This is a genomic window from Parabacteroides sp. CH2-D42-20 (genome assembly GCF_003670185.1).
In the GTDB taxonomy this organism is placed as follows: Bacteria; Bacteroidota; Bacteroidia; order Bacteroidales; family Tannerellaceae; genus Parabacteroides; species Parabacteroides distasonis.
The window spans coordinates 1-88,356 of sequence record NZ_RAYG01000030.1 but is presented as its reverse complement, the minus strand read 5'-3'; the positions used below and the strand labels follow the sequence as shown (position 1 = coordinate 88,356).

63 protein-coding genes and 1 pseudogene are annotated in these 88,356 nt (G+C 47.6%); 40 read left to right on the top strand and 24 right to left on the bottom strand.

Translation table 11 applies throughout. The annotated features are described in order from the left end of the window. Window positions 1-117 precede the first annotated feature (117 nt). Entirely contained in the window at window positions 118-936 is an 819-nt protein-coding gene (locus D7V92_RS17255) for an alpha/beta hydrolase (RefSeq protein WP_057317034.1), read from the top strand. A gap of 27 nt (window positions 937-963) precedes the next feature. Beyond that, a complete protein-coding gene (locus D7V92_RS17250) occupies window positions 964-2,409 on the top strand; it encodes a glycoside hydrolase family 30 beta sandwich domain-containing protein (protein ID WP_121773372.1) in 1,446 nt (481 codons plus the stop codon). Window positions 2,410-2,571: 162 nt separating this feature from the next. Here D7V92_RS17250 and D7V92_RS17245 read toward each other — a convergent pair whose 3' ends face one another. From D7V92_RS17245 to D7V92_RS17230, 4 genes are all read right to left on the bottom strand, one after another. Beyond that, window positions 2,572-4,197, bottom strand: coding sequence for an efflux RND transporter periplasmic adaptor subunit (locus D7V92_RS17245; protein WP_121773371.1), 1,626 nt, complete (start codon window positions 4,195-4,197; stop codon window positions 2,572-2,574). A 4-nt stretch (window positions 4,198-4,201) separates the two neighbouring features. Then, window positions 4,202-5,668 (bottom strand): TolC family protein, encoded by a 1,467-nt coding sequence (locus D7V92_RS17240; protein ID WP_224202593.1) that lies wholly within the window; start codon window positions 5,666-5,668, stop codon window positions 4,202-4,204. Window positions 5,669-5,687: 19 nt separating this feature from the next. Continuing rightward, complete coding sequence (locus tag D7V92_RS17235) at window positions 5,688-9,434, bottom strand: efflux RND transporter permease subunit (RefSeq protein WP_121773370.1); 3,747 nt, start codon at window positions 9,432-9,434, stop codon at window positions 5,688-5,690. A 171-nt stretch (window positions 9,435-9,605) separates the two neighbouring features. Beyond that, window positions 9,606-9,992: a hypothetical protein gene (locus D7V92_RS17230; RefSeq protein ID WP_121773369.1), complete on the bottom strand. Its 387-nt coding sequence runs from the start codon at window positions 9,990-9,992 to the stop codon at window positions 9,606-9,608. Between the two features lie 143 nt (window positions 9,993-10,135). Between D7V92_RS17230 and D7V92_RS17225 the strand changes: the two genes are divergently transcribed. After that, entirely contained in the window at window positions 10,136-11,419 is a 1,284-nt protein-coding gene (locus D7V92_RS17225; RefSeq protein WP_005858308.1) for a DcaP family trimeric outer membrane transporter, read from the top strand. An 81-nt stretch (window positions 11,420-11,500) separates the two neighbouring features. Here D7V92_RS17225 and D7V92_RS17220 read toward each other — a convergent pair whose 3' ends face one another. Then, complete coding sequence (locus D7V92_RS17220; RefSeq protein ID WP_005866120.1) at window positions 11,501-13,072, bottom strand: ClC family H(+)/Cl(-) exchange transporter; 1,572 nt, start codon at window positions 13,070-13,072, stop codon at window positions 11,501-11,503. A gap of 181 nt (window positions 13,073-13,253) precedes the next feature. Next, window positions 13,254-14,252 (bottom strand): hypothetical protein, encoded by a 999-nt coding sequence (locus D7V92_RS17215; protein ID WP_008774151.1) that lies wholly within the window; start codon window positions 14,250-14,252, stop codon window positions 13,254-13,256. Window positions 14,253-14,360: 108 nt separating this feature from the next. Between D7V92_RS17215 and D7V92_RS17210 the strand changes: the two genes are divergently transcribed. Further along, window positions 14,361-15,683 carry an MATE family efflux transporter gene (locus D7V92_RS17210; protein WP_121773368.1) on the top strand — a complete coding sequence of 441 codons (1,323 nt, stop codon included), beginning with the start codon at window positions 14,361-14,363 and terminating at the stop codon, window positions 15,681-15,683. A gap of 4 nt (window positions 15,684-15,687) precedes the next feature. Here the strand turns inward: D7V92_RS17210 and D7V92_RS17205 are convergent, their stop codons facing one another. Beyond that, on the bottom strand, window positions 15,688-16,812 hold the full coding sequence (locus D7V92_RS17205; protein WP_009017095.1) for a DNA polymerase III subunit delta: 1,125 nt from the start codon (window positions 16,810-16,812) through the stop codon (window positions 15,688-15,690). 254 nt (window positions 16,813-17,066) lie between these two features. After that, a complete protein-coding gene (metF, locus tag D7V92_RS17200; protein WP_009017096.1) occupies window positions 17,067-18,020 on the bottom strand; it encodes a methylenetetrahydrofolate reductase [NAD(P)H] in 954 nt (317 codons plus the stop codon). Between the two features lie 540 nt (window positions 18,021-18,560). Here metF and D7V92_RS17195 point away from each other — a divergent pair. From D7V92_RS17195 to nifJ, 3 genes are all read left to right on the top strand, one after another. After that, entirely contained in the window at window positions 18,561-19,580 is a 1,020-nt protein-coding gene (locus D7V92_RS17195) for a branched-chain amino acid aminotransferase (RefSeq protein WP_005858291.1), read from the top strand. Between the two features lie 180 nt (window positions 19,581-19,760). Beyond that, entirely contained in the window at window positions 19,761-20,939 is a 1,179-nt protein-coding gene (locus D7V92_RS17190; protein WP_009017098.1) for an ATP-binding protein, read from the top strand. Window positions 20,940-20,977: 38 nt separating this feature from the next. Beyond that, window positions 20,978-24,529 carry a pyruvate:ferredoxin (flavodoxin) oxidoreductase gene (nifJ, locus tag D7V92_RS17185; RefSeq protein ID WP_005866134.1) on the top strand — a complete coding sequence of 1,184 codons (3,552 nt, stop codon included), beginning with the start codon at window positions 20,978-20,980 and terminating at the stop codon, window positions 24,527-24,529. Window positions 24,530-24,813: 284 nt separating this feature from the next. Here the strand turns inward: nifJ and D7V92_RS17180 are convergent, their stop codons facing one another. Both D7V92_RS17180 and D7V92_RS17175 read right to left on the bottom strand, forming a co-directional pair. After that, window positions 24,814-25,983 (bottom strand): porin, encoded by a 1,170-nt coding sequence (locus D7V92_RS17180; RefSeq protein ID WP_121773367.1) that lies wholly within the window; start codon window positions 25,981-25,983, stop codon window positions 24,814-24,816. Between the two features lie 147 nt (window positions 25,984-26,130). Next, entirely contained in the window at window positions 26,131-27,165 is a 1,035-nt protein-coding gene (locus tag D7V92_RS17175; protein ID WP_121773366.1) for an aldo/keto reductase, read from the bottom strand. A gap of 96 nt (window positions 27,166-27,261) precedes the next feature. Between D7V92_RS17175 and D7V92_RS17170 the strand changes: the two genes are divergently transcribed. From D7V92_RS17170 to D7V92_RS17125, 11 genes are all read left to right on the top strand, one after another. Then, complete coding sequence (locus D7V92_RS17170) at window positions 27,262-28,038, top strand: Cof-type HAD-IIB family hydrolase (RefSeq protein WP_036610346.1); 777 nt, start codon at window positions 27,262-27,264, stop codon at window positions 28,036-28,038. A 34-nt stretch (window positions 28,039-28,072) separates the two neighbouring features. Further along, the gene (locus tag D7V92_RS17165; protein ID WP_121773365.1) at window positions 28,073-28,615 is read left to right on the top strand and encodes a carbonic anhydrase; all 543 of its coding nucleotides are present in this window, start codon (window positions 28,073-28,075) and stop codon (window positions 28,613-28,615) included. A 186-nt stretch (window positions 28,616-28,801) separates the two neighbouring features. Beyond that, complete coding sequence (locus tag D7V92_RS22290) at window positions 28,802-28,963, top strand: hypothetical protein (RefSeq protein ID WP_005858277.1); 162 nt, start codon at window positions 28,802-28,804, stop codon at window positions 28,961-28,963. Between the two features lie 233 nt (window positions 28,964-29,196). Beyond that, entirely contained in the window at window positions 29,197-30,201 is a 1,005-nt protein-coding gene (locus D7V92_RS17160; protein ID WP_008774162.1) for a M28 family metallopeptidase, read from the top strand. Window positions 30,202-30,726: 525 nt separating this feature from the next. Then, the gene (locus D7V92_RS17155) at window positions 30,727-33,897 is read left to right on the top strand and encodes a SusC/RagA family TonB-linked outer membrane protein (RefSeq protein WP_005866145.1); all 3,171 of its coding nucleotides are present in this window, start codon (window positions 30,727-30,729) and stop codon (window positions 33,895-33,897) included. A gap of 20 nt (window positions 33,898-33,917) precedes the next feature. Then, window positions 33,918-35,849: a SusD/RagB family nutrient-binding outer membrane lipoprotein gene (locus D7V92_RS17150; RefSeq protein ID WP_008774163.1), complete on the top strand. Its 1,932-nt coding sequence runs from the start codon at window positions 33,918-33,920 to the stop codon at window positions 35,847-35,849. A 76-nt stretch (window positions 35,850-35,925) separates the two neighbouring features. After that, window positions 35,926-36,291, top strand: coding sequence for a hypothetical protein (locus D7V92_RS17145; RefSeq protein ID WP_121773374.1), 366 nt, complete (start codon window positions 35,926-35,928; stop codon window positions 36,289-36,291). Window positions 36,292-36,792: 501 nt separating this feature from the next. Further along, window positions 36,793-39,960 carry a SusC/RagA family TonB-linked outer membrane protein gene (locus D7V92_RS17140; protein WP_005866149.1) on the top strand — a complete coding sequence of 1,056 codons (3,168 nt, stop codon included), beginning with the start codon at window positions 36,793-36,795 and terminating at the stop codon, window positions 39,958-39,960. 41 nt (window positions 39,961-40,001) lie between these two features. After that, a complete protein-coding gene (locus D7V92_RS17135; RefSeq protein WP_121773373.1) occupies window positions 40,002-41,921 on the top strand; it encodes a SusD/RagB family nutrient-binding outer membrane lipoprotein in 1,920 nt (639 codons plus the stop codon). Between the two features lie 122 nt (window positions 41,922-42,043). Further along, the gene (locus D7V92_RS17130; RefSeq protein WP_008774165.1) at window positions 42,044-43,192 is read left to right on the top strand and encodes a DUF362 domain-containing protein; all 1,149 of its coding nucleotides are present in this window, start codon (window positions 42,044-42,046) and stop codon (window positions 43,190-43,192) included. Next, window positions 43,189-43,953 carry a DUF6599 family protein gene (locus tag D7V92_RS17125; RefSeq protein ID WP_057328813.1) on the top strand — a complete coding sequence of 255 codons (765 nt, stop codon included), beginning with the start codon at window positions 43,189-43,191 and terminating at the stop codon, window positions 43,951-43,953. The genes D7V92_RS17130 and D7V92_RS17125 overlap by 4 nt, the downstream gene beginning before the upstream one ends. 10 nt (window positions 43,954-43,963) lie before the next feature. On the opposite strand, the gene D7V92_RS17120 is transcribed toward D7V92_RS17125, so the two are convergent. Together D7V92_RS17120 and fabD are read right to left on the bottom strand one after the other, a co-directional pair. After that, window positions 43,964-44,770 carry an alpha/beta hydrolase gene (locus D7V92_RS17120; protein WP_044545812.1) on the bottom strand — a complete coding sequence of 269 codons (807 nt, stop codon included), beginning with the start codon at window positions 44,768-44,770 and terminating at the stop codon, window positions 43,964-43,966. A gap of 168 nt (window positions 44,771-44,938) precedes the next feature. Further along, on the bottom strand, window positions 44,939-45,820 hold the full coding sequence (gene fabD / locus D7V92_RS17115) for an ACP S-malonyltransferase (RefSeq protein WP_121773364.1): 882 nt from the start codon (window positions 45,818-45,820) through the stop codon (window positions 44,939-44,941). A gap of 139 nt (window positions 45,821-45,959) precedes the next feature. Here fabD and D7V92_RS17110 point away from each other — a divergent pair, with 139 nt between their 5' ends. Beyond that, entirely contained in the window at window positions 45,960-46,154 is a 195-nt protein-coding gene (locus D7V92_RS17110) for a twin-arginine translocase TatA/TatE family subunit (protein ID WP_005858259.1), read from the top strand. A 6-nt stretch (window positions 46,155-46,160) separates the two neighbouring features. Beyond that, window positions 46,161-46,994, top strand: coding sequence for a twin-arginine translocase subunit TatC (tatC, locus tag D7V92_RS17105; RefSeq protein WP_036610364.1), 834 nt, complete (start codon window positions 46,161-46,163; stop codon window positions 46,992-46,994). A gap of 78 nt (window positions 46,995-47,072) precedes the next feature. On the opposite strand, the gene D7V92_RS17100 is transcribed toward tatC, so the two are convergent. Further along, window positions 47,073-47,924: an aldo/keto reductase gene (locus D7V92_RS17100; RefSeq protein WP_121773363.1), complete on the bottom strand. Its 852-nt coding sequence runs from the start codon at window positions 47,922-47,924 to the stop codon at window positions 47,073-47,075. Between the two features lie 163 nt (window positions 47,925-48,087). Here D7V92_RS17100 and D7V92_RS17095 point away from each other — a divergent pair, with 163 nt between their 5' ends. Continuing rightward, a complete protein-coding gene (locus D7V92_RS17095) occupies window positions 48,088-48,903 on the top strand; it encodes an AraC family transcriptional regulator (protein WP_034532280.1) in 816 nt (271 codons plus the stop codon). Here the strand turns inward: D7V92_RS17095 and D7V92_RS17090 are convergent. Beyond that, window positions 48,900-49,775 carry an arginase family protein gene (locus D7V92_RS17090; RefSeq protein ID WP_121773362.1) on the bottom strand — a complete coding sequence of 292 codons (876 nt, stop codon included), beginning with the start codon at window positions 49,773-49,775 and terminating at the stop codon, window positions 48,900-48,902. The two genes, D7V92_RS17095 and D7V92_RS17090, sit on opposite strands and share 4 nt — an antisense overlap. A 118-nt stretch (window positions 49,776-49,893) precedes the next feature. On the opposite strand from D7V92_RS17090, the gene D7V92_RS17085 reads away from it, so the two are divergent. After that, window positions 49,894-52,200: a GH92 family glycosyl hydrolase gene (locus D7V92_RS17085; protein WP_008779512.1), complete on the top strand. Its 2,307-nt coding sequence runs from the start codon at window positions 49,894-49,896 to the stop codon at window positions 52,198-52,200. Between the two features lie 60 nt (window positions 52,201-52,260). On the opposite strand, the gene D7V92_RS22635 is transcribed toward D7V92_RS17085, so the two are convergent. After that, window positions 52,261-52,395: a hypothetical protein gene (locus tag D7V92_RS22635; protein WP_005858250.1), complete on the bottom strand. Its 135-nt coding sequence runs from the start codon at window positions 52,393-52,395 to the stop codon at window positions 52,261-52,263. 133 nt (window positions 52,396-52,528) lie between these two features. On the opposite strand from D7V92_RS22635, the gene D7V92_RS17080 reads away from it, so the two are divergent. The 5 genes from D7V92_RS17080 to D7V92_RS17060 all read left to right on the top strand — a co-directional run bounded on the left by D7V92_RS17080 (window position 52,529) and on the right by D7V92_RS17060 (window position 59,776). Continuing rightward, window positions 52,529-53,530 (top strand): isoaspartyl peptidase/L-asparaginase family protein, encoded by a 1,002-nt coding sequence (locus tag D7V92_RS17080; RefSeq protein ID WP_057328807.1) that lies wholly within the window; start codon window positions 52,529-52,531, stop codon window positions 53,528-53,530. Between the two features lie 103 nt (window positions 53,531-53,633). After that, window positions 53,634-55,562 (top strand): LruC domain-containing protein, encoded by a 1,929-nt coding sequence (locus D7V92_RS17075; RefSeq protein ID WP_121773361.1) that lies wholly within the window; start codon window positions 53,634-53,636, stop codon window positions 55,560-55,562. An 86-nt stretch (window positions 55,563-55,648) separates the two neighbouring features. Next, window positions 55,649-57,019 carry a DNA repair protein RadA gene (radA, locus tag D7V92_RS17070; RefSeq protein ID WP_121773360.1) on the top strand — a complete coding sequence of 457 codons (1,371 nt, stop codon included), beginning with the start codon at window positions 55,649-55,651 and terminating at the stop codon, window positions 57,017-57,019. A gap of 13 nt (window positions 57,020-57,032) precedes the next feature. Continuing rightward, window positions 57,033-58,637, top strand: a complete 1,605-nt coding sequence (locus D7V92_RS17065) for an NAD(P)/FAD-dependent oxidoreductase (protein WP_008774174.1) — start codon at window positions 57,033-57,035, stop codon at window positions 58,635-58,637. Between the two features lie 17 nt (window positions 58,638-58,654). After that, window positions 58,655-59,776 carry a glycoside hydrolase family 43 protein gene (locus tag D7V92_RS17060; protein ID WP_009274810.1) on the top strand — a complete coding sequence of 374 codons (1,122 nt, stop codon included), beginning with the start codon at window positions 58,655-58,657 and terminating at the stop codon, window positions 59,774-59,776. On the opposite strand, the gene D7V92_RS17055 is transcribed toward D7V92_RS17060, so the two are convergent. Together D7V92_RS17055 and D7V92_RS17050 are read right to left on the bottom strand one after the other, a co-directional pair. After that, window positions 59,770-60,159 (bottom strand): hypothetical protein, encoded by a 390-nt coding sequence (locus tag D7V92_RS17055; RefSeq protein ID WP_005866180.1) that lies wholly within the window; start codon window positions 60,157-60,159, stop codon window positions 59,770-59,772. The two genes, D7V92_RS17060 and D7V92_RS17055, sit on opposite strands and share 7 nt — an antisense overlap. A 12-nt stretch (window positions 60,160-60,171) precedes the next feature. Next, window positions 60,172-60,981 (bottom strand): peptidylprolyl isomerase, encoded by an 810-nt coding sequence (locus tag D7V92_RS17050; protein ID WP_008779516.1) that lies wholly within the window; start codon window positions 60,979-60,981, stop codon window positions 60,172-60,174. 108 nt (window positions 60,982-61,089) lie between these two features. Here D7V92_RS17050 and D7V92_RS17045 point away from each other — a divergent pair, with 108 nt between their 5' ends. The 3 genes from D7V92_RS17045 (at window position 61,090) to D7V92_RS17035 (ending at window position 64,818) form a co-directional block, all read left to right on the top strand. Next, a complete protein-coding gene (locus D7V92_RS17045) occupies window positions 61,090-62,766 on the top strand; it encodes a putative transporter (protein WP_008778112.1) in 1,677 nt (558 codons plus the stop codon). A gap of 244 nt (window positions 62,767-63,010) precedes the next feature. After that, window positions 63,011-63,862 carry an ROK family protein gene (locus D7V92_RS17040; RefSeq protein ID WP_034532287.1) on the top strand — a complete coding sequence of 284 codons (852 nt, stop codon included), beginning with the start codon at window positions 63,011-63,013 and terminating at the stop codon, window positions 63,860-63,862. A 44-nt stretch (window positions 63,863-63,906) separates the two neighbouring features. Further along, the gene (locus D7V92_RS17035) at window positions 63,907-64,818 is read left to right on the top strand and encodes a ThuA domain-containing protein (RefSeq protein ID WP_121773359.1); all 912 of its coding nucleotides are present in this window, start codon (window positions 63,907-63,909) and stop codon (window positions 64,816-64,818) included. A gap of 97 nt (window positions 64,819-64,915) precedes the next feature. Here the strand turns inward: D7V92_RS17035 and D7V92_RS17030 are convergent, their stop codons facing one another. Together D7V92_RS17030 and recJ are read right to left on the bottom strand one after the other, a co-directional pair. Further along, window positions 64,916-66,832 (bottom strand): ATP-dependent DNA helicase RecQ, encoded by a 1,917-nt coding sequence (locus D7V92_RS17030; protein WP_121773358.1) that lies wholly within the window; start codon window positions 66,830-66,832, stop codon window positions 64,916-64,918. A 9-nt stretch (window positions 66,833-66,841) separates the two neighbouring features. Then, window positions 66,842-68,566, bottom strand: a complete 1,725-nt coding sequence (gene recJ / locus D7V92_RS17025; protein WP_005866190.1) for a single-stranded-DNA-specific exonuclease RecJ — start codon at window positions 68,564-68,566, stop codon at window positions 66,842-66,844. Between the two features lie 223 nt (window positions 68,567-68,789). Here recJ and D7V92_RS17020 point away from each other — a divergent pair, with 223 nt between their 5' ends. Genes D7V92_RS17020 through D7V92_RS17000 form a run of 5 tightly spaced genes read left to right on the top strand, consistent with a single transcriptional unit; the run spans window position 68,790 to window position 73,918 of the window. Then, the gene (locus D7V92_RS17020) at window positions 68,790-69,350 is read left to right on the top strand and encodes an L-threonylcarbamoyladenylate synthase (protein ID WP_036610389.1); all 561 of its coding nucleotides are present in this window, start codon (window positions 68,790-68,792) and stop codon (window positions 69,348-69,350) included. A 2-nt stretch (window positions 69,351-69,352) separates the two neighbouring features. Next, window positions 69,353-70,753, top strand: coding sequence for a sugar transferase (locus tag D7V92_RS17015; protein ID WP_005858225.1), 1,401 nt, complete (start codon window positions 69,353-69,355; stop codon window positions 70,751-70,753). A gap of 1 nt (window position 70,754) precedes the next feature. Continuing rightward, window positions 70,755-72,539 carry a chloride channel protein gene (locus tag D7V92_RS17010; protein WP_005858223.1) on the top strand — a complete coding sequence of 595 codons (1,785 nt, stop codon included), beginning with the start codon at window positions 70,755-70,757 and terminating at the stop codon, window positions 72,537-72,539. 30 nt (window positions 72,540-72,569) lie between these two features. Next, a complete protein-coding gene (fmt, locus tag D7V92_RS17005; protein ID WP_036610396.1) occupies window positions 72,570-73,544 on the top strand; it encodes a methionyl-tRNA formyltransferase in 975 nt (324 codons plus the stop codon). Then, a complete protein-coding gene (locus tag D7V92_RS17000) occupies window positions 73,544-73,918 on the top strand; it encodes a YbaN family protein (RefSeq protein ID WP_005866200.1) in 375 nt (124 codons plus the stop codon). The genes fmt and D7V92_RS17000 overlap by 1 nt, the downstream gene beginning before the upstream one ends. Before the next feature lie 71 nt (window positions 73,919-73,989). On the opposite strand, the pseudogene D7V92_RS16995 reads toward D7V92_RS17000, so the two are convergent. Next, window positions 73,990-75,144, bottom strand: a pseudogene (locus D7V92_RS16995) (catalase); the annotation flags it as partial. Window positions 75,145-75,936: 792 nt separating this feature from the next. On the opposite strand from D7V92_RS16995, the gene D7V92_RS16985 reads away from it, so the two are divergent. Further along, window positions 75,937-76,338, top strand: coding sequence for an FKBP-type peptidyl-prolyl cis-trans isomerase (locus tag D7V92_RS16985; protein WP_121773357.1), 402 nt, complete (start codon window positions 75,937-75,939; stop codon window positions 76,336-76,338). 108 nt (window positions 76,339-76,446) lie between these two features. On the opposite strand, the gene D7V92_RS16980 is transcribed toward D7V92_RS16985, so the two are convergent. The 3 genes from D7V92_RS16980 to D7V92_RS16970 all read right to left on the bottom strand — a co-directional run bounded on the left by D7V92_RS16980 (window position 76,447) and on the right by D7V92_RS16970 (window position 82,183). Then, entirely contained in the window at window positions 76,447-79,584 is a 3,138-nt protein-coding gene (locus D7V92_RS16980; RefSeq protein ID WP_121773356.1) for an efflux RND transporter permease subunit, read from the bottom strand. Between the two features lie 7 nt (window positions 79,585-79,591). Further along, on the bottom strand, window positions 79,592-80,707 hold the full coding sequence (locus tag D7V92_RS16975; RefSeq protein WP_005858206.1) for an efflux RND transporter periplasmic adaptor subunit: 1,116 nt from the start codon (window positions 80,705-80,707) through the stop codon (window positions 79,592-79,594). A 69-nt stretch (window positions 80,708-80,776) separates the two neighbouring features. Further along, window positions 80,777-82,183 (bottom strand): efflux transporter outer membrane subunit, encoded by a 1,407-nt coding sequence (locus D7V92_RS16970; RefSeq protein ID WP_121773355.1) that lies wholly within the window; start codon window positions 82,181-82,183, stop codon window positions 80,777-80,779. Window positions 82,184-82,278: 95 nt separating this feature from the next. Between D7V92_RS16970 and rhuM the strand changes: the two genes are divergently transcribed. The 3 genes from rhuM to D7V92_RS16955 are packed head-to-tail and all read left to right on the top strand — an operon-like array spanning window position 82,279 to window position 84,680. Further along, complete coding sequence (rhuM, locus tag D7V92_RS16965) at window positions 82,279-83,253, top strand: virulence protein RhuM/Fic/DOC family protein (RefSeq protein WP_048928374.1); 975 nt, start codon at window positions 82,279-82,281, stop codon at window positions 83,251-83,253. 29 nt (window positions 83,254-83,282) lie between these two features. Continuing rightward, window positions 83,283-83,762 (top strand): DUF456 domain-containing protein, encoded by a 480-nt coding sequence (locus tag D7V92_RS16960; protein ID WP_008779527.1) that lies wholly within the window; start codon window positions 83,283-83,285, stop codon window positions 83,760-83,762. A gap of 24 nt (window positions 83,763-83,786) precedes the next feature. Further along, the gene (locus tag D7V92_RS16955) at window positions 83,787-84,680 is read left to right on the top strand and encodes a D-isomer specific 2-hydroxyacid dehydrogenase family protein (protein WP_121773354.1); all 894 of its coding nucleotides are present in this window, start codon (window positions 83,787-83,789) and stop codon (window positions 84,678-84,680) included. Between the two features lie 73 nt (window positions 84,681-84,753). On the opposite strand, the gene D7V92_RS16950 is transcribed toward D7V92_RS16955, so the two are convergent. Beyond that, window positions 84,754-87,039 carry an NADP-dependent malic enzyme gene (locus D7V92_RS16950; RefSeq protein WP_009017113.1) on the bottom strand — a complete coding sequence of 762 codons (2,286 nt, stop codon included), beginning with the start codon at window positions 87,037-87,039 and terminating at the stop codon, window positions 84,754-84,756. 212 nt (window positions 87,040-87,251) lie between these two features. On the opposite strand from D7V92_RS16950, the gene D7V92_RS16945 reads away from it, so the two are divergent. Then, window positions 87,252-88,028, top strand: coding sequence for a DUF4469 domain-containing protein (locus D7V92_RS16945; protein WP_121773353.1), 777 nt, complete (start codon window positions 87,252-87,254; stop codon window positions 88,026-88,028). Window positions 88,029-88,356: the final 328 nt, after the last annotated feature.

Sequence of the window (88,356 nt, the reverse complement as noted above, 5' to 3'; positions counted from 1 at the left end):
AAGAGTAGGTAGCCGCCGTCTTGAAGAAGGCGATAGCCGATGGAGAGGAGTCAGTCCGTAAGGGGTGACTCCTTTTTTTATATTAAATTTGATGTATTAAATCTATTATCTAATATCATGAAGAAAATCTATTTATTTCTATTTAGTCTGTTTATCTGTAATATCCTTGCGGCGCAAGATCAAGACTATAAAATAGTCAGAGATATCTCTTATACCCAATCGAAAAATCCATATGCGGTGGAACGTTGTAAATTGGATCTTTATTATCCCGAGAACGCAAAAGACTTCCCTACGGTAGTCTGGTTTCACGGAGGCGGCTTGTCGGGAGGTAGCAAATTCATCCCGAAGGAATTGAAGAACTGCGGATTAGCCGTTATCGCCGTAAATTACCGTCTGCTACCCAAAGCCACGTTGAGCGATTGTATCGATGATGCCGCCGCCGCTGTCGCTTGGACATTCAGCGAAATTGAGAAGTATGGTGGGGATAGGCGTAAAATCTTTGTCTCAGGTCATTCCGCCGGAGGTTATTTAACGAATATGGTCGGACTGGATAAGAAGTGGTTGACTAAGTACCGGATAGATGCTGATTCCATCGCCGCATTAATCCCTTTCAGCGGTCATGCGATCAGCCATTTCGCTTATCGGCAGGCGAAGGGGATGAAAGATACCCAACCGAGTATCGACGAGTTCGCCCCTTTGTTTTACGTACGTCCTGACGCTCCTCCATTGATTATCGTCTCGGGCGACCGGGAGATGGAGATGCTGGGCCGCTATGAGGAGAACGCCTATTTTTGGCGTATGATGAAAGTGGCCGGACATAAGAATACTTATATCTATGAGTTGGACGGATATGATCATGGATCGATGGCCGCTCCTGCCTTCCACATCTTAAAGAATCACGTGAAGGCGATCTTGAAAGGTTCAGAAACCCGGTAATTCGATAAACTATTTAATTTAATACGTATGGTTCTCTTTTCTTTATTAATGGTCTTGATTTGCTTGAACGCATGTTCTGGAGCGAAGACCTCGGACAATGTAACGGTGTATGTCACGACAAACGATCGTGCGAAAGATTTCGTGAGAAGTGAGATCGCCTTGGGGGACAAACAAGCCGCCTCGCCTTCCGTGATAACGATAGACCCTTCGGTCCGCTATCAGACGATGGATGGCTTTGGCGCCGCCGTGACAGGCTCTACCTGCTATAACTTGATGCGGATGGCTCCCGAGGATCGGACAGCTTTCCTGAAAGAGACTTTCTCTGATACGGAGGGGATGGGGTATAGCTATATCCGTATCTCGATCGGCTGCTCGGACTTTTCTTTAAGTGAGTATACTTGTTGTGACACGAAGGGTGTCGAGAATTTCGCCTTGCAGAGCGAGGAGAAGGAGTATGTGATACCGATCTTGAAGGAGATCTTGGCGATCAGCCCTTCTATAAAAATCTTGGGATCGCCTTGGACTTGTCCAAGATGGATGAAGGTGGATAACTTAAAGGATTTACGTCCGTTCGAGTCGTGGACTAGCGGACAGCTGAATCCCGCCTATTATCAAGATTACGCTACCTATTTCGTGAAATGGATACAGGCGATGGAGGCCGAGGGGATTCCTATCGAGGCGATAACTCCCCAAAACGAACCTTTGAACCGAGGAAATTCCGTTTCCTTATTTATGGGATGGGAGGAGCAACTCTCTTTCGTGCGTGACGCTCTAGGCCCTAAACTGAAAGAGACTGGCCTCAAGACGAAGATCTACGCTTTCGACCATAATTACAATTACGATAATATGTTGGAGCAGCAAGGCTATCCGATGAAAATCTACGAGGATGAGAATGCCGCTTCTTTCCTGACAGGTGCCGCTTACCATAATTACGGGGGCGACCGGGAGGAGTTGAATAACGTAAACGGCAAGTTCCCCGATAAAGAATTAATATTTACGGAAACTTCTATCGGCATGTGGAATGATGGACGTAACTTAGAGAAACGCTTGATGGAAGATATGGAGGAGACGGCCTTGGGTACGGTGAATAACTGGTGTAAGGCAGTTATCGTATGGAACTTGATGCTGGACAACGAGCGGGGACCGAACCGAGAGGGTGGTTGCCAGACTTGTTATGGTGCTGTGGATATCGATCGCTCGGATTATAAGACGATTACCCGGAATTCTCATTATTATATTATCGGTCATTTATCCTCTGTGGTGAAACCGGGGGCAGTACGGATCGGCTCTAAAGGGTATACGGCTGATGGGATTATGTATTCCGCCTTCGAGAATTTAGATGGAACGGAAGCGCTCGTATTACTAAATAATACGGACGGGACTAAAAATATAACGGTAAACAGCGGCGAACGTTCGTTTACCTACGAGGTTCCCGCTAAAGCAGTCGCTTCTTTTCGTTGGAATCTTTACTAATAAGGAGGGTGTGTTAAAAGTTGGTATTATGGCACGCAGATTTAGCAGATTTACGCAGATAATATATTGATTTTCATATCATAAATCTGCGGTCATCTGCTCAATCAGCGTTATCTGCGTGCCATGTTCACACTTTTGACACACCCCCGAATGTCCAATACTTTATCTATAGTGGCAACAAGCCGGTAGCTTATCATATACGGCTTTATCCGCCTTATCCATATCCGTGTCATGGCCTACTTTAGCGATCGCCTTGCTGATCGCTTTTGGGGAGGTCTTTTGGGGATCGTACTGGAGATGGATCATCTGGGTATCTTTGTCCCAATGAGCGGATAACACACCATTTACCCCTTTTGCCGCTTTCTCGATACGTTCCTTGCACATATCGCAAGAGCCTTTGACACCGAACATGGCATGCTCGGAGGCTACCCCCGTGGCGCTTTGCGCATGCATCATATGCCCCTCATGCCCAATCATAGGCTTGGCGGGCTCGTCGCCGTTATTCATCATGGAAGTTTTTCCCTCCAGCTGTGCGCTGGCGTCTATGGCGAAGACTCCGTTGGTTACGATTTCCTCACCTTCTCGCAAGCCATTCAAGATAACATAAGAGTTACCAAGGGAAGGGCCTAGCTCCACCTCACGCATCAAGAAAGCGGGGGTATTCGTATCCGGTTGCTTTACGTACACGATAGCACGTTTACCCGTCCAGAGCACAGCGGTTTGCGGTACGACGATCTCGTTCTTATAGTTGCGGAGCGGGGCGCTTACGTTTGCCGTGGCGTACATCTCGGGCTTGAGCTCCAAAGAGGCGTTCGGTACCTCTACACGGACCTTGGCGGTACGGGTCGTCGTGTTCAAGATCGGGTCGATGAAAGAGATCTTACCCGAGAACTTCTTGCCGGGTAGCGCTTGCAGGGTAAATTCCACCGGATCACCTTTGCTAAGGAAAGGGAGATCCACCTCGAAAGCGTCGAACAAGGCCCATACCTTCGTGAGGTTCGCCACGTCGAAAAGGATAGCTCCTTGGGACACATAATCACCTTGGCTTACCCGCTTGGACAGGACGATACCGCTCGTGTTCGACTTGATCTCTACAACCGGGGAGATAGAGCCGGATTTCTCGATAGCGGCGATCTGGGCATCTGTCATCTTCCATAAATATAGTTTTTCACGGGCGGCCTGTATCAATGGGGGTTGTCCCATGCGGATCGCTTCCAACAATTCTTGCTGGGCGGTGAAAAGCTCCGGGGAGTAGAGGGTAGCGAGGGTCTGTCCGGCACGTACCGTCTCACCCGTGAAATCAACGTTCAAGCTCTCGATGCGTCCGCTTACGTGCGCTGTTTGGGATTGCAGGCTACGCTCGTCCGGTACGATCTTGCCGTATAAACGGACTTGCTTGACCGGATTCTGGCGGGATACCTTGGAGGTTTGTACGTCCGCTAAGGCTGCTGCTTCTTCCGAAAGCTGAATGGCGTTGGGATCGATGGCCTTGTCGGAGAAGGAGCTCTTACGTACAGGGATCAAATCCATGGCGCAGATAGGGCATTTACCCGGCTTGTCTTGGCGAATTTGGGGATGCATGGAACAAGTCCACTCGCCGGCCTCGTTCTGTTGGAGGTCGTGGCCATGCGTAGGGTCGTGAACTTCCGTGCCGGTCTCGCTCGCTTGTGACGCATGGCTGTCGGTATCGGAGTTATGGAACAGGAGCCAGCCCAACAAGAGGCCGCCCGCTAGGAACAGGATATATATCAGGTACTTGGATTTTACGGTTTCATTTATATTTTTCATTTTCTTATTCGTTTACAGAGGTGGATATTAATTTCTCGATTCCGGCGATTTGGGTATTATATTCCGCTATCGCTTCGCTTTTCTTCAAGTGATAGTCCAACATTTGTCGCTCCACTTGGATCACGTCGGTCAAGGTCGTACTTCCTGTCGAGAATTCCCGGACGATCAGTTGGTAGGTGGCCAACGATAGATCGTATTGTTTCTGGTACAAATCGATTTTCCGTGCGGCATCTTCCAATTGCTGGGTAATACGGATATACTCGGCTTGCAGTTGGTTCATCGTGTTCTCGTACTTCAACTCGCTGGATTTCCAATAATGCTTGCTTTCCCGTTGCTGTGCGTTATATTTCTTACGGAAGATAGGAAGGCTGATCTTTAGCATGGGCATGAACATATCCTTTCCGTTCATACCGGACATAGAGCCCATAGACATATCTTCCGGTTTCTTCCCGATCAAGGAATACTGGAGGCCGATACCTAGCATGGGGTAACTCATTTTCTTGTCCATCTCCGCCTTGGCTCGGTAAGCGTTTCCTTCCGCCTCCAGCATGGTAAGCATGGGGTTGTTGGAGATGACGCTGTCAAGAGCCATCGACTCACCCCATGAGAGAGGAAGCCGTTCCAACGAGTCGGGGACGGAAATCGGGGTAGCTAGCGACTGATTGAGCAACGTATTAAAAGCAGCCTCGGCCGTTTTCCGTTGCGATAACAAGGAGGCTAGCGTATTCTCCAGTTCTACCTTCTCCATCTGGATTCGCAGTACGTCCGACATTCCGCCCATGGAGTTGCCACTTCCCATAGAGCCTCCACCCATAGGGCTACCGCCGGACATTCCGGACATCGTACTACCGGATGCTCCCGTGCTTTGTACCGTAGGGCTTCCCATGCTACTGCCTCCCATACCCGACATACCTCCACCGGATACGGCGGGAGGAGTCGATGGAGCAGAAGATACGGGGGAGGGTAGGACGGAGGAACCGCCCGCCTTCGCCGACGGAGCGGAGAAGCGGTTCAATGCCAACTGTTCCAACTGGTCTAGCAGACGAAGGTTCGCCTGCGTATTTTTATACTGCTCGCTGATATTGCAAAGCTGGTACCATTGACTCTTCACCTCGTAATACAGGTTGTTGCGACTGTTACGGAATTGTTCGTAAGCCATCCGGGCCATCTCGGTCGCCTCGTTGCGGGCCGCCTTCCGGGTACCGAACCAAGGGAACATTTGCATCAAGGTGAAATCCGCTATTTGCTTTCCGGACAAGATCTCCATCGGTTTCAGGAAGAAACCGATCTCCAGTTCCGGGTCCGGATAGGCTCCGGCTTGCGGGACTTTCTCCAAAGATGCCTTATACAGGGAGAAGTCGGCGTTGATCTGCGGATTGTTACGTGCCGCCAGTTCCAGATAATAGCCTAAACTATCGGCCGGCTGGGAGTAAGCGAAAAGGACGTTTAGCATCCCCAGTACACCTGCCATGATGATTGATCTGATTCTTTTATATCTCATAAGTCGTTACCTCCTCTTGAATTTTATTCTTTTGTTCTTTCTTTATAGCGTTCTCCCGCCACCAGCATTGCAGGACGGGAACGACAAACATGGTCATACTCTGGATCAGCATTCCTCCGAACGTAGGGATAGCCATCGGTACCATGATATCCGCCCCCTTACCGGTAGAGGTAAGTACGGGGAGTAAAGCGATCAGGGTAGTGGCTGTAGTCATGGCCGCTGGGCGTACCCGTTTCAGTCCGGCGGCTACTACCGCTTCCCGGATATCGTGCTTGGTGCGGGGGGCTCGCTCGAGGAATACATGATGGATGTAGGTTCCCATCAATACCCCATCATCCGTAGCCACACCGAACAAGGCGATAAAACCGACCCAGACTGCCACGCTCAGATTGATCGTGTGCATCTGGAAAAGATCCCGCATATTCTCTCCGGCGATGGAGAAGTTCATGAACCAATCCTGTCCGTAAAGCCATAGGAAGATAAAACCTCCGGCGAAGGCCACGAACACCCCGGAGAAATGGATCAGTGAGGCAGTGACCGTCTTGAATTGAAAGTATAGAACCAGCAAGACGATCAACAAGGCGAGGGGAACGACGATCATCAGCCGGCTGGTGGCACGCTCCTGCTGCTCGTAATTGCCGGCGAACTTATAGGATACGCCGGGATCAAGGTTCAACCCTCCCTCCTTTATCTGTTGCTCAAGGATGCGGGAAGCCTCTTTCACGACATCCACTTCCGCCTTCCCCGCCAGTTTGTCGAAGATGACGTAGCCTACCAAGAAAGTGTTCTCGCTTTGGATCATCTGCGCTCCACGGGTATAGTTGATATCGGCAAGCTCTTTAAGCGGGACTTGCGCCCCAGTGGCGGTCGGTACGAGGATCATACCTAGCGCCTCTGGATTATCTCGAAGCTCACGAGCGTAGCGTAGGCGCACCGGGAAACGTTCCCTGCCTTCCACGGTGCGGGTCAGTACCATGCCACCGACAGCGGCACTTAATATCTCTTGCAAGTCCTCCACGTTTACGCCGTAACGGGCCATATTCTCACGGTTCAGTTCGATCTCCAGATAAGGGGCGCCTACCGCACGGTCGTAAAATACGGAAGAGGGGATAACGGAGGGTACCTCTTTCAATGCCTTCTCGATCGCCTTTCCGGCTTTCTCGATCGTCTCCAGATCCGGGCCATACACCTTGATACCCATCGGGGCACGCATACCGGTGGATAACATGACGAGACGGGCCTCGATAGGCTGCAGCTTCGGGGCGGAAGTCAATCCCGGAAGATGGGTGACGTTCACGATCTGTTGCCAGATATCGTTCGTGTTCTTGATCTCCGGTCGCCATTGGCGGAAGTAATCGCCTTTAGCGTCTGGGATCAGGCTGTCTGAGGGAATCAGCCGGAAACCGTCTTTGGGGTTATATACGCCTCCATCTTTTAGGAGATACTCCCCTTGCCGGTTTACCTTGAAACGTTCCCTTTTCCCGTCCTCATTTAGGATATATTCCGGACGGTAGTTGATCGTATTCTCGAACATCTGTACCGGCGCTGGATCGAGGGCGGAGTTTACACGGCCCCATTTACCGATGGCGGTCTCCACCTCGGGGATAGAGGCCAGCCGTTTGTCGAGCGCCTCTATATAATCAAGGTTTTGCTCGATACCGGAATGCGGCATGCTAGTCGGCATCAGTAGGAAAGAACCTTCGTTCAGGCTAGGCATAAACTCCTGTCCGATGCCTCTCCATATCCAGAAACCGAATACGATGGTAGCTCCCGGAATCAACATGAATTTCCAGCGGTTATCCAAGCACCAGCGCAATATCCTCTCATAATAAATAACGAGCAGCCACAGGATGCTTAGGATGATGGCTACGCAACCCGCCACGAACAATATATTGGCGAGCATCCCTTTTTGCGGCCCCATCGGCAACCATTCCTCGGATAGGTAATAGATCGTGACAAAGAGGGTGATACCGATATTGATATAAGTGCTCATTTGAGGCTTCTTCCAATAACCGGACAATAGATTATTCACCCCGACTGCCGTTAGCCCGATAGCCGGAATACTTCCATAAATAATAAGTAAGGCGATTCCGGCCACGATCAACAGGTAATTCAGTATTTTCCGTATCAGCCTTGAATGGATCTTTATCGAGAATAACCAATACGATAGGGAAGGAAGCAAGATCAATCCCAGCACGAAGGCGGAAGCCAAAGCATATGTCTTGGTATAGGCCAAAGGCGAGAACATCTTCCCTTCCTGCGCCTCCATGGTGAAGACGGGGAGGAAGCTGACGATCGTCGTGATCATCGCTGTGCTGATTGCCCCGGACACCTCGCTTACCGCCTTATAAATAAGGTTGACAAACGCCTTTCCCCCCTGTATATGCCTGTTCTCGGGCATCTCCCGGTAACGGATGATACTTTCCACGAAGACGACCCCTACATCCACCATCACGCCAATGGCGATCGCTATGCCCGATAAAGCCACGATATTCGCCGCTATCCCCGTATAACGCATGATGATGAACGTGGCGAGCACCGCTATCGGTAGCATACTGGCGATAACGATAGAGGCCCTCAGATTGAGTACCAGCACGATGATGACGATCACGCAGATCAATATTTCGTGGGAGAGGGCGGTCTCCAACGTCCCGATCGTCTCCTTGATAAGCCCCGTACGGTCGTAGAACGGCACGACGGTTACCTTGGAGACCGTCCCGTCCGCCAGTACCTTTTGGGGCAATCCCGGCTCCATCTCCTTGATCTTCGCCTTTACGTTATTGATAACCTCCAAGGGGTTGGAGCCATAGCGGGCTACGACCACTCCGCCCACGGCCTCCACACCCTCCTTGTCCAGCCCTCCCCGTCGGGTTCCGGGGCCGATATTCACGAACGCCACGTCCGATATGCGAACCGGTACGCCTTCCCGAACGGTGATGACGGCATTCTCTATATCTTTTACATTCTTGATATACCCCAAGCCCCGGATCAGGTACTCCACCTTGTTGATCTCCATCGTCTCGGCGCCGATATCGAGGTTGCTCTTCTTGATGGCGCTCATGATATCCATCACGGAGACGTTGAAGGCATACATGGCATCCGGGTTCAACTCGATCTGGTACTCCTTCACGAAACCGCCCGCCGAGGCAACCTCGGATACCCCCTCGGCGGAGGATAAGGTGTACTTGACGTAGAAATCCTGTATCGTACGCAACTCCTCGGCGTTCCAGCCTCCGGTAGGTTTACCGGTCTTGGGGTCCCGTCCTTCCAGCGTATACCAATAGATCTGCCCGAGGGCGGTAGCGTCCGGTCCCAAAGTAGGCTGTACGCCTTCCGGCAAGGTTCCCGGAGGCAGGGAGTTCAGCTTCTCCAATATACGGGAACGGCTCCAGTAGAACTCTATATCGTCATCGAAGATAATGTATATGAAGGACATCCCGAACATGGAGGAACTACGGATCGTCTTCACTCCCGGGATACCTAAAAGAGAGGTGGTCAGCGGATAAGTGATCTGGTCCTGTATATCCTTCGGCGAGCGGCCCATCCATTCCGTGGCCACGATCTGCTGGTTATCGCCGATATCGGGGATGGCGTCTACCGGAATCGGATTCCGGGGAATGATCCCCCCGTGCCAATTGAAGGGGGACGTGGAGATGCCCCATACGATAATCAGCACTAGTAAAAGTAAGGTTACCACCCTGTTCTCAAGGAAGTAACGAATGATTCTGTTTAACATTTGAATGAGCTTTTATGATTTGAAAACATATGAGAACGCTTATTTGTTCGTCTTTGAAGGCTAGCGATCACATGAGTACTCGTGATGCTTTACTCCAGTACTCGCAATAGATTACGCCGGTACTCGTGCGTAAACAGACGTAAATCGCCTTTTAAAAAGGAAGCCTATACGCTAAATCAAAAAAGTACAATGATGGACGAATAACGGGATAGCGCTATTCTCCTTGGGTGGATTAATAAAGGGATTGGAACGTGTTGTCTCGTCTCGCCCGGCGATCTTATAGGAGTCGAGTAGATCGAACAACAAAACTACAGCGACAGGAGCGGACAATTGCACGAGCGTATTCGCCACATCCTGATCGACGGATAACTTAACATATTCCGTCTCGGTAGAGCAGCACTTATGGGACGTGCCCGCCTCACCACAACTGGGGCAAGTGTCAAGATACTGCAAACTCACCTCCGCCAACTTACCCATACAATAATGGTAATTCAGCGCAAACCCGGAGGAAACCCCGAGGTAAAGAACAGTGAGTATGAACAATAAAAATCTTCTCATCCCAAGTAATATATTCCGCAAATATATGAATATTTTTTGAACGGGCAATAGGGTGGAAAAAGTGCTCGTAGGGTTGTTAAAATCAGAACCTTTTCTTTATAGCCTTGTTCAAGGTAGGTAATTAATCTAAACAAAACACATTTATGAGACTATTTGTACAAGGAGCAGTATTACTGCTAGGTATGGGATTCTTATCGGCTCCCGCTAAGGCTCAAAAGGTGGTCATCGAGGATGACGCGCCAAATTCGATAGTCCTTGTCAGCCAAGACAAGGCAGGTGATGAAATCGTGAGGATAATGAATGAGACGCAGAGCCCTCGTTTCCACGACCCGAAAGCCCCCCGCTTCGTATTGACCGATCGTAAGGGACGTTTCGCCTTGGGTATCGGCGGTTACGTGAAGGCTACGGCGGAGTATGATTTCGGCGGGATCTCGGATGATGTCGATTTCTATCCGTCCATGATCCCGAATGGTGGGCAGAACTACGTCCGTAACCAGTTCCAGATGGACGCTACTACCAGTACGATATTCTTGAAATTAGTGGGTCGTACCAAACACCTCGGGGATTTCGTCGTGTATACGGCGGGTAACTTCCGGGGAGGCAGCAAGGTCTTCGAGCTCCAGAACGCCTATGTGTCTTTCCTTGGTTTCACGATGGGTTACGATTATAGTACCTTCATGGATCTGGCCGCCCTTCCGCCCTCGATCGATTATGCGGGGCCTGCCGGACAGGTTTTCAGCCGTGCCACCCTGTTACGCTATGAGCGTGCTTTCGGTAAGGGATGGAAAGCGGGTGTAGGTATCGAGATGCCTGTGGTGGATGGCATCACGAACCAAAGCGTGAATATCAGTAACCAACGTATGCCGAACTTCCCTGCCTATATCCAATACGCTTGGAATAAGAGCAGCCATATCCGTGTAGCTGGTATCGTACGTAATATGACGTATGAGAACTTGGTGGCGCAACGGGCCGAGTCTAAGGCCGGATGGGGCGTGTTTGCCGCCTCTACGTTCAATGTGACGAGCAAGCTGAACTTCTACGGTCAGGCTACTTACGGCCGGGGTATCAGCCAGTTCTTGAATGATATCAGTAATCTGGACGTAGATCTGGTTCCGGACCCCGAGGCCAAAGGCAAGATGCAAGTGCTTCCGATGATGGGTTGGTACGCTGGCTTGCAGTATAATATCACGCCGAAGGTATTCGTCTCCAGCACCTATAGCCAGACTCGTTTATACAGCGAGAATGATTACCCGGTTACCCCGTCGGATCAATACCGCTACGGTCAATACTTGGTAGCCAACATTTTCTGGAACGTGAACGCTAATCTGCAAGTCGGCGCCGAGTACTTGAGAGGCTGGCGTACCGATTTCAACGATATGACCCGCCACGCCAACCGACTTAATGTTTCCGCTCAATATAACTTCTGATAATGTAGCGTTTTGTTGATGTGCCACACCGGGGGATTCTTGGTGTGGCATTTCTTTTCGAGGCGATTGGCAGGTCTGCGATTAATAGATGTTCGCCATGCTAATCAGCGGCTCATACAGCTTCTCGATATCCTGCGAATCGATCTCGATCTCTACTTGATCACCGGGGATAAGAGTCTGTCCGGCGGGAGCCAAGTCCTTGCGATCCCGGTGAATAGTCTTGATGATACAACGTTGGGGGAGGGTGAGGTGATCTACCTCCTTCCCGTCGAAATAGGCACCTGTCATGATCTCTACGAACAGGCTGGAACGCCCTTCGGTACGGAAGGCTGGAGTCGAGATCATCTCGTCATAGAGAACCACGTTAAAGGGCTTTATCTGTAGCATTTCCGTGAAGTAATACGTAAGCCCGCCGACAATGATAGAGGGGTAGAATACATCCAGATGCCCGGTTATCTCCGTAATCAAGACGATACCCGTCAGTGGTGTCCGGACTACCGCCACCAAGAAACCTACCATGCTGATTAACATGATATAGCTGATGCTCTCCGTTTCAATGAAACCATACTTCACCAATAATAAGGCGATGATCTGCCCGAACAATCCCCCGGTAACTAGTGTAGGGATGAAATTCCCTCCCGGCAGTCCGGAGGAGAAAGAGAGAGACGTGAATATCAAGTGGATGAGCATCATCGCCGCTATCCATAAAACGGGGTGATATCCATGCATCGCTTGCATGATAAGGAATTGCTCGCCTCCTCCTGTCAAATCGATCTCCGTCAATGAGATCGTATACGCTATGATAAGCAGGTACAACATCTTCATATAAGGAGGATGCTTCAGTCTGGTAAAGAAATCCTTGCACCAAAGGGTAAACATCGAGTAAATTTTCCCGAAGACGGAAATAACCACGGCCAGAAATAAGAACAACTTCAGTTGATCTATAAAAGTAGCCTGCGGGGCAATAGCGCTAATCTGCGAGTAGGGGTTGAAGGGGAAAATCAAGCTCGCTACGCCTCCCGCCACGACCCCTGCCAGCAAGGTGGTAATGGCGGTCTTGGGAGCGTCGAACCGTTCGATGGACTCGATCACCAAAAGTGAGGAAGCGAGGGGAGCGGCGAAAGCGGCGGCCAATCCGGCACCTGCGCCGGCGGCCAAAAGTTGCTTGCGCTCTCCTGCCAATACGTGTCCCCATTTGGAAATGATATTCCCCACGTAAGATCCGATCTGTACGCACGGCCCCTCACGACCAAGGGACAGGCCGGCGCTGATCGCTAATATCCCTCCCGTGAACTTGGCGATTAATTGTGTCAATGGGTTCTTATAAGTGATCCTGCCATTGATAACCGCCCGTGTCTGGGGAATGCCCCCACCGGTAATCAGCGGCATCTTCTTGACCATCCAATTCACGCAAAGCAATATACCCCATAGCGTGAAGAAGAACAAAACATGGAAATACCAAGGGTAATGACCGTCGAAAAAAAGTTTCCGGCTATTGAATAACTGTTGGAGCAGATAGTGATAAGGTACCGCTACCAACCCGGTCAGCAATCCCACGAAAATGCTTACAAAATAAAGTCTGGCGTCAATAAGTTTCAATTTCCAGATCCGCCAGCGCCTCAATTTTGTTATATCTAAGAGATCATTATCCATCGGACTCACCTTGTTTTCGTTTCCTGTTACAACAACCAAGGTAAATAAGAGGTTTAAAATCTCATTCCATTGAACCTTTTTTAAAAAGCCTTGTTATTAAGATATAGTGTTTTTCATGGTATTAGAATTAAGTTAGATTAGGTTATCCGTCTTGTTCGTGAGAATAGGGCGGTTTTCCTGTTTATAGGGGTTTGTACTTTGAGGCGGTTAGGATTTCTTGGGCGTCGTTGTTTTGCATCAACGCCTCCGGGGTAGATCCCGTCTCCTTCATGTACTGGTTGATGATCTGCCAGCCTATCCAAGTCCCGATATTCCCGGGAGCGTCGTTCTCGGGGAAAATGGCCGGGGTATCCTCGAAATACTGGGAAGTTGTCAGTTGATCCGGGGTATAAAGATGCTTGCGCTCGATGATTGCTTTCCAGATTGTTCCTTCGTTGTCCTTGCACCAGTTGTAGGCCTGTTCGGTGTATCCCATTAGCTCGGCGGCATCGGGAACGCCTAGGGCTTGCGAGAGCAGGTATTTGATTTTTCCCTCGTAAATCATCCGGTCCAGCAATACGTTCTCTTTTCCCGCGAAAGGATATTCGGACATGAGCCACCCCGCCAGATAATCCGGGACCACGAGTCCACGTTGCATTTTCAATTTCTGGGAGTCATAGAAGAAATCTTGATACAAGGGATAGTCCTTTCCCATGTACTTATCGATGGAAAGGGAAAGCAGGCTATCGCCTACCAATACGTTCTGGTTGAAACCGGATACATGCATATAGATAGCAGGGATCTGCATCGAGGGGAAATTCTCCTTTAGATAGGCGAATCCGTATCCCAAGGATTTTTCGATATCCTCCACGGAAGCATATTGGGTGATAGCGTCACGATACAAGCCTTTCAAGGTAGGCTCCGAGTAATAATTCCGCATTTTCTCGAAGAAGCCGGGAGTCTCGATGGTTTGCAGGTTTAATATGCCTTTCCCGATGATATCCAGCATTTCCGGGTATTGTTTGATTAGTTCGGGTTGCAAGGTGGTATCTTCCGTATCGATCAGCCGGAATAAATCCTTGTCAAAACGATTGATATGCAGGGGTTCGACGGTAGCGTAGTTGATCGTATTTGTGTTTTGCCCGTTGCAGCTCAATAGCGTAGCGGACAAAATACAGGCCATGATGAGTTTTGTAACCATATCTCTTCGTATAATAATGTAATATGATAAGAAACGGATCGCATGGGGTAATATTGTGTGACTGGCATCTTATTACTACCTTTGCCTCCCTTTTATTTAAGATTCATCATGCGATATACGAACAAACAAATTCTAAAGATCACGTATCCGGTATTAATCAGCTTGCTCATGGAGCATATGATCGGATTGACGGATACCGCTTATCTGGGACGTGTCGGCGAGGTCGAGCTAGGTGCCTCCGCCTTGGCAGGAGTCTATTATCTCGTGATTTATATGCTGGGCTTTGGTTTCAGTGTAGGCGCTCAGGTGCTGATGGCACGTCGTAACGGTGAGGGGGAGTATAAACGGATCGGCGAGGTTTTCACGCAAGGCGGGCTATTCCTTTTTTTGCTGGCGGCGGTGTTGTTTACGGCCTCTAATCTGCTTACGCCCTATCTGCTCCACCGGATGATCGGCTCGGAAGAGGTGTATCGGGCGACGATGAGTTATCTGGACTGGCGGGTGTACGGGTTCTTCTTCTCTTTTATAGCGGTGATGTTCCGTGCGTTTTACGTGAGTACGACGAATACGAAGATCTTGACGGCCAATTCGGTGGTGATGGTGCTTACCAACGTGGTCTTGAACTATATCTTGATATTCGGTAAGTTCGGGTTCCCCGCTTTGGGGATAGCGGGTGCCGCTATCGCTTCCTCGATTTCGGAAGCTGTTTCCGTATTGTTCTTCGTGATTTATACTTGGAAGAAGATAGATTATAAAAAATATGGTCTGTTCCGTTTTACGAGAGTGGATTTTAGGATGCTGGGACAAATACTGAGTGTCTCTATCTGGGTGATGATCCAGCATGGGATCGCTTTTGGGGGATGGTTTATCTTCTTTATCGCTATGGAGCATCTGGGTGAGCGGCCTTTGGCGATTACGAATGTGGTACGTAGCATCTCCTCGTTCCTGTTTATGTTCGTGAATGCTTTCGCCTCCACGAACAGCTCGCTGGTAAGTAACTTGATCGGCGCCGGGGAGTCGGACCGGGTGCTTCCGCTTTGCCGGAGGATGATCGGGCTATGCTATGCGTTCGTGCTACCGATCGGTATCTTGATCGCGATGTTCCCGTCTACCGTATTGCGTATTTATACGGATAACCCGGATTTGATCGCTAACTCGATCCCCTCGCTGTGGGTGATGCTGTCCTCTTATCTCTTTGCCGTTCCCGGTTTTATTTATTTCTTTAGCGTATCAGGAACAGGCAATACCCGACGTGCGCTGGAAATCGATATGGCTAGCATATTCGTGTACGTATTATATATATTGTATGTCGCTGTATGGTTGCGTGCGGACGTGGCGGTTTGCTGGACTACGGAGTATGTATATAATATCATGATCCTTTCTTCTTTCTTCTATCTGTGGAAAGGAAATTGGCGTAACAAGAAAATCTGAAGACTTATCTTTTGATTAGTACGGTAATTCGTAAGGATAAATCAAAAAAGACCATCTTGGCATTCACGTTCTGTGTGATATGGCGTTCCGCTTTCGCCAATTCTTCCATCAAATCGATCACGTTTCGTTCGTTCACGAAAGGTGAGAACTTAACAGAGAAGCTTGCCTCGTCTAGATTCATATAATTAAGTTCGGGTGATTGGAACCGGTACATGAAGTTCTCCCGGATCAAATGCTGGCAATAGGAGAGGAAGTTCTTCTGTCGCTCCCGTCCGATCCCTGCCATGACGTCTGCCATCGCTTTCATGCCTTTTACGTTTCGTGCCCATGAGTTTCGCATCATGGCCTTGAATTGCTCCAGAAAGAATTTATTTTCCTCGCCCAAGCTAATCGCCTCCATCGCCTTGATAAAACTTCCGGAGGAGAGGTGAGCGACGTGTTTAGCGTCGTCGGGCGAAAGCCCGAAACGGGATACCATGGCATTCATGATCGCATCGGTCTCAATGGGACGGATGTGGATGCGTTGCGCACGGGATTGGATGGTCCCGAGGATAAGATCCGGAGTCTCGGATACCATAAGGATAACCGTTCTCATAGGAGGCTCCTCTATGATTTTCAGAAGCTTATTGGCACAAGTAGGATGCAGTTTCTCCGGCAACCAAACCATCAAGATACGATATTCCGCCTCATAAATCTTTAGGCTCAGTTTATGGATAATCTCATCGCTTTCCTTGGAATAGATGATGGCTTGTGAGTTTCCGGCCTCGATATAATCCAGCCATTCATCCATATTGAAATAGGGATGTTCTTTGAGGAACCCACGCCATTCACTGAGATAATCATCGCAGACCTCTTTCTTTTTCTCTTTCTTGGCTACGATCGGGAATACAAAATGTAAATCGGGATGTGCCAATTCGTCATATTTGAGGCATGACGGGCAACGTCCACAAGCGTCCGTGTCCGTCCGGTTCGTACAATTCAGATAACGGGCGTAAGCCAAAGCCAGCGGAAACGCCCCGGCTCCCCCTTGCTCTGTGAATAACTGTGCATGGGGTACGATCCCCGTCCGAGCCGATTGTCTCAACCGTTCCTTCACTTCCTCTTGCCCGATGATATCTTTAAAATACATGAGATATTTCCTTTTCTATAGAATAATGAACGAAGTTACGGAAAAGTATTCAGATATCAAAAAGCGCGAGGTTTTGTAAATATCAATTGACATATGTAGAGTAAAACTAAGAACGGATACAATACCAAGTCAAGTCCAATAAAGAATATGTATTTCATTACCTTAGAATTTTAAAAATAACCATACTTAGCACATGATTGTTCAATCGTGTACTTCTATTAGACAACTCAGCGTACAAAAACCCCTATTGTATTTCAATAAATTTCTTTCGCTATTTTGTAAACGCTATCCGAGGCCATCATTGTGTAGAAATGTAAGCTCGGTACACCATGAGCGATCAGATCCTTGCACTGCTGTATACACCATTCCACACCCACCTCTTTCGCTTCCGCATCATCTTTACATTTACGTAATTCTGTTGCGAAAGGCTCCGGGATATCCGCACGGAATATCTTCGGAAGAACCGTTAATTGGTTCTTGAAAACGATCGGTTTGATACCGGGGATGATGGGAACCGTGATACCTTCCGCACGGCAACGATCCACGAACGCATAATATTTTTCATTATCGAAGAACATCTGGGTTACCAGATATTCAGCGCCATTTTTTACTTTCTCCTTTAAGTAATAGATATCAGATTCCATATTGGGTGCTTCCTCGTGTTTCTCCGGATAGCAAGCCATGCCGTACGAGAAGGGAGTCTCTATACCGTCTATCTTGGAACCGTCTAACGCGATACCTTCGTTGAAATGATTTACCTGCTGCTGTAAATCAGTCGCATGATCGTGGTATAACTCCGGGTTTTGCTGGGAGGCCTCTAAGGTCTTTATATCTCCCCTTAATATTAAGAGGTTGTTTACGCCAAGGAAGTTCAAATCGATCAAAGCGTATTCCGTCTCGTCTTTCGTAAAGCCTTTACATATAATATGGGGTACGGCAGGAATACCGTATTTATTCTGGATAGCCGAAGCGATCGCTACGGAGCCCGGACGTTTACGGATGTTTACTTTCTGGAAACTTCCGTCTGGTAAGGTTTTATAGACGAACTCGCTATGGTGGGAGGTGATATTTATGTATTTAGGGTCGAATTCCTTCAACTTGTCAATTACATTATACACCTTCTGGATACTGTTACCTTTCAGCGGCGGTAATATCTCGAAAGAAAAAGCGGTACTCTTACTATCCCTTATCAGATCAATGACTTTCATATTTTAATTATTTTTGACGCGAATGTAGCAAAAATCTTGGTAACATAGATTTTAATCCGCTATTTGTATATATCCATGCCACGGCTCTTTCATTTACCCATCCGTTTCGGCAGGCCGGAATGCATGAATCTCAAGTGAAATTCCGCACAATAAGTTTACGAGAGAAAATTGTGTATAAGAATCTGATAATCAGTAATTAAAAAACAGGATAATCTTTCTGCGAAAACACGTACATGTTTTTGGAAAAAGTCGTACGTGTTTTCCGGAAAGGTCGTACGTGTTTTCCGGAATCCTTCCACCGAAAACAAAAGCGCATGTTAAAATTTACAAGAAACCCCACTTTAACGAAATGTTAAATGAAAAAGCCGTGGCCTTCCGTTTGCTTTTTTTAGTTTATAGGCCGAACTATATATAAATTAGCGTATATTTGCGGTACACAAAATCTCCCATAGCGACGGCTATGGGCGTTTTTGCTTTTGAGCGATATTATTAACAGTGTAATTTGTTAATTTTAAACTAATTACAGCAAATTGTATAGATATGGAAAATTTAAATTGGTCTGAGCTGGGATTTGGTTATATCAAGACAGACTACAATGTAAGATGCTACTATCGTGACGGCAAATGGGGTGAGTTGGAAGTTTCTTCATCCGAGATTATCAATATTCACATGGCCGCTACTTGCTTGCATTACGGACAAGAGTCTTTCGAGGGTTTGAAGGCCTTCCGTGGAAAAGACGGTAAGATCCGTGTATTCCGTATGGATGAGAACGCTAAACGTATGCAATCTTCCAGCCGGGGTATCAAGATGGCTGAGTTGCCTGTAGAGATGTTCGAGGAAGCTGTACGTAAGGTCGTGAAATTGAACGAGCGTTTTGTTCCTCCTTATGAGAGCGGTGCCGCTTTATATATTCGTCCGCTGATGATCGGCTTGGGCGCTCAGGTGGGTGTGAAGCCGGCTCCCGAATATATGTTTATGATATTTGTCACTCCGGTAGGTCCGTATTTCAAGGGTGGATTCCAGCCCTCGAAGGTGTGCGTGCTTCGTGAGTATGACCGTGCGGCTCCTAACGGGACAGGTACGATCAAGGTCGGTGGTAACTATGCCGCTAGCTTGGTAGCTGGCGAGATCGCTCATTCCAAGGGATACGCCGCCGTATTGTATCTGGATCCGAAAGAAAAGAAATATCTGGATGAGTGCGGTCCGGCTAACTTCTTCGGAATCCGTGGCAATAGCTATATCACTCCGCAATCCCACTCGATCTTGCCTTCTATCACGAACAAGAGCTTGCAGCAATTGGCCGAGGATATGGGCTTGACGGTAGAGCGTCGTCCGGTTCCTTTCGAGGAGATCGCTACGTTCGACGAGGCTGCCGAGTGTGGTACCGCCGCGGTTATCGCCCCGATCTCACAAATCGACGATTTGGATGAGAACAAATCTTTTGTTATCGCCAAAGATGGCAAACCGGGTCCTGTTTGCGAGAAACTATATCATAAGCTACGTGCCATCCAGTATGGCGACGAGCCGGATACTTACGGATGGATCTCGATCATTGAATAATATCTTTTGTTTCGTAAGGACTGGAGTGCGCTCCGTCTTTACGAGACAGAATACGTTGATAGGCAATTGTTAGTTTGAACTTTACTTTTTGCAATAAAATTGCAATCTCCGCATTGCAAATGAGAAAAGATGTTTATCTTTGCATCGGTAATTCCAAATTTTCAATTACCAATTATGTAGGTGGAAGCATTCTTTAAAACACATAAATATCTGGTAGAGCATCTGTATTCTCCGGTACGAAGGGGATTGATGGATGAGATCAATTGGGAGGATCGGTTGATCGGTGTTAAAGGTTCGCGAGGAGTCGGAAAGACCACTTTCTTGTTAGACTATGCCCGTGAATATTTTGGTGCCGATAATAAGGAATGCTTATACATTAATTTAAATCATTTCTATTTTACGGAGCGTACACTCGTTGATTTCGCCGCCGAGTTTCGGGCTAAAGGCGGAAAGGTGTTGTTGATAGACCAAGTATTTAAGTATTCCAACTGGTCGAGAGAGTTGCGGTATTGCTATGATAATTTCGAGGACTTGAAGATCGTTTTCTCCGGCTCGTCGGTGATGCGTCTGAAAGAGGAGAATCCGGACTTGTCCGGCAAGGTGGTATCGTATAACCTCAGGGGGTTCTCGTTCCGTGAGTTCTTGAACTTGATGTCGGGGAACCAGTTTCCCGCGTACACGTTCGATGAGGTATTAGAGAATCATCAGGAAATCGCCAAACGTATTTGCTCGGTCGTAAGGCCGATGGCTTATTTCCAAGATTATCTCCATCATGGTTTTTATCCGTTCTTCTTGGAAAAGCGCAACTTCTCCGAGAACCTGCTGAAGACCATGAACATGATGCTAGAGGTGGACGTGTTATACATAAAACAAATCGAACAAAGCTACCTGCCAAAGCTACGCAAACTACTCTACTTATTGGCTACGAGCGCTCCTTGTACCCCAAACGTGAGTCAGTTGAGCAAGGATATCGAGACATCCCGGGCCACCGTGATGAACTATATCAAGTATTTGACGGATGCCCGTTTGATGAATATGCTGTATCCGGTGGGCGAATCCTTTCCGAAGAAACCCTCCAAGGTATATATGTATAACTCGAACCTGATGTACCCCATCCGTCCGATGGAGGTAAATGCCGGGGCGGTGCGTGAGTCGTTCTTTTATAACCAACTATTGAAAGACAATAAGCTGAATGAAGGAAACAAGAACGCCCACTTTCTGGTGAATACGATGTATAATTTCCGGATCGAGGAAAGCATGAAAGTGAAGAACAATCCGGATATGTACTATGCTGTCGATAAGACCGAGATCGGGGAGGGGAACATGATCCCGCTTTGGTTGTTCGGTTTTCTATATTAAGTAAGAATCTTTTTTAATACTAATAGTTTTATAGGTCTATGACAAAACAGAAGAAATTTTTAACCTGTGATGGTAATCAGGCCGCTGCTCATATCTCGTATATGTTCAGCGAGGTAGCCGCGATTTACCCCATCACTCCGTCGTCTACAATGGCTGAATATGTAGATGAATGGGCTGCAGCCGGACGTAAGAATATTTTCGGCGAGACTGTAATGGTACAGGAAATGCAATCAGAGGGTGGTGCCGCAGGTGCTGTTCACGGTTCATTGCAAGCGGGTGCCTTGACAACAACCTACACTGCTTCTCAAGGTTTGTTGCTTATGATCCCTAATATGTACAAGATCGCCGGCGAATTGCTTCCTTGCGTTTTCCACGTATCCGCTCGTACATTGGCTTCTCATGCGTTGTGTATCTTCGGTGACCATCAAGACGTGATGTCTGCCCGTCAGACAGGTTTCGCCATGTTGGCCGAGGGTTCCGTACAGGAGGTTATGGACTTGGCCGGTGTCGCTCACTTGGCTACGATCAAGTCTCGTGTGCCGTTCGTGAACTTCTTCGACGGTTTCCGTACCTCTCACGAGATCCAGAAGATCGAGGCTTTGGAGAATGAGGACTTGGCTCCGCTTATCGACCAGAAGGCCTTGGCAGAGTTCCGTGCCCGTGCCTTGAACCCGGAGAGACCGGTCGCTCGCGGTATGGCCGAGAACCCGGATCATTTCTTCCAACACAGAGAATCTTCCAACACGTACTACGAGGCAGTTCCCGCTATCGTAGAAGAATATATGAACGAGGTTTCCAAGATCACAGGCCGTAAATACGGTTTGTTCGATTATTACGGAGCTGAGGACGCTGAGCGTGTGATCATCGCCATGGGCTCTGTTACGGAGGCCGCTCGTGAGGCTATCGATCACTTGATCGCTAAGGGCGAGAAGGTAGGTTTGGTATCCGTTCACTTGTATCGTCCGTTCTCCGCTAAGCATTTCTTGGCTGCCGTGCCTAAGACCGCTAAGCGTATCGCCGTATTGGATCGCACGAAAGAGCCGGGTGCTAACGGTGAGCCGTTGTATCTGGACGTAAAAGACTGCTTCTATGGTCAGGAGGATGCTCCGGTTATCGTAGGTGGCCGTTATGGTCTGGGTTCTAAGGATACGACTCCGGCTCAGATCCTGTCCGTATTCGAGAACTTGGCGTTGCCGATGCCGAAGAACCAGTTCACGATCGGTATCGTGGATGACGTTACTTTCACTTCTCTGCCTCAGAAGGAAGAGATCGCCTTGGGCGGTGAGGGTATGTTCGAGGCTAAGTTCTACGGTTTGGGTGCCGACGGTACGGTAGGCGCTAACAAGAACTCGGTGAAGATTATCGGTGATAACACGGATAAATACTGTCAGGCTTATTTCTCTTACGACTCTAAGAAATCCGGCGGTTTCACTTGTTCTCACTTACGTTTCGGTGATCATCCGATCCGTTCTACTTATTTGGTGAATACCCCGAACTTCGTGGCTTGCCACGTTCAGGCTTATTTGCGCATGTACGACGTGACTCGTGGTTTGCGTGAGAACGGTACCTTCTTGTTGAATACCGTTTGGGGCGCTGAGGAGTTGGCTAAGCACTTGCCTAATAAGGTAAAACGTTACTTCGCTCAGAAGAATATCACTGTATATTATATCAACGCTACACAGATCGCCTTGGAGATCGGTTTAGGTAACCGTACCAATACGATCCTCCAGTCCGCTTTCTTCCGTATCACGGGTGTTATCCCTGTAGACTTGGCTATCGAGCAGATGAAGAAATTCATCGTTAAGTCTTACGGTAAGAAGGGCGAGGACGTGGTTAACAAGAACTACGCGGCTGTAGACCGTGGTGGCGAGTACAACCAATTGACGGTTGATCCCGCTTGGGCTAACCTTCCGGATGATGAGGCTGTCGTAAACAACGATCCCGCTTTCATCAACGAGGTAGTTCGTCCGATCAACGCTCAGGATGGCGACTTATTGAAGGTTTCCGCGTTCAAGGGCATCGAGGATGGTACTTGGGCGCAAGGAACCGCTAAATACGAGAAACGTGGCGTGGCCGCTTTCGTTCCGGTTTGGAATGAGGCGAACTGTATCCAGTGTAACCAATGCGCTTACGTTTGTCCTCACGCTTCTATCCGTCCGTTCGTATTGAACGATGAGGAGCAGAAGGGCGCCAGCTTCGCTATGTTGGACGTGAAGGCTCCAGCCGCTATGAAGGGTATGAAGTTCCGTATGCAGGTAGACGTTCTCGACTGTCTGGGTTGCGGTAACTGCGCCGATATCTGTCCGGGATTCAAGGGCAACAAGGCATTGTCTATGGTTCCGCTGGAAGGCCAGTTGGCTGAGGCCGATAACTGGAACTACTGCGTAGCTAACGTTTCTTCTAAGCAAAACTTGGTAGACGTGAAGTCTAACGTGAAGAACTCACAGTTCGCTACTCCGTTGTTTGAATTCTCAGGCGCTTGCTCCGGTTGTGGCGAGACTCCGTACGTGAAGTTGATCACCCAGTTGTTCGGCGACCGCGAGATGGTGGCTAACGCTACCGGATGTTCTTCTATCTACTCCGGTTCTGTTCCTTCCACTCCTTATACAACGAACGAGAAGGGTCAAGGTCCTGCTTGGGCAAACTCTTTGTTCGAGGACTTCTGCGAGTTCGGCTTGGGTATGGAATTGGCGAACGAGAAGATGCGTAAACGTTTGGAAGGCTTGTTGCAACAGATCACCGTGGGCGAGCATGCTCCGGCTGAGGCCAAGGAAATAGCCGCCGCTTGGATCGCTAACCAGAACGACGCCGAGAAGACGAAGGAATTGGCTCCGCAAATCATGGCATTCGTTGAGCAAGGCATCAAGGAGGGTTGTCCGGTTTGCGCTCAGATCAAGGAATTGTCTCACTTCTTGGTAAAACGTTCTCAATGGATTATCGGTGGTGACGGTGCTTCTTACGATATCGGTTACGGTGGTTTGGATCACGTGATCGCTTCCGGCAAGAACGTAAATATCATGGTATTGGATACCGAGGTTTACTCTAACACGGGTGGTCAGTCCTCGAAGGCTACTCCGGTGGGCGCTATCGCTAAGTTCGCCGCTTCCGGTAAGAGGGTACGTAAGAAAGACCTTGGCTTGATGGCTACTACTTATGGTTACGTATATGTGGCTCAGATCGCTATGGGTGCCGACCAAGCCCAGACATTGAAGGCGATCCGCGAGGCCGAGGCTTACGACGGTCCTTCCTTGATCATCGCTTACGCTCCTTGTATCAACCACGGTTTGAAGAAGGGTATGGGTAAGTCGCAAGCTGAGGAGAAAGAAGCCGTAGCATGCGGTTACTGGCACTTGTGGCGTTACAACCCGGCTTTGGAGGCAGAGGGCAAGAATCCGTTCACCTTGGATAGCAAGGAGCCGGATTGGAGCAAGTTCCAAGACTTCTTGAAGGGTGAGGTTCGTTTCGCTTCCGTAGCTAAACAATATCCGGCTGAGGCCGCTGAGTTGTTTGCCGCCGCCGAGGAGAACGCTAAATGGCGTCTGCGTAGCTACAAACGTATGGCTGCCGAGAATTGGGATGTAGAGGCTTAATATAACAGGTCTTTTATTATAGAATGAGGGCGGTGTCTCCGGAAACGGAAGGCACCGCTTTTTTTATGGGGTGGATGGGGGAAGCTGCACATAAGGCGATACGGACCTGTACTACCGTATGTGTCGGCCTGTACTTCCTTATGTGTCAGCCCGCGCTACCGTATCTACAAGTCCGTACTAACGTATCTACACGTTTGCACGAACGTATCTGCAAGTTTGCACGAACGTATCTGCAAGTATGTACTAACGTATCTACAAGCTTGTACTACCGTATGCGCGGTTTGTCAGAAGACCGGGATCGAATAGACCAGCCCCAGCGATATGCGGTGTGTATCCGGCTCTATGGCTCCCATTCGCGTGGCGGCTTTCTCTAAGATAACGCCCCGGTAGGTGTATAGGACGAATACGAAAAGGTCGAGTTGCTTGAAGGGGAAGAATTCCACGCTACTCTGCGCGTTCCACGAACGGCGGTACATCCCTTTCCGGAAATCGCCGTTGCCCTTGTACACCCGGGCGGTCTCGTACGCCCCTTTCACGTAAACGTTCCATTGGGGGTGGACACGGTAATCCACGTCGCCGATAATCGATAGGTATTCGGTGTTCATGGCGGTATGAGGCGTGCCGGGCAGACGGCTGACGACCCCATGTTGGTCGATCCCTTGGCGGGTGTACATAACGTCGAGGTACGTTAGCAACGGGCCTTTCTCATAGGTATTGCCACAGGTGAAATAGTAGGAGTAGCGCTTGCGGGTCTGCTGTCCGACGGCGGTGGCATAACGCAGTTGCAAGGCCTTGTCCAGATAATAGCTATTCCAGTTGACCGTGTACATAAAGGGTATCTTGGCCTTGGCGGTACCCTCGGGAAGTCCGGTAGGGTAGATGTCCTCATCGTTACCGTTGCGGTTATTCACGATCTGGAAACAAAGCTCGTGGTCCGGGTTGACTTGCCAGTTGCCCGAGATACCGGCTTGGTAGGCGGTCAGTAAATTATTGAACTCGCTAAACTCTCGTACCCGGATGGAATTGACGTAATACTCGTATCCCCCGAAATTAACGAACTGCTTGCCGATCGTGAAATTGAGATTATGCCGTGCCTTTAGGTTCACGTAAGCCAGCTCGAGCGAGGAGGAGAGGTTGTCGAGCGAATAGGGATCGGAGTATTTGTTGAACGACTGCCGGTAATGATACCCCAGCCACTTGCCTACATCCCCCTTGATCTCCAGCCGGACACGGTTCAGCTTGAAGTTCATACCGTCTAGCTCGTTCCCGACAAACTCAGCGTTGGCCGAGGTGAAAAGCTGGAAGTTCATCTCGGCGCTATTGATCTTGATCTCTCCGTTCGATAATCGTTCCACGAGTGTAGGTTCCCCGTTATTCTCCCGAAGGGTCTCTTGGGCCGTCAGGCTGGCGTTCGTGGCTAGACAAAGCAAGAAAAGTAGAAAATGTTTCTTCATACGATAGATTTAGTTGGTAACAGACTACAAAAGTATAAAAAACGTCTTAACCAAGATACGTTTAAGGGAATGAAAATGGGGGGGTAGGGGATGCGGGCTTTCGTGCAATCCGCATCCCGAGGTGTATACGCTTTCGCCAGCGTCCGTCTAGAATCTCAATTGAGAATTCAATTCCGGGAACTGCGCTTGATGCCAATACGGGTAGATCGGGGTCGTCTGGCTTGCCATATCGAGGCGCTTCACCTGCTCCGGGCTGAGGTTCCAGCCTACGGCCTCTAGGTTCTGCCTTAGCTGCTCTTCCGTGCGGGCTCCTATGATAAGGCTGCTTACGGTAGGCCGTTGCAATAACCAGTTCAAGGCGCATTGGGCTACGCTATGCCCGCTCTCCTCGGCTACCTGTTCCAATACCTCCACGATGTCGTACAGGCGTTCGTAAGAAGTAGCCTCGTCGGGTATCGGGCTTCCTCCGCGAGCGACACGCCCGTCCGTCGGGATCGGGTTATTCCGGCGGTACTTCCCGCCCAGACGTCCGGCGGATAAAGGGCTCCAGATAATGGCGCCCACCTTCTGGTCGATGCCTAGCGGCATCAGTTCCCACTCAAACTCCCGGTTCAACAAGGAGTAATAAACCTGTTGGGCCACGTACCGGCTCCATCCATACCGCTCCGATACGGAAAGCGACTTCATTAAGTGCCAGCCGGAGAAGTTCGAGCAAGCGATATAACGGACCTTCCCGCTCGTCACCAAGTCGTCCAAGGCTCGGAGTGTCTCCTCTACCGGGGTATTCGCGTCGAAACCGTGCATATGATAAATGTCGATATGATCCGTGTTCAATCGTCTCAGGCTCGCCTCGCACGCCTGTATCAGATGGAAACGGGAAGAACCGATGGCGTTACGGCTCTCCGGGCTTAGGTTGAAAGTCGCCTTCGTGGAGATCAAGAGGCGATTCCTCAATCCGTGGATCGCCTTTCCCAAGATTTCCTCGGAAAGACCGTTGGAGTAGACATCCGCCGTATCGAATAGATTCACCCCGGCGTCCAAGCAAAGATTGACCATACGGGTAGCCTCTTCCACCTCGGTATGCCCCCAACCTTCAAAACCATTCGTGCCACCAAAAGTAGCCGTACCTAAACAAAGTGCCGGAACGTATAATCCGGAACCTCCTAGTTGTCTGTATTCCATAAAAAACTATATCTATTATTTGATGAAGGAAATGAAAATACAAATGTAACAAATAAAGTGTATCTTTGTCATTAAAAGAAGATAATAGGTATAAGTATGATTAAGGCAGTATTTTTTGACATTGACGGTACGTTGGTAAGCTTCAAGACGCATAAACTACCGGACTCCACGGTCCGGGCCTTGGACCTGTTGCGGGAAAAGGGAATCAAGGTTTTCATCGCTACCGGCCGCCAGTTGCAATCTATCAATAACCTCGGGACGCAAGAGTTCGATGGCTATGTTACCTTGAACGGAGGATATTGCTTGGCCGGAAAAGATAAGGTTATCTATAAACATAATATCCCGTCGGAGGATATAGAGGCGTTGATCCGCTATCAAGAGAATGAGGAGGCGTTCCCGTGCGCCTTGGTGGAGGAAGATGGGATTTACCAGAACTACGTGGATGATTCTGTGCGACAGCTTTACGACATGCTAGACTTCCCTCATCCTCCCTTGCGTCCTTTGCGTGGGAACGGGGGTAAGGAAGTATACCAGCTGATAGCCTTTTTCTCTCCCGGCCATGAAGAACGTATCATGTCCGTCTTGCCGCATTGCGAGGCTACTCGCTGGAACCCGCTATTTGCGGATGTCGTTCCGCGGGGGAGCAGTAAGGCGGTAGGGATCGATAAGATCATCGAGCATTACGGGATCTCACTTCACGAGACGATGGCTTTTGGCGATGGAGGCAACGATATGGCCATGCTTCGCCACGCCGGGATCGGGGTAGCCATGGGTAACGCCGGCGACGAGGTGAAAGAGGCGGCGGATTACGTGACCGACTCCGTAGATGACGATGGTGTCATGAACGCTTTAAGACATTTCGATGTTATATAAATAAACAGTTTAATAACGCTAAATCACAAACGCTATGATTGATGAATTGGTAAGCTATAATCGTGAGTTCGTAAAGAACAAGGGGTATGAGAAGTATATCACGAATAAATATCCCGATAAGAAGATCGCCATCGTGTCTTGCATGGATACCCGGCTGACCGAGTTGCTACCCGCCTCCTTGGGCATCAAGAATGGAGACGTGAAAATTATAAAGAACGCAGGGGCGATCATATCCCACCCCTTCGGAAGCGTTATCCGGAGCTTGATGGTGGCGATTTACGAGCTTGGGGTTGTAGAGGTAATGATAATCGGGCATACCGATTGCGGAGCCAAGCACATGAATAGCTCCGAGATGATCGAAAAGATGAAAGAGCGGGGAATCCCGCAGGAACGAATAGATATGATCCGATATTGCGGTATAAACTTCGAGTCGTGGTTGCGGGGATTCGAGACCTCCGAGGCTTCCGTGCACGAGACCGTGGAGCAAATTCGGAATCATCCGCTGATTCCGTCGGATATAACGGTAAGAGGGTTTGTAATAGACTCTGTTACAGGGAAATTAACGCCGGTGGAGTAATCCCCGGCGTATTTAGACTTATTTACACAAGTCATAAATAATCGAAAAAATGAAATATTTTATTATGTTCTACAGCATTGTTTCGGATAAAATGGTTATCTTTGTAACGAATTAAGAAAGAAAGATCGTTTTAGGATTGTTTATTAACTGGCTTTCCAAGCGTGGGAAGCGTAAAACAAAAAGATTATGATGATGAGAGAAAATGAGAAAAGCCTTCGTGCTTTAGCGATGTTGCGTTATCAAGCAGATCGTTACCAGTCAGCTGGCAATGGTGCCATGAGTCAGCGATTAAACGCTGAGATCCGTCGCCTTATGAGCGAAATGAGTGTAGATGCGGATAAGAACTAAAAGACCGCGTCTTTTTTAAGTAAAGAATTAAAGTAAGAAATAAATTAGATGTCATCTCTTACCTCCGTTCAAAACGGAATGGTGAGAGATAGGAAATGAGGATTACCTTTGGCGATACGGCCGGGTGAGCCTTTTTTTGTGCCCTTTCCTTTCCTCCTCCTTCGCATATCAGGGAAATTACTTATATTTGTGGATGAAAAAGCTAAAACAATAATCATTTGAACACAAAAACGATGAAAAAAGCAGGATTACTCTTAATGTCGCTGGCATTAAGTACGGCTCTTTGGGCGGAAAGTCCGGAGAAGAAAGGTTTGGACGTGATAAATAGATCGACCGCCGAGGCGCATATCGGTTTCTTGGCCGATGATGATCTGGAGGGCCGTGAGGCCGGTTTCCGTGGAGGCCGTATAGCGGGCGATTATATCGTGGCGAACCTGAAATCATTGGGTATCGACCCTGTAGGAGACTCTTATTACCATCCGTTTGAGGCTTACCATATGGAACGCCAGAAGAGAGGGGCCCGCTGGCAGGTGCAGCCGGATTCCATAGCGGCTATCAAGCAAACCGGTGTTTTCCAGAAACTTTCCTTGAATAATATCTTGGGTAAGATAGAGGGCAAGAACCCGAACGAGATCGTGATTGTCGGCGCTCACTATGACCATCTGGGTATCGACCCGATGCTGGATGGCGACCAGATCTATAACGGGGCGGACGATAACGCCTCCGGAGTCTCTGCCGTTTTGCAGATAGCGAGGGCTTTCCTTGCCACGGGCCAGCAACCGGAGCGAACCGTTATATTCGCTTTTTGGGACGGTGAGGAGAAAGGGCTTCTCGGATCGAAAGCCTTCGTTCAGTCTTTTCCAGAGATAAAGAACGTGAAAGGATATTTGAATTTCGATATGATCGGCCGTAACAATAACGAGGCGAAGCCTACCCATGTGGTTTATTTCTATACAGAGGCGCACCCTGATTTCGGCGATTGGCTGAAGAACGATATCAAGAAATACAACTTGAATCTGGCACCGGATTATCGTCCGTGGGATAACCCGGTAGGAGGGAGTGATAACGGTTCCTTCGCTAAGATAGGTATCCCTATTATCTGGTATCATACCGACGGGCATCCGGATTACCATCAACCGAGCGACCATGCCGACCGGATTAATTGGGACAAGGTGGTGAATATCACGAAGGCCTCGTTCCTTAATATGTGGTATATGGCGAATGAGAAAGATTTTTAGAGATTATACTTCTTTTTCAATAGAAGATATCTAATAAAAGTAAGTTAACTTCATCGGCGAAGTAAGTTAACTTACTTTGGCATTTTAATTAACTTACTTTGCCAATGAAGCTGGCTTGCTTTTATATTCTGAAAAAACGCCTGAATTACTGTAATTTCATATCTTACCGCGGATACTTAGTTCTACATGAACTCAAGTCGATTTTAACTTAAAACCGTTTATATTTCTAATTTTATATTGTAAAACATAAAAATAAGGGAAGATTTATTTAATTATAATAACACAATGTAATGAATATTTCATATCTTTGCCTCCGATATAAAATGTGCTAGGTATTTTGGCGCCAACTAAATAAAACAACTTCTACTTAAGAAAAGTTCATGTAGGACTCCGATAGTTAGCCCATTTTTTATTTGAACTTAATTACGCTAGAACTCAGGAGTGAGTGTATGTATGTGAATAATTTTAAAAGACAAATGTTTCGCCAAGACATTGTCTAATTATTTATCAATAAAACCATCAGTTATGTTGAAAAACTTTAAACCTGTCAGCTTAATTTTATGTGCGGGTGCGTTATGCTTCTCGGGAAGCATGTATGCCAACATCGCACCTGTTGAGCAAGGTACCTCTATCTCCCAGCAAAACGGGAAAGTAACAGGTACAGTGGAAGATGATTTCGGCCCAGTGACCGGAGCGTCTGTTGTCGTGAAAGGAACGTCTAATGGAACGATTACCGATATGGACGGTAATTTCACCTTGGATGGCGTCAAGAATGGTGATGTAATCCAAATCTCATTCATTGGTTACTCCACCATGGAGCTTACGTATACCGGTAAGCCGGTAGGCGTTATCAAATTAGCGGAAGACACCCAGAAATTGGATGAGGTCGTGGTTACGGCCTTGGGTATCAAGCGTGAGAAGAAAGCGTTGGGATATGCTACGCAAGAATTGAAAGGAGACGAACTTGTAAATGCACGGGAAAGTAATATTGCGAATGCGTTATCTGGTAAAGTATCGGGTTTGCAGGTAGTTCGTTCTAGTAGTGGCCCTGGCGGTTCTTCAAAAATTGTATTGCGTGGTAATAATTCATTAACTGGATCTAATCAGCCGTTGATTGTTGTCGATGGTATTCCAATGGATAACTTTACTGGAGGAGTTGATGATGCTTGGGGTAATAGCGGCGTGGATATGGGTAATGGTTTGTCAGATATCAACCCGGAAGATATCGAATCCATGAACGTGTTGAAAGGAGCTTCAGCCGCTGCGTTATATGGTTCTCGTGCAGGTAATGGCGTAATTTTGATTACGACGAAATCGGGTAAAAAGCAAAGTGGATTAGGTATTACTGTAAATGCCGGAGTTACAGTGGAAAGCATGTTTTTGAAACCAGAATTACAGAATACGTATGGTCAGGGTACAAATGGCATATATAATGTGAAAGACCGTTCAAGCTGGGGGCCTGTTGCCGATGGTTCCGTAACAATTGATCGCTGGGATGGGCAGAAAGTCCAGATGTATACTTATGATAATATAGATGCTTATTTCCAGAAAGGAACTTCATTCAATGAAGGTGTATCTTTTCAGCAGAGCTATGATGGGACGGCGGTATTCGCCTCAATTAATCGCTCTGATGATAAGGGCATCGTTCCGGGTGCATCATTAAATAAAACGTCTCTTACTTTGCGTGGAACAAGCGAGTTCGGTCCGGATAAAAGATGGAAATTAGATGCAAAAGCCAACTATTTAAATAATAACGCAAAGAATCGTCCAATCCAAGGTATTAACCAATCGAATGCCTTTAGTACGATCTATAATTTACCACGATCGCTGGATATTAGGGATCTGGAGAACTGTTTGGACGAAAATGGAAATATGATTTGGTGGGATACCGAGAGTACTCCCCAAGAAAATCCGTATTGGATTAAAGATTATAGAACAAATCAAGACTCTCGTAATCGTTTGTTAGGTACAATTTCTCTTTCTTATAAGATAACGGACTGGTGGAACCTCGAGCTAAAAGGCGGTACGGACTATTATACGACTACGACTACAAATAAGGTATATTCTGGTGGTAATGTGAATCCGAAAGGGCGTTACTCTGAGAAGTCGGAGACTTTTTATGAGAACAACTATAGTTTCTTGACTACCTTTAAGAAAGATAACCTTTTTAGCAAGTTTGGTGGTTTTGTGACCGTGGGTGGAAACTTGATGATGCAACGCCGTAAGAAATTAGAGGCTGGTACGGGTGATTTATTGATCCCGAATCTATTTGCGATGTCTAATGCCGCTGACAAGAATAATATGACGCATACATCTGAAGATGTACAGCGCAAGATGAATTCTATTTACGGTTCTTTGCAAATGAACTGGGATGGCTGGCTGTTTATGGATATTACGGCTCGTAATGACTGGTCTTCCACTATGAGTAAAGAAAACCAATCTTATTTTTATCCTTCGGTTAGCTTATCTGGTGTTATTTCAGATATGGTGGAAAAGGTTGGCGGTACAATGCCGGAATGGATGAGTTTCGCTAAGGTTCGTGCTTCTTATGCGGAAGTAGGTAATGACCTTGATCCATATCAATTGTATACTGTATTCAAGGTTGATAAAGATCCAAATGGTAACCCAACTGCAGCTCTAGGAACTACTTTATATGATTCTTCTGTACGTTCAGAGTTGATTAAATCTTGGGAAGCCGGTATTGATTTGAAGTTTTTCAATAATCGATTAGGTATTGATGCGGCTTGGTACAAATCTAATGCTACCCGCCAATTGCTAGATTTGGCAATGGATCCATTTTCTGGTTATTCCAAACGTAAGATCAATGCAGGTAATATTCAAAATTCAGGTGTGGAATTAATGCTTTATGGTACTATTTTGCAGAATCCTAGAGGCTTAAATTGGGAAACAACATTGAATGCTTCCTTCAATAAAAATAAAATCATAGATTTGTATGAAGGAGTAAATGAATATGGCATCAAGACTTTTGATGATTTAAAGATTGTAGCCCGTACGGGTAGTTATTATGGCGATATTTATGGTAAAAAATTCCAACGTGTTGAAAGTGGGGAACATGCTGGTAAAATTATTGTAGATGCTCAAGGTTTACCATTAGTTACTTCAGATGATTATTATCTGGGGAATCAACAGCCTGATTGTATGTTGGGATGGACTAACTCGTTCTCTTATAAAAATATTTCTTTGAGCTTTTTGATTGATGCTCGTATTGGTGGAAATATTTACTCAGCGACCACTGCTAATTTGTACAAGGCAGGTAATGCCGCAGGTACCGTTATAAATGGAACCCGTGAGGAATTTGTAGTTCCGAATTCAGTGACTTCTGATGGAAATGGTGGTTATACGGCAAATTCTAATGCTGTTACTCCTGAATTGTACTGGGGACGTGCTGCCGGAGGTAATATCGGTGTGGGTGAGGCATTTTTATATGATGCTACTAATATTCGTCTACGTAATATTACCGTTGGTTATGATTTTGAGAAAAAATGGTTAGAGAAAACCCCATTACAGAAAGTACGTGTATCATTCGTGGCGAATAACGTTTGGATGATTGTAAATCATTTGGAAGGTATTGATCCGGAATCTATTTCGGCTACAAATTCCAATGCTACTGGTTTTGAGAATGGGGCAGCTCCGACTTCTCGCTCTTTCACATTTAATGTAACAGTTGGTTTCTAATAAGAAAGATGATTTTAAGTATGAAAACATTAAAAAGAACAATAATAGGGTTAGCTTCATTAGCCGTTTTATTTACTGCATGTAACGACTTTGAGGAAATAAATAAAGACCCGAATGCCGTAGATGAAAGTGCGATCAAAGTATCTTATCTACTGAATAAATCAATCATGGGGGCACAGCAGAACCCGCATATCGCAGAGCGTGTGTTCGTGTATCAATGGAAAAGTGCGGCTCGTTTTGAACGTCGTAGTGGTTTAGCTACAGGTGCGAATTATAATGATTATAATACGGACTACTTTGGCGTTGATTATGGAGTGGGATGGCTGAACAATGTTAATATGGCCGTGAAAATTGGTACGGAACGTGCCGCCAATCCGGAGTATCCTTATGAGAACAATTTGCTACAGATGTCTCGTATTTGGCGGGCTTATGTCATCTCTGAATTGGCTGATAACTTTGGTCCTGTGCCTCCGGCAAACGCTTTTGATGGTATCGTAGAATATAAGAGTATAGAAGATATTTATGATTTTATTATTTCTGAATTGAAAGATGCCGCTGGCAAGATAGATGTAAATGCGGATATGAGCGCTATTACATCAGAGAAAACGGATGCTTTCTATGATGGTGATGCCTCTAAATGGATAAAGTATGCGAACTCATTACGCTTGCGCTACGCTATGCGTTTATCTGCTGTAGATCAAGCTAAAGCAAAGGCTGCTTTTGAGGATGCCGCTTCGACGAATAATTTTATTACTACGCAAGATGAAATTGCTCAGGTGCAAGAAAAAGGCGGTTGGACTGATCTTGATGGTGTGATGTCTCGTCCTTGGAATGCCCAACCCATTTCGGTCACCATTAATAATATGATGATTGGCCTAGGAGGAATCGATTTCCAAGTTCCTGCGGCGATAAAAGAGGATGTGGTATTGAAAGATGCTCGTAATTATCTAGGCCTTCGATTAGAAAAACACTTACCGGTTTCTACGAATGATCCGGCTGCAGGCTATTTCTTTGATGCTCTTCCTTCAAAGATTGATCCTCGTGCTACTAAGTTGTTTCATATTCCGGGATATGATGATGGTACTGTTTATTTCTCTAATATCGGTTTGGCTGATAAGGCTCGTTTAGCGGATCCTGCTACTGGAAATGTTGAGGATAACAATAAGACATATTTGGAGTTGAACGTGAAATATACTTGGAATACTTGGGTTGCTGGAAAATGGGATAAATACTCAGCGCTAACCAGCGAATTGACAGGAGCAAGTAAGACTTATCCTTCTTTATCCAAGATATATCGTGAAAGTACGAATAAGCGTGTATGGTTTGGGCCGTGGGAGACGGAGTTCTTATTGGCTGAAGCTGCGTTGTATGGTTGGAACGTGTCTGGTAGTGCGAAATCTCATTATGAGGCTGGTATAGCAGCTAGCTTTGAATATCACGGTGTATCTGAGTTCTTAAATGATTATTTGAGTTCTACGGAATATAACCGTGTAGGTACTTCTGTCGCTTTTGATCATACGGCGGAAGCAAAGTCTTATACGGCTGAATATGTAGATGGTTATACTGGTGAGAAAAAGACTACTACTTATACTTATCCGAAAAATTCTATTTATAAGAATGGTACGGTCAATAATGATAAGCTGACAAAGATAATCTCGCAAAAATACTTGGCACAGGTTCCTTGGTTACCTTTAGAGGCATGGTCTGATCATCGTCGTTTAGGTTTGCCTTTCTTTGAGAATCAAGCTGTTGAGATAGATTATAACGTTTCTAGTAACGAGTTGCCTCTTACTCGTGCTAACTGTAAGGAATGTAAGTGGGAATTCTATCAAGAACGTCTGCGCTATCCAGCGAATATGGAAATCAATAGTAAGGATAGTTATATGAAAGCTGTTGAGCTATTGGGTGGAGCTGATTTAATTTCTACTCCGCTATGGTGGGCTAAACATTGATTTATATGAAAGCTCAAGGTGAAGGATTATGCTTCCACCTTGGGCTATTTTTGTTAACTTAATAAATTGTCTGATTATGAGAAAGTTATTAATGGTATTGTTTTTATTTGGAACAATTAGTGTTTTTTGCAATGCCCAAATAGATGGTTATTATGTAAAAGACAGTGGTAATCTAGCGCTTTTTGCCGATGGAGAACCTAGAACTAGTACTTCAATTGGTATTGAAGCTGGGAAATCAGTGGAAATTCGTTTTACTCAACCTTCTACTGGAGATTTCTTGTGGCAAAAAATAAGTGGTAGTGACTATATTCAATTTAATCCCGGTGGGTCTGGACGTTTTGCGTTAATTTGGACACAGGGTGCAAGTAAAGGGGACTCGGCTGTTTTTTGTGTCACAGACAAGAATGGTGATGTGCTGACGATTACTATTCATGCTTATTAGACTTTATATAAAATAAAATATCTACTTCTTGTCTTTTGACAACTTTGTATTGTAACTGATTCGGAAATCATAGAGAATAAATATTCTTACGAGGAAAAGGGCGTATCGATGTAAATGTCGGTATGCCTTCTTTTTTTGTAGTGATGGTTTGTATGGTAAACCGGAGCTTTTAGGGGCTTCTGAAGTGAATAACTAACGGCTTGTCGAGTCGTAAGCTTACGGCTACCCCTAGTGAATAACTAACGGCTTCCTGCCTCTTTTACGGTTTGGTTATCCTTTGGTGAAAGTTTCTGTAAATCAATTTTTTATGAATGTTAGTGAGGATAACTCTTATTCGTTTTGTCTGTAAGGAGAGAGTAGTTGCGGTATCCTCACCAGTTACCTCTTGTATATGTTAAACTCAAAACATATCTGCCCTTTTTATGTTTATACAGGATAAATGACATTCGTTGACGCAAAAACTAAAACATTGTCTATCAAAATAAACAAAAAACAGTAGTTATGTTGAAAAGATTCAGACCAGTCAGCTTAATCCTGTTGGTAGGGGCGCTTGGGTTCTCGGGAAACTTATACGCCACGCCTATGCCCGGGATTCCGAAGGTTGACATTTCCCAGCAAAACGCAAAGGTGTCGGGAATAGTTGAGGATGCCTTAGGACCCGTTACCGGGGCGTCCGTAATCGTGAAAGGAACTACCAATGGTACTATGACCGACTTGGACGGGCATTTTACTTTGGATAACGTGAAGAAAGGGGATATCATACAGATATCGTTTATCGGTTATACCTCGCAAGACATCCCATATACCGGCCAGTCCGAGATTACGGTTAAACTCGTGGAAGATACCCAGAAACTCGATGAGGTGGTGGTGACTGCCTTGGGTATGAAACGAGATAAGAAAGCCTTGGGCTATGCCATGCAGGAGTTGAAAGGGGACGACCTCTTGGCCTCCCGTGAGCCGAATTTGGCGAACTCCCTTTCCGGTAAGGTTTCCGGTTTGCAGATCGTCCGTTCAAGCAATGGCGTAGGAGGGTCCTCTAAGATCGTACTTCGTGGTAATAACTCATTGACGGGTAGCAACCAGCCCTTGATCGTCGTAGACGGTACCCCGATGGATAACTTCACCGGTGGCGTGGATGATGTATGGGGTAACTCCGGAGCGGATATGGGTAACGGTCTTTCGGATATCAACCCGGAAGATATCGAGTCCATGACGGTATTGAAGGGTGCTTCCGCCGCCGCCCTTTATGGCTCACGTGCCGGTAACGGCGTGATCTTGATCACTACCAAGTCCGGACGTAAGAACGAGGGACTCGGTATTACGATCAACGCCGGTATCACCGCCGAGACGATTTTCCTGAAACCTGATTTACAGAACGACTTCGGACAAGGCTCCGTGGGCGTTTACGATAACCAATCCCGCCTTAGCTGGGGACCGAAAGCCACGGGACAAATGGTAACCGATTGGAGAGGCAACCAAATCCCTCTGCATACATATGATAATATCGACGCTTTTTTCCGTACCGGAACCTCCTTTAACGAGGGTGTCAGCTTCCAGCAGAACATAAAGGGTACGGCGGTATTCGCCTCCGTAAACCGTTCCGACGATGCTAGCATCACCCCACGCTCAAAACTAAACAAGACGAATATTACCTTGCGTGCCACTACTTTCCTAGATGAGGCGGAAAAGTGGAAAGTAGATGCCAAGGTGAATTATATCAATCAAAACGCACATAACCGCCCGATTCAGGGCGTGAATCCCTCGAACGCTTTCAATACGATCTATAACCTGCCTCGTTCCTTGAATATCCGTGAGTTTGAGGATGACGTGGATGAGCAAGGCAATATGATTTGGTATGACGCCTCCAAGAATCCGCAGGAGAACCCTTATTGGGTGACCCGTTATCGCCAGAACGAGGATACCCGTAACCGTTTGTTAGGAAATATCTCCTTGAAATATGCCCCGACCGATTGGTTCGATATTGAGTTGAGAGGTGGTACGGATTATTATACCACGACGAAGAGCGAGAAAGTATATGCCGGTGGTAATACCAGTCCGAGAGGTCTGTATACCGAGGGATCGGAGACCTTCTATGAGAATAACTTCAGTTTCTTGGCTACGGCCCGGAAGGATAACTTGATCGATCGGCTGGGAGGCTTCGTTACTTTCGGTGGTAACTTGATGCTCCAGCAGCGTAATAAGATGAACGCTTCTGCCGGAGAGTTGTTGGTGCCGAACTTGTTCTCGCTGAATAATGGCGTGAATAAGCCGACAGTCACTTCCGAGTTGATCCGCCGTCGTATGAATTCCTTGTACGGGTCGTTGCAGTTGAACTGGGATGGTTATCTGTTCTTGGATGTTACGGCACGTAACGATTGGTCGTCTACGATGTCGAAAGCCAACCGCTCTTATTTCTATCCGTCTGTCAGCTTCTCCGCGGTGATCTCCGATATGTTGCCGAAGATTGGCGGAAGCATGCCGGATTGGTTCTCTTTCGCTAAGGTACGTGCCTCCTTCGCTGAGGTAGGTAACGACTTGGACCCGTATCAATTATATAACTTCTACTCTGTAGGCAAGGACCCCAACGGGAATACGACGGCGAAACCGGGTAAGGTACTTTACGACTCGGACGTACGTAGTGAGTTGATTAAATCATGGGAGGCCGGTTTCGATATCCGTTTCTTTAATAACCGGTTAGGCTTGGATGCCGCTTGGTATAAGTCCAACGCTACCCGCCAGTTACTGGATTTACCGATGGACCCGTTCTCCGGCTATGCTTCCCGTAAGATTAATGCGGGTAACATTCAGAACGAGGGTTTGGAGATCTCCTTGAACGGTACGATTCTAGACAATCCCGCCGGATTGAGCTGGAGCTCTACGGCGCAGTTCTCCTTGAACCGGAATAAGATCAAAGAATTATACGAGGGCGTGAATCTATATGATATAAAGACGTTCGACGCTATCCAGATCGTAGCTCCGGTAGGTGGTTATTATGGTGAGATCTACGGGCAGACCTTTATGCGTGTGACCGATGAGAATAGTCCTCACTATGGAAAGATCGTCGTAGGTGATGACGGTTTGCCTTTGATCTCTACCGAGAAGTCGAAAGTAGGAAACCAGAGTCCGGATTGGATGATGGGTTGGACCAATAATTTCTCTTATAAAGGTTTTAACCTGAGCTTCTTGATAGACTTCCGTATCGGTGGTAGCATCTATTCGGCGACAGCCTCCAACCTGTATACCCGGGGTAACGCCGCCGGAACAGTGGTGAATGGTGATCGTGCCGAATTCGTGGTACCGAATACCGTGGTTCAACAGGGCAGTGGTTATGCGGAGAATACGGTCGCCGTCACTCCCCAGAACTATTGGGAGCGTATTGGGTCTACCGGAAATTATGGTTTACCAGAGGTTTATACCTATAGCGCCACCAATGTCCGTTTGCGTAATATCACCTTTGGCTACGAGTTCAATCGACAGATGTTGAAGAAAACGCCTTTCCAGCGTGTACGTCTATCCGCTACTTGTAACAATGTTTGGATGATCCATTATAACTTGCCGGGTATCGACCCCGAGTCCGTTGCCGCCACGAATACCAACGCTACCGGATTCGAGAATGGAGCCGCGCCGACCAGCCGTTCCTATACGTTTAATGTAACCGTGGGATTCTAATGGAATACATGATAATTTGAATTACGATAAAAATGATGAAGATGAAAACAAGAAATATACTTTTTACCGGACTGGTATCGGTGGCCGCTCTTCTTTCTTCCTGTAATGACTTTCAGGAGATCAATGAGGACCCGAATCTTGTGGGAGAGGATAAGGTGAAGCCCCAATGGTTCCTGAATGCCTCTATCATGGGAGACCAGATGAACCCAGAGATAGCCGAGCGTATCTTTATCTTGTACTGGGACCGTGCTTCCCGTTTCAATAGGGGAAGTGGTTTTACGATCGGTACGGATAACAATGATTATAGTACTACCTACTTGAGTAACGATTACGCCGTGGGTTGGCTGAACCAAGTGACCAAAGCGATCCAGTTAGGAGAGCAGATGGTTGCCAATGGCGAGGCGGATACGTATCCTTATTATAAGAACGTGATCCAGATGTCCCGTATCTGGCGTGCTTACTTGAACTCGGAAGTAGCTGACGGTTTCGGGCCGATCCCCGCGTTGGCCGCTTTCTCCGGTGTACCGGCTGAGTACGATAGTGTAGAGGCTATCTATCAATTTATATTGAAAGAGTTACGGGAAGCTGAGTCTGCGTTAGACCCCTCCTTGGATATGTCCGCTATGGCTAACGAGGATGCTTTCTATGCGGGAAATGTTGCGAAATGGAAAAAGTACGCCAACTCTTTGCGTATGCGTTTGGCGATGCGTATCTCGGCTGTCGATCCTGCCTTAGCGAAAGCGGAATTTGAGGATGCCGCCTCTAAGACATTTATTTCCGAGCCAACCGATATCGCTTCCGTGCAGGAGAAAGAGGGTTGGGATGAGCTGACGAGTGTGATGTCTCGTCCTTGGAACGGGCAGGCAATGTCCGTGACGTTTAAGAACTTGGTAGTTGGTTTGGGTGGACAGGAATTTCCGTTGCCGGACTCCTTAAAAAGCCATTTGAAGAATCCATACGATTATCAAGGTTTGTATTTGAACCAGCACTTCCCGCTGACAACGAATGATCCGTGCGCCGGTTTCTATTTCGACGGTATACCTCAATATGTAGATCCCCGTGCCCCGAAGTTGTTTAGTGTAGTAGGCTGGGATGATGGCGTGGTTTATTCCGACTATATCGGTGCGGCCAGCGAGGTGAAGCCGGTTCACTTGAAGAATCCGGCGGATAATACCCAGAATATGTTGACAATCGATCCGAAATATACGTGGGGCACTTGGGTCGCCGGAGAATGGGACGTGAAAGCCGGTCTGGTAAGTGAGCTGACAGGTAAGAATTATAATTATCCCTCTATGTCGAAACAATATCGAATGAGTACCAATAAGCGTGTCTTCTTCGGCCCGTGGGAAAGTTACTTCTTATTGGCGGAGGCTGCGGTGAAAGGCTGGAAAGTTCCGGGAACGGCTAAATCCAATTATGAGTCTGGTGTTACGGCTAGTTTTGAGTATCATGGCTTATTGAGCCAAGTCGGCGATTATCTATCGTCTCAGAAATACAACCGTGTAGGTACTTCCGTCGCTTTCGACCATACGACAGAGGCGAAATCGTATACGATCCGTTATACGGACTCATATACGAAGGAGGTAAAAAGCCGTACGTATGAATATCCTCATAACTCGATCTACCGGAATGGCGCTTATAATAATGACGCTCTGACGAAGATTATCACCCAGAAATATATAGCGCAAGTTCCTTGGTTGCCGGAAGAGGCTTGGAGCGATCATCGTCGTTTAGGTCTTCCTTTCTTCGAGAACCAAGCGGTAGAGAAGGATTACAACCCATTGAATCAAGTTCCTTTGACGGTCGCTACCTCTAAGGAATGCCGTTGGGATTTCTACCCGAAACGTTATCGTTATCCGGCGAATATCCAAACGAATAATCAAGTGGGTTATGCGCAAGCTCTCCAGCTTTTGGGCGGCCCGGACTTGACGACTACTCCACTTTGGTGGAACGCTAAATAGCGAACCTGCTTGGTCTGTTTTATATATACTTTTTCGGTGTCACGCATTTACTTGTGTGGCACCGTTTTTTATGGATATATTTCACTATCTTTGGTACGAATATAATGTGAACCTATATCCCCATGAAAAGACGTAACTTCTTTCGATCTATCGCTTTAGGCGGTGTAGGGGCGGCGCTTACTCCCGTGGCGAAAGCGGCCTCTTCTTTGGCTTCGGAGAAAATGAAGCCCCAAACCAATGTGAAACAGGCATTGGCTATTCCTCGTAACGAATATTCCATGCCGGGTAAATATCCCGGAAAAGTAGTCAAGATGAATTCCGCCCATTGTGTCGTGGATGGTAAACCATCTGAGGCCGTAGCCTACGAGATGCTTAAATCCGGAATGTTATATCTGACCGGCGAGAGTGATCTGAAAGCGGCTTGGCTGCGCTTCGTCGGGCCGGAAGATGTCATTGGCTTGAAAGTAAATCCGATAGCGGGAAAGCTCTTGTCTACTTCACATGCGGTCACCCAATCCGTTATCAAGCAATTGGAGGAAGCAGGTATTCCCCGGAAGAATCTTATTATTTGGGACCGTCGTGAGGTCGATTTAAAAGAGTCCGGCTTTACGGAGGAGAATTATCCCGGTATCCGTATACTTGGAACGGAATATCAAGACGAGAACGGTAGTTATATCGATGCCGATGGAAAGTATTACGGAGAGAACCGTATCGACCGCAGTCAATATTTCCGGGCGGCTATAGTGGAGGAATACGATGCCTACACGATGCCCTATATGATTAACTCGGGAGAGGAGTCTTATTTCTCTAAGATCTGTACGGAAATGGTGACTAAGATCATCAATATCCCTGTATTGAAAAACGCCGGAGTCTCGATCACTTCCTGCATGAAGAACCTAGCGTTCGGATCTATCTCGAATACGAGCAGGCTTCATAAAGAATTATGGCATGAGACCTGCGCTTATGCTTGTGCTTTCCCGCCTCTTCGTGATAAGGTGGTATTGAACATCGTGGATGCGTTGAAAGGCTGTTTTGAGGGTGGCCCGGAGGCCAATCCCCAGTTCATTTGCCAATACAATGCGCTGCTGCTCGGCTCGGATGCGGTAGCCGTGGATAGTGTCGGTTTCGATATGGTACTCGCTAAGCGGATCGAGGAGGGGATACAAAAACAGGAAAAGCCCGGTAGCCGGCGTTTCTTGGAATTGGCGGAAGAGATAAAGCTCGGGATTGCCGACCGAAGTAAAGTGGATTTAAAGGAGATTGATTTATGAGAGGTTTGATACGTTGTTGTCTCTTTCTTTGCTTTCCGGTTCTGTTATGGGCACAGGATGGGGTACAGGTAAAGCGGGAGCGTGTATTTACCGGTTCCGGGCTTTATGGTTTCATGAATGGAGGGGCCGAGCAGTTTTTGGAGTATGGCGTTTCTCAGTTAACGGCAAGAGATGTCGTTTACAAAGGAGAGGATTATACCCTAGAGATTTACGAGATGCCTAGCCCCGAGGATGCGTTTGGTATTTACTCTTTGCATATATTTAAATGCGAACGGACTGATGTCTTGGGATGTATTGATTGTTTATCTCCCTATCAGTTACAAGCCGTGGTAGGGAATAAGTATGTATCGGTGGTTTTCCCTTCCGGTTCCTCGGCCGCTAAGGATGCGGTAGACGAATTGATCCGTCTTTATTTACCGATGGATGGTAAGGAGGCTCCTCAAATTCCGGAGATACTTGGGATTCGTTCCCCTTATTCGGGTGCGGTGAAATATTTGCGAGGTCCAATCTCTGTCTCAAGCGCCAGTACGTCTTTGGCTGAATTGCTGGAAGATTGCCCGTTCACGGGAGTCTGGTTCGTCGGAGATAGGAAGACCGATGATTATCAAGCCTTGATTTACGTGAAAGATCAAGAAGCCTTGAAACGTTTAAGTGAGAAAATACCGGTCTCTTCTTGCATCCGTCAGGGAGATGACTTTATTTATATAAAAGGAACGGAGGAGGAAGCTGCGGACGAGTCTCACGGAGACTTCGGGTTTTAACCCGAGTCTCTTATTCAATCGTGCTTAGCCATTTCTCCAGTTCGTCAGTCCATTGACGTTTGTATACGAAGTTGTCCCGGAACCCAAAACTATGGCCGCCCTTTGGGTAAATATGCAAGGAGGCGGACACCTTGTTCTTTAGCAAAGCAAGATAATAAAGCACGCTATTCTCCGGGCTAATCGCCTCGTCATCCGAAGCCAACGCTATAAAAGCGGGAGGTGTCAGTGAGTTTACGTGTAATTCCAGAGAGAAAGCTTCCTCTTCCTCATGCGTGGGATTCGCTCCTAATAGCCGTTCCCTCGATTTAAGGTGCGTTAAATGAGGTAGCATACTGATAACCGGATAAAGGAGTATTTGGAAATCTGGACGTGCGTCGTCTACCCCGAATATTGCGGCATGCCCGGCGATATAACCGCCAATGGAGGCACCCATGACACCGACCTTCGTAATCTTCCACTCTTCCGAGTAATTACGGAGGATGCGGAGACCTTGGCGAACATCGTCCAGAGGGACTTCCCTATGTCCGTTCGGCATCCGGTATTTCAATACGGCATAAGTAATACCTTGCGCATTAAACCATGCGGCCATATCACGCCCCTCATGTCCGATCGAAATCTTGGAAAGTCCGCCACCCGGACACATCAAGATCGCCTTGCCATTCGGCTTCGTCGCCGGATAAACCAATAGGGAAGGATTCGATATATTGGATATGGCATTCGGGGCATCTTCCAATTCTACGCCGGCCAATCCATTACTAGTGGGCGCTCCATCCGGCCAAAGTAGGATAATCCTATTTTTCTGTTGTACTGTTTCCATTTTCTATATTCTGAATTGTGTTTATAGTATAAAACAACGTTGGCCTTTGATTAGTTTAGCATTCAAGATCTTTTCGAATCATCATCGTATATAAAAAAGTCCGGAAAAGACGAGGGAAATCACCCTCCATCCTTTTCGGACTTTTATCCTATTACATTGAAAGGTAAATTATTGCATACCTTCCGTAGTCATTTCCTTATTAATCTTTTTAACCAATCCCTGAAGAACGGCACCCGGGCCTAACTCGATGAAATGAGTGGCACCGTCGGCGATCATGTTCTGTACGCTTTGGGTCCAACGTACCGGGGCGGTTAACTGTGCGATCAAGTTAGCCTTAATTGTTTCCGGGCAAGTCTCGGCTTTCGTGCTTACGTTCTGGTAAACCAGGCAAGAAGGTTTATTGATCGTCGTAGCCTCGATAGCGGCAGCCAACTCCGTACGAGCCGGTTCCATCAATGGAGAATGGAACGCTCCACCTACTTTCAACTTCAAGGCACGCTTAGCGCCTGCGGCCAATAACTTCTCGCAAGCCTGATCGATACCGGGGATAGAACCGGAGATTACCAATTGGCCCGGGCAATTATAGTTAGCGCAAACCACTACCTCGTCCTTGATGCTTGCGCAAATTTCCTCAACCGTCGCGTCCGGCAAGGCTAATACGGCGGCCATTGTAGAGGGAGTTGCCTCGCAAGCCTTTTGCATAGCCATGGCACGTTTGGAAACTAATACCAAGCCGTCCTCGAAAGACAATGCTCCGGCAGCTACCAAGGCAGAGAATTCTCCTAATGAGTGACCTGCGGTCATATCCGGTTGGAATTGATCACCTAATGTTTTCGCGAGAATAACAGAGTGTAAGAAGATCGCTGGTTGAGTAACCTTGGTTTGTCTCAGATCCTCGTCTGTTCCGGCAAACATTAAATCCGTGATACGGAAACCAAGGATCTCGTTAGCCTTCTCAAACATCTCTTTAGCAAGAGGATTATTATCGTAGAGGTCTTTGCCCATACCTACGAACTGTGCCCCCTGACCGGGAAATACGTACGCTTTCATCTTTCTAATTTTTTTCTAATTTCAGTTTTTTAAGACGGTGCAAAGGTAATAAATTTGGAATAATGAGGCTACTATTCATTACAAATTGTATCTTTGCCCCCATAGAAACGAGAATATTAATGACTAATATTATAATATCATGAATGAATTACTATTTTTAGGAAACTTAGGTACTGGCGAGATCGTGATCATCGCCATTGTTGTGTTGTTACTTTTCGGTGGAAAGAAAATTCCTGAGCTGATGAAAGGTATCGGTAAGGGTGTGAAGAATTTCAAGGACGGTGTAAAAGGTTTGGAAGACGATATCAAATTAGACGATACGGAAAAGAAGTAAAGGAAGATGCAACAAGAAGAAATGTCATTCTGGGATCACCTAGAAGAACTTCGTTGGACTTTATTTCGTTCTGTTTTAGCGCTCTTTGTTTTTGCTATAGCCGGGTTCTCGGTAATGCCGTGGCTGTTCGATAATGTCGTGATGGCCCCGTGTAGCTCCGATTTCATCGTCTATCGGGAAATGTGTAAGATTAGTTCTCATTTTTCTTTTCTCCCGGACTTTTGTAATGATACGTTCCATGTGAACATTGTCAATATCAAACTGGCTTCCCAGTTCTTCACGCATATGACAAGTTCTTTCTGGCTGGCGTTATTATTGACTTTCCCCTATTTGATGTGGGAGATCTGGAAGTTCGTAAGTCCGGCTCTCTACGAGAATGAGAAGAAAAATGTACGTTGGGTATTCTTGTTCGGAACGATAATGTTCTTTATTGGATGCTCAGTGGGTTATTTCTTGGTGTTCCCGATGACACTACGTTTCTTGGCGACTTACGAGTTGAGTGCCGCCATTACGGAACAGGTATCCCTTGATTCTTACATGGATAACTTCTTGATGTTGATATTCGTGATGGGAATCGTATTTGAGATGCCATTGGTATCTTGGCTATTATCTCAGATAGGGTTGCTAAACCGCTCGTTCTTTCATAAATACAGACGGCATGCTGTTGTCGGCTTGTTAGTTGGTGCGGCGTTCATCACTCCAAGTAGTGATCCGTTTACGTTAAGTATCGTATTCTTACCGCTCTACGGTTTGTATGAGTTGAGTGCGTTCTTCGTGAAAAAAGCCCCAAAGGAAGAAGACGAGGAGAATGAGGATGAGGAAGATAATAATGAGGAATAAATCCCGAAAGTTATAATAATGTAATATAAAAGAGGCGTGATCCATAACGGATTACGCCTCTTTTTGTGTAGGCCTTGCTTATCTGTTTTTCTCTAGGCTCAATATGAACCGTACTAATTCCGGATCATAATGTGAGAAAAACAGGCTTTGGGCTTTGTCTAACTTTGCGATTTCATTCATGTCCTGTTCCGAAAGTTCAAAACTGAATACGTCGAAGTTCTCTGCCATCCGTTCTTTATGCGTGGATTTGGGGATAACGACTATGTTGCGTTGGATGAGGAAGCGCAAGGCGACTTGCGCCACGGATTTATTATATTTCTGTCCGATTCCCGTCAATATCCCGTTCGTGAAAAAGTTATTGCGCCCTTCTGCGAAAGAGGCCCATGACATGATTTGTGTACCATATTCCCGCATGATTTCCTCTGCTTTCACTTGCTGATTGAAGACGTGTGTTTCCACTTGATTCACTGCGGGTTTTATTTTTACATGTTCCGCTAGGTCGATAAAACGGTCCGGGTAAAAGTTACTTACGCCGATGGCCCGGGCTTTTCCTGCACGGTAAGCCTCTTCCATGGCACGATATGTTCCATAATAGTCGCCAAAAGGCTGGTGAATGAGCAGAAGATCAATATATTCGGTCTGTAATTTGCGCAGAGACTCATCGATGGAGGCTTTCGCCTTTTCCTCTCCGGCGTTGGTCACCCATATTTTTGTGGTGATGAACAATTCATTGCGAGGTATGCCACATTTACTTATGGCTTTGCCTACACCTTCCTCGTTATAGTACGCTTGTGCCGTGTCGATGGAGCGATAGCCTACGCTGATAGCATCCAATACGCAACGTTCACATTCCTCGGGGGCTATTTGATATACACCATAACCCAAGATCGGCATTTCTACGCCGTTGTTCAATTTTACTGTTTTGTTCATCGTAATGTTATTTTAAATTGTGGTCGCAAAGTTATGTCTGATAAGCGGATATGACGATAAATAAAAGTCGGTGCTATTTTCATTTTTTTCGGTTGTTGAGTCTCGATTTTATTTTTATATCGTGTTTTTCTGTATCTTTACTCTGTAAACAAGAGAACTGATTATGAATACGGATATCCTATTTGCTGACAACCTCGATGATATGATTTCCGGGAGTTTTGACCGGTATTGTACACATGCGCTTTGTCGTGAGGGTGAAGCTTCATTCCTGATGACGGGCGAATGGTTTCGGATGAGGAAAGGGGATTGCGTTATATTTACTCATAATGAACTTATATCTAAGATAGAGATAAGCGACGATTTTCAGGTAACGGTACTTTATATCTCGAACAGTTTTTCATTCAAGAATATCCCTCGAAATGATTATGACGTGATAGGAAAGTTGACACTACTCCGTAACCCGATCATGTCGCTTACAGAGCGAGAACAGCGGATATTTATGGAAGATATTGAACTTATCCGCAGGCGGTTGACGGACCATACGCATCGTTTTCATGACGAACTAATCGGTTGTTTGGCTAAAACTTTCGTGCTCGACCTTTACGATTTCCATGCACGAATTTATGAATCTCCCTCTGTATCGGAACAAAATGCCGTGTTGATGGAGCGATTTATAAATCTGCTAAAAGCGGGGGATTATCGAAACCACAGGGAAGTATCCTATTACGCTTCACGGCTCTGCATTACGCCTAAATACCTTACGGAAGTTTGTAAGAAAGCAAGCGGATTTACAGCTAATTACTGGATAGACCGTTTCACCATCTCCCGGATTACCCACTTGCTTTCAGACAAGAACCTGACATTGAAAGAAATCTCAGACAATATGAATTTCTCTTCTTTGTCCTTTTTCAGCCGTTACGTGCAACGATTGCTGAAAGTCTCACCATCAGAATACCGGAACGGCAATCTGATTACTTAAGCTTTTAACAGTGGTAATTGACTCAACATATTCCTAAGCTTAATCGCTATCCGTGGCATAGGTTCGGCGACGGTAAGCCCTACTAGATCGTATTCGGACGCAATGTCATTGATGACACGTACTACCTCGTTTATTTTCATCCCGTTCGGTTCTACGCCGACCCCGGCTATCATATCCGCCGGATCAATGACATCCATATCGAAATGGATGACAACCTTGGAAGCACCTGTCCCTTTCAGCCATTCGAGGATAAGCGAGCTATCAGCCGCCACTTCTTCCGGAGATAAACCTTTTATACCTAATTCTTTCTGCCGTTCCTTCATACCCTCGTCCCACGAGCGTAAACCTACGATTAAACTATTCGAGATCTTGAACTTTCCCGGTAATAATTGAAGAATCTCCTCATCACCCATCCCTAGACAGGCCGTAAGGGCCATCGCATGATATCCCTTATACTCGTCATACGGCAAGTTTATATCCGGATGCGCGTCTATCCAGACAATTGCGATATCATCCGGGTATTTAGCGGCCAGATAGGTGAAGGGTACGACACTCACCGAACATTCGCCCCCTAAAGTGACGATCTTTTCCGGAGTGTTTTCATGTAATAATTCAAGGGCCGCTTTTGTTTGTTTCAGAATAATCTTACGGGCGCTGACCCCTAGATCCGTTTCCCTATCCTTTATATCTAGTGAGATGGGTACTTCCACGGTTTTCTGGGGACTTGGGGGAGCGAGGATATTGAGTAATTGAGCACCAAGGTAATACCCTCTGGAAGCGTCGTCCGCAGGAAGGTCGGGCATCCAATGATTCACGATCCCACCTTGCCATTGGGGATAGATCAAACGAAGTGTCGATGTTTTATCTTCCATGTTATCGTAGTTTTTGTACAAAGTTAAAGGATTCCACCGAATTCTCGTCTTGATGAAAAAAGATTTTCTCCTTGATGAAAAAAGATTCTCATCATAATGAAAAAAGATTTTCACCCCGATGAAAATAGAAAGTTTTCCCCGTAAACTGTTTCTCTTTCGAAATAATTTATGTATGTTTGCTCAAACTCAAAACGAATTGCATAACATGAAGCACATGTCTATATTGGCGGTCTCTTTGCTGGCACTCGTGGCCTGCACGCCTGAAAAGAAACAGGAGGCGGATTACTCGCAGTATGTGAACCCCATGATCGGTACGGATTTTACCGGCAATACCTACCCGGGAGCCCAAGTTCCTTTTGGTATGGTACAATTGAGCCCGGATAACGGTTTGCCGGGTTGGGATCGCATCTCGGGGTATTTCTATCCGGATACGACGATCGCCGGCTTTAGCCATACGCACCTTTCCGGTACGGGGGCAGGCGATTTATACGATATCTCTTTTATGCCCGTGACCCGTCCTTATAAAGAGGCCCCTGCGCCGTTAGGCATTTACTCCACGTTCTCGCATAATGACGAGGCGGCTTCCGCAGGATATTACCGGGTATTGCTGAAGGATTATAACATTAACGTGGAGCTTACGGCTACCGAGCGTTGCGGTATCCAGCGGTATACCTTCCCGGAGGCCGAGGCTTCGGTATTCTTGAACTTGAAGAAGGCGATGAATTGGGACTTTACCTTGGATTCCAAGATCGAGGTGGTAGACTCTACGACGATCCGTGGATACCGCCTATCCCAAGGCTGGTCTCCCTTGCAGCATGTTTATTTCGAGACCCGTTTCTCTAAGCCTTTCGTGGCTTGTCATATGGATACGACTTCTATCGTGACCAAGGAAAAAGGTTGGATCGGTACGGCCTATGTGGCCCGTTTCGATTTCAATACGAAGAAGGATGAGGAAATCCTTGTCACGACCGGAATCTCTGGCGTCAGCATGGAGGGAGCGGGAAAGAATTTGCGTGCGGAAGCCCCGAAGGATGATTTCGATTACTATCAAGCGCAGGCTAGCGCGAATTGGAACCGACAGCTTTCTAAGATTGAGGTGAAAAGCCGGAATACGGACGATATGGTGAAATTCTATACGGCCTTGTATCATTCCATGATCGCCCCGACGATCTATAGCGACGTGGATGGTTCTTATTACGGCCCGGATCAGCAAATCCATAAAGCGGACGGATGGACGAATTACTCTACTTTCTCTTTATGGGATACCTACCGTGCCTCCCATCCGTTGTTTACGTATACGGAGCCGGAACGGGCGAATGATATGATCAAGGGTTTCTTGAAGTTCTATGAGCAGAACGGGGCTTTGCCTTTATGGAACCTTTATGGCTGGGAAACGAATATGATGATCGGTTATCATGCGGTGCCCGTTATCGTAGACGCTTATCTGAAAGGTATCGGTGATTTCAATGCCGAGAAAGCGCTGGAGGCTTGTATAGCGACAGCCAACCGGGATGACTATCGGGGTATCGGCGATTATAAGAAGTTGGGCTACGTACCGGCTTATAGCGATCCGAAAAAATGGGAGAACTGGTCTTTATCGAAGACCTTGGAGTATGCCTACGATGATTATTGCATCGCTAAGATGGCCGAGAAGATGGGTAAGAAAGAGATTGCCGACGAATTCTTTAAACGTTCACAGAATTATCATAATGTGTACAATCCGGCAACTTCCTTTATGCAGCCTCGTGATGAGAAAGGAAACTTTGCCGCTAATTTCAGCCCCGATGATTATACGGAAGATATTTGCGAGAGCAATGGTTGGCAATATTTCTGGTCCGTGCCGCAAGATCTGGACGGTTTGATCGGATTGGTAGGAAGTAAGGAACGTTTCGCCGAGAAATTGGATAGTATGTTTACCTATGTCCCCAAATCGGATGAGGAATTGCCTATCTTTAGTACAGGTATGATTGGTCAATATGCGCATGGAAATGAGCCGAGCCATCATGTGATCTACTTATATAATAAGGTCGGCCAGCCTTGGAAGACCCAGAAATACGTGGCTCAGGTATTACATGATTTGTATCTGAATGCCCCGGATGGTATTTGCGGTAATGAGGACTGTGGGCAGATGTCCGCTTGGTTTGTGTTTAGTGCCATGGGATTCTACCCGGTTGATCCGATCAGTGGCCAATATGAGATCGGCTCCCCGTTGTTCCCGGAAGTGAAGATGCATGTAGGTAATGGCAAGACCTTTACGGTTTTGGCTCCCGAGGTCTCTGCGGAGAATATTTATATCCAATCCGTGAAGCTGAACGGACAACCTTATGATAAGAGTTATATCACCCACGAGCAAATCATGAGCGGGGCGACATTGGAGTTCGTCATGGGTAGCCAGCCGGGACCGGTATGGTATACGAACGAATGAAATAGCTCTCTATGATATAATGAAGAGAAGTGCCGTGGTCATATCGCCATGGCACTTTTTTTAATCCGGCTCATGGGAATCTTTCCCATAAGCCTTGACAATATCCTTTACGATATACCAGAGTACGAACACGACCATTATGCTTCCGATCAATATCTTTCCCACTCTTATGATAGAATCGATGTATTCTTCCATAATGTTATTATTTAAGAGATTACCGTTCGAGGTAAATGTACGGATAAAAATCGGGAAATAAGTCTATGTCTCTAAGATAATTCAGATATTTGTTCTATTTTTGAACATTGTATAAATGACTAAATATAATAGCATGTTAAAACAAATGATAGCCTTGACGGCTTTGATGGTGTCATCCATTGCTTTTGCGCAAGACCGGGAGTATGTAATCGTGGTACATGGTGGTGCGGGGGCGATGGCCGGATTGGAGGAAGATCCGGTTAAGTCGGCTCAATATTACGCCGCATTGGACTCCGCTTTAATGATTGGAGATAAAGTTTTGTCGGCGGGAGGCGAGGGACCGGAGGCGGTTATGGCCGTCATTAATTACTTCGAGGGAAATCCGTTGTTTAACGCCGGAATTGGTGCTACCTGTACGGCGGAGGGAACTTTTGAGTTGGACGCTTCCATCATGGAAGGCAAGGATTTAAGCGCAGGCGCTGTAGCTGGCCTAAAACACGTGAAGCATCCGATCAATGCAGCCTATGCCGTAAAGACAAAATCTCCGCATGTCATGCTGAGCGGAGCCGGTGCCGAGGAGTTCGCCAAGGAACAAGGCTTGGAAATGGTAGAAGACAATATGTATTTCGCTACGCCCAAGACGATGGGGTGGATCGAGAAGTTAAAGCAAGAAAGTAAGAAGAACGGTACGGTAGGCTGTGTCGTTCTGGATAAGCAAGGAAACTTAACGGCCGGGACCAGTACCGGCGGTATGTTCAAGAAACGTTGGGGGCGTATCGGTGATTCGCCCGTGATCGGGGCAGGAACGTATGCGGATAATAACAGTTGCGCTGTCTCCTGTACGGGGCATGGAGAGTATTTTATCCGTCATGCGGTAGCGTTCGATGTGTGTGCCCGCTATAAATACCTTAAGGAAAGCGTAGAGATAGCGGCGGATTATATCATCCATACGGAATTGAATACGAACGCCGGCAACGGCGGCTTGATCGCCGTGGATAAACTAGGAAATATCGCCATGCCTTATAACAGTGGTGGCATGTTCCGCGGGTATTTATATAAGGAAAGAGATAGTTCCGACGTGAAGAAGGGATATGGAATTGGAAAAAAACTAGTAGTTGCGGATTTTATTAAATAAGTTGAATATATTATCCAATATTGGACAAAAGTGATTGATTTATATTGTATCTTTGTGGCGTTGATATTTGAGGGTTGGGTTATGATAAAAACTAAATTGTAAAATGAAAAGGGGTAAGATTGGAGAAAAAATAGCCATTGGCGCATTCGTTTGCTTGCTTTTGGCGGGATGTACTACAGATGTATATGAACCAACTTTGGAACCAAAGCCTAAACCTATTCCTGAGGTTCCGAAGGATTCTGTTTTTGACTTCTCAATGGAATCGACTTATGATTTAAAAATAAAATATGATGTGCCGGAAGGTTGTCGGGTGCCATTTTTTGTATATGCTGAAAATCCATTGTCTATCGATGAATATGGGAATATAATTTTGAAAGAGGAAGTTAAATGGGTGGATGCGGGATTCACTGATTTAACAGGTGCTTATCTTGAGAAAATTAAAATATCCACTATGACGGATAAGTTATATATTTATACGAGTTTCCCATCTTTGCCCATGTTGATGGTTGCTACTATTAATGGAAAATCTATCTCAGATCCTGAAGAAGTGGATTTGACTTCTAAGGTGGAGACAAAGAGTGTTCTTAGAGGTGCTACATCTTTAAGCGGAAAGTTAGCTCATTTGCATACTCTTGGCGGATGGAAGGGTAATGGCCGTCCGGATTATTTGTTACCAGAGAAAATATCTATTTCTAAGGAAGCCTTGAATACGATAAATAAGATTCTTCCTGAACCGAAGCCTACACCAGAGATTGATAATTATTTAATCGAAGGGGATATTCATGTGACAGAAAAAGCCCACTTAGACATTTATATAGTCTCTACTACGACGGGTGCTCATAATTTGTTCGGTTATTACTGTTATCCAACAGGAAATCCTCCAAAGGATGCCAATGAGATAGAAGATGTAACTATGATTTTCCCTAATTCTATAGTAAATCCAAATATAGTGAAGCGAGGAGAAGGAGTTAGGCTACATTATTATGAGAAAGGGATCGACAAAGGTACTGAGTTCCCTGCGGGGGTATCAATTGGTTGGGTGATCTATAATGATGCCTTTGGTCTAAATCCAAGTTTATCAAAATATAATGGAAAACCTATATATTCAACCTCGACCTTAAATGCGAAGAGAGAAAAATTTATGGCTTCATTTCAAATCAATGGATTCGTGGTCATTGGATTTGAGGATTGGACTAATCAGTTAAAGGATTATAATGATCTGGTGTTTCATATTGAGGCTGACCCGGTAGATGCTATAACAGACAATATTCCGGAGGTAAAACCGGAACCTCCGGTTACGGGTACTGCGACGGTTGACTATGAAGGATTGCTTGCTTTCGAAGACTTATGGCCTCGTCAAGGTGATTTTGATATGAATGACGTGATCCTTCGCTATAAGTCTGTAGTTACTTATAATCATGAAAACCGTATTGTTAAATTAGAGGATACCTTTAAGCTATTGTGGACTGGCGCTACGATACGTAATGGTTTTGGTTATCAGTTAAATGGTGTTAGTCGTACGGATATAGGTGTGGAAGGCGCATCTTTGGATAATTCTCAACGAATGGCTGTTATTCGTGTGTTTGATGATGCGTTGGCAGAAACGGCACATAATACCCAAACTCCGGAGTATACGGTTACGACCACATTCTTTGGTGATGGTTATGAGAAGGATCCTATGATATTGCCTCCTTATAATCCATATATTACGCCTTCTTTAGACAAGGAAGTTCATTTAACGTTATATCCTCCAACGGAGAAAGCAAAGGAAAGCTATTTTGGTACGGATGATGATGAATCTGTATATGGAAAAGGACCGTATTATGTGACGTACAGCAAGGAAAATGGCGAGCAAATGCCTTTTGCCATTCATATTCCGGGAAGTGTGGAGGATTTTGTCGTGCCTGCTGAAAGTAAGTCTATCGATAGTTATTATCCGGGCTTTTTGAATTGGATTCAAACACAAGGTGAAGAGAGTAAGGATTGGTATTTGCATCCTGCTGATGAAAATCCTAAGATTCCTGTAGAATAGTAGAATAATGGTGATAAGATTAGAGAAAGCTGGTATTTATATGAAAGCTGGCTTTTTTTGTATCTTTACGCCAAATTCAAGAAAGAATGGCGAAAACAAAAACGGTATATGTCTGCTCTAACTGTGGCGCGGATTCTCCTAAATGGCAGGGTAAATGCCCGAATTGTGGTGAGTGGAATACGTATGTAGAGGAAATCGTGACGAAAGAGCCTGTGGGTAAGCGTCCGGTTCCCGGTATCATGGATAATTCGAAAGTGCGTCCGGTCTTGCTGCGTGATATCACGACGGAAGAGGAGGCCCGTATTGATTTGGTGGACGCCGAGTTGAATAGGGTCTTGGGCGGTGGACTTGTAAAAGGCTCTTTGGTCTTGATCGGGGGAGAGCCGGGAATCGGAAAATCCACCTTGGTCTTGCAAACCGTGTTGGGCTTGACAGGCTTGAAAACCCTATATGTCTCGGGCGAGGAGAGCAGTCGCCAGTTGAAACTCCGGGCGGACCGATTATCGCATGATAATCCGAACTGTTTCATCCTATGCGAGACGCATCTGGAACAGATTTTTACGCAAGCGGCCAATATCCAGCCGGACTTGATGATCATAGATTCCATACAAACCATCTTTACGGAAGTCGTGGAATCTTCCCCCGGCAGTGTTTCCCAAGTACGCGAGTGTAGCGCCGCTATCTTGAAATACGCCAAGGAAAGCGGTGTCCCGGTCTTATTGATCGGCCATATCAATAAGGAAGGCAGTATCGCCGGTCCGAAGGTATTGGAGCATATCGTGGATACGGTGTTGCAGTTTGAGGGCGATCAGCATTATATGTATCGTATCCTGCGGAGCATCAAGAACCGTTTTGGCAGTACGGCGGAACTAGGGATTTACGAGATGCGCCAGAACGGGCTTCGTGAGGTCAGCAATCCATCCGAGTTATTATTAACCCAGAATCATGAGGGACTGAGCGGTGTCGCCATCGCCGCCGCTATCGAGGGGGTACGTCCTTTCTTGATCGAGACGCAAGCCTTGGTCAGCTCGGCGGTTTACGGTACGCCGCAACGTAGCGCCACCGGATTCGATTTACGCCGAATGAATATGTTATTGGCGGTATTGGAGAAAAGGGCGGGTTTTAAGTTGATCCAGAAAGATGTTTTCCTGAATATCGCCGGAGGTTTGAAAGTGAATGATCCGGCTATCGATTTGGCGGTAATCAGCTCCATCCTTTCCTCTAGCTTGGATATCAGCATCGAGCCGGGTGTTTGTATGGCCGGAGAGGTAGGCTTGTCCGGAGAGATCCGTCCGGTCAACCGTATTGAGCAACGTATCTTGGAGGCGGAGAAGCTGGGTTTCTCCCGGATTATCATTCCGCATAATAATCTAAAAGGTTTCGATACGGCGAAGAGCAAGATTCAAATCGTACAGGTAAAGAAAGTGGAGGAAGCCTTTCGGCAACTATTCGGTTAATATATAATAAACAATGATAAAAGAATTACAACTCCGGATATTGCCGGAAGAGGCTGTTAATGAGCAATCGCTAAGGCAAGTTGTAGCCCGTGAGACGGGTGAGGCTCCGAAAAATATCCGGGCCGTACGTGTATTGAAACGTTCGATAGACGCACGCCAGCGAACGATATTTGTCAACGTGAAACTGCGTGTTTTCATGAACGAGATGCCCAGCGAGCCGGAATATCAATCGATAGAGTATAAAGATGTCTCGGCAGGGAAACCTGTGATCGTCGTAGGAGCCGGTCCGGGAGGTCTGTTCGCTGCCTTGCGCTTGATAGAGTTAGGTTTGCGCCCCATCATCGTCGAGCGAGGTAAGGACGTGCGGGAACGCAAGAAAGATATCGCCTTGATCAGTCGTGAGCATAAGGTGAACGGAGAATCAAATTATAGTTTCGGTGAGGGCGGTGCCGGCGCTTATTCTGATGGAAAGCTGTATACCCGTAGCAAGAAAAGAGGCTCGGTAGATAAGATACTGAATATCTTTTGCCAGTTTGGGGCCAGTCCCTCTATCTTGGCGGATGCCCATCCGCATATCGGAACGGATAAGCTCCCCCGTGTGATCGAGAATATCCGGGAGCAAATCAAGCGATGCGGAGGTGAGGTACATTTCGAGACCCGTATGGATGCTTTTATCATGAAAGAGAACGAGGTGATCGGCATCGAGACGAATACGGGAAAGAGCTTTTACGGGCCTGTTATCTTAGCTACCGGCCATTCCGCCCGTGATGTCTATAACTATTTATACGAACGCCAGATCCAGATCGAGGCGAAAGGGATCGCGGTCGGTGTTCGTCTGGAACATCCTCAGGAATTGATCGACCAAATCCAGTATCATCGGAAAGAAGGTCGTGGGAAATATCTTCCTGCGGCAGAGTATAGTTTTGTGACGCAAGCGAATAACCGGGGCGTCTATTCCTTCTGTATGTGTCCGGGAGGTTTCGTGGTTCCTGCGGCGAGCGGACCTAAGCAGGTCGTGGTAAATGGAATGTCGCCTTCCAACCGGGGTTCCCGCTGGTCTAACTCAGGGATGGTGGTAGAGATCCGTCCTGAAGATTATTCCGAACTGGTAGGGCAGGAGGAGCTTTATCTTCGGAATGGCGAGAAGGTAGATGCGGATTCCCCATTAGCGTTGATGGCCTTTCAAGAACGTCTGGAAGAGGTCTGCTGGCTAAACGGAGGCATGAAGCAAACGGCACCCGCCCAGCGCATGGATGATTTCATGCGGAAGAAGAACTCTTTCGATTTACCGGTTTCGTCGTATACGCCGGGTCTGCTGGCCTCTCCGTTGCATTTTTGGATGCCGGAATTTGTGACCAGTCGCCTGCGGGAAGGTTTCCGTTATTTCGGTAAGGTCTCTAGAGGCTTCTTGACCAACGAGGCAACCATGATCGGCGTAGAGACCCGTACATCCGCTCCGGTTCGTATCCTCCGTGATCGGGATACCTATCAACACGTCACGGTAAAAGGTCTTTTCCCTTGCGGTGAGGGAGCGGGGTATGCGGGAGGAATCGTATCCGCCGCCATCGACGGGGAACGTTGTGCGGAAGGAGTGTATAATTTAGAATCCAATAAATAAGAAAAATGAAAAGTGGTATGAAAATAGGAATATCCCTTTGTCTGGGAGTTCTTATGTGTTTGAATGCGGGTTGTACGGGAAAGAAGTCTGCCGCGGAAGAGCCCGAGTTAACGTACAGTAATCCTTTGTCGGTCCAGTTTGGCGATCCATACGTATTGTTGGCCTCGGACGGACGTTATTATATGTATGGTACCGGTGCCGGGGCTGTAGACGGTTTTTGCGCCTATTCTTCCGATGATTTGATCCATTGGAAGTCGGAAGGGCAGGTTTATCGGGGCAATACGCCCGATTCTTGGGCAATCGCTAATTTCTGGGCGCCGGAAGTGTACGAGCGTGACGGGAAGTTCTATATGTTCTTCAGCGCGGATTGGCGGAAGAATCCGACCAACGAGGAGGAAAATTTCCGTATCGGCGTAGCTGTGTCGGATAAGCCGACCGGACCATTTAAGGAATTGGCCGATGCTCCTTTGTTCGATCCGGGATATCCTGTAATCGACGGAAACTTGATCGAGGATGAGGATGGCCGTACCTATCTCTATTATTCCCGTTGTTGCTATAAGCATCCGGTAGAAAGCGAGATCGCCGATGAGGCAAAGAAGAAAGGCATGTTCGACTCCGTTGAGGAAAGCTGGATTTACGGGGTGGAGGTCGCTCCGGATCTTACGCACGTGATTGGGGAACCCGTACTTCTGCTGCGTCCGCCTGTGAAACTGGATGATGCGCAAAGTGAATGGGAAAGTCGCTCGGTTACCAAAGGGGAGGTCGGACGTCGTTGGACGGAAGGCTCTTTCATGCTACGTCACAACGGCTTGTATTATATGATGTATTCCGCTAATTATTTTGGCGGGGCAAATTATGCGGTGGGATATGCCGTGTCCGAACATCCGTTAGGACCGTTTGAGAAGGCATCTAATAATCCGGTGCTGGAGAAGAACGTGGAAAAAGGCGGTATCGTCACGGGTACCGGACATAATAGCGTTACTTGGTCGAAGGACGGAAAACAAATGTATTGCGTTTATCACGGGCGTACCCAGAAGACAGGGGATGAGCGGGTCGTATTCATCGATAAAATGCGAATCGATGAGAATGGCCTTCTAGTCGTGGAAGGTCCTACCACCGATCCGCAATCTATTCAATAGTTATTTATCTCTTCCAGCAACGCCACTCGTTCCAATGAGAACGTAGTGTCGTTGCGTTGGATATATTCCAATAGCTCTTTCGCTCTTGCCCGGAGTTTTTTACCTTGCGCCTCCGGCAAAAGGAAACTTTCTTCCAGCAAGGTCTTGGTCGCCAGTTCCATGCGTTGGAGGCCACACGAGTCATCACCGTCCAGATAAGTGCGGATGCCGTCGATAGGCGTGTTCAGCAAGAAATCGTTATCCAGTTTTAAGGATGTGTAGACGGATTGGATTAACTCGGGGTTCTTGCGTGCCCCATCGTTGGAATTACGATTGAAGATGATCTGGGCGATCACTTTGCCCAGTTCCTCGATCTGTACCATGATGAAATCTCTCTTTAACATAGGAGTGGTGAATTATTCGATCGTTATACTTTGGATGCGGATGTCTTTCTTCGGACGGTCATTCTGGTCTTTCGGCTGGGTGGCGATCTGATCCAGAACGTCGAACCCCTCCGTCAGCTCCCCGAAGATCGTATAAGTGCCGTCCAGATGATGGCAACCGCCTACGGTGGTATAAGCCTTCCGTTGCTCGTCCGTAAATAGCAAATGCCCGGGAGTTGCTTGAATAACGGAGTCTATCTGGGCGTTGATCATTCTCAATCGCTTCTGGTATTCCCGTTTGTTACTCATCTTTATCATATTCAACTCGGCACGGACCGGTGCGTAAAACTCCTTCAGGGCCTTTTGCCGGGCCGGATAGTTGGCGGTACGCTCTAACGTATCCAGTTCGGTTTCCCTATAGACCTTCCCCTGCACGATAAAGAATTGCGACATGTCCGATTTCTTTTGCGGGTTGACATCGTCCGGTTGGCGGGGAGCAGCCAAGGCTCCTTTCTTATGGAAATATTTCTCGTTGATCTCGGGCAGGATCTCGGCGGAAGGATCGCCAAAGCCGCATTTGGCACCGGCGGGAGCGTTCTTGGAATCCGGGGCTCCTCCTTGGATCATAAACTCCGGCAGGACACGGGTGAATAAGGTCCCGTTGAAATCCCCCCGTTTCGCCCGTTCGATAAAAGTACGTGTGTGATTAGGCACATCATCGTACAGGATGGCCTTCATAGTACCTACATTGGTTTTAATAACTACCGTTTTTCCAGCTTCTTGCGCCGAGGTGGCTACCACGCAAAGGAACAATGCTGATAAAATGTAATATATCTTTTTCATGAGATTTTAATTTAAAAGGTAAATATAGGTGTTATGTTGTAAAACACAAAGTAAATGCCTAACTTCGCGTCTTTATTAATAGGTAATAAGATTTTTAAAGATTTTAGCATGGATTGGATAAACGATTTATTATGGGGAGAAGGTATCGGGCATTCTATCCTTTTACTATCTTTCGTGATTGCCGCCGGCATTCAGTTGGGAAAGATAAAGGTGTTTGGGATTTCGCTTGGGATTACCTTGGTGTTGTTTGTAGGTATTATTTTAGGGCATTTTGGGTTTACGGTTAACCACAATGTGATTCATTTCTTTAAGGAATTTGGATTGATCTTATTTGTTTATTCGGTAGGTATGCAAGTCGGGCCGGGTTTCTTCTCGTCTTTTAGGCAGGGGGGAATCACGTTGAATATGCTTGCCTGTGGAATTGTCTTCCTTGGCGTGGCTACGGCTTTGGTATTGCATTTCGTGACAGGTATTCCGATGCCTACGATGGTGGGTATTTTATCGGGGGCGGTGACGAATACCCCCGGATTAGGTGCGGCTCAGCAGGCTTATTCCGATATGTACGGGGTTTCTGATAATACGATCGCCTTGGGTTACGCCGTGGCTTATCCGCTGGGCGTGATCGGTATTATTCTTTCGATCATTTTCGTACGTTACGTATTCCGTGTGAATTTCGATAAGGAGAATGACGATTTGAATAAGGAGGATGCCTCGCATACGAATGAGGCGAAACCGATCTCGCTGGTCGTAAAGAACCCTGCGGTTTTCGGTAAGACGGTAGGGGAGTTATCCGGTTTGATGGATCATCTGGATTTCGTGATTTCCCGTGTATGGCGTAATGATAACAAGCAGATCGAGATCGCTTCCGCCGGTACGATCTTGAATGAGGATGATAAGATTTTCGTGATCACGACAGATCAAGATGCCGAGTCCGTAAAGACATTCATCGGCGAGGAGATCGATATGGAGCGCAAGCAATGGATTCGTATGGAGAGCCAGTTTATCAACCGCCGTATCTTGATCACGAAACCGGAGTTGAACGGCAAGAAGCTGGGACAGTTGAAACTGCGTAAATTATATGGTATCAATATCACCCGTATCAACCGTGCGGGCGTGGACTTGGTCGCTACGCCGGGCCTGACGTTGCAAGTGGGTGACCGTGTGAATGTGGTGGGTACCGAAACCGCTGTCTCGAATGTGGAGAAGGTATTGGGTAACTCCATGAAACGCTTGAACGAGCCGAATTTGATCACGATCTTTATCGGCATTGCCCTCGGTATTGTCTTGGGTAGTATTCCTATTACGTTCCCGGGCATTCCGCAACCGGTTAAGTTAGGTTTGGCGGGAGGTCCGCTGATCGTGGCTATCTTGATTAGCCGTTTTGGTTACCGTTATAAGCTGGTTACCTATACGACCCAGAGCGCTAACTTGATGTTGCGTGAGATCGGTATCACCCTCTTCCTCGCTTGCGTGGGTATCAGCGCCGGCGATGGTTTTGTGGATACGATCGTGAACAACGGTGGATTCGCTTGGATCGGTTACGGTTTCATTATCACGACGGTTCCTTTACTGATCATCGGTTGTGTAGGCCGCTATTTCTATAAGATCAATTATTTCACCTTAATGGGCTTGATCGCCGGTAGTACGACGGATCCGCCCGCTTTGGCTTACTCGAACGCTACGGCTGGAAACGACGCTCCTTCCGTAGGTTACGCAACGGTATACCCATTGACCATGTTTTTGCGGGTGCTTACGGCGCAATTATTGATCTTGTTCTTCGCTTGATGCGGTAGTTATAATGGTGCCGTCTTACACGTATACCGGCATTGCCTCACACGTATATCGACGTTGGCCTATGCGAACGTAGGCGTGAGGCGATGTCGGTATACGTGCTGGATGGAGTTGACGCCGGGGAAAATAAAAAGCATAGATGTATTAAATTTACCAGTTTAAAAGGCAATGTTATTCGTAGCATTGCCTTTTTTGTTAGCTTTGTGGGAGTATAATCTAATTTAATATCGTGGAAAGAATGAGTGTAGAGAAGAAAAACGCTTATATCGGAGTGGATTTAGGGGGGACGAATATGCGTGCCGGCCGTATCGCAGGGGATCGATTAGTGGCTCAGGGGAACGCCCCGACTCCCCAGGACGCTGCGGATTGCGGGGAGACATTGGAGGCTTTGATAGAGGTGATCCGTTCCGTGTGGGACGAGGGCGTGGTAGCTATCGGTATCGGTGTGCCGAGCGTGGTGGATCGTGAGAAGGGGATCGTATATAACGTAGTGAATATCCCGCATTGGGAAGAGGTACATTTGAAGGAGATCTTGGAGGCTCGCTTCTCCGTGCCGGTTTATGTGGATAACGACGCGAATTGCTTCGCTTTGGGTGAGCGTATCTTTGGCGACGGAAAGACGGTTGATAACTTCGTGGGCCTCACCTTGGGTACAGGCTTGGGGGGTGGAATTATCCAGAAAGGCAAGCTGCTGGCCGACGCTAATTGTGGCTCGGGAGAGTTTGGCATGATTCCCTACCAAGGACAGATCTTGGAATATTTCTGTAGCGGTTCCTATTTCATGAACGTATGGGGCGTGGATGGGAAGGAGATGTACACCCGTGCGATGCGGAAGGACGAGCAGGCGCTGGAGGCTTATCGGCAGTTGGGCGTACATGTGGCCGCCGCTATCAAGATCGTGGTATTGACGGTAGATCCGGAGATGATCGTCTTCGGAGGCTCGGTGACCTCCGCCCATGAGTTGTTTGAGGAGAGCATGTATGAGGACTTGAAGGATTTCGCTTATCCGAACTCTATCAAGAACTTGAAGATACGTTTCTCTAAGCTGGAGAATCCGGGGCTATTCGGTGCCGCTTCCCTTTGTTATTAAATAAAGACGGATAATTTATAGTTTACTTAAATCTTATTCATACCATGAGACATGTATTTTGTAGGAAGATCGTTTTCCTTTTGGCCGCTTTACTGGTTGTATGTGGCATGTCGGCCCGTAAGCCGATCAAGACGTTATTAATAACGGGGCAGAATAACCATAATTGGCAGGTGAGCCATGTGGTGCTTAAACAGATATTGGAGAACTCGGGACGCTTCTCCGTGGATTTTGCGGTCTCTCCGGAGGCGGGGAAGGATATGTCCGGCTTTGTCTTGGATTTTAGTCCTTACGAGCTGGTGGTGCTGGATTATAATGGGGATGCTTGGCCGGAAGAGACAAACCGTCGTTTCTTGGAATATGTGCAAGGAGGTGGTGGTGTCGTGATCTATCATGCCGCTGATAACGCCTTCGTGAACTGGCCGGAATACAATAAGATTTGTGCCTTGGGCGGTTGGGAGAACCGGGATGAGAAAGCGGGACCCTATGTATATTGGAGCGATGGTAAGTTGATAAAGGATAGCTCGGCGGGCGTGGGTGGCTCTCATGGCAAGCAACATGAGTATGTGCTGAATGCCCGGAACCATGAGCATCCGATCATGAAGGGGCTGCCGAATAAATGGAAACATGCGCAGGATGAGTTATATGATCGTATGCGTGGCCCGGGAAATATAAAGGATTGCTTGTATACCGCTTATTCGGACAAGGAGACCGGAGGCTCCGGTCGTGAGGAGCCGTTGATCTTTACGGTTGATTATGGGAATGCCCGTATATTCCATACGATGCTAGGGCATGCGGGGGAAACGGTAGAGAATTGTCCGGCTATGCAATGCGCCGGCTTCCAGATCACCTTGTTAAGAGGTGCGGAATGGGCCGCTACCGGCAAGGTAACCCAAAAGGTTCCCACTGATTTCCCGACGGAAAAACAAGTATCTAATCGGAGTAATTATAAGCGGTGATACTTGGTTTATTAGAATGCCCATTGTAAGCTCCTTATGATGGGCATTCTAGCAAGCTAACAATGGGCATTCTAAGGAGCTTACGATGGGCATCGTGCTATTTTGCTGAATCCTCGTGCGATAGATAGCCGTCGCTTAATGTGAATCGGGGATCTTGATCCGCCAGAAAGCGGATGGCCGTGAGGCTTTTCTCTTGAGGGAAAGGTAATTTCTCAATAAGCTCTTTCACGGGGATAGGGGATTCCTCGGCCAATACCTTTACGAGACTTTCCCGGATAGCGCTGAATTCCCAATTCATAAGCTGTGATTCATGCTTCGATAAGCATACGTCGCAACAGCCACAAGGGGCGGAATCTTCCTCGCCGAAATAGGATAGGAGCATGCGGCTACGGCATACCCGCTCCTCGTTGATATATTCCAGCACCTTCTCGATCCGTTTCCCGAAACGCTCCTTGCGTTCCTCATACGCCGAGCGGGGTATGGAAAGATACCGCTGTTCCTCCCGGGTCTGGGTATAGATAATCAACGGGGTTTTCTTATGCGGGATGTAGTTTACGATCCGGTATCTGGATAAACCTACCAAGGTCTCATACACCTCGTGAGGCGTTACTCTCGCACGGGTAGCGATTACGCTCTCATCTATATAAACATAATCCGCAAATAACCCGGTGTAAGAACGCAAGATCGTCTGAATCACCTCATCCGTTCGCTTGTTCTCACTTAAATACCTGTAAAGCTCGTCACGGGTAGCCGTGAACATCAGGCGGGAAGCGTTGTCCACCTCCTCCGTATACTCGATATAGCCCGATAACCCAAGGATCTTCAAGGCATGATGCGCTTGCAATAAAGAGAACTTATAAGCGGAACAAAAATCCGTTAACGAGAAATCGTGTACCGTATCTAGCCCGTACCCTACGGCGATCTGGTAATAATTACCCAACGCCTCATAGACCCGGTAGATAAACTCCTTGTCCGGAAACTCATCCGCCAGCCGTTTCTTTAGCTTGGCGCTATCCGTGGAGGAACAAAGAGCCACGGCGAAGGCTTTCTTCTCATCACGCCCCCCGCGTCCGGCCTCTTGATAATATTCCTCCAACGATCCCGGCATATCCATATGCACGACCAATCGCACGTCCGGCTTATCGATACCCATACCAAAAGCGTTGGTCGATACGATTACCCGGCACTCGTTGCTTTTCCAACGGGCCTGACGCAGTTCTTTCTCGTCACGGTTTAATCCGGCATGGAAGAAATCGGCGGAGATACCCGCCTGTTGCAGCATGACGGCGATCTCCTTGGTGCGTTTCCGGTTGCGGACATATACGATGGCCGTACCCGGAACTTTTCCCAATATATAAACGAGTGTATTTAACTTATCTTCCGTCTTCCGGACAATATAAGCCAGATTTTTGCGGGCGAAGCTCTTTTGAAATACGTTCTTCTTCTTGAACCGCAGACGCTCTTGTATGTCATTCACCACTTCCGGGGTAGCCGTGGCGGTCAAGGCCAATACTGGAACACCCGGCAATAAGTCCCGGATCTCAGCGATATTGAGGTAAGAAGGACGGAAATCATATCCCCATTGCGAGATACAGTGACTCTCGTCGATCACTAGCAGACAAACTTGCATGGCCTCCATCTTGATCCGGAAAATATCCGTACTAAGCCGCTCCGGGGAGACATACAAAAACTTATACCCTCCGAAGATGCAATTCTCCAGTTGCGTGATAATCTCTTGCCGGCTCATGCCCGAATAAATAGCCGTAGCCTTGATGCCGACCCGGCGTAAGTTCTCCACTTGGTCTTTCATCAAGGCGATCAAGGGAGTGACGACGATGCAAATCCCTTCCATCGCCAAGGCCGGCACCTGAAAGGTGATGGATTTACCACCACCTGTAGGCATCAGCCCAAGCGTATCTTTTCCGGCACAGACGGAATGGATAATATCCTCCTGCAAGGGGCGAAAAGCAGGGTATCCCCAATACTTCTCTAATATCTTATGGTAGACGTCCACCTGTCCTCCTCATATATCGTCGGGTTTGATGTCTTTGATCATCAGCTGGATAGAGGTGTTGCCGTTGTAGGTGTTCTCCTCCACCGTGTAGCAGATGTTGAAAGGCTTCATACCCTTGATATGGTCGTTGTGCCTGTGCATGCCGAAAGCGATGGCGTGCATGGGGGTGCTTGAGTTTCCGTCGATCAATTCCAGCTTGAGATGCTCCAGTTCCTTACCCACGAGCTTACTGGTACCGTAGTCCTTTACGCCAAGCGAGCAGAATACAGGCTTCTGGTTGTCCGGCCCGAACGGGCTCATCTTCTTTAGGTCGTTCACGAACTTCTGGTTGATCTCTTTCAAATCCAAGATAGCGTCGATATCGATCTGTGGGATCATCTGTTCCGGTATGATCTCTTCGGATGCGATCTTCAAGAAACGCTCGGTGAATGCCTCTAGGTTCTCCTCCCGAAGGGAAAGCCCGGCGGCGTAGGTATGTCCCCCGAAATTCTCCAATAAATCCCGGCAACTCTCTATCGCCTTGTAAATATCGAAACCCGTTACGGAACGTGCCGATCCGGTGATCAACTCGGACGATTTGGTAAGAACGACCGCCGGACGGTAATACTTCTCGGTCAAACGGGACGCTACGATACCAATCACGCCTTTGTGCCATCCCGGGTTATACACCACGATCGCCTTCCGGTCATCCATGTTCTCTACTTCGTCGATGACAGCGTTCGCCTCGTCGGTGATCTTCTTGTCCAATTCCCGGCGTTCCTCATTATATTGGTTGATGCTCTCGCTCTTCTCCCGGGCACTGGCGCTATCCTTGGACAGTAGCAGTTCCACCGCCTCCTTCCCGTTCATCATACGGCCGGAAGCGTTGATACGGGGACCGATCTTGAATACGATATCACTGATCGTGATCTCCTTTCCGGTCAATCCGCAGATATCGATGATCCCTTTCAGCCCGAGGCTGGGGTTGCTGTTCAATTGCTTCAGCCCGTAATAGGCGAGGATGCGGTTCTCTCCCGTAATCGGGACGATATCCGAGGCGATACTGACCGCCGTCAGTTCCAACAACTTCTCCAGATCCGAGAACGGGAAATTATTACTCTTGGCGAACGCCTGCATGAACTTGAATCCCACTCCGCAACCCGATAAATGCTCATACGGATAGATAGAATCCGAGCGCTTGGCATCCAATACGGCGACAGCGTCCGGCAAAGTGGCGTCCGGCATATGGTGGTCGCAAATAATAAAGTCGATACCTTTCTCCTTGGCGTACTCGATCTTCTCGATCGCTTTGATACCGCAATCCAGCGAGATAACCAGCGACACGCCGTTCTCGGCGGCATAATCGATACCCTTGTAAGAGATACCGTACCCCTCGTCGTACCGGTCCGGGATATAGAAATCCAAGGTAGACGAGTAAGGTCTTAAATACTTGAAGACGAGCGATACCGCTGTCGTTCCATCCACGTCGTAATCGCCGTAGATCAAAATCTTTTCTTTATTCCCCAAGGCTTTGTTCAAGCGCCTCACCGCCTTATCCATATCCGGCATAAGGAACGGGTCGTGCAAATCGTTCAAGCTGGGTTTAAAGAATTTCTTCGCCTCTTCGATCGAAGTGATACCTCGTTGAACGAGCAAGAGACAGATCACCGGGCTGAATCCTAATTCAGCCACCAATTGGTCTCTCTTATGTAACTCTTCTTCTGATGGGGTTTGAAAGTTCCATTTGTTAATCATTATATATTGTTTTTTTCTTTTTTGCTTGCCTGATACTACGGATACCTTGTCATCCTTAATCTACCGTATGACAAAGGCGAGATTTCCGCAATATATTTCAACCCGTAAAGTTAGAAATTAAATATGGTATATCCGGTATGGCTTAAAGAAAATAGTTTTTTTGTTATTATTTTTTTGAAGTAGGAGAATGATTCGTACATTTGCCTAAATATTATAAAATACAATGACGGAAGATATTAAAAAAGCTTGCGAAGTAATGGCCGCAGGCGGCATAATACTTTATCCTACAGACACTATCTGGGGAATTGGTTGCGACGCTACCAATGAAAAAGCCGTACAAAGAGTGTACGAGTTAAAGCGAAGGGCAGACAATAAGGCTATGTTGGTCTTGATGGACAGCGAGGCTAAATTGGATAGGTACGTGTCGGATGTTCCCGATATCGCTAGGGATTTGATTAGCGTGTCTGATAAGCCGTTGACCATCATTTACTCAAGTGCCAAGAACTTGGCGACAAATCTATTGGGAGCCGATGGTAGCGTGGGTATCCGCATCACGAACGAGGAGTTCTCCAAGAAATTGTGCGAGCGCTTCCGTAAACCCTTGGTCTCTACTTCCGCCAACGTAAGCGGCGAGCCTTCTCCCGCTAATTTCAGCGAGGTATCGGAGGTGATCAAGGAGGGTGTGGATTATATCGTGAGTTATCGTCAGGACGATATGAGCAAGGCCGCTCCGTCCGGCATTATCAAGCTAGGAGCCGGTGGGCTTGTGCAGGTAATTAGATAAGGATGAAGAAAAGCGTACAAGCCGGAAAATATATTGTCTCGGATTTTATAGCGTCGTCGGTAGTCTGGTTATTATTTAACCTGATACGCTATGAGGAGGTGGCGGTGTATGAAGGGTTTGATACCGTCGGGGCCTTTTTGCTGCATATCCCCTCGTTGAAGGGGCAGCTATTGATCCCGTTTTTCTGGTTCGTATTATATTGGTTTTCCGGTTATTATAATAAACCGTTCGGTAAGTCGAGGCTTACTGAGTTGTTCTCTACCCTTGGGAGCGTGTCGATCGGTGTCGTGATCTTGTTTTTTGCCTTAGTGCTGAATGACTTGCCCCGTTCTTATCATGTGTATTATGATATGTTTTTCTCTTTATGGGGATTGCAGTTTGTCTTGACGTATATTCCCCGGTTATTGATTACGCAGGCCGGGTTACGGAAGATAAAGTGCAGGGAATGGGCGTTGAATGTATTGATGATTGGGGCGGGGAAGAAGGCGGCGTGTATTGCCGACGACCTGTATGGTTTGGGTTATAATATCGTCGGTTTTGTCTCCGATGGTACGGAGAAAAAAGGCGGGGTCGCCGGAGATCGTGTGATCGGTAGGCTGGAATCTTTGCCGGTGATTGTAGAGGAGAAAAAGGTGGATGAGCTGGTTGTCGCCTTGGAGACGGTGGATAATAACCGTTTGATGGATATCCTGTATTCGTTATATTGTTATAAACGGCCGATCAAGATATTGGCGGATAAATCCAGTTCATTATCGCAAGTAAAGATCAAGGCGATAAAGGGCGTTCCGCTGGTGGACGTGACGGATAACAACTTCTTGCCCATCGAGCAGAATGTAAAGCTCTTTATGGATAAGACGTTATCTCTGATTTTCTTGGTGCTCTTATCTCCCTTGTTCCTGTATATCGCTTGGCGGGTGAAGCGGGATTCCCCCGGCCCGGTGTTTTTCAGTCAGGAACGGATCGGATACATGGGCGAGCCTTTCATGATCTATAAGTTTCGTACGATGTATACGAACGCCGAGGAAGAAGGTCCGTTGCTCTCTTCCGAGGACGATTCCCGTATCACTCCCTTCGGACGGGTGATGCGGAAATACCGCTTGGACGAGTTACCGCAGTTCTGGAACGTGCTGAAAGGGGATATGTCGCTAGTTGGCCCCCGTCCGGAACGTAAATATTTCATCGAGCGGATCGTGAGGAAAGCCCCCTTCTACTATCTGCTGCATAACGTACGTCCGGGAATCACCTCGTTGGGTATGGTGAAATATGGATATGCCGGCAGTGTGGATGAGATGATCGAGCGCTTGGAATATGATATATTATACTATGAGAATATGTCCTTGATTCTGGACATAACGATTCTCATTTATACAGTTAAAACAGTGTTTACAGGTAAAGGTATTTAAAATGGCTAACGAAGGGTTATTCTATAAATTGTTGTTATGGCGGGAAAAGCGCATCAAGGAGAAGCATTTTATCCTTATTATCAGCTTTATCGTGGGAATTTGCACAGCTGCGGCCGCTATCATATTGAAACAATTGATCCATTTCATACAACATGTATTGACGGGTAATTTCAGTGCTGACGGCGTGAACTATCTCTATTTGCTTTATCCGGTGATCGGTATCTTGTTGGCCGGCTTGTTCGTGAAATATATCGTGCGTGACGATATCGGCCATGGGGTGACGAAGATCTTGTATGCCATCTCGCAACGAAAGAGCCGTATCAAGCCGCATAATACATGGACGTCTATCGTAGCCAGTTCCGTGACGATCGGCTTTGGTGGATCGGTCGGGGCGGAGGCTCCTATCGTATTGACAGGGGCGGCTATCGGTTCTAATCTGGGACGGGTGTTCAGGATGGAGCAGAAGACGTTGATGTTGCTCGTGGGATGTGGTGCCGCCGGAGCGATCGCCGGTATCTTCAAGGCGCCTATCGCCGGGTTGGTGTTCGTGATCGAGGTATTGATGCTGGACCTTACGATGACTTCCGTGCTTCCTTTGCTGATCTCGTCGGTGACGGCGGCTACGATGTCTTATATCTTTACCGGTACCGAGGCCATGTTTAAGTTTTCTCAGACCGAGGCATTCGAGATCGAGCGTATTCCTTACGTGCTCTTGCTGGGTGTTTTTTGCGGATTGGTATCCCTTTATTTTACCCGTGTGATGAACAAGGTGGAAGGGATGTACCGGAAGTTGGGTACGTATTGGAAGAAGTTCATGTTGGGCGGCGTGATGCTGAGTATCTTGATATTCTTGTTCCCCCCGCTATATGGTGAGGGCTATGATACGATCGGCTCGTTGCTGAACGGGCAGTTCTCGCATATCATGGACAAGAGTTTGTTTTACGATCTGAACGATACGTATTTCGGGGTCTTGATCTTCTTGACCTTGATCTTGCTTACGAAGGTATTCGCTTCCAGCGCCACGAATGCCGGAGGGGGTTGCGGTGGTATCTTCGCTCCTAGTTTGTATCTGGGCTGTATCGCCGGTTTTATCTTTGCGCATACGTCTAATTATTTCCCGTTCACGATGTATATCTCAGAGAAGAATTTCGCTTTGCTGGGTATGGCGGGCATTATGTCCGGGGTGATGCACGCTCCTTTGACCGGTGTTTTCTTGATCGCCGAGCTGACGGGTGGGTATGATTTGTTCCTCCCCTTGATGATCGTCTCGATCAGTTCCTATATCACGATCCTTATGTTTGAGCCTCATAGTATCTACTCCATGCGTTTGGCACAGAAAGGCGAGTTGCTGACGCACCATAAGGATAGGGCGGTGCTTACCTTGCTACGGGCGGATAGCGTGATCGAGAAAGATTTCCAGATGGTGTCTCCGGAGATGACGTTGGGCGATATGGTAAAGGTCATTTCTCGAAGCGGACGTAACACCTTTCCTGTCGTGGACGAGCGGGGCGTGTTGCTGGGTATCGTCTTGCTGGATAATATCCGGAATATCATGTTCCGTCCGGAGTTGTATAATCGTTTCCATGTATCGAAGTTCATGGTTTCCGCCCCGGCCAAGATCGTAATCAACACGCCGATGGATCAGATCATGCAGACGTTTGATGATACGAAAGCGTGGAATCTTCCGGTGGTCGATGAGAATGGCCATTATATCGGCTTTATGTCGAAATCGAAGATATTTAATTCCTATCGGGAGGTATTGGTCGATAACTTTTCCGGGGACTAACTTGTTAAAAACAGATCCAATTTATTGTATATGAAGAAAGAGGATTTACGAATCGTATATATGGGCACTCCCGATTTCGCCGTGGAGAGCCTGCGTGCCTTGGTAGAAGGTGGATATAATGTGGTAGGTGTCATTACGATGCCGGATAAGCCAATGGGCCGTCATGGTAGCGTACTTCAGCCGAGTGCTGTGAAGCAATATGCCGTATCGGTGGGTCTTCCGGTCTTGCAGCCAGAGAAATTGAAGGATGAGGCATTTTTAGAGGAACTGCGTGCCTTGCGGGCGGATTTGCAGATCGTGGTGGCGTTTCGTATGCTGCCGGAGGTGGTCTGGAATATGCCCCGTCTGGGAACTTTTAATCTGCATGCCTCCTTGCTTCCGCAATACCGGGGCGCCGCTCCGATCAACTGGGCGGTTATCAATGGTGATACGGAGACCGGCGTGACTACTTTCTTTCTTACGCATGAGATTGATACGGGTAAGATCATCCGTCAGAAACATCTGCCGATTGCTGATACCGACGATGTAGAAACCGTTCACGATGCCTTGATGGCGATGGGGGCGGGGTTGGTTACCGAGACCGTGGACTTACTGTTGGATGGAAAAACAGACGCTATCCCTCAAGAGGAGTTCTATAAGGATGCCGCCGAGTTGCGTCCGGCCCCGAAGATCTTCAAAGATACCTGTCATATCGACTGGAACCAACCGGTGAAGAAGATCTATGATTTCGTCCGTGGGCTTTCTCCTTATCCTGCCGCTTGGACGGAATTGATCTCAGCGGATGGCAAACGTATGGTCTTGAAGGTTTACCAGACGAAGAAGCGTCCGGCAACGCATAACTTCCCGGTAGGTTCTATCCATACAGATCATAAATCGTATATCGATGTGGCCGTGAAGGATGGTTTCCTTCGATTGCATTCCTTGCAACTTGCCGGAAAGAAACGGATGAATATAACGGACTTCTTGAACGGTTTCAAGCAAATCGCAGAATATACGGTTGGCTGATGAACGGGACGAGACGTATCATATACATTACGTTAGGAACGTTTTTTCTCATATTGGGAGCGATCGGCATCTTTGTCCCTTTGCTCCCGACCACTCCTTTTTGGTTACTGACTTGTTGGTTTTATGTCCGTAGCTCGGAGAGACTTTATAACCGGGTGATGAGCAATCGTTATTTCGGGCCGCATATTAAGGGCTTTGTGGAAGATAAGGCTATTCCTTTGCGTTCCAAGATTATCACGATCGCTATCATGTGGCTATCTACGATCATTACTTCCCTTTTGCTAGTCGGCTATTGGTGGGTGAAAGCTTTGTTAGGGCTTATCAGTATCGGGGTCTCATGGCATATCCTCTCTTATCCTACTAAAAAAGAATGAGATAACCTGTTCATCCATAGGATTACTGGGGTTATCCCTCTTTTATCGCTTTCTATCGTAGCCTTACTACTTTATCGGTCTTCTTTCAAGGCCTCTTCCAAGCTGATTCCTAGAGCTTCAGCTACTCCCTTACCGTAAGCAGGGTCTGCCTTGTAGCAATTGCGTACGTGGCGTTGCTTGATGAACAGTTGGGCGTTACCCATCGCACGGGCGGTATTTCCGAATAACAACTGTTGCTCTTCCGGCGGCATCAAACGGAATAAGGCACCCGGTTGGCTGTAATAATCATCATCATACTCACGCTCGTTGTAATTATAAACATCCCCGTGTACTTTCAAAGGCGGTTCCTTCTTCTCGGGAGAGTCTTTCCATTCGCCGAAGCTGTTAGGTTCGTAACCCTTTGCGGCTCCATAGTTTCCGTCTACACGCATCGCTCCGTCACGGTGATAGGCATGGAACGGACAGCGGGGCTTGTTCACCGGGATCTGCTCTAGGTTCACGCCAAGGCGGTAACGCTGGGCGTCGCCATAAGAGAATAGACGACCTTGTAACATCTTGTCTGGGGAGAAGCCGATACCTTCGACAGTATTCATCGGGTTGAATGCGGCTTGCTCCACGTCTTGGAAATAATTCTCCGGATTACGGTTCAACTCGAGGATACCGACATCCATTAACGGGAAGTCACCACGCTCGATACTCTCGAACAAATCACGCTGATGGGATTCACGATCCTTGGCGATGATCGCAGCCGCTTCCTCGTCACTCAAGTTCTTGATACCTTGCAGGGTTCTGAGATGGAACTTCACCCAGATACGTTCGTTCTTATTGTTGATAAAACTGTACGTATGGCTACCGAAACCATGCATATGTCGATAAGAGTAAGGAATGCCGCGAGAACTCATCGTAATCGTTACTTGATGCAGGGCCTCGGGAAGCAAAGTCCAGAAATCCCAGTTGTTATCCTCGCTTCGTAGATTCGTTTTCGGGTCACGTTTGACCGCATGATTCAAGTCCGGGAACTTTAGGGGATCACGCAAGAAGAATACGGGGGTGTTGTTACCTTCCAAGTCCCAGTTACCCTCCTCTGTGTAGAATTTCATGGCGAATCCACGGATATCACGCTCTGCGTCGGCTGCTCCGCACTCTCCGGCTACGGTGGAGAAACGGACAAAGCAGTCAGTTTTCTTGCCTACCTCGCTGAAAATAGCCGCATGAGTTATAAAAGTATCTTAGTTTCATCGCCCCATACACCTAAGATACTTCGCCAATGAACTTAGGATACTTTCTCTATGAAACTAAGATACCTTGTTTAAAAGGTATGGATACAAAAAAGCGGTTGTCTGGCAAGATGCCAAGCAACCACGGTATGGTTTGAAAAAATCAAATGTTCACCTTCCCGGTAAAATGGGGTGTTACTTATTTATTGTAACCCCATTTTGTTAACTCCGACTGACCGATAGCAGCGAGTGATCTCAAGCAGCTATCCAAAAAATGTCTAATAAAACTTTTCATAGCTCATTTTCTTTTTAATTAATAAATCTGTGCCTTTCGACACGTTCTAAATCTCACATAACTTTTGAAGTCCGAGTAACGAATGAATTGAAAACCTAAACCTTTAACCTTTTAACCTATTACTAACCTAATCCCGGACTTCTGATAACCTTAACCTAAACCTTCCTCTTTTTCATCGTGAGGTTTACCACATGCGGTAAACCCAAATTGTCCAAGGTTGAAACCCTAGCAAATCGATGTAACGTTTAAACAATCTCTTTACCATATTTGCTTTACAATTATGTTTTACGACACAAATATACGGCGTTATTCCATACGTGGTATGTTTTATAGCATGTTTCTTGCGGATTCCTATGTTTTCTTGATCTATGATAAAAAAAGCGGGAATCAGATTCATATAATGATAGTATTTGAACGTTTGGCATGTCTATTGTGTTACCATGCCATTGCGTTTCTATTTCTATTTGCTACATTTGCGGAGCTAAATGTAAGATAATGTAATATATATGAGTAGAAAAGAGGAGTACAAAGAGAAGAATCTATTGTATTTGGACGAGATCGCTTCGGAAGAGGGAACCCGGACATTACCGTGCGGTATATTATATAAGGTAATACAAGCGGGTACAGGCAAAGTTTCTCCTAATCGGGAAAGCGTCGTTTCCGTACATTATAAAGGAACGTTGATTAACGGAAGGGAATTTGATAACTCATGGAAACGGGGTTGCCCGGAAGCCTTTCGCTTGAACCAAGTGATTGAAGGCTGGCAATTGGCTCTTCAAGAAATGCGGGTAGGGGATAGATGGATAATCTATATCCCTTACAGTTTGGGTTATGGTAATCGTGCCTCGGGTCCGATCCCTGCTTTCTCCACATTAATATTTGAGGTAGAGTTGTTGGGAATCGCCTAATTCCAATCATAGAATATATAATAATGTATCCGAAGGGAGTAAAAAAGAATAGCCATGGCTAAACCCATGGCTATTCTCTTTTTGCCTCATTAGAGGATTGGAAACTTTCTATTGTTTAGGCGTTTCATCCGTCTTCTTTCCTTTATCCAGCCATTTCTCTTGGATGGTCTGCATCAGTTCATAGAAGTTAGGGATGAACATCGTGGCGAATATCGTATTGATAGCCATACCGAATACTACCGCCGCACCTAAGGATATACGGCTGGCCGCTCCCGCTCCGGTAGCGAAAAGCAAAGGCATGACACCCAATACAAAGGCGAACGAGGTCATCAGGATCGGACGTAAACGAACGTGTCCGGCTTCCAAGGCGGAATCCCGTATCGGATTACCTTCCTTCCGGAAATCCCGGGCGAACTCTACGATCAAGATACCATTCTTGGCGGACAAGGCGATCAATAAGATAATACCGATCTGGGTATATACGCTTACCGGAACCCCCATCACCCAGCAGCCGATAATAGCTCCCAACAAGGCGATCGGCAAACCCATGATAGCCGCCAACGGACTTGTCCAGCTCTCATATTGAGCCGAGAGAACCAAGAAAGCGACTAGCAACGCCATGGCGAAAATAATCACCGTCGTAGATCCTGCTTTCGTCTCTTGATAAGCGACCGAGGTCCATTCATATCCAAAATTATCACCTAATTGTTCCTGTATCAGCTCCTCCATCGCTAGGATCGCTTCTCCGGAACTATATTTCGGGTTGGCGATACAAGTAATAGCCGCCGATGAATACATATTATATAGGTTGATCTGGTCTAATCCCAATTGCTCGTCTAATTCGATAAAAGAGGAGAAGGGTACCATCTCTCCTTTACTATTCGCCAGACTCAAACGGAGTACATCATCGATCACTTTCTGCGCCTCTCCGTTCGCCTCGATCTTAACTTGGTAAATACGTCCGAACTCCACGAAATCGTTCACGTACGCCGCTCCCATATAATAGCTGAGCGTGGAGAATACTTGATTCAACTGAAGACCGAGCATCTGCACCTTATCCCGGTCTATCTTCAGTAGATACTGCGGGGTATTGGCCTGATACATACAAGAAAGGTTCAGCAATTGCGGTTTCGAGCGGTAGCTGGCCAGCAATGTCTCCACGGCATGCTGCATCTCCGTCGGACCTAGGTTCTTACGATCCTCCAATTGCAGTTGCAAGCCGCCCGAAGCGCCCAACCCCGGGATAGCTGGCGGTACCATACCGAATACCTGCGCTTCTTGGATAGCCGATGCCTCCCGGTTGAAACGGTTGGTCACGGCCTCTGCCGTATGCTCCTTACCTTTACGTTCGTTCCAGTTCTTTAGGATCACGAAGAAGGTGGCCGTATTGGATTGCTCCCCTCCACCCATCACGGAGAATCCGCTAACGCTGATGAATGATTTCACCTCGGGGTATGTCTTTAGGATCTCGTCGATCTGCTTGGTGACCGCCTCCGTCCGGTTCAAGCTCGCCGCCGGGGGTAATTGGGATACGATTAGGAAATAGCCGTCATCCTCTTCGGGTATAAAGGTTGTCGGCCAGCGCATAAACAAGATAACCGCTACCGCCGTGATGATACCGTAAACGATCATCGCCGCTCCCGGTCGTTTCAGCATCCGCTCCACGATCGAGTCGTACATCTTCTGAGTCTTTCCGTATACCTTATTGAATCCTTTGAAGAGGAAGAATTTTGGTTCTTCCGTATTCTTCTCCAAGAAAAGGGCGCAAAGCGAGGGCGTAAGCGTAAGCGAGTTAAATCCGCTTAATACGGTAGCGGCGGCGATTGTCAAGGCGAATTGCTTATAGAGCTGCCCGGAGATACCGCTGATAAACGTTGTCGGGATAAATACCGCCAATAATACCAATACCACGCCCACGATAGGCCCTACGATCTCATCCATGGCCTTCGATACCGCCTCGTGGGCCGTATATTTCCCGGTATCGAGGAGCCGGGTGGAGTTCTCTACCACCACGATGGCGTCGTCTACCACCACCGCTATCGCCAGAATCAAGCCGAATAAGGTCAACGTATTAATGGAGAAGCCTAAAGCCGCCATGACCGCCAGCGTACCGATCAATGAGACCGGAATCGTAATGAACGGGATGACTACCGCCCGGAAATTCTGTAAGAATAAGAAGATAACCAAGACCACCAGCAAGGTTGTCTCCAAGAACGTGATAAGCACCTCATGGATGGAGGCGTCGATCACCTCTGTCGTATCCAAGGTCACTTTGTATTCCACGCCTTCGGGTAAGGAACTGCCTAATTCTTTCATCTTGGCCTTTACCACCTTCGATACATCCAAGGAGTTGGAGCCCGGCAGCTGGTAGATCGCTATCGCAGCCGTCGGCTGTCCGCTTAATTTAGAGACCACGTTGTAAGAGGAGCTGCCCAACTCTATGCGGGCGATATCCTTCAATCGCAGGATCTTGCCACCTTGTCCGGTCTTAAGGACAATATTGCCGAACTCATCCGGTGTCGTCAACCGTCCTTTCACGGTCAAGGTATATTGATAGGGGTTATCCGCCCGTAGAATCGGTTGGCCTACGTAACCGGCGGATACTTGGGCGTTTTGCGTGGATATGGCTTGATAGACCATGTCCGGCGTCAAGTTACGGATACGCATCGCCTCCGGGTCTAGCCAGATACGCATGCTATAGTTTCCGGCTCCCATTACCTGTACCGAGCCTACACCCGGCAGGCGGGTTAGCTGGTCTATCATATTTAAGGTGGCGTAATTACTTAAATACAACCCGTCGTAAATGGAATCCTTGGAACTTAGGGTAAGCATCATCACGATATTGGAGGATTGCTTGCGGGTGGTGATACCTTGTACGATCACGGGTTCCGGCAAGCTACTTTGGGCGATACTCACCCGGTTTTGCACCATGACGGTCGCCATGTCGATATCCGTTCCCACGGCGAAGGTGATCGTCAGGGAGTAAGCCCCCGAACTGGAGGAGTTTGAACTCATGTAAAGCATACCGTCCACGCCGTTTACCTGTTGCTCGATCGGTAAACCTACGGTTTGCGCTACCGTCTGTGCGTCCGCCCCGGGATAAACGGCGGATACCTGTACGGTAGGCGGCGTGATCTCCGGATACTGGGCGATCGGTAATATATTGAGGGTGACCAAACCCGCCACGACGATGATCAGAGCAAGTACGGTGGCGAATATCGGTCTGTTAATAAAGAACTTTACCATAGCTTGCTTATTTTATAGGTTTGATAGTCATGCCATCTCGTACCTTAAGCAGGGCGGAGGTGACATAGGAGTCTTTGGGGCTGATACCGGCGGTCACTTGGCGAAGCGTATCGTCTACCAATTGGCCCACCTCGATAGGACGGTATCGTACGACATTGGAGTCGTTCACGATATAAAGGTACTTCCCTAATTGGTCGGTACCGATCGAGGCGTCGCGAACCAAGACCGCATTCGGCTGCTCGGCATACGGCAGGGTGATGGTGACATATAAGCCACTCTTCAATACATGCTTCGGGTTATCCAGATTGGCACGTACGTTCAGGGTACCGGTCGATAGGTCGATATTTGGGGATAGATAATCCAGCCGGCCCGTATACGCATTGCCGCCATCCTTGCCTATGCTGACGAGGATCTCGGTCGGAAGCTTCACGGTGCTATCGTTGCGGGCGGCTTCCAGCATCATCTTCATGAACTGGTTATCCTCGATATTGAAATTGGCGAACATCAAGTCGTCCTTGTATAAGGTGGCCAAGGTAACCGGCTGGACGGCTCCGTTGATGTAATTACCTATATCGTAGCTGGCCCGGGTAACCGCACCGTCGAAAGGCGCACGGATATAGCAATAGCTCAAGTTGGTCCGTGCGGTATTCAACTCCGCCTCGGCATTCTTCACGGCAGCCTCAGACTCCGATACGGTAGCCTCCGCTTGGATCACTTGTATCTGGCTTACGGCGCCGCTCTTAGCCGCCTCCTTCATACGCTCGTAGTTACTGCGTGCATATTCCAGCTGGGCTTTGGAGGTCTTTACGGAAGCCTCGGCTTGGGTGACGTTATCTTGATAGGTGTCCGGTTCGATCACGAAGATAAGATCGCCCTTCTTCACCCGGCTTCCGGCCTTGAGGTAAGAGGTACGCAAGTATCCGTTGACACGGGCTACCAAGTCTACTTTCAGTTGTGAACTAAGGTATCCGGGGTATTCTTTCGTCAAGGTAATGTCCCTCACGATCGGCGTGGATACGCTTATGGAGGGCACGGGCGTTTCCATCGGCTTGCTTTTCCCCTTGCAAGACGCCAGTAATAAGGCGGAGGCTCCGATAATCCCTATGTAAACAAATGTCTTCATATCTTTTGTCTTTAATGATTATTTATATTAATTGTTTGAGTGGGCTTTTGTTCGATCGGATCGAACGGCCTACATAGGATTCCATCCTCCGCCCAATGACTGATAAAGCTGTATCAAGTTCAGTAGTGAGCTACCTTGAGCCTGTGTCAATTGGTTCTGGTAGGTGAGGAGGGAGCGTTGCGCGTCCAGTACGTTTTGGAAAGGCGTAAGGCCCTGCTTATAGAGGTCAAGGGAAAGATCCAAGGTCTGTTTTCCTTGGTTTACCACTTCCCGGAGGGCTACGATCTGCTTGATCGAGTTCTTGTACGAGCTCATGGCGTTATCCACTTCCTGTACGGAGGTAAGCACGGTCTGGTTGAATTGCCGGATCGACTCGTCCAACTGGGCTTTCGCCAACCGGGTAGCCTGTATCTTCTGGGTGCCTTGGAAGAAGTTCCACGTAAGGGTAGGGGCGATCTCATAGGTCAAGCTATTATGATTCGCCAGCTTGTCGAAGTCGTGGGAGGCGAAACCGACCGAGCCTTTCACGAATACTTTCGGCCACCAATCGGACTTAGAGGCCCCGAGCGAGGCGGCAAGCGCATTGACCTGCCTTTCTGCCGCACGTACATCCGGACGGCGTAGCAATAGGTTTGCCGGTAGCCCTACACCGACCGGCTCGATATATTCCGGCAAGGAAGCGTTTGTCTCCATGATCTTTTGCAGATCGGAAGGGTACAGGCCTAGCAAGATCGCCAAGGAGTTCGCGTATTGGATGATACCGGCCTCCAGCATCGGTAGGGAGGCTTTCGTGCTGTAGTATACGGATTGCGCCTGCGCTACGTCCAGTTTAGAGACTAGCCCGGTCTCATACCGTTTCTGGGTGATCTGTACGACCGTCTGTTGGGAGCGGCAGTTCTGTTGCGCTACCTTTACCTCTTGTTGCAGTTCCCTCATATTGATGTAGGAGGAGGCTACTTGAGCGCAAAGGGAGACCATGGCGGCGTTGTATTCCTCTTTCGAGGCGGCGAAATTCTCTTTCTCCGCTTTCACCCGGTTCCGGATACTCCCGAATACGTCCACCTCCCAGTTCATATCTACGGTAGCGCTGGAATATTGGGTGATCGCCTTGGGTACCTGATTGATATTGCCGCTACTTTGTTGCCGTGTCCATCCGGCGGAAAGCCCTAGGGTGGGCGAGTAGCTTCCTTGTGCCGACCGCAGGTTGGCTTTCGCCATGGCGATCCTATCCATCGCCATTTGCACGGAATAGTTTTGTTTCACGGCTACTTCTATCAGCGAGTCCAGTAACGGGTCCTTAAAATTTCTCCACCAATTATCTTCTACGGGAAGTGTCTGCTGGAAATCACTCCCTTCCTCAGACCATGACCCGGGTAGGGCACGGTCTAAATACGTATGCTCTGTCTGCGCCATTACCCCGATCGGTACCAGCAAGCACAACAAAGCATAACATGTCAGGCGTAAATGTTTGTGCATAAATATATATGTTTAGATTTAGCTTTTAGCAAAACAGTTAAGGGTGGGAAATGTTTGTATCTTTGTCTATTTATATATCCTAAAAACTGAAACGTATGGAAAATGGCAAGATCGTTATTTATCGGACAGCCGATGGTGAGACTTCAATTGACGTGAAATTGGAGAATGATACAGTATGGCTTACGCAAGCGCAGATGGCGGAGCTTTTTCAAAAGGATCAATCGGTAATAGCTCGGCATATCAGAAATGTTTTTAAAGAAGGAGAACTTGAGGAAATGAGTAATATGCAAATTTTGCATAATACTTTTTCCAAATACAAGCCTACTGGGGTTTATAGTCTTGATGTCATTATCTCAGTCGGCTATCGTGTCAAGTCTAAGCGTGGTACGCAATTCCGTATCTGGGCGAATAAAATCCTAAAAGAATACCTTGTTAAAGGTTACGCTGTCAATAAACAACTGACCCAACAAAAATACGACGAACTGAAGCTGCTTGTACAAGTCCTCGGTCGTACGGTTAAGGGTCAGGAGGTTCTTTCCTCGGATGAAAGCCGTACGTTACTAGATGTGGTTGTAGACTATACCTATGCCTTAGATACACTGGATAAGTATGACTATCAGCAATTGGATATTCATTCGACGACAAATGAGCAACGGTTTAAGGCTACCTATGAAAATGCGATGTTGGCTATCCAAGGATTGAAAAGTAAATTTGGTGGAAGTAATTTATTCGGAAACGAGAAAGACGGCTCTTTCAAAAGCTCTATCGGACAGATTTACCAAACTTTTGGTGGGGAGGATCTTTATCCCTCGGTAGAGGAAAAAGCGGCTATGCTTCTTTATCTGGTTACAAAAAATCATTCGTTCAGCGATGGTAATAAGCGTATAGCCGCAACGCTTTTCTTGTGGTTTCTCGATAATAATGGAATCTTATATAATCCGGATGGGACGAAACGTATCGCTGATAATACATTGGTCGCTTTAACCTTGATGATAGCGGAAAGCCGGACGGAGGAAAAAGATATGATGGTGAAAGTCGTAGTGAATTTGATTAATAAGGAGAATTGGTGAAATAAAGGATTATTGTAAATAGTGATTGTATGGATATCTTATTGGTTATACTAGGCGTTATCTGTTTGTTGGTGGGATTGGCGGGGTGTTTTTTGCCGGTCTTGCCGGGGCCGCCGGTGGCGTATTTGGCTTTGTGGCTGCTGCATTTTACAGGCTATGCGGAATTCACGGTTACGGAGTTGGTCGTGTGGGGATTGCTGGTCGTGTTGGCACAGGCGATGGACTATGTTACGCCCATGCTGGGGACTAAGTATAGCGGAGGGTCCAAGTGGGGAAATTGGGGATGTGCCGTGGGAACCGTGGCCGGCATATTCGTGTTTCCGCCTTGGGGAATCTTGCTGGGTCCTTTCGTGGGGGCTTTCGTGGGGGAACTTTTGGGAGGCAAGGCGTCCGGAGATGCGTTGAAGGCTGGTTTCGGGGCGTTCGCGGGTTTTTTATTGAGTGTCGTGCTGAAGGTTACCCTTTGCGGCTATTTTATTTATAGCTTTGTGAGAGGGATAATTAATTGAAGATGGTAATTAATAATGTGAGATATGTTTGAGAAAATAGTAGTGGTAGATTCTACCGGGTTGAATACATGGGGAGTGGAGCGTTTGAAGGAGCTTGGAAAAGAGGTTGTTTTTTATACCGGCATTCCGGAAACGGATGAGGAGATTGTGAACCGGATCGGGGACGCAGATTGCGTACTCGTCTCTTATAATACACAGATCCGGAGGAACGTGATCGAGGCTTGCCCGAATATCAAATACATCGGGATGTGCTGTACCCTCTATAGCGAGTCTAGCGCGAATGTGGATATAGCCGCTGCACGTGAGCGGGGGATAACGGTCTTGGGTATCCGCGACTATGGCGATGAGGGAGTCGTGGAGTATGTCATTAGCGAGCTGGTCCGTTTGTTGCATGGTTTTGGCGGGAAACAGTGGAAACATAAGGCGTATGAGCTGGGCGGGCAAAAAGTAGGCATCGTGGGATTGGGTCGCACCGGGAGAATGATCGCTGACGCTCTTCGTTTCTTGGGGGCTGAGGTTTATTATTTCAGCCGTACCCGTAAGCCGGATGCCGAGGCCGCCGGTATCGCTTACCTGCCTCTGCGGGAGTTGCTGCGGGAGGTGGATATTTTATGTACTTGCTTGCCTCGTAATACGATTCTTCTGGGGGCGGGTGAGTTTCGTTTGTTCGGTAATCTGAAGATATTGATCAATACGTCGGTAGGGCCTACTTTCCGTGTCCCGGATTTACAACGTTGGCTTAGCGCCCATAAGCGGAATTTCTTCTTATGCGATGAGGTAGGTATTGGGAATTATGCGGATACCTTGACGCAGTTCGATAATGTCATATATACCCCGAAAGTCTCCGGCCACTCGGAGCAATGTATGGAGCGATTGTCGCAAAAGGTAATAGCGAATATCGAAAGCTATCAGAATTGATATATCCAGTTGTAGAGACGGGGCACGCCCTGTCTCTACAACTGGGGATAGTATTGATAGGGGATAAGCCCTATCAACCTTCTTTCTCGATCTGTTCCTGAACGATAGCGTCTACGACAGCTACGGTAGTCAGGTTCACGATATCACGGGTAGAGCTTTCTACGTCGGTGAAGTGGATCGGTTTGTTCAATCCCATCTGGATCGGGCCGATCGTCTCGGTGATACCCAGCGTATCCAATAGCTTATATGCGCTGTTGGCGGAGCTTAGGTTCGGGAAGATCAAGGTATTCACGTCTTGTCCTTTCAGCTTGTTGAACGGGTACATATCGTCGCGCAGCTTCTTGTCGAGGGCGAAGTTTACTTGCATCTCTCCGTCTACCACCATGTCTGGGTATGTCTTATGCAAGAAGTCGATCGCCTCGTGTACTTTCAGCGGACTGCCCTGCTTGTCGGAACCGAAGTTCGAGTAAGACAACATCGCCATAACCGGCTCGTGAGCGAAGAACTTCACGGCGTCGTGCGTCAGGCGGGCGATATCGATCAATACCTCGGCCGACGGATGACGGTTGATCAACGTATCGGCCATAAAGAACGTACCCTTCTTGCACGTCAGGATGTTCAAAGCGCCGAAATGTTTGTAGCTCGGGCGGATGCCGATGATCTGCTCCGCCATCTTGGTAACCTCCGAGTAGCGGCTGTATACACCCGTCACGAAAGCGTCGGCGTCGCCGGTAGCCACCATCATCATACCAAAGGCGTTACGGTCTACCATTTTCTCGCAAGCCTCCGAGTAGGTCACGCCCTCGCGCGCCTTCTTGTCGGTAAGGATACGGGCGTAGCGGTGGCGGCGTTCCGTCTCACGGTCGTGGCGGAGGTTGACGATCTCGATACCGTCCAGACTGATATTCTCCTCGGCGGCGATCTTGGCCAGACGCTCCTCGTTACCCAGCAAGATCGGGAAACAGATACCTTCCGCTTTCGCCTCGGCGGCGGCTTTCAGCATATTCACGTGGTTCGCCTCCGCGAATACCACCCGTTTCGGGTTCGCTTTCGCCATATCGGTGAACGAGCGCAAGAGTTTATTATCGTACCCCATCATCTCACGCAAATGGTTGGCGTAGCCCTCCCAGTCGGTGATCGTCTTGCGAGACACGCCCGAGTCGATAGCGGCTTTCGCCACGGCGCAAGATACACGGGTCAGCAAGCGGGGATCGAGCGCTTTCGGAAGGATATAGTCGCGTCCGAAAGTGGTTCGTTTCAGCTTATAGGCGGCGTTCACCACGTCGGGAACCGGCTCCTTGGCAAGGTCGGCGATGGCGTAGACGGCGGCCCGCTTCATCTCCTCGTTGATCGCCTTGGCGTGCGTATCCAAGGCGCCGCGGAAGATATAAGGGAATCCCAGCACGTTGTTGATCTGGTTCGGATAGTCGGAACGTCCGGTAGCGAAGATGATATCGTCCCGCGAGGCCATCGCATCGGCGTAGGAGATCTCCGGGTTCGGGTTCGCCAAGGCGAATACGATCGGGTCGGCGTTCATGCTACGTACCATCTCCTTGGTCAATACGTTCGCCACGGAGAGGCCCAAGAATACGTCGGCTCCCACCACGGCCTCCTGCAAGGTCTTGATCGGACGGTCGGTAGCGAACTCCCGCTTGGCGGCGTTCAAGTCCGGGCGGCTGGTAGAGATGACGCCCTTGCTGTCGCACATGACGATATTCTCCTTGCGCGCTCCCAGCATCACGTACAGTTTCGTACATGAGATAGAGGCGGCTCCGGCGCCGTTCACCACGATCTTCACGTCCTCGATCTTCTTGCCGGCGATCTCCAAGGCGTTGATCAGCCCGGCGCCGGAGATGATTGCCGTACCATGCTGGTCGTCGTGCATGACGGGGATATCCAGCTCGTTCTTCAAGCGAGTCTCGATCTCGAAACACTCCGGTGCCTTGATATCCTCCAAGTTGATTCCTCCGAACGTGGGCGAGATCGCCTTCACGGTCTGGATAAACTTCTCCGGATCTTTCTCGTTCACTTCGATATCGAATACGTCGATGCCCGCAAATATCTTGAATAGCAATCCCTTGCCTTCCATCACCGGCTTACCGGCCAAGGGGCCGATATCGCCCAGCCCGAGTACGGCGGTACCGTTGGAGATTACGGCTACCAAATTACCTTTCGCCGTATATTCGTACGCGTCCAGCGGATTCTTCTCGATTTCTAGGCACGGCTCGGCTACGCCCGGCGAATAAGCCAGGGATAAATCCGTTTGCGTGCTATGAGGCTTTGTCGGGATGACCTCGATCTTACCCGGTTTGCCCTCGGCATGGTACCGAAGGGCCTCCTCTTTTGTAATCTTTGCCATAGGTATGTTTATTAATTATGTTGTTCCTATTTAAAACCACCGCAAAAGTAACAAATTATTATGAGTTGGCTAGGTTTTGCTTACAAATAGTTTTTGGGAAAGCGTGAATAGTAATCCGATTCCCGCTTGTCGGAGTGAAAGTTTATTGTTACATTTGGGTGTTTAATAACTAGGGTCTCTATCCAAGAGAGGCCCATAATCTGAATGATAGTATGGCAGAACCTAAGAAAAGAAGTATCACCGGTAAGCTGGTGGAGAACAAGTTGACGGCGCGCACGGACGATTTCACGTTCAACGTCACTTACGTACAAAGTCGTTCGATCGGCGACTTATGCAAGCTGGCCGCCGCTCGGCTCGGTACGAAATATTCGGCCTCGGAGATTGAAGGTATTTACAGTGAGATCAAGGGTGTGGCCGAGGAGGAGCTGTACTCGGGCAGTACCGTGGAGTTCGGTTTCACGACGAACAGCTTGGGCGTGGAGGGCTCGTTCATCGGCCCGAAGGCGCAGTTCGACCCGGCGCGCAACAAGGTCGTGCTCCGTTCCACGCCCACGGCGGAGATTCGTTCGAAGCTGACGGACATCAGCGTGATCGTCAGCCACGTGGAGGAGGGGCTGCCTACGATCATCAGCGTGACGGACGTAGCGTCCGGTGCCGTGAATACGAAACTGACCCCGGGCGGAGGATTGACCGGCAGCGGGCAACGTATCAAGATCGCCGGCGAGACGGGAGATGCCGTGGGCTTCTTCTTCGTGAAGGACGGCTCCCAAACGTCGGTAGCCGTGCCGATGACCTCCGTGTTGCGCAACGATCCGTCGGCCTTCTCGCTTATCATCCCCGCCTTGGAGGATGGCACGTATTACTTGGAGGTGGCTACTCGCTCGAGTGGCAACAGTAAAGTCTTTTTGAAGGAAGTACGCCGGAATCGCTTCCCTTATCCATTAACCGTGGGCGGAGGTGGAGATAGCGAAAGCCCCGATGAGGTTTAACTTTTATTCCGGGTGTCGGAAACGAGAACTTCCGACACCCGGAAGCTTTCGTTTCCGATACCCGGAAGCTCTCGTTTCCGGCACCCGGAAATGACAACTTGCTTCCTTCCCGCATCCTCTCCTCCTTTCTAAAGGTCTTTCCTGAGATTTTTCCCTACCTTTGGCCTCCATAAAGCAAGATTACCATCATGGCATTGAAACTTATCCATACGGCCGACTGACATCCGGGCCGGGCCTTTTTCGGCTCCGACCGGGAATCTCCGGACGAGATATAAGCCGGGATGGATGATTGCGGGAGAGGTAGGCGCTGTTCTCGCGGGACTACGGT

Excerpts from the sequence above, each read along its gene's own strand:
- D7V92_RS17255 (WP_057317034.1), top strand. The coding sequence starts at position 118 with ATGAAGAAAATCTATTTATTTCTATTTAGTCTGTTTATCTGTAATATC.
- D7V92_RS17250 (WP_121773372.1), top strand. The coding sequence starts at position 964 with ATGGTTCTCTTTTCTTTATTAATGGTCTTGATTTGCTTGAACGCATGT.
- D7V92_RS17245 (WP_121773371.1), bottom strand. The coding sequence starts at position 4,197 with ATGAAAAATATAAATGAAACCGTAAAATCCAAGTACCTGATATATATC.
- D7V92_RS17240 (WP_224202593.1), bottom strand. The coding sequence starts at position 5,668 with ATGGCAGGTGTACTGGGGATGCTAAACGTCCTTTTCGCTTACTCCCAG.
- D7V92_RS17235 (WP_121773370.1), bottom strand. The coding sequence starts at position 9,434 with ATGTTAAACAGAATCATTCGTTACTTCCTTGAGAACAGGGTGGTAACC.
- D7V92_RS17230 (WP_121773369.1), bottom strand. The coding sequence starts at position 9,992 with ATGAGAAGATTTTTATTGTTCATACTCACTGTTCTTTACCTCGGGGTT.
- D7V92_RS17225 (WP_005858308.1), top strand. The coding sequence starts at position 10,136 with ATGAGACTATTTGTACAAGGAGCAGTATTACTGCTAGGTATGGGATTC.
- D7V92_RS17220 (WP_005866120.1), bottom strand. The coding sequence starts at position 13,072 with ATGGATAATGATCTCTTAGATATAACAAAATTGAGGCGCTGGCGGATC.
- D7V92_RS17215 (WP_008774151.1), bottom strand. The coding sequence starts at position 14,252 with ATGGTTACAAAACTCATCATGGCCTGTATTTTGTCCGCTACGCTATTG.
- D7V92_RS17210 (WP_121773368.1), top strand. The coding sequence starts at position 14,361 with ATGCGATATACGAACAAACAAATTCTAAAGATCACGTATCCGGTATTA.
- D7V92_RS17205 (WP_009017095.1), bottom strand. The coding sequence starts at position 16,812 with ATGTATTTTAAAGATATCATCGGGCAAGAGGAAGTGAAGGAACGGTTG.
- metF (WP_009017096.1), bottom strand. The coding sequence starts at position 18,020 with ATGAAAGTCATTGATCTGATAAGGGATAGTAAGAGTACCGCTTTTTCT.
- D7V92_RS17195 (WP_005858291.1), top strand. The coding sequence starts at position 18,561 with ATGGAAAATTTAAATTGGTCTGAGCTGGGATTTGGTTATATCAAGACA.
- nifJ (WP_005866134.1), top strand. The coding sequence starts at position 20,978 with ATGACAAAACAGAAGAAATTTTTAACCTGTGATGGTAATCAGGCCGCT.
- D7V92_RS17180 (WP_121773367.1), bottom strand. The coding sequence starts at position 25,983 with ATGAAGAAACATTTTCTACTTTTCTTGCTTTGTCTAGCCACGAACGCC.
- D7V92_RS17175 (WP_121773366.1), bottom strand. The coding sequence starts at position 27,165 with ATGGAATACAGACAACTAGGAGGTTCCGGATTATACGTTCCGGCACTT.
- D7V92_RS17170 (WP_036610346.1), top strand. The coding sequence starts at position 27,262 with ATGATTAAGGCAGTATTTTTTGACATTGACGGTACGTTGGTAAGCTTC.
- D7V92_RS17165 (WP_121773365.1), top strand. The coding sequence starts at position 28,073 with ATGATTGATGAATTGGTAAGCTATAATCGTGAGTTCGTAAAGAACAAG.
- D7V92_RS22290 (WP_005858277.1), top strand. The coding sequence starts at position 28,802 with ATGATGATGAGAGAAAATGAGAAAAGCCTTCGTGCTTTAGCGATGTTG.
- D7V92_RS17160 (WP_008774162.1), top strand. The coding sequence starts at position 29,197 with ATGAAAAAAGCAGGATTACTCTTAATGTCGCTGGCATTAAGTACGGCT.
- D7V92_RS17155 (WP_005866145.1), top strand. The coding sequence starts at position 30,727 with ATGTTGAAAAACTTTAAACCTGTCAGCTTAATTTTATGTGCGGGTGCG.
- D7V92_RS17150 (WP_008774163.1), top strand. The coding sequence starts at position 33,918 with ATGAAAACATTAAAAAGAACAATAATAGGGTTAGCTTCATTAGCCGTT.
- D7V92_RS17145 (WP_121773374.1), top strand. The coding sequence starts at position 35,926 with ATGAGAAAGTTATTAATGGTATTGTTTTTATTTGGAACAATTAGTGTT.
- D7V92_RS17140 (WP_005866149.1), top strand. The coding sequence starts at position 36,793 with ATGTTGAAAAGATTCAGACCAGTCAGCTTAATCCTGTTGGTAGGGGCG.
- D7V92_RS17135 (WP_121773373.1), top strand. The coding sequence starts at position 40,002 with ATGAAAACAAGAAATATACTTTTTACCGGACTGGTATCGGTGGCCGCT.
- D7V92_RS17130 (WP_008774165.1), top strand. The coding sequence starts at position 42,044 with ATGAAAAGACGTAACTTCTTTCGATCTATCGCTTTAGGCGGTGTAGGG.
- D7V92_RS17125 (WP_057328813.1), top strand. The coding sequence starts at position 43,189 with ATGAGAGGTTTGATACGTTGTTGTCTCTTTCTTTGCTTTCCGGTTCTG.
- D7V92_RS17120 (WP_044545812.1), bottom strand. The coding sequence starts at position 44,770 with ATGGAAACAGTACAACAGAAAAATAGGATTATCCTACTTTGGCCGGAT.
- fabD (WP_121773364.1), bottom strand. The coding sequence starts at position 45,820 with ATGAAAGCGTACGTATTTCCCGGTCAGGGGGCACAGTTCGTAGGTATG.
- D7V92_RS17110 (WP_005858259.1), top strand. The coding sequence starts at position 45,960 with ATGAATGAATTACTATTTTTAGGAAACTTAGGTACTGGCGAGATCGTG.
- tatC (WP_036610364.1), top strand. The coding sequence starts at position 46,161 with ATGCAACAAGAAGAAATGTCATTCTGGGATCACCTAGAAGAACTTCGT.
- D7V92_RS17100 (WP_121773363.1), bottom strand. The coding sequence starts at position 47,924 with ATGAACAAAACAGTAAAATTGAACAACGGCGTAGAAATGCCGATCTTG.
- D7V92_RS17095 (WP_034532280.1), top strand. The coding sequence starts at position 48,088 with ATGAATACGGATATCCTATTTGCTGACAACCTCGATGATATGATTTCC.
- D7V92_RS17090 (WP_121773362.1), bottom strand. The coding sequence starts at position 49,775 with ATGGAAGATAAAACATCGACACTTCGTTTGATCTATCCCCAATGGCAA.
- D7V92_RS17085 (WP_008779512.1), top strand. The coding sequence starts at position 49,894 with ATGAAAATAGAAAGTTTTCCCCGTAAACTGTTTCTCTTTCGAAATAAT.
- D7V92_RS22635 (WP_005858250.1), bottom strand. The coding sequence starts at position 52,395 with ATGGAAGAATACATCGATTCTATCATAAGAGTGGGAAAGATATTGATC.
- D7V92_RS17080 (WP_057328807.1), top strand. The coding sequence starts at position 52,529 with ATGTTAAAACAAATGATAGCCTTGACGGCTTTGATGGTGTCATCCATT.
- D7V92_RS17075 (WP_121773361.1), top strand. The coding sequence starts at position 53,634 with ATGAAAAGGGGTAAGATTGGAGAAAAAATAGCCATTGGCGCATTCGTT.
- radA (WP_121773360.1), top strand. The coding sequence starts at position 55,649 with ATGGCGAAAACAAAAACGGTATATGTCTGCTCTAACTGTGGCGCGGAT.
- D7V92_RS17065 (WP_008774174.1), top strand. The coding sequence starts at position 57,033 with ATGATAAAAGAATTACAACTCCGGATATTGCCGGAAGAGGCTGTTAAT.
- D7V92_RS17060 (WP_009274810.1), top strand. The coding sequence starts at position 58,655 with ATGAAAATAGGAATATCCCTTTGTCTGGGAGTTCTTATGTGTTTGAAT.
- D7V92_RS17055 (WP_005866180.1), bottom strand. The coding sequence starts at position 60,159 with ATGTTAAAGAGAGATTTCATCATGGTACAGATCGAGGAACTGGGCAAA.
- D7V92_RS17050 (WP_008779516.1), bottom strand. The coding sequence starts at position 60,981 with ATGAAAAAGATATATTACATTTTATCAGCATTGTTCCTTTGCGTGGTA.
- D7V92_RS17045 (WP_008778112.1), top strand. The coding sequence starts at position 61,090 with ATGGATTGGATAAACGATTTATTATGGGGAGAAGGTATCGGGCATTCT.
- D7V92_RS17040 (WP_034532287.1), top strand. The coding sequence starts at position 63,011 with ATGAGTGTAGAGAAGAAAAACGCTTATATCGGAGTGGATTTAGGGGGG.
- D7V92_RS17035 (WP_121773359.1), top strand. The coding sequence starts at position 63,907 with ATGAGACATGTATTTTGTAGGAAGATCGTTTTCCTTTTGGCCGCTTTA.
- recJ (WP_005866190.1), bottom strand. The coding sequence starts at position 68,566 with ATGATTAACAAATGGAACTTTCAAACCCCATCAGAAGAAGAGTTACAT.
- D7V92_RS17020 (WP_036610389.1), top strand. The coding sequence starts at position 68,790 with ATGACGGAAGATATTAAAAAAGCTTGCGAAGTAATGGCCGCAGGCGGC.
- D7V92_RS17015 (WP_005858225.1), top strand. The coding sequence starts at position 69,353 with ATGAAGAAAAGCGTACAAGCCGGAAAATATATTGTCTCGGATTTTATA.
- D7V92_RS17010 (WP_005858223.1), top strand. The coding sequence starts at position 70,755 with ATGGCTAACGAAGGGTTATTCTATAAATTGTTGTTATGGCGGGAAAAG.
- fmt (WP_036610396.1), top strand. The coding sequence starts at position 72,570 with ATGAAGAAAGAGGATTTACGAATCGTATATATGGGCACTCCCGATTTC.
- D7V92_RS17000 (WP_005866200.1), top strand. The coding sequence starts at position 73,544 with ATGAACGGGACGAGACGTATCATATACATTACGTTAGGAACGTTTTTT.
- D7V92_RS16985 (WP_121773357.1), top strand. The coding sequence starts at position 75,937 with ATGAGTAGAAAAGAGGAGTACAAAGAGAAGAATCTATTGTATTTGGAC.
- D7V92_RS16980 (WP_121773356.1), bottom strand. The coding sequence starts at position 79,584 with ATGGTAAAGTTCTTTATTAACAGACCGATATTCGCCACCGTACTTGCT.
- D7V92_RS16975 (WP_005858206.1), bottom strand. The coding sequence starts at position 80,707 with ATGAAGACATTTGTTTACATAGGGATTATCGGAGCCTCCGCCTTATTA.
- D7V92_RS16970 (WP_121773355.1), bottom strand. The coding sequence starts at position 82,183 with ATGCACAAACATTTACGCCTGACATGTTATGCTTTGTTGTGCTTGCTG.
- rhuM (WP_048928374.1), top strand. The coding sequence starts at position 82,279 with ATGGAAAATGGCAAGATCGTTATTTATCGGACAGCCGATGGTGAGACT.
- D7V92_RS16960 (WP_008779527.1), top strand. The coding sequence starts at position 83,283 with ATGGATATCTTATTGGTTATACTAGGCGTTATCTGTTTGTTGGTGGGA.
- D7V92_RS16955 (WP_121773354.1), top strand. The coding sequence starts at position 83,787 with ATGTTTGAGAAAATAGTAGTGGTAGATTCTACCGGGTTGAATACATGG.
- D7V92_RS16950 (WP_009017113.1), bottom strand. The coding sequence starts at position 87,039 with ATGGCAAAGATTACAAAAGAGGAGGCCCTTCGGTACCATGCCGAGGGC.
- D7V92_RS16945 (WP_121773353.1), top strand. The coding sequence starts at position 87,252 with ATGGCAGAACCTAAGAAAAGAAGTATCACCGGTAAGCTGGTGGAGAAC.